This is a genomic window from Tessaracoccus flavus, from assembly GCF_001997295.1.
In the GTDB taxonomy this organism is placed as follows: domain Bacteria; phylum Actinomycetota; class Actinomycetes; order Propionibacteriales; family Propionibacteriaceae; genus Arachnia; species Arachnia flava.
Genome location: NZ_CP019605.1, coordinates 2,800,459 through 2,915,801, shown reverse-complemented (window position 1 = coordinate 2,915,801; position 115,343 = coordinate 2,800,459). Strand labels below are relative to the sequence as shown.

Sequence of the window (115,343 nt, the reverse complement as noted above, 5' to 3'; positions counted from 1 at the left end):
TCAGACGACACTGACTGGGGAGTCGTTGTCTCCTCGTGGTCATGTTCCGTCCAGGGACACCAGACAGACTCCACGCCCAGTCGATCAACCCGCGACCAGCTGCGGCCACCCGGCCGAGAAGTAATCGACGAACGCCTCTCCTACGCAGTTGTCGCGCAGGACGTCCTTCGTCACAGGGAAGGCCGGCCCTGGGTAGTCGGGGTCCGCCAGAGTCCGCTCCGCGATCCGCTGGTCGGCGATAGCCGCCCGGCCGATGGTGACGAAATCGACGCCCGTAGCCAGCGCCGCGACAGCCGCGGGTCCGCTGCCCACCTTGCCGGCGATGCCCAGACGCGTCGAGCCGCGCGGGAGGTCGATGAAATGGCTCAGCAACGACGGAGCCCCGGGCTCTGCGCCCTCGGGGAGTTTCGTGACGTCCCAGAGCGACAGTTCGAGGTGGTCGAGGCCGCCCTCGGCCATGAGTTGGGCACTGAGCTCGGCCATCTCATCGGTGTCGAGACCCAGTCGTTCTGTGGAGATCCGCAGCGCCACGTGGAAGTCGGATGACGTTGCCTCGCGGACCGCGGCGATCGATTCGCGGATGATGCGCGCCTTGCCCTCCAGGTCACCCCCGTAACCGTCGTCGCGGACGTTGCGGGAGCTCAGGAACTCGCAGAGAAGATAGCCATGCGCACCGTGGAGTTGGACCCCGTCGAAGCCGGCCCGCTCAGCGCGTGCGGCGGCGGCTGCGAAGTCGTCGACGGTGCGCCGCACCTCGTCGGTGGTCAGCGCCCGGGCGCCGCGTTCGGGGTCGGCGGAGGGCCCGACGAGTTCCTCACCCGAAACAGAGGGGTTGGCCTGCGTGCCGCCGTGGTGGAGTTGGACGATCGAGGCGGATCCGGCGTCGCGGAGGCCATCAGCCAGCCTGGTGAGGCCGGGGAGGTGGGCGTCCTCGCTGATCCCCAGCTGCCCCTGCCAAGCCTTGCCGGCCGGTGCGACGTAGGCCGCGGCCGTCATCGTCATGCCGAAGCCGTGTCTCCCGCGGGCGAGTAGCCAGCGGATCTCGTCGTCCGACAGGGTGCCGTCGGGGTGGGACTGCTTGTTCGTCAGCGGGGCCAGTGCGAGTCGGTTGCGCCACGCGGGGCCGTGGGAGAAGACGAGGGGGTCGGAGAGATCGGTCACGCAGACGAGGTTACTCGTCCGAGCCAGCGCCTTCCGTGCCAGTGGGCGGTGGCGCAGGCGGATCCAACCGGCGGCCCGGGGATATTGTGGTGTGGTCAAACAAAGAGGAGTGATGATGGCGCGAATTCTGATAGCCAGCGGGGTGGGGCCCTACGCTGACCCGTGGCATCCGTTCGAGAGGACCTCACCGCTGATCGCCGACGTGCTGCGCGATGCTGGTCACGAGGTCCACGTCCGGGAAACCGTCCCGGGCGCCCTGCTCGACGTCGCCTCGTTCGACCTGTTCGTGGCGAACGCCGGGGGTGGGATCGCTGACGGTGAGGCGCCGTCGGATTCCCTCATGGACGACCTCGAGGCGTTGAAGCGGTACCTGATCGATGGCGGCCGGGTGTTGAGCATCCACACCTCCAATGGGGCGTTCGGGCAACTGCCCGAGTGGCGCTCGGCCGTCGGTGGACACTGGGGGGCTGACTCCTGGCACCCAGACATCTCGGACGCGACCTTCGCCCCGGCGCCCGGCGCCGGCGAGCATCCGGTGTGGGAGGGGTTGCGGACCATCGAGGTGTTCGATGAGAAGTACTCCGGGCTCGTCATCGACGACGGCGTGACGCCGCTGGTTCAGCACGAACTGGAGGGCCGTCCTGAGGTGATGGGATGGGCAGTGGGCCACCGGGTGATCTTCGACGGGTTGGGCCATGACGAACGGTCCTACGAATCGGAGTCCCGCAGGCAACTGCTGGTCAACGAGGTGGCCTGGTTGTTGGCGTGACGGGTGCGCCGCTGACGGCGCGTGCACGCTGGTGGCACACTTCACCCTGAAGATTCGTCCTTCCGCGCTCTATAGATCCCTGGCACGTCAAATCTTCAGGGTGAAATTCGGAGCGGAGGTTTCCACAGCGTGCAGAGCAGGGGAAATCCGGCCCCACCGATTCACCGGGTAGCGAGCGTGATCATCGTCCAGGAGATGGGGGGCAAGGTCACAGAGAGAATCCGGTCGTCCAGCCTCGCCGTCTCGTTCGGCTCGACGCCCACGCTCGAGTCGTCGTCGGCACTCGCCTTCCAGGTGTGGTCCTCGTGGTGCAGCGTGAGGGCCTGCACGAGCGAACATCCGGCCGGCAGTTCGATCTCGGTCTGCATAGCCTCCGTCGCGTGTCGGTTGACGACGAACACGGCAGCGCCGTCGTCGGCCCACGTCGCGACGGCGTCGAGAGCCTGGACGTCGCCGAACTGACCCGTCTCGATGGTGGGTCCGTCAACCAGGACCCGCACCACGTCGCCACGTGCGTTGGCGGACGTGAGCGCGAAGGGATGGAAGGTGGTCTGCTTCCACACCGGGCCGCCCGGCTCGGCCATGATCGGCGCGATGACGTTGACCAGCTGCGCCTGGCTTGCCGACCACACTCGGTCGGTGTGGCGCAGGAGCGAGATGAGGAGGTTGCCGACCACGACGGCGTCGGCGACGGAGTAGTTGTCCTCGAGGAGGCGTGGCGCGATGGGCCAGTCGTCGCCCGTCGGCGGCTTGGAGGGGTCCCGGTCGATGTACCAGACGTTCCACTCGTCGAACGAGATGCCTATCTTCTTGTCGGTCTTCCTGGCTGCCGCCACCGCGTCGATGGTGGCTCCCACCTGATCGATGAAGCGATCCATGTCCTCAGCGCTGACCAGGAACTCCTGCAGTCCGGAGTCCTTCTCCCAGTAGTAGGCGTGGGCGGAGATCATGTCGATCTGGTCGTAGGCCTCCGTCAGCACGACGCGCTCCCACTCGCCGAAGGTCTCCATCCCGCGACCCGAGGACCCGCAGGCCACCAACTCGAGGTCCGGATCGATCATGCGCATGGCGCGGGCAGCCTCGGTGGCGATGCGCCCGTATTCGGCGGGGGTCTTGTGACCCATCTGCCAGGGGCCGTCCATCTCGTTGCCCAGGCACCACATCTTCACCCGGTAGGGGTCGTCGGCTCCGTTGGTCCGCCTACGCTCTGCCCAGTCCGACCCGGCGGGCACGTTGCAGTATTCGACGATGTCGAGGGCCTCGAGGACCCCTCGGGTGCCGAGATTGATGGCCATCATGGGTTCGACGCCGGCCTTCTTCGCCCACGCCATGAACTCGTCCGTCCCGACCTCGTTCGGTTCGAGGCTGTGCCAGGCCAGGTCGAGCCGCTTGGGTCGGCTCTCGACCGGTCCGATGCCGTCCTCCCAGCGGTACCCCGAGACGAAGTTGCCGCCCGGGTAGCGCACGGTGGACACACCCATCTCGCGGACCAGATCCAGCACATCCCCGCGGAACCCCTGCTCATCGGCGGTGGGGTGACCCGGTTCGTAGATGCCGGTGTAGACGCAGCGCCCCAAGTGCTCGACGAACGACCCGAAGGTGCGGCGTCGCACCGGGCCCACCGTGAACGCGGGGTCGATTCTCAACGTGGCTTCCATGACACTCCAGTTCGTTGCGTGGCTAAACAAATGGTACAGCGTCACGGGGAGGGTGGTGGGCCACTAGCATCGCAGTACCGCTAGGGGTTTTGATGCCGAGCGGGCGGCCACATCACCCAGGAGGACCGATGTCAGTTGGCGAGCACCGGAGCGCCCCACGCCGTGGCGGCAGTTCATTGAGCGGTGGGGTGATGCTCCTCATCGGGCTCCTGGCAGGGATCGCGTTGGCCGCAGCCGCCGGCGTCTTCCTGCTCGGCATCGGATGGGCGACCCCACTCAAGGCACAGTCGGTCATCAGCGAAAGCCCGACCCCGTCGGCGTCCCCGACGGCGGACCCCACGACGACGAGCTCCGGCGACGTCTCCGAGGCGTGCATCCGCGCGGCGGAGTACAACATCGTCGTCGACCAGGGCGTCGAAGACCTCGCCAGGGGCGCCGAGGAGCAGGACGCGCTCATTCTGCAGGAGACGCTCGACCGCCTCCAGGAGGAACGTGAGAAGGCCGACGGCGCCTCCGAGGAATGCCTCGCGCAGGCCGGCAAGGCCCCGCAGACGGAAGGCTCCGCCTCAGCCGAGCCCAGCCCCAGCCCCAGCCCCACGTCATGACCGACGCACCCGCCCCGCCCGAGGTGGAGCCGCGCCGCGGGTTCATGGCCAAGCTCTGGTACGGCTACGCCCGCGTGACGGTCGCGCTGCGCTGGGTCATCGTCGTCGGATGGGTTGCCGCGGCCACCGCCGCGATGCTGTTCCTGCCGCCCATGCAGGGCACGGCCAACGACATCGAGGCGCTCGGGGCTAACGACTCGAGCTTCGCCGCAGAGCAGCGGTCGCTGGAACTCTTCGGCTTCCCCCTGCTCAGCAGAGCGGCGATCGTGCAGCGCAATCCTGAGGCCCTGCCCCCGCTGGTGCAGGCGGAGGCCGTCATGCGTGGCATCGCCATCAACCAGGGCAAGCACGACACCGAACTCCTGGGTGCCATCCCGGTGCCCAACGCCGAGGGGGCCTTCCCGGAGGCGGCGGAGACGAACACCACCGTCATCACCTACGTTTTCGCTGAGCCCACGCTCAACTTCTTCGAGCAGACCGCGGTGGTCGAGGAGTTCGCGGAGCGGCAGCTCACGGACGCCTCCGACGCCTACGTGGGCGTTACCGGGTCGATCCCGGCGCGCGCGGCGCAGGGGCTGGTGCTGAACTCCTACGTCCACATCGTCGAGGTGGTGACCATCATCGCGGTGCTGACGATCGTGGCGCTGACCTTCGGGTCGCTGGTGGCGCCGGCGCTGACGCTGATCTCCGTGGGGGCAGCGGTCTTCGTCACGCTGGGGGTCTCGGGCTGGGCCGCCACGGTGATGAACGTCTCGATCCCGGCCGACCTCCGGCCGCTGATCGTCGCGCTGCTGCTGGGCATCGTCACCGACTACTGCATCTTCTACTTCGCGGGGCTCCGCACCCGGCTGCGGGAAGGGCACGACCGGCTCGAGGCGGCACGCCTGGCCACGGCCTCCACGACGCCGATCGTCACCGTCGCCGGCGTCACGGTCGCGGCGGGCACAGCCTCGTTGTTGGTGGCAGAGTCCCCGCTGTTCAGTGGGTTCGGTCCCGCGCTCGCGCTCACCGTCCTGACCGGACTGGTCGTCGCGATGACCCTCGTGCCGGCCCTGGTCGCGATCACCGGTCGAGCTGTGTTCTGGCCGCGGACCACTGCGGTGGAGCCAGCGAAGGTGCGCGAGCGGCCGTCCCTCCTGCTGAGGGCGGTGGCGAACCGCGGTTCCGCGTTCGTCATCGTGCTCCTGACCGTGGCCGGCCTGGGCCTTGGCGCCTACCAGGCGCGCCACCTGGACCTCGGCCTCGGGTTCGTCCAGTCCCTCCCGGCTGCCACGAGCGCGCAGCGGGCCGCGGAGGCGGCCAGCGAGGGCTTCGCTCCGGGCATCATCTCCCCGACGGAGATCGTGCTGGAGGCCCCCGGGGTGGGGGAGAAGGCCGACGAGGTCGCCGACTTCGGCGAGGCGCTCAAGTCTCAGCCGGGCGTGGCCGGCGTGATCGGTCCGGGCGACCTCCGCGCCGCCGATGACGTCGGGGCCTTCACGACCGAGTCGGGCGACGCCGTCCGATTCCTCATGGTCCTCGACAGCACACCGCTCGAGTCGACGGCGATCGAAACGCTCGAGCGCGTCCAGGCGGCCCTTCCTCAGCTCGCTGTCGATGCAAACCTCGGTGAGGTCACCACCTACGTCGGCGGGGACACCGCCCTCGCGTCGGGCATCATCGCCGACACCACCAACGACCTGCTCCGGATCGGGTTGGTCGCTCTCGCCGTCAACCTGCTGCTCCTGGTCATCTTCCTGCGGGCGCTGGTGGCGCCCCTGTACCTGCTGGCCTCCAACGTGCTGTCGCTCGTCGCGACACTGGGGCTGGCGGTGCTGTTCTTCCAGGACTTCCTCGGCCAGGACGACCTCACCTTCTACGTCCCCTTCGCTGGGTCGGTGCTTCTGCTGTCGCTGGGCTCGGACTACAACATCTTCGCCGTCGGACACATCTGGCAGGAGGCGCGCACCCGGCCGCTCAAGGAGGCGCTCATGGTCGCCACCCCGGAGTCAACCCGGGCGATCACGTCAGCCGGCCTGGCCCTGGCCGCCAGCTTCGGGCTGCTCGCCCTGGTCCCGCTGGGCCCGTTCCGCGAACTCGGCTTCCTGCTCGGGGTGGGAATCCTCATCGACGTCTTCGTTGTCCGCGCGCTGCTGGTGCCGTCGCTGATCACGCTGGTTGGTCCGGTGAGCAGCTGGCCGTCCGGCATCCTCAAGCGTGAGAGGCGGCGTCGGCGTACCGTCTGATCCCTGAGCTTGTCGAAGGGTAGCGGCCTGGCAGCGTGACGCCGCCCCTGCGCGAGGGCGGTGACAAAGCCTCGGGCCGTAACCCTTCGACAAGCTCAGGGACCGAGATCGACAAGCTCAGGGACCTGTAAGTGTTGGTCTTGGCTGGCCCGGGGCTGGCTGGCAGGGTTTGGGTGTTAGTACCCGGGCCGTGGTGTGACCCGTCAGGGACCTGACCACATGTTCACTGGGTGTGTGTCTTCCTCTCGACTTGTCCGCTGTGGTGTGGGGGCTGGCGCCTGGCCCGGCCCACTTCAATGGCCTGATCAGAAGCTTGTCCAATCGTGACCCATTACAGGTCTGCCTTGTCGTGACTCTTCCCGGGACCAGACGCCAGCTGGCGACGGTATCGAGAAAGGGACACACATCGCCATGACCATCGTTGCAGACATCTATCCCTATGTCGTGGGCGTCGACACCCACGCGCGATCTCACACGTTCGCGATCCTGAGCCGCGGGCGGCTGGTCGACACGCAAACGTTCCCGACCAACCAAGCCGGACTCGCACGGGCGGTCGACTGGATCGGTCGCCGCACCGCAGGCGAGATCAGTGACACCGTGGTCTCGGCCGAAGGGACCTCCAGCTACGGGGCGCAGCTGGCGGGCATGTTGGCCGAGCACGGTTACCGGGTGGTCGAGGCCCCCACCCCCCACCGGGGACGTGACGGGAAAACCGACGCCCTCGATGCGCAGCGCGCCGCCCGCGGCGTGATCGACCTCGAGGACACCGCGTTGCGTGACCACCGCCGTCACGGTGACCTACGTGACGCGATCGCCGCGTTGAGCACGCTGCGTGCGCATTACACCGATCAGCGCACCGCGCTGATCAACATGCTCACCGCTCTGCTGCGGGTCACTGACCTGGGTATCGACGCCCGCGGCCCTCTCACCGCCACCCAGATCACCCAGATCGCCGGCTGGCGGCCCCGCCGCGAACCGGAACCGCTCCACATCCAACGCCAGATCGCCATCGCCCACGCCCGCGACATCGGCGACCTCGACCGTCGTCTGGCGGCCAACAAGAGCCAACTCGCTGACCTGACCGCCCGTCACAGCCCCCAGCTGCTCGACATCTACGGCGTCGGCCCAGTGAGCGCTGCGGTGATCATCGCCGCCTGGTCCCACCCCGGCCGGGTACGGTCCGAGGCGGCGTTCGCGAAACTCGCCGGTGTCTGCCCGATCCCCGCGTCCTCGGGTAACACCACCAGACACCGCCTCAACCGCGGCGGAGACCGACGACTCAACTGGGCACTGCACCAAATCATCACTACCCGCCTGTCCCACGACCCCCGCACGAAGGCCTACGTCGCCAGACGCGAAGCCGAAGGCAAAACCCCCAAAGAAATCCGACGCTGCCTCAAGCGCTACCTCGCCAGACAGATCTACCGAACCCTCACCGCACCACTTGACAACACATAGAAGCGTCGAGATCGACAAGCTCAGGGACCGAGATCGACAAGCTCAGGGACCGAGATCGACAAGCCCAGGGACCGAGACCGACGCTGCTAGTTTCGAGGAATCCGGCGGGGCGATTGCGGGGTGGCTAGGCTCGATGCATGAGTAATGACATCGAATCCACCGTCGCGAAGCATGCAGCCGAACTCGCCAGCCAGCCGGAGGGTGGGTTCCCGGCGCAGGAGCAGGCACCCCCGGGTCTCACCAGCAAGATGGACCCCGTCCCCGACCACGGGGAGGAGAGCTATGAGGGCCACGGGAAGCTACAAGGCCTCCGTGCCCTCATCACCGGCGGCGACTCCGGGATCGGGCGCGCCGTCGCGATCGCGTTCGCGCGGGAGGGCGCCGACGTCGCCATCGCCCATCTGCCCGAGGAACAGTCCGACGCCGACGACACGCTCGAGTTTGTGCGGAAGGAAGGCGTCAAAGGCTTCTCCATCCCAGGCGACCTGCAGGACACCGACACGTGCGCCCGGACCGTCGAGCAGGCGGTCGAGAGCCTCGGCGGACTGGACATCCTCGTCAACAACGCCGCCTACCACTTCACGCGCGGAGACGCGGGCGGGCTCGAAGGCCTGAAGCAGGAGAACGTCTCCAGGGTGCTGCGGCTCAACATCGAGGCGATCCTCTGGCTCACGAAGGCAGCGGTGCCGCACCTGGGCAAGGGGTCGTCGATCATCAACACGAGCTCCATCCAGTCCTTCGAACCATCCGGGCGGCTGCTCGAGTACGCCGCGACGAAGGCCGCGGTCAACAACCTCACGGTCAACCTCGCCGAGGAACTGGGCCCCAAGGGCATCCGGGTCAACGCCGTCGCGCCCGGCCCCATCTGGACACCGCTGCAGCCGGCCACGCGTGACGGCGAGGAGATGAAGAAGTTCGGCGCCGACACGCCGCTGGGACGGGCCGGCCAGCCGGCCGAACTGGCCCCTGCCTACGTGTTCCTGGCCTCGCCGCGCGACGCGAGCTACGTCTCCGGCACCATCATCGGCGTCACCGGCGGCAAGGCTGCCTGGTGAGAAGGTGGGCATGCAGTACACAAAGCTGGGCCGCACCGGCCTGAAGGTTTCCCGACTGGTCCTGGGCACGATGAACTTCGGGCCCGAGACCTCCGAGGAGGACGCGCACGCCATCATGAGCCGCGCCCTCGACGAGGGCATCAACTTCTTCGACACCGCCAACGGGTACGGGGGCAAGGGCCACCGGGGCCGGACTGAGGAAATCATCGGCCGGTGGTTCGACAAGACCGGACGCCGCGACGAGGTGGTGCTCGGCACCAAGGTCTACGGAGGCCTGACCGAGGACGAGAAGCCGAACTTCTCGCGCCTGTCGGCGGTCAACGTCCGCCGATCCGCGATCGGGTCGCTCAAGCGGCTGCGCACCGACCACATCGACCTGTACCAGATGCATCACGTGGACCGCGAGACCCCCTGGGACGAGGTCTGGCAGTCGATGGACCGGCTGGTGGCCGAGGGCGACATCGTCTACGTCGGGTCCTCCAACTTCGCCGGCTGGCACATTGCGGCGGCCACCGAAGCGGCGCGTCGCCGGGGATCGCTCGGGCTGGTCAGCGAACAGTCGCTGTACAACCTCGCCGCCCGCACGGTGGAGCTTGAGGTACTGCCGGCGGCCCGGCACTACGGGCTCGGCGTGATCCCCTGGTCGCCGCTCGGCGGCGGGCTGCTCGGCGGCGTGCTCCGGAAGCTGGATGAGGGGCGCCGCGCGTCGGCCGGGATCGCCAGCCAGGTCGAGGAGAAGCGCGACCAGCTGCAGCAGTGGGAAGACTTCTGCGACGAGCTGGGGGAGAAGCCCGGCGACGTCGCCCTCGCCTGGCTGCTCCACCAGGACGGCGTGACCGGGCCCATCATCGGTCCCCGCACGATGGAACAGCTCGAGTCGGCGCTACACGCCCTGGAGATCTCCCTCGACGACGACGCGCTGCGTCGGCTCGACGAGATCTTCCCCGGGCCGGGCGGCTCCGCGCCGGAGGCCTACGCCTGGTAGCGCAGGGGGTCACTCAACCCGGTGGGAGCCACCCTCGTCGACGCGGGGGTGGCTCCTGGCATCGGAGCTCTCGATGACGCCCTTCTTGAGGGCCGCGGCGGCTTCCTCTTCGCTGGCCTCGTGGTCGTCGTCGTGCTTCTTGCCGAACGGCAGCAGGTGCATGACGACGACGGCGATCGCACCGACGATGAGGCCGAGCAGAGCGGAGAACAGCGTGTTGACGAGCCAGCCGACGAACCCGCCGGCCGCGCTCGCCGCCGCCACCTCGAGCCCGTGGACGAAGTCGTAGATCGGGGTGAAGCCGAGGTCGTTGATACCCACCAGCAGGATGTGGCCACCCACCCACAGCATGGCCGCGATGCCGACGGTGGAGAGCGCCTTCAAGACGATCGGCATGGCCTTGACGAGGCCCTCGCCGAGGCGCTTGGTCGACGGGTTGGTGGCGAGCTTGAGGCCGATGTCGTCCATCTTGACGATGAAGGCGACCGCGCCGTAGACGAGGGCGGTGATGCCGACGGCGACGACCACCAGCGCCGCGGCTCGCAGCCAGAAATCGAGGTCGGTCAGCTCGTTGAGCGAGATGACCATGATCTCGGTCGAGAGGATGAAGTCGGTTGTGATGGCGCCCTTGACCATCTTGTCCTCGTGGGCCCCGCCCTTGACGATCGCGGGGGCCTTCTTGGCCTTGGAGTGGCCGCTGACGATCTCCCAGATCTTCTCCGCCCCCTCGTAGGACAGGTACAGGCCGCCCAACATGAGCAGGGGTGTCAACAGCCACGGGAGGTACTGGCTCATCAACAGGATCGCGGGGAGGATGAACAGGAGCTTGTTCTTCAGCGATCCCTTGGCGATCCGCCAGATCACCGGAAGCTCACGCTGCGGGGTGAAGCCCTGGACGTACCGGGGGGTCACGGCGGCGTCGTCGACAACCACACCGACGGCCTTCGTCGAGGCCTTGGTGGCAGCGGCGGCGATGTCGTCGACGGAGGCTGCGGCGATGCGGGCGATCGCGGCGATGTCGTCCAGTAGTGCGGCAAGTCCGCCAGCCATGGTGGGCCCTTTCTCACGGGGTCGGGTGGAAGACGAGGCTTCCAGGTGACGAGTGTAGGGCCGCAGCGGCGCTCAAGCTGTCCTTAGGGCCTGCGGCTACGCTGGTTGCCGTGAATCGGGAGCGGGTGCCAGACGTCGGTGGATGGTTCCGCACGGCCCGCGACGGTGGGGTCGCGACCCACGGACGCTGGGGAGCGGTCGCGGGACCCTTCGGGCTTGTCTCCACCGACGATGAACTCCGAGCGGCCCTCGATCTGCTGAGCGATGGGCCGACGATGGTGCTGAGCGGGGCAGGGATGTCGACGGGGTCCGGCCTGCCCGACTACCGGGGCCCCGACGCGGTGCCGCGCTCGCCCATGACGTACGACGAGTTCGTCTCCTCCGACCTCAGCCGACGGCGCTACTGGGCGCGCAGCACGGTCGGGTGGCGGTGGTTCCGCCAAGCCGAGCCCGGGGTGACGCACGTGGCGCTTGCGGAGCTCGGAGGGATGCTCGACGTCGTCGGGGTGGTGACGCAGAACGTCGACGGCCTGCACACTCGGGCGGGGTCGGCGCCGGTCGTCGATCTGCACGGAAGCCTCGACAGGGTCGTCTGCCTCTCATGCGGGGCGGTGACCGGCCGCGAGCGCCTTCAGGAGGAGTTGCTGGCGCTCAATCCGAGGTTCGCCGCGCAGTTAGACGACCTGGCGGAGGAGGCCCGGAGCGCGCCCGACGGCGACGCGGAGGTGGATCGGACGGAGACGTTCCGCTACCCGGACTGCGAGGTCTGCGGGGGAGTGCTGAAGCCGGACGTGGTGTTCTTCGGCGAGAATGTGGCCCGTGACGTCGTGGCCCGGGCCAATGATCTCTTCGAGCGGGCCGGCTCGCTGCTGGTGGTGGGCACGAGTTTGACGGTGATGAGCGGCCTTCGCTTCGTGCGCCGCGCGGCCAAGGACGGCAAGCCAGTCGTCATCGTCGGCGACGGCGCCACCCGCGGCGACGAGCTGGCCACGATGCGGCTGCACGGTCGCCTGGAGAACGTCCTCCCGCGCTGGGTCGACTGGCTCCGCGAGCTCGCTCCCTGAGCTTGTCCTTCCGTGTTCCCTGAGCTTGTCCTTCCGTGTTCCCTGAGCTTGTCGCCCCTGGTCCCTGAGCTTGTCCTTCCGTGTTCCCTGAGCTTGTCGTTCCGTGTTCCCTGAGCTTGTCGAAGGGTTACGGCCGTGTGTGTGGTCGCCGCCCTTGTGGTCGGGGGCGGCGGTAGGTGGCGAGGTCGTTACCCTTCGACGGACGCTCGTGTCGAGATGCACTGCAGTTTGTACGACTTCCCGCGTACCAGTTTGTGAATCGGGGTGCTGGCCCGCGATTCGTACAAAGTAGGGCGGCCGCCCTCAGCGGCTGACGCCTGTGACCGAGTGTTCAGTGCGCGCTGTATAGTTCAGTCCATGCTGACTATTGCTTCGCGTCTCGACGTGATGAACCGCCTGGGTCGTGCACTGGCCGACCCCACTCGATCCCGGATCATCTTGACCCTGCTCGACCATCCCGCTTACCCGGCGGAACTGGCCCGAGATCTGGACCTCACACGCCCGAACGTGTCCAACCACCTGGCATGCCTGCGCGATTGCGGGATCGTCGTCTCCGAGCCCGAGGGTCGTCGGACACGATATGAGATCGCCGATTCGCACCTGGCGCAGGCGCTGACGGCACTGGTCGATGCCACCCTGGCAGTGGACGAAGACGCCCCGTGCATCGATCCCGCCTGCTCGCTTCCCGGATGCGACGCAGCTGGGGAGGGCGCATGATCCTCACCTCGGTCTTGCAGGCGATGGGCCTGTTCGCAGCAACCAACATCGACGACATCATCGTGCTCTCCCTCTTCTTCGCGCGAGGGGCAGGCCAGCGCGGCACTACCGCCCGCATTCTGGCCGGCCAGTACCTCGGATTCGCCGGCATCCTCGGTGCCGCGGTCCTGGTGACCATCGGTGCCGGAGCATTCCTGCCCTCGGCAGCCATCCCGTACTTCGGTCTCATCCCTCTGGGCCTCGGCCTCTGGGCCGCGTGGCAGGCCTGGCGCGGAGACGATGACGACGATGACGACGAGGCCAAGGTTGCCGGCAAGAAGGTCGGCGTGTGGACAGTCGCAGGCGTCACCCTTGCCAACGGCGGCGACAACATCGGCGTCTACACCCCTGTCTTCCTCAGCGTGGAACCTCTCGCAGTAGTCGCCTACTGCATCGTCTTCCTCGCGCTCGTCGCGGTCCTGGTGGCCCTGGCAAAGTTCGTCGCCACCCGCCCCCCGATCGCCGAAGTGCTCGAACGCTGGGAGCACATCCTCTTCCCCATCGTTCTCATCGGCCTCGGCATCGTGATCCTCGTCAGCGGCGGAGCCTTCGGACTCTGACGTAGCGGCAGCGATCCAAACGGCCCCGACCGGGCGCACCCCTCTCGGTTCAGACCGCGACACCTACCTGCAGCCAGTCCTGCGTGCCACATGGTGCAGAGCCATGGGCATCCGCGAACTCTGGAACGCGCTTCGGTCCAGTCTCCAAAGCCGAGAGATGATCGACGCAGCAGACGCACTGGCCGCCAGACAGTGGATCAAGCGGAGACTCGCGACCGCGAATTGTTGATGGTCGTCGCCGCGTCATACTCGGATCCGCGCACCCACGAACTACCCGCGGCCAAACCCGTGTAACGGTCGATTGACGCCCACTGCCGACATTCCTCGATCACCGGGCAACCCGAGCACAAACGCATGGCCGGCTCCGCCGCGCTAGCAGCCTCAGCCCCATCCCGCGCAAAACGGTGGGCCACCTCTGCCGCTGTCCAAGCATTGCCAGGGACTGCACAGTGGCCGAACAAGGCCAAGACTCCGGCAAGGTCAGCGGCCGTGCGTCGTCGATAGTCACGCATGACTTGCTGCGCACGCCACCGTTCACGATTGGCCCGGAGCCTCCGTCGCGGACTCATGTACTGAACTCTCGATGAGAAACCATGCCCAAAGTGTCGCTGACAACGGACGATGCCCCCAACTTTGTGATCTATATTATATAGAGGCCCGTTTATACAAAGTAGAGCGCATCTCGACAGCTCGCTCGTTCCTCGCGAGCTGCTCAGGGACCAATCCAGTTCCCTGAGCTTGTCGCCCCTGGTCCCTGAGCTTGTCGAAGGGTTACGGCCGTGTGTGTGGTCGCCGCCCATGTGGTCGGGGGCGGCGGTAGGTAGCGAGGTCGTCACCCTTCGACGGACGTTCCTCGCGCAGAGCGCTCGTCACTGCTCAGGGACCAATCCAGTTCCCTGAGCTTGTCGAAGGGTTACGGCCGTGTGTGTGGTCGCCGCCCTGTGGTCGGGGGCGGCGGTGGAGGACGAGGTAGTTACCCTTCGACGGACGGGCTGCTCGCTGCGCTCGCTGGCCCTGACCAGGGACCACCCTTCGGCGGACGTTCCTCACGCAGAGCGCTCGTCACTGCTCAGGGACCGATCCGGGGTCGGACCCGCCACCCTGACGTGCACAGTTGCGCGGACTTGGCCCGGCTCAGGTCTATCGTGTACTCGGTCGCCGCACAGTGGTGGCGCGAGTCACTAGGAGGTGATGATGCCCCCCAGAGTCAAGCGGCCCCCGCTGCCGGAGGTGGGCGAGCCCCTCGTGCAGACCCGGGACCTCAGCAAGATCTTCCGTGTAGGCGACTCCCGCGTCGTCGCCCTCAACCGGGTCAACCTCACGATTCCTCGGGTAGCTTCACCGCCGTCGTCGGCACGTCGGGGTCCGGGAAGTCGACCCTGCTGAACATGCTCGGCGGCCTCGAGAAGCCGACCGCTGGCGAGGTCTTTGTGGCCGGCCAGCCGCTGCACAGGTTCACCCAGTCCGAGCTGGTCACCTACCGGCGCGAGCAGGTGGGTTTCATTTTTCAGTCCTTCAACCTGCTTCCCCAGCTCACGGCGCTGGACAACGTGGCGCTGCCGCTGAGCTTCCGGGGGGTGGCCAAGCACGCGCGCCAGGCCCGCGCCCGCGCCGTGCTCGCTCAACTCGGCCTCGCCAAACATATGCACCACAAGCCCGGTCAACTATCCGGCGGTCAGCAGCAGCGCGTGGGCATCGCCCGGGCGCTGGCCGTCCAGCCCACGCTGGTGTTCGCCGACGAGCCAACCGGGAATCTGGATTCCCGAACGTCCGAGGAAACCCTCAACCTTTTCCGAGCAGTCATCCGGCGCTTCCAGACGACGTGGATCATGGTCACCCACGACCACCACCTCGCCTCCTTCGCCGACACCATCGTCAGCATCGGCGACGGCCGCATCACCGACATCACCCAGACGGAGCACGCCCAGACGGCGTCGTTCGTCACGAACCAGAAGGTCACGCCATGAAGATGATCCACCGGCTCATGCTCGTCGTTACGATGGTCCTAAGCCTCAGCCTCGTCCCACTCAGCAGCGCTGCGGGGGACCCCGCCGACGAGGGGAGCGGAGGCAATGGCGGGGGAACAGTAGGCAGCGGAGGCACAAGCAACGGAGGCGGCGTAGTGGTGCCGGATCCGGGCGGAGGGGGCGGTTCACCCGCCATTCCCGGCATCTCCACCCCGCGGGTGATCCTCGCCGGCTTCACCACCAACCCTGAGGTGGTGCAGGCCGGCCAGGACTTTCAAGTCACCTTCACCCTGCGCAACACGTCGACGCGCACCCGGGTGCAGAACATGAAGATCACGCTTGCGTCCGCGGACAACGCCTTCCTGCCCGCCAACGGGTCGTCGTCCATGTTCCTGCGCCGGATCAGCGCGGACGATGTGGAGCTCGGGACCATGAACTTCCATTCGCTCCCCTCGCTGGAGGAGCGGCCGTATCAGATGGTGATCAGCGTCGAGTATGAGGACACCCTGGCTAACGCCTATTCCACGCAGGAGACGGTCTCGATTCCCGTCAAGCAGAGCATCCGGGCGGATTCATCGGTGCCTCAGCTGTCGCCCCCGCAACTCACGCTGGGCCAGGAGGCGTCGCTGACATTCAACATCTTCAATCAAGGCAAGACGAAGCTGTACAACGCCAAGGCCACCGTGGCGGAGGGGCAAGCCGTCACCGCGCCCGAGGTGTTCGTCGGCACCATCGAGCCGGGTACGTCGGGCGCGGTCGACATGACGGTCATGGCGGCGGAAGAGGCGGTCGGACCGGTCACGATCGTCGTCTCCTACGAGGATGTCGACGGCAAGGTCAGCACGATGGACAAGGTCGTCGAGGTCGCCGTCATGGAGCCCATGCCCATAGAAGAGCCTGGGGGATGGGAAGAACCGGTGGAAGAGGCCGCATTCCCCCTGGTGCCCGTATTGGTCGCAGCCGGGCTGTTGGCGCTGCTCCTGATCATCGCGCTCGTGGCCCGTGGACGTCGCCGGAAGCGGCGTGAGGCCGAGGACATGGAGTCCCTTGCCGCGCTCGGGGAACCGCTCATCGGCCCAGACGTCCGCTGAGTTCGTCGTGCGTTGGTCCGATCTTCTCGCGGCGAGCTTCGCCAGCCTCCGGCAGCGCCTGTTCCGCACGTCGCTGACGGTTCTCGGCGTGTTGATCGGCACCACCGCGGTGATCGTGATGGTGTCGCTGGGCGTCGGCCTGTCGTCGAGCTTCACTGCGCAATTCCAGAACATCAACCTGCGTCAGGTACAGGTGTACGCCCCGCCCCCCGTGGAGCAGGGGATGCAGGGGGTGCCCACGAAGATGAACGACGCCATGCTTGCCTACCTGGAAACCATGCCCGGGGCGCAGGACGTCTGGCCCGTCTACTACGCGGACATGGAAATGAGCATCGGCAGCGGCCAGCAGTTCATGCAGATCCAGGGCCTGCCCGCCGAGGCGTTCCCGGAGATGGACCTGACACTCGCCTGGGGGGAGTTGCCGCACGCCGGGTCCTTCTCGTTGTTGCTGGGCGACATGGTCCACGAACAGTTCTGGGACCCGATGACCGGCATGCCGCTGGAGATCGACTTCCGCACCCAGACGCTCTTCGGGACTCTCACCACCTGGGGTGACTACGGTCCCGTCCCCATCCCCGGCGATGACGGCCCCGTCGGCGAGGACCCGACGCAGCCGCCGCCGCCCAAGAAGCGGCACATCCTTCCGGTGGCGGGACAGCTGTTGAACGACCGCGGCGAGGGCCAGTGGGGGCCGAACTCGATGATGGTGTGGGCGGACCTCGACGCCATGGTCAAGTGGATGCAGAAAGCGCTGCCGGGCAAGGCGTTGCCCAACCAGCCTGCGACCTCGGACGGGAAACCCCTGGGGAAGGAGTTCATCTACAGCGAGTTCAGGGTGCTGACGCAGGACCCGGAGGCAGCGGAAGCCATGCTCAACAGTCTCCGCGAGCAGGGCATCCAGGCCAATGCCGAGGTCGAGTGGATCCGGCAGGCACAAAGCCAGGCGGTGGTCGTCCAGGCCGTGTTCGGCGGCATCGGCTTCATCTCCTTGTTGGTGGCGGCCATCGGCATCGCCAACACGATGATGATGAGCGTCTACGAACGCACCAAGGAGATCGGCATCATGAAGGTCATGGGCGCTGCATTGGGCGACATCCGCAAGATGTTCCTCATCGAGTCCGCGGCCATCGGCTTCATCGGCGGCATCACCGGCCTACTGCTCTCCGTGGCGGTGTCCGCGATATTGAACGCCACGTTGGGGTCGATGATGGGCGAGATGGGCGGCGAGGCCCAGCTCTCTGTGATCCCCATCTGGCTGATGGTGGGCGCCGTTGCGTTCGCCACGCTGATCGGGATGCTGGCCGGCATGGTGCCAGCGCAGCGCGCGATGAAGCTCAGCCCGTTGGCTGCGATCCGCAACGAATAGCGTCCCATGAGGACCTTCCGAAAGACCGGTAGTCGGCGCGCCATTGCCACCGAAGCTGCGAGCCTGCTGTGGCTGGCCGACGCCGGGGGAGCGGCCGTCGCGACCCTCGCCGAGGTCGGCGACACCTGGCTGGAGACGCTGCTGCTGACCCCCGGCACGCCGTCGCACGAGTCGGCCGCGGACTTCGGCCGACGCCTGGCCGCCACCCACGCCGCAGGGGCGGACTGGTGGGGGCAGGCGCCGCCCGGGCTCGACCCGGACGATCTGGCCACCGCGAACCTCCCGACCCCGGCCGCAGCGGAGCCGACATGGCGCACGTTCGGGGAGTACTACGCAGAGGGCAGGCTGCGGCCCTACATCGACATGGCGCAGGGTCTGGGCAGAGGCGAAGCGAAGGCGCTGCACGCAGCCTGCGACGCCGTCGCGACCGGGAAGTTCGACTCCCCCCAGCCGGCGCTGTGCGGTGAGGTCGCGCGCATCCATGGCGACCTGTGGAGCGGGAATGTGGTCTGGGCCGACGGGAGGGTCGGTACGCTCATCGACCCGTGCGCCAACGGCGGCCACGCCGAAACGGACCTCGCCGAGCTGGCGCTGTTCGGCTCTCCCCACCTGGCCGACACGATCGCCGGCTACGAAGAGGTAAGCCCGCTGGCGGATGGGTGGCGGGAGCGGGTGCCGCTCCACCAGCTCCACATGTTGCTGGTGCACGTGGTGCTCTTCGGTGGCGGCTACCTCACGCAGGCGCTCGACGTCGCGCGCGAACTCAGCCGGTAAGAGGCCCCCCACCGACCGGTAGCGCCTAGCCTGGGGTCATGCACCGCATCTTCAGCGTCCCATTCAGCTCGGTCTATCCCCACTACGTGACCAAGGTGGAGCGGAAGGGCCGCACGAAAGAGGAGCTGCACGAGGTGATCAGGTGGCTGACCGGCTTCAACGACGCAACCCTGCAACGCCACATCGACGGCGACACCACATTCGAGGACTTCTTCGCCGAAGCAACGCTCAACCCCAACGCGCGCCTGATCACTGGTGTGGTGTGTGGTGTGCGGGTCGAAGCCATCGAGGATCCGCTCATGCAGAAGCTGCGCTACTTGGACAAGCTGGTCGACGAGCTGGCCAAGGGTAAAGCGATGGAGAAGGTGCTGCGGTCCTGACCGTCTGACACGCTCGCTGGACGAACCGCCCGGCGTTTAACCGCAGCCGGTGGCCTGCAGCGTCGGGACGACCGTTAGCGTTCTCGCATGAGCGAGCAATCGACAACGAAGTTTCAGTTCGGCCTCCTGCCCCGGATCATCGTCGCCATCCTCCTCGGCATCGCCTTCGGGCTGGTGCTACCGGACGCCGTGGTGCGGATCTTCGTGACGTTCAACCACGTCTTCGGGCAACTCCTCAACTTCGTGATCCCGCTGATCATCGTCGGTCTCATCGCGCCCGCGATCGCCGACCTTGGTCGGGGGGCCGGGAAGTGGCTCGCGGTGACGGCCGGCATCGCGTACGGGTCCACGCTCACCGCGGGGCTCATCGCGTTCGGCGCGTCGATGCTCGTGCTCCCGAGGGTGCTGGACGGGCAGGCTGCTGAGTCGCTGACCAACCCGGAGGATGCGCTGCTGGCGCCGTTCTTCGAGCTGCAGATCACCCCGCTGTTCGGGGTCATGTCCGCGCTCGTGCTCGCGTTCATCGTCGGCATCGGGATCACCGCGGTGCCCGGCGATGTCATGCGCAGGGGCTTCGACGAGTTCCGCGAGATCATCGGTCTCGTCATCTCCAAGATGATCATCCCGCTGCTGCCGATCTACATCTTCGGCATCTTCCTCAACATGACGCGTGCGGGACAGGTGTTCACCGTCATCACGACGTTTCTCGGCGTCATCGTGTTCGTCTTCATCCTCACCGTGGTGGTTTTGCTGCTGCAGTTCTCCGTCGCCGGTGCCGTGGCGGGAAAGAACCCGCTGCGGATGCTCGTCACGATGCTCCCGGCCTACATGACCGCGCTTGGCACGTCGTCGTCGGCGGCGACGATCCCCGTCACGCTGCGCCAAGCGATCAAGCTCGGCGTCACGCCGGCCGTCGCGTCGTTCACCGTGCCGCTCTGCGCCACCATCCATCTGGCCGGCTCGACGCTGAAGATCACCAGCTTCTCCATCGCCGTCATGCTGCTGTTCGGGATCCCGATCGACCCAGCGACCATGATCGGTTTCGTCCTGATGCTCGGCATCATGATGGTGGCCGCGCCGGGCGTGCCCGGTGGCGCGATCATGACGGCGGCGGGCCTGCTGACGTCGATGCTGGGCTTCACCGACCCGCAGGTCGGTCTCATGATCGCCACCTACATCGCGATCGACTCGTTCGGCACCGCCACCAACGTGACCGGCGACGGCGCGATCGCCACCGTCGTCGACCGGCTCATCTCGCGGACATCCCGCCGGGACGCCGGGCGGGCGCAGACCGCGGAGGTGGCCGCCTGACCGTCCGGGCTTGGCGGATGTGCTGAGATTGAGCCATGACGACAGTTGTTGATTTCTGGTTCGACCCCACCTGCCCGTTCGCTTGGATGACCTCGCGGTGGATGCTCGAGGTGGAGAAGGTCCGCGACGTGCAGACCGTCTTCCACGTGATGAGCCTCTCCGTACTGAACGAGGGTCGCGACCTGCCCGAGGACTACCGCCGCATGCTCGACGGCGCGTGGGTGCCTGCGCGCGCCGCTCTGCTGGTGGAGCAGCGCCACGGATCCGAGAAGCTCCGGGAGTTCTACACCGAGATCGGCACGCGGTTCCATCCGGGCGGCGAGGCCAACACGCCCGAGACTGTCGCGGCCGCGCTGGCTGCCGTCGGGGCGGATGCCGACATCATCGACGTCGCGCAGACCGACACGATCGACGACGACCTGCGCCGTTCGCACAACGAGGGCATGGAGCCAGTCGGCGACGAGGTGGGCACCCCGGTGATCCGGATCAACGGCATGAGCCTCTTCGGCCCCGTCATCTCCCCGGCCCCGAAGGGCGAAGAGGCCGGCGATCTGTTCGACGGCGTCGCCAAGGTCACGGCCTACCCGGGTTTCTTCGAGCTGAAGCGCTCCCGCACCGTCGGCCCCATCTTCGACTGAACCTTCTTGCTCCCTGGGCTTGTCGAAGGGTGACAACCCCGAGGCCGGCCGCAGACCAGGGGCGGTGATCGCCCTCCACGTCTCCCTGAGTAGCGGCCCGCGAGGAACGAGTGGCCGCCTATCGAAGGGCTCCTGGACATTCCCGCTCACCATGGTTCCGCGCTGCGTCGCGGGATGCCCCTCGATACGGTCGCTCGTTCCTCGCTCCCTACTCGGGGAGACGTAGGGCGGCGGCTCGTGGCTGGTTCCCTACTCGGGCAGACGTAGGGCGGCGGCTCGTGGCTGGTTCCCTACTCGGGAAGACGTAGGGCGGCGGCTCGTGGCTGGTTCCCTACTCGGGGAGACGTAGGGCGGCGGCTCGTGGCTGGTTCCCTACTCGGGGAGACGTAAGGCGGCGGCTCTTCTCCCCTGAGAACGAAGGGCGACCCCGCGGGGGGACGGCGGAGGCGCGCGAGTAGCGTGACCTCATGGCCACAGTTCTCGTCGCGTACGCCACCCGAGGGGGCACCGCCCACGACATCGCGGAGGCGGTCGCAGACGTCGCCAGGGACGCGGGGCACGACGTGACCGTGGCCGACCTGCGCGACAAGCCCCACGCCCGGGCCGACCTCGTCGTCGTCGGCTCCGGCGTCAATGCCGGGTCCTGGTACCCCGAGGCCGTGGCGTGGCTGGCGCGGCACACCGACACGTTGCGGGGCACGAAGGTGGCGCTGTTCAACGCCTGCCTCAACGCCGCAGATCCGGCGAAGCGCGAGGATTCGCTGGCCTACAACAAGGTGGGCGTCGACCGCGTGGGAGCCGTCTCCAGCGAGGCCTTCGCCGGGCGGTACGTCCCGCACCGCGTCGGATGGTTCCGCCGGGTCTTCCTCAAGACCATGCAGCAGCAACCCCAAGATCATCTGGATCTCGATCGCGTCCGGGCCTGGGCACAGGGGCTGCTGGCCCAACTCTGACCTTCGCGACGGCGCGTCAGCCGCGGACCGCCGCGTCGAGGAACGCCTGCCAGCCGGGTGCCCGGCGCAGGGGATCCGTGATGCCGAGGCTGCGCTGGATCTCGCGCACGGCGTCGCGGGTGGCGCCGTCGTAGCTGCCGGAGAACGGCGCGTCCAGACCGAACACGTGCCGGACCACTCCCTGCACCACCATCACCTGCACGCGCGAGCGCTGGGCGAAGCCGGTCTCGTCGTAGCCGGAGATGCCGTTGTCGACGTGGATGTGGTTGTGGTGCTGCTCGTTGTAGCGGTAGGTGAGCGTGTAGGTGAACCACTTCGCCAGGGACGCCGAGAGCTGCCAGTAGCGGCGCAGTTGGGCGGGATCCTCCCCGAACTGGTCGTAGCGGCACGAGACGGTGCCGCCGTCGTGCTCAAGCACCCCGAAGTCGAACGCGCGCCCGGCCGCGTGCCAGGAGTCGCACTTGTCGACGAACGCGCCGTAGGTCGTGATGCGGCGCAGGGGCCCGAGCCCGGAGAGGCTGACCCAGTCGGCGGCCCAGGCGTCGAGCAGCTCGACGAAGCGCGGATCGGCGCGGAAGGACTGGGCCACGCCGGTGACTTCATAGACGAGCGGCGCGCCGCCCACCGTCGAGAACGACGTCAGCGCGTCGGGCGTGCGGCAGCCCCCGATACGGTCTGGCATCCAGTCAGGGCCAGGCTCGGTGCTCGCGAGTCGTGAGCAACCGGCGAGCGGCACCGTAGCCGCGCCCAGCAGTAGCGCGCGCCTGGAGACCATGCCTCAAGGGTAACGAGCGGACGAAGCGGGGCTGGTGGTCGCCTGCCGGGTCAGAGAGCCTCACGCATGACGTCGAGGCCGACCGAGCCGAGGTCGAGTGCCCGACGATGGAACGCCTTGAGGTCGAAGCCCTCTCCGTCGCGCTCGGCAGCGGCGTCGCGGGCTTGCTCCCATAGGCGCTGGCCCACCTTGTACGACGGCGCCTGCCCCGGCCAGCCGAGGTAGCGGTCCAGCTCGAACCGGAGGAACGATTCGTCCATGGCCACGTTGGCCTTCAGGAACTGCCAGGCCTTCGCCTCGTCCCAGGTGCCACCGCCCCACTGCTCGGGGCAGTCCTTCGCCAGGTGCACGCCGATGTCGACCACCACGCGAGAGGCGCGGAGACGTTGGGAGTCGAGCATGCCCATGCGGTCGCCGGGGTCGTCGAGGTAGCCGAGGTCGGCCATGAGCCGCTCCGCGTAAAGCGCCCACCCCTCGCCGTGGCCCGACACCCAGCAGGCGAGCCGGCGCCACTTGTTGAGCAGCGACGACCGGTAGACGGTCTGCGCGATCTGCAGGTGATGCCCCGGCACACCCTCGTGGTAGACGGTGGTCTTCTCCGTCCAGGTCGAGAAGCGCTCCACGCCCGGTGGGACCGACCACCACATCCGGCCGGGCCGGGAGAAGTCGGCCGACGGCCCGGTGTAGTAGATGCCGCCGTTCTGCGTCGGCGCGATGCGGCATTCGAGGGTGCGGATGGGCTCCGGGATGTCGAAGTGGACGTCGGCCAGGTCCGCGACCGCCGCGTCGGAGGTCTCCTGCATCCAGCGCTGCAGGGCGGCGGTGCCGTGCAACTGGCGGGTCGGATCGTCGTTCAGGCGCCGCATCGCCTCCTCCACCGACGTGCCCTCGCCGTAGAGCTGGACAGCCACGTCCTCCTGCTCCGCGACGATCCGGGCCAGCTCGGCGAGGCCCCACTCGTAGGTCTCGTCGAGGTCGACGGTCGCGCCGAGGAAGGCGCGCGAGAAGCGCTGATACCGCTCGCGCCCGACGGCGTCGTCGGCGGGCGCGTGGTGGGCGAGGTCGCGGAGACCGTCGGCGAGGGTGCGGTAGGCGCCGCGTGCCGCGGCCGCGCCGTCGAGGAGTTCGGACGTGAGGGGTTCCTCGACGACGGCCGACTCCGCGAACGTGGTCCAGAACGAGTTGGTCCCGGCGAGTTCCTCGGCCTGGGTGATGCCGAGGCGCACCTGTCGCTGCGCGGGGAAGGGGCCTCCGCGGTCGGCGGCGAGCCGCAGCGATTCGAGGTAGCCGTCGATCGCCGCGGGCACGGCCTGCATGCGGGCGGCGATGTCGGCCCACTGCTCGTCGGTGTCGGTGGGCATGAGGTCGAAGACGTCGCGGATCCCCTGCAAGGGTGAGGCGATGTTGTTGAGATCGCCGAGATCCTCGCCGGCCTCGTGGAGCTCCAGCTCGAGGCCGAGCCGCTCGCGCATGGCCGCGGCGGTCACGCGGTCCACGTCGTCGGTGGCGGGCGTGGCGTCGACCTGGCGCAGCGCCTCGCGGGCCGCCTCAGCGCGCGCGCTGTGGCCGGCGGGGGAGAAGTCGTCGAGGGCGCGGTTGTCGCCGGGGACGCCGATGCTGGTCGCCGTCATCGGCGAGAGGCGGGCGATGGTGTCGACGTAGGCGTCGGCGACTGCGTCGAGCGGCGTGGGGGTGCGGTCGGTCATAGCGCGACGCTATCGCACGTCGACGGGGGGACCATCAGCTGGGCTGTCCACTTTGCGTCGGCGGATGTGGCGAGCGTTAGGATCAGCCCAACCCGACCGGAAGCGCGTCGGAGGAGGAGCGCAGTGAAGCCGACGATCGACGATGTGGCCAGGGCGGCAGGCTTGTCCCGTGGCACGGTGTCGAGATACCTCAACGGCGGTAAGGACGTGAGCCCCCGCGCGTCCCTGGCCGTGGAGAGCGCGATCGTCGCCACCGGCTACTCCGCCAATCCACACGCCAGGCGCCTGAGGGGGAGCCGAACCGGCGCGGTGGCGCTCCTGCTGCCGGCGTCGGTCGAGTCGCTGTTCGCCGATCCCGTCTTCGCGATCATGGCCAAGGAGTGCAGCCGCGCGCTCCGGAGGCTCAACTCGACGATGGTGCTACTGATGGCCGACGACGCGGAGGAACACGCCCGGGCCCGCGACTTCGTCCGCGGCGGGCACGTCGACGGTGTGCTGGCGCTCAACGTGCTGGGCGACGGGGCGGCGCTCGTCGAGGAACTCGCCCTGAGCGTGCCCGTGGCGGCGGCTGCGTACCCGGGGATGCTGGGGCCGCGGGTTGGCTGCGTCAGCGCGGACGACCGGGAGGCGTCGGAGCGGGCAACCCGCCTTCTGATGGACGCGGGATGCAGGCGGATCGCCCACATTGCCGGCCCGACCCCCGCCGGGGGACGGAACCCCAGGCTGGAGGGATTCGAGGCGGCGCTGGGTGAGGCGTTCGACCCCGACCTGGTTGTGCAGGGCGACTACACCTACGGCACGGCGCGCGTCGTCGTCGAAGAGCTGCTCGCCCGGGCGGCCGTTGACGGCATCGTCGCGGCCAACGACTTCAGCGCCTTCGCCGCCCTCGACGCGCTGCGCGAGCGCGGCGTCGACGTGCCGTCGCAGGTCCGCGTGATCGGGATGGACGACCTTCCTGCGGCCAGCACCACATCGCCACCCCTGACGACGATGGCGCAGGACTTCGTCGCGCTGGCCGAGGCGCTCGTCGAGATGCTCGAGGCGAAGCTCTCCGGCCTCGACCCCGACCCCGTCCTTCTGCCCATGCACCTTGTGGTCCGCTCGTCGGCCTGAGTTGTTCCTGGGCTGTGGATAACTTGAGCAAGTGAGATGGGTCAACGAACGGGAACGCTGTTACACCGGCGTGTCGCAGTGTTGACCCATCTCATTTGCTCAACTCGATTCCCATCCCCGCGGGACACGCCCCGCACACAGACGAGAGCCCCAGCCGACGGCTGGGGCTCTCGTGTGTGGTGGGTCAGTTACCGGTCTTGGGCGGCCCGGGCTTCACCGGGGTCGGCTTGGTCGGCTGACCGGGCTTCGGGGTATCGGTCGGAGCCGGGGTGCTGGTCGTCGGAGCCGGGGTGGTCGGAGCCGGGGTGGTCGGAGCCGGGGTGGTCGGAGCCGGGGTGGTCGGAGCCGGGGTGGTCGGAGCCGGGGTGGTCGGAGCCGGGGTGGTGGTCGTCGGAGCCGGGGTGGTCGGAGCCGGGGTGGTCGGAGCCGGGGTGGTCGGAGCCGGGGTCGTCGGGGTCGTCTCGTCCATGGGGACGTGGCACAGGATGATGTGCGAGTTGGACTTGCCGCTGAAGTGGCTGATCTCGTCGCCCTGCTCGACATCGAGGTAAACCTCGTTGGCGTCCTCGCCAGCGCCCGCCTTCACGATGACGGCGTGCCACTCGCGATCCTCGGGCGCGGCCGGTACCTCGAACGGCGTATCGACCGGCTCTTTCTTGTCGCACTCGATGTCCTCGACGTCGTCGAAGTAGTCCTCCCAGAAGCTGGCCTGGTTGGCCTCCGGGCTGTGCTCAACGGTGATCGGATCGGCGCTGGCCGAGTTCACGGCCACGAGCCCGAAGGTGCCGACGGCGGCGGCGAGCGCCGCGATGAATGACTTACGGATTTTCATGATCCCCCTTATTTGCGCGTAACCGCTGAATGCGGGCGCGTAATCTTCCAGTGCGAAACTACAGCACGTCTCGAACAGAAACAATGCGCAAGGGCTTCTGAGCAGGGGTTTCGGGTGGCGGCGCCCATGCGCAGAGGTTGACCGAGGCGACAGTTGGCTTCTAGTCTTCTAGGTGAGTGGTCGCGACGAGGCGTCCGCGGAGAGGATGCGATGCCGTCACGACTGAGGCGCAGGTTCGCGCAATCCAAGGCGGAGCGACGCGGCGTCCTGTTCGGGTACCTCCCGGCGGGCTACCCGACCCCGGACGACTTCCTGGCCAGCGCTGCCGCCGCGTTCGACGCCGGGCTCGACGCGCTCGAGGTCGGTCTGCCCTCCCCGGTGCCGGACCTCGACGGCCCGCTCATCAAGGCCGCCATCGCCGAGGGCAGCCGGCACGTGCCGACGGTGCGCGACGCGCTCCAGCTCGCCGCGTCCGCACGGCGTGACGACGACGACAGCATCATCGCGCTGGCCTACGGCTCGCTCTTCGAGCGGGTCAGCGTCGACGACTTCCTCCAACTCGTCAAGGACGCCGACGTCGACGCCGTCCTGTTGCCCCAGGCAAGCGTCGCTGACCAGCTCGACATCTCGCGCCGCGCGGCGCGGCTGGGGATCGACGTCGTCGTGTTCCTCCACCTGGAGGAGGACCTGCCGGTCCTCGTCGCCACCTCGGACGACCCCATCATCTATCTGCAGTCCGCGGCGCTGCGCACCGGCGGGCAGTTCAACCCCGACAAAGCCCAGGAGCGTCTCCGCGAACTGGCCGAGGCCTTCGACGGGCGGCCCTACTCCGTGTGCGTCGGCTTCGGGGTGCGGGGCCGCGAAGACGTCGCCGCGCTCATGGCGGGCGGTGCCGACGGCGCCATCATCGGCACCCGCCTGGTGGCCGCGGCGGGCGAACGCCCCGCCGACGTCGGGGCGATCGTCGACGAGGTGGCCCCGGTCCTCGTGCGCCGCGCCGAGCTGGGGGAGCATCCCGATGCGCCGTGAGCCCGCCGTCTGGAGCCCCCAGCACCTCTCCTTCAGCCGCGACGACGGGCTGCCCAAGTACATCGCCATCGCTCGCGCAATCGGGCAGGCGATCACCGAGGAGGAGCTGAAGCCGGGGGAGTACCTGCCGTCGCAGAAAGAACTCGCCGAGAGCTTCGGGGTGACGGTGATGACGGTCCGGCAGGCCATTCAGCTGCTCATCGACCAGGGCAAACTCAGCGCCGAGCAGGGCAAGGGCACCTACGTCCAGAGCCGCTCCTACCGGCTTCCGATGGGACCGCTGGCCAGCTTCGCGGCGCAGATGAGCGCCGCCGGCATGTCGCTACGCACCGAGGTGCTCGGCTTCGGGCCGATCGAGATCTCCCCCCTCGAGCAGAAGCGGATGGGCCTGCCCACGGCCAAGGCCTTCGAGCTGGTGCGGTTGCGGATCGTCGACGGCGAACCTCTGGTCCTGCAGACCTCGCTCCTACCGCCGGCCGTCGCCGCCGGCATCACGCCGTCGGAGCTTGAGACGCGCTCCCTGTACGACGTTCTTCACTCAGAATTGGGCATCCGGATCAAACGCGCCACGGAGACCGTCCAGGCCACCCAGCTCGACGCGGAGTCGGCCGGACTCCTGCGCCGAACGGTGGGGGAGGCGGCGCTCCTCTCGGCGCGGCTCACCTTCAGCGAGGAGAACAACGCAGTGATTGACGACCGCGCGCTCACGGCGGGCAACCGTGTCGTGATCGCGGCCGAGCGCGAGGCGGGCGATTCCCCACTGTCCCTGCAACTGTTCACCCAGGACACCTCACTCCACGAGACGACTCCCTTCGTCCGCGGCACCGGCGACCACCGTCAGGCCGGCCGGTGACGCGGACGCCCCCACCCCGCCTCTCCACCCGTGGGCTGAGCCGCGACTACGGCCCGGTCCGCGTCGTCGACGACGTTTCGCTGCAGTTCCACGCCGGCACCATCCATGCGCTGCTGGGGGAGAACGGAGCGGGCAAGTCGACCGTCGTCAAGATGCTGTCCGGGGTCATCCAACCCACCGAGGGCGAGGTCCTGCTCGACGGCAGCCCGCTGGAGCTGAGCAACGTGCGCGAAGGCCAGGCCAGCGGGATCATCGCGCTCCCGCAGGAGCTCACCCTCGTGCCGACGCTGTCGGTCGCCGAGAACATCTTCCTCGGAATGAAGCGCCCCGGCCGCAGAGTGCTCCACCAACCCAGGGTGCTGAGCCGCGACGCCAGGGCCCAGCTCGACCGGCTCGGCCAGAAGCTACCGATGGGGGTCCCCGTCCGCGAACTGTCCGCCGTGCAGCAGACGATGGTCGCGCTCGCCCGGGCCCTGGTGCGCGACGCGCGGGTGCTGATCCTTGACGAGCCCACGGCGTCGCTGACCGACTCCGAGACGGAGCAGCTGTTCGCCGTCCTGCGGTCGCTCCGGGAGCAGGGCACGACGATCATCTACGTGTCGCACCGGCTCGAGGAAGTGTTCGCGCTGGCCGACGAGGCCACCGTGATGCGCAACGGCCGACACGTCTGGACCCGACCGATCGCCGAGCTCGATCAGGATCAGGTCATCAGCGCCATGATCGGGCGCGCCCAGGGGCAGCTGTTCCCGGACCGCGCGACCGGCGGGGGTGACCCGGTGCTGCACGCGGACGGCGTTGCGGGCTACACCGTCGACGACGTCAGCCTCACGCTCCGCCGGGGGAGGGTCCTCGGGATCGCGGGGCTCGCCGGCTCGGGCAGAAGCGAACTGCTGCGCATCCTGTCCGGGGCCGAGCGCGCCCAGCGCGGGCGCGTGCTGCTCGGCGACGACGACCTCACCGGCCGCAGCATCGCGGCCCGGATGTCGGCCGGAGTGGTGCTGGTGCCGGAGGAGCGCCGTAGTCAAGGGCTGGTGATGACGCACTCGATCGCCTCGAACATCGCGCTCGGCAACTATCCCTCGCTCAGCACAGCCGGGGTCGCCAGCCCGTCGCGGGAGGCGGCCACCGCGTCGCGGTTGGTCGACGACCTCCAGATCCGCGCCAGGTCCATCCGCCAGAGGGTCAACGAGCTGTCCGGCGGCAACCAGCAGAAGGTGGTGCTGGCCCGCTACCTTGAACGGCGGCCCAGCGTGCTCCTGCTCGACGAGCCCACCCGCGGCATCGACGTCGGCACGAAGGCGGAGATCTACCACCTCATCCGGCGGCTGGCCGACGAGGGGGTGGCGGTCGCGGTCGTCTCCAGCGAGATCCCCGAGCTGTTGGGGGTCGCCGACGAGATCGCCGTGCTCCACGACGGCAGGCTCACGGGCGTCGTCGACGCCGCCACAGCCACGGAAGAGTCCATCACCCACCTCTGCTACAGGAAGTCCGACCGATGATCTCTCACCTCGCGAGGCCCGGGCTCGGGCTCGCCCGGCTGGCCCCCTACGGCACCCTGCTGGGGTTCCTGGGGCTGATCGTGCTGTTCTCGGTGCTGAAGCCGGCGGTGTTTCTGACCCCGCTCAACTTCACCAACGTCCTGGAGCAGATAGCCATCCTCGCGATGGTCTCGGCCGTGCAGACGGTGGTCATGGTGGTGGGCGACTTCGACCTGTCCGTCGGTGCCCTGGCCAGCCTGGTCGGGGTCATCGTCGCCCAACTGCTCGTGCAGGGCATGTCTCCCGTGCCCGCGGTGCTGCTCGCGCTGCTGGTCGGCCTCCTGGCGGGTGCGGTCAACGGCTTCCTCGTGGCGTACCTCGGTCTGTCGGCGTTCATCGCGACCCTGGCGACGATGACCTCCTTCACCGGGCTGGCGCTGCTCCTGTCCAACGGGGCCACCGTGTTCGGCCTGCCCGACGGCTTCGTCTGGCTGGGCCAGGGTCGGCTGGGTCCGCTGCCGATGCCGGTGGTGGTGGCCGCGCTCGTCGTCGCGGCGGTGTGGTTCCTGCTGTCGGCCACCGTTCTGGGCCGCAGCTGGTACGCCGTCGGCGGCAACGCGGAGGCCGCCCGGCTGTCCGGCGTCAACACCAGGCTCGTCCGGTTCTCCGCGTTCCTGGTCTCGGGGCTGGGGTCCGGACTGGCGGGCGTCGTGCTGACGGCGCGGCTCGCGAGCGGGCACCCGACGGCCGGAGACCCGCTCATGCTCTCGTCGATCGCCGCGGTGTTCCTCGGCATCACCCTCTCGCGCGCCGGCCAGCCACTGGTGGCCGGGACGCTGGTGGGCCTCGGCATCGTCGGGGTGCTCAACAACGGCCTCAACATCATGCAGGTCAACAGCTACGTGCAGCAGATCCTCACCGGCGTCATCATCGTGCTCGCGGTGAGCCTCAGCCGGCTGAGCAGACGGAGGCGCTGACGTGACGCTCATTGCAGGCCTCGACTTCGGGTCCTCCGGCCTCAAGCTGGTGGTCGTCGATCTCGACGGCACCGTCGTCGCACGCTCCCAGGCCGCCTATCCCACGTCGCACGGCCGTTCCGGCGAGGTCGAGCAGGACCCGGCCGACTGGTGGCGGGCCGCCCGCGACGCGCTCGCCGAGTGCGGGATCGCGGACCGGATCGACGCCGTCGGCCTCACCGGGCAGATGCAGGACCTCATCGTCGTGGCCGGGGGCCGCGAGCTGCGCCCCGCGCTGCTGTACTCCGACACGAGGGCGTCAGCGCAGCAGGACCGGCTGGCCGCGGAGGTCGGGGACTGGGAGCGGCGCGTCGAGAACCATCTCGACGTGACGAACGTGGCGGCCAAGATCGCGTGGTTGGCCGACCACGAGCCCGACACGCTGCGTCGGGCCGAGAGTCTGCTGTTCGGGGCCGGCGCCTACGTCGGGTACCGCCTCGGCGGACGCGCGGCGTGCGACCTGACGACGGCGTCGACCACCAGTCTGCTGGACGTCCAGGCCCGGGACTGGCTGACCGACGGCGTCACCGCCGCCGGGGCGCGCCCGGACCAGCTGCCGCGATTGCTCGGCGGCGAGGCCGACGCCGTCATCGGCAAGGTCTCCAGGGAGGCGGCCGCGGACCTCGGTCTGCGCGAGGGCGTCCCAATCGTGCTCGGGATGGGAGACGCCGGGGCCACCACCGACGGGATCGTCGGCATCGAGCCAGGCGACTCGTACCTCTACCTGGGCAGCACCGGATGGCTCGCCGGGGTGACCGACACCCCGCCGGACGAGCCGTCGCCCATTCACTCGCTCGCTCTACCGGGGTGGCGGCGCCGGCTGCGGATCGGCTCGGTGCAGTCGGCGGGGTCGGCCGCTGCCTGGGCGCTCGCGACGTTCCTGCCCGGGCGGAGGTTCGACGACGCGGAGCGGGAGGTGGCCGACTCCGTCGGCGTGCTGGACCGGCGGCCGCTGTGCCTCCCCGGCATCGCGGGGGAGCGCACCCCGGTGCGCGACGGTGCGTTCCGCGGAGCGTTCGTCGGGGCCAGTGAGGCGACGGGCGCCGTCGACTTCTACCTCGCGGTGCTGACCGGCGTCGCGCTCGGCCTCCGGCACGCGGCTGACGAGCTCGGCATCCACCAGCGGCGCATCCCGCTCGTCGGTGGCGCGGCGTCCAGCCCGGCCTGGCGGCAGATCCTGGCCGACGTCTTCGACGCCACGATCGTCACGGGCGTGCCCGGGGAACCGGGTCCGCATTCGGCCGCACGCTCGGCCGCCGGCGCGCTCGGGCTGGCGCACTCGCTGCGTCCGCTCCTTGGTGAGGGCGCTGCGGTCGAGGAGACCGTGCCATCATCGGCCAACTACGGTCCGCTCATCTCGATCCACCGCCAGGTCTATCCGGCCCTGGCGCAGACATTCCACAACCTCCACCGGGTCCGCGTTGCGGATCCCTCCCGAAAGGCAACCTCATGAAACTACGACGTTCTCTCTCTGCCCTCGGGGTCGCCGTCGTCGGCGCCCTGACCCTGACCGCGTGCGGTGGTGAGGCCACCACCCCCGATCCCGCGGAGACCACGGCGGGCGGTGACGTGACGGTCACCGTCGTCACCCCCTACCTCGCGAACGCAGCCACGAAGGAGGTCATCGACCTCTTCACGGCCGAGGGTGAGGAGCGCGGCTGGGAGGTCAGCGTCGTCGACACCGCCGGCGACATGAACAAGCTCAACAGCGCCTTCCAGGACGCCGCCGCGCAGCAGCCCGATGCGATCGTGCTCGGCACGGGTGACCCGACCCAGATCTCGCTCGGCCTCAAGGCCGCCGCCGACGCGGAGGTGCCGGTGTTCGCCATCGACGCCGGCGAGGCGGAGGGTTTCGCGGCCAACGTCACCAGCGACAACGCCGACCTCGGCGACCAGAGCGCCAAGGCGCTCATCGAGGCGATGGGCGGTGAGGGACAGGTGGTGATGATGACCCACGACCCCCACCCCGGCGTCCGTGCCCGCGCCGAGGGCGCCCGCCAGGCGTTCGAAGCGGCCGGCATCACGGTGCTGGAGGAGAAGCACGTCAACGTGCCCGGCCCCGTCGACGACGCCCGCACCTCCGTGCAGGACATCTTGTCCGCCCGGGGCGGCGAGGTGACCGGCATCTGGGGCGGCTGGGACGAGCCCGCCCTCGGGGCCACCCAGGCGCTCGAGGCGGCCGGCGTCGACGGCGTGCCCGTCGTCGGCGTCGACGGTCAGGACTTCGCGCTGGCCGCGATCGAGGAGGGCGGCCCGTTCGTCGCCACCGTCAAGCAGGATTGGCCGGCGATCGCCGCGAAGGTCGCGGAACTCGTCGAGGACCAGGTGACCAACGGCACCGCCCCTGACCAGAAGAACTACGAGCTCCCCGGCACGCTCATCACCGCCGACTGACGACGCCCCTGTCGTCGGACCTGCCCGACGCCAACCGTCTTGACCTGACGCCAACGGTTTCGACGCAACGCCAACGGTCTGGGCCGAACGCCAACGGGTAGGACCGAACGCCAACGGTCCCGACCCAACGCCAACGGTCCCGACCCAACGCCAACCGGCTGGACCGGACGCCGACGACATCCAGCGACGCCCGCGACATCTCGCGGGCGTCGCTGATTATCGGTGGCATGATCGAATCTCCGTTGGCGGGTGGGCGACGCTCTCTGCCGCATATCCGGGGCGTTTGCATTCGCCACGGCCGCAGTGCATCCTATATCTACGCGAGTAGACAACCCGGACGTCGCACCCCAAGGAAGGGATCCCATGAGCCTCAACGCCTTCGTCACCCTGAACACCGACGGAGTGAGCGTCGTCGTCGACCTGACGGACGGTCGACTTCCGGCGCTGCTCCACTGGGGCCCCGACCTCGGTGAGCTGACCATCGACGACGTCCGCGCCATGGCGCTGACCGCCGCGATGCCCGCCGCGCCCAGCACCGTCGACGAGCCGAGCCGGCTTGCCCTGCTGCCGGAGCACTGGGCCGGGTGGACCGGCCGCCCCGGGCTCAGCGGGGCGCGGGCCGACGGGTCGGGATGGTCGCCGAAGTTCGTCACGCACACCCTCCTCGTCGACGGCGAGCAGCAAACCGACGCTGAGCTCATCACCCTCGGCACCGCCGCGATCGAGGTGCTGGCGCGCGACGAGGAAGCCGGGCTGGAACTGGCCCTGACGCTCGAACTGACCGCGGGCGGCGTCCTGCGCACCCAGGCCCGCCTGACGAACGTCGGCGACGACGACTACCGCCTCGACGACCTCGTCATCGCCTACCCAGTCCCCACCGTCGCGTCCGAACTCCAGGACCAGGCCGGCCGCTGGGCCAAGGAGCGCGTGCCACAACGGCGCGACTTCAGCGTCGGTGCGCACGTCCGCGAGGGTCGCCACGGCCGCACGGGCGCCGACGCCGCGACCGTGCTGCACGCGGGCACGCCGTCGTTCAGCTTCGCCGACGGTGAGGTCTGGGGCGTCCACGTTGGCTGGAGCGGCAACCACACGCACTACGCCGAGCGCATCTACACCGGCGAGCAGGTCATCGGCGGCGGCGAATTGCTGCTGCCAGGGGAAGTCGTGCTCGCGCCCGGTGGCGACTACACCAGCCCGTGGCTCTACGGCTCGTACGGCCGGGGCCTGGACGAGGTCGCGCGCCGCTTCCACCGCTACCTCCGCTCGCGGCCGAACCATCCGACGTCGGTGCGGCCGGTGACGATCAACGTCTGGGAGGCCGTCTACTTCGATCACACGCTCCAGCCGCTGCTCGACCTCGCCGAGAAGGCGGCCGCGGTCGGCGTCGAGCGCTACGTGCTCGACGACGGCTGGTTCGGGGCACGCCGCGACGACTTCGCCGGCCTGGGCGACTGGGTCGTCGCCGACGACGTCTGGCCCGACGGCCTGCACCCGCTCGTCGACCGGGTCAAAGAACTCGGGATGCAGTTCGGGCTCTGGTTCGAGCCCGAGATGATCAACGAGGACTCCGACGTCGCCCGCGCCCACCCCGAATGGATCATGGCCACCGGCGACCGGCTGCCCGTGGAGTCGCGGCACCAGCAGGTCATCAACCTCGGCATCCCCGAGTGCTACGCCCACGTGCGCGACCAGATGCTCGCGATCCTCGACGAGTACGACATCGGCTACATCAAGTGGGACCACAACCGTGACCTCATCGACGCCGGCAACCGGACCACCGGCCGAGCGGGCGTCCACGCGCAGACCGAAGCGGTGTACCGGCTGATCGACGAGTTGAAGGCGGCGCATCCCGGCCTCGAGATCGAGTCGTGCTCCTCGGGCGGCGCCCGCGTGGACCTCGGCATCCTGCAGCGCACCGACCGGGTCTGGGTCTCCGACTGCATCGATCCGCTGGAGCGCCAGCAGATGATGCGGTGGACGCAGCAACTGCTGCCGCCGGAGCTGCTCGGCTCCCACATCGCCTCCGGCACGTCCCACACCACCGGCCGCACCCACGAGCTCAACTTCCGCGGCGCGACGGCGCTGTTCGGACACCTCGGCATCGAATGGGACCTGCGCAACGCGTCGGACGGGGAACTGGACGAACTCGCCGAGTGGGTGGAGTTCCACAAGGAGCACCGCGACCTGCTGCACGGCGGCGACCTCGTGCGCGTCGACTTCCCCGACGACTCCCTGGTGGCGTCGGGTGTCGTGTCGCCGGACCGCTCGAGTGCCCTGTACAGCTTCGCCTCCGTGTCGACGCATGTGACAGGCCTCCGCGGTCGGCTCAGGATGCCCGGGCTTGACCCCGATCGTCGTTACCGCGTCTCCCCGGTCCTCGTCGGGCGCGTGCCGTCGGGTCTGCGTCCAGCGAAGTGGTGGGGGGTCGAGCGTGACCTGTCCACCGAGACGGTGGATCTGACCGCCGGCCGCCCTCCGCGATTGGTGCCGGTCGCCGAGGAGGCGGGCGTGGTGCTGCCGGGCCGCGTCCTGGGCTCCGTCGGGGTCATGGAGTCGCTGATGTTCCCCGACCACGCCCTGCTCTACCTCGTCGAGGCGGTCGACTGATGTCCGACGACGTGGGCCGCTGACGATGGCCGAGGCCGGCGAGCGGTCGTCTCGAGGGGTGACGCGGGACGACGTCGCACGGCTGGCGGGCGTGAGCGTCGCGGTGGTCAGTTACGTCGTCAACAACGGCCCGAGGCCCGTAGCTGAGGCCACTCGGGCCCGGGTGCTCGACGCCATCGACAGGCTCGGCTATCGGCCCAACGCGGCCGCTCGTTCGTTGACGACGGGACGCTCGGACCTGGTCGGCCTCATCGTCCCGGATGTGGGGAATCCGTATTTCGCGGCGTTGGCGCAGGCGGTGGAGACCGAGGCGCGGGCCAGAGGGGTCAACCTTGTGCTGGTCCAGGGGCGGGCGGGCCAACTGGCGCCCCTCGTCGAATCGTTGAGCGGACATCTCGTGGCGGGGATCATCACAGCGGCCGTGCCGGAGGCGGCGGCGGAGGAGATCCTCCGCCGTGACGGGATTGCGATGGTTCGGCTCAGCCTCGCGCCGTCTGAGACCGGCGACGGGGCCGTATTGCCCGACTTCTACTCCGGGGCCCTCGACGCCACCCGTCACCTCATCGAGGTGCACGGGCATCGCCGCGTCGCCCTTGTGCTCGGGGGTGAGGGGCCGGTCGGAGGGCTGACCGACGACCGCTTCCGAGGCTGGCGGGACGCGCTGGCCGCAGCCGGGCTGCCGACCGACGCCGTGATCCGGGCCCCGTGGTCGCTCGCAGGTGGGCGCGATGCTGCGACGCGGCTGGTGACCGACTTTCCGGACTGCACCGCGGTGTTCGCGGGCTCCGACCAGCAGGCGATCGGGTTGATCTCCGGGCTGCATGGCCTCGGTCGGTCCATCCCAGCGGACATGGCGATCGCCTCCTTCGACGGCTCGCCCGAGGCCAAGTTCACCGTGCCGCCGCTCACCACCGCTGGGGTCCCGATGGCGGTGCTGGCGCGGGCCGCTGTGGAGGGCCTGTTCGCGCCGGGTCGTCCCGCTGAGGCCTTCCGCCCCGACCTGGTCCTGCGCTCCTCCTGCGGCTGCCTCTGATCCCTGAGCTTGTCGAAGGGTTACGGCCGTGTTTGGTGGTCGCCGCCCTTGTGGTCGGGGGCGGCGGTAGGGAACGGGGTCGTTACCCTTCGACGGACGCTCGCTCGTTCCTCGCGAGCTGCTCAGGGATCAGGTCCCTGAGCTTGTCGCCCCTGGTCCCTGAGCTTGTCGAAGGGTTACGGCCGTGACTGTGGTCGCCGCCCTTGTGGTCGGGGACGGCGGTAAACAACGAGGCCGTTACCCTCGCTGTTCCTCGCTCCCGACTCGGGGAGACGTTAAAGGCGTCTCACGAATGACGATATGCATTTAACGACTATCATGATGTAGACTAACCACCATGCGTAAGTGGTTGGTGTGGGCCGTGCGGGCCCTGATTGTCGTGATGACCCTGGGAGCCCTGGCAATCATGGGCGGCCTGCTGCCCATGTTCGGGCTGAGCGCGGTGGAGGAGTTCCCGGAAGTGTCCTACCTGTTCTGGCCCACCCTCGTCCTGACGGAGACCTTCATGGTGGCCGCCCTTGTGGTGCTGGGCAGCATGTGGGTGCTGGTGGGCATGGTGGGCCGCGACCAGGTCTTCACCGCCCGCGCGTGGCGGTACGTCGACGCGATCATCGTGGCGTTCCTCGTCGCGGCGGCGATCTCCGGGTTCACGCTCGTGTGGATCGTCGGGTTCGTCGACGTCGGCGGGCCGCCGATCGGCATGCTCGGGATGGTGGCGTCGGTGGGTTCGCTCGCCGGAGCAACCCTGATGGCGCTCATGCGCGGCCTGCTCGTCAAAGCCACGGAGATGCGCGATGAGCTGGCGGAGGTGGTCTGATGCCCATCGTCGTCAACCTCGACATCATGCTCGCCAAGCGCAAGATGTCGGTGACGGAGCTCTCCGAACGCGTCGGAGTGGCGTTACCCAACATCTCCATCCTCAAGAACGGTCGCGCCAAGGCCGTTCGGTTCACGACGCTGGAGGCCATCTGCGCGGCGCTCGACTGCCAGCCAGGCGACCTGCTGGAGTACGTGCCCGACTGATCAGGCGAGCATGTCGCGCACCAGCGGGACCACCTCGGTGCCATAGAGCCCGATGGTGTCGAGGATCGCCTCGTGGCTGAGCCGACCCGTCGACACCTTCAACTGGAAGCGCGTCGCACCGAGGGCGCGAAGCCCGTGCGCGATCTTCCGCGCCACCGTCTCCGGTGACCCAACGGCCATGGCGCCGTGGTCGGCTTCGTTGTTGAAGTGGGCGCGGTCGATGCGACCCCAGCCGCGTTCCGCGCCGATCCGTGAGGTCTGGGCGAGCCACGGCTGGTACAGGGTTTCCCGCGCCTCCTGGTCGGTGCGGCCGATGAACCCGTAGGAGTGGTAGCCGATCGGTTGCGGAGCCTTGCCCATCTCGTCGAGGGCTCGACGGTGCAGGTCCGCGAAGGGCGCGAACCGGTCGACCGGGCCACCGATGATCGCGAGCATGAGCGGGAGGCCGTAATGGGCTGCCCGCAGCACGGACTGTGGGCTTCCACCCACCGCTACCCAGGTCTTCAGGGGACCGTTGGCCAGCGTCGGGTAGAGCTCGACGTCGTCGAGGCTCTGGGTGAGCTGGCCCTCCCAGCTCTGGCGTCCGCCGTGGCGCAGCTGCGCGAACATGGCCATCTTCTCCTCGAAGAGGTCCTCGTAGTCGCCCAGGTTGTAACCGAAGAGCGGGAACGACTCGGTGAAGGACCCGCGGCCGACGACCACCTCGGCCCGGCCGGCGGAGATCGCGTCGAGGGTGGAGAAGCGCTCGAACACGCGCACGGGGTCGTCGGAGGAGAGAACGGTCACGGCAGACGCCAGCTTGATCCGCCCGGTCCGGGCGGCGATGGCAGCCAGCAGCATGTCGGGGGCGGAGACGGCAAAGTCGTCGCGGTGGTGCTCGCCGATGCCGATGGCGTCCAGCCCGACCTCGTCGGCCAGCACGCCCTCGTCGACGACGTTGCGCACCACCTGGTCGTGGGGGAGGAGGTTGCCGTCGGGCCCCTCCGTCACGTCGCCGAAGGTGTCAATGCCGAATTCAAAGCTCATGGCGAACAGTTTAGCATTCAACTAAACGGGGGGCGGATCACCAGAGGAGGGCCAGCAGATAGGCCATGACGATCTTGATCACCGTGCTGACGGCGAAGAGCGACGTGTAGGAGGCCTCGATCCGCTCGTCGTCGCTCTTGGACTGGGCGAAGGCGAGGATCGCCGGCTGACCGATGACGCCGCTCATGATCCCGACCGTCCGCTGCGCGGAGAGCTGCAGTGCGCGCCCGGCGAACCACGTGAACGCGCACGCAGCCAGCGTCACGGCGCCGCCGAGAAGGCCCGCCTTGAGGCCGGTCCCGGTCAGCGCGGTGGAGGCGAAGGCCGGACCGGAGGCGAGTCCGACGCAAGCGAGGAACAGGAACAGACCGAGCTGGCGGAGCGTGAGGTTCGCGGAGTTGGGGAGGGTCCAGACGAGCGGTCCGGTCCGCACGAGCCTGCCCAGCGCCAGCCCGACGATGAGCGGCCCGGCCGCCGCACCCAGCTGCAGCGTGTTGCCGCCGAGCGGGATCGGGACGATGCCCAGCAGCAGCCCGAGGGCCAGGCCGATCGCGAGCGTCAACGCGTCGATCTCGGACACCCGGCGCTGCGAGTCGCCGAAGATCGAGAACCCGGCATCCAGGCGTCCCTTGGGGAACACGGCCAGCACGCGGTCGCCCAGCTCGAGGACGAGATCGTCGCGGGCGAGAAGCTCGGTGTCGCCGCGGTAGACACGGGTGGCGCGGCCGCCGTGACGGCGGGGGAGGTCGAGGTCGGCGACGGTGCGCCCAGCCACGTCGTGGTTGGAGACGGTGAAGCGTCGGTGGTCGACGTCGGTGCGGTCATCGGTGAGGGCTTCGGCCAACTCGACGCCGAGATGCTCAGCCGCGGTGGCGCTGGCGTCCTTGTCGCCGATGACGAGGACATGGTCGCCGGGCCTCAGCGTCTCGTCGTCGCCGATGACGCGACCCCTGCCGTCGCGGACGAGGTAGCTCATCGTGATGGTCTGCTCGCGCCACCCCGGCACCGACGTCAGGGGAGACTCGACCTTGACGTCGACGCTGCGGGCGACCAGCGCCCCGGCGGAGCGTGGGGCGGTGTCGCGGCGGCCCGGCCACGTTCGGTTGACGAGGGCGGAGATGATGATGATGCTGAGCGTGACTCCCACGGGGTAACCGAGCGAGTAGCCGACGGCGGGCTCGCCCGACCCGCCCGAGGCGTCCGTCGCTGCGGCGAGGGCCGGGGTGGCGGTGAGCGACCCGGAGAACGTGCCGGCTGTCATGGGGGCGCTGAGGCCGAGGAGCATCCCGCCTCCGACGGCGACGCCAGCCGTGGCCGCGAGGATCGCGAGTCCGGCGAGCAACGTCGGTAGCTGCCGTCGAAAGGTCGCCACGAGTTGGTAACCGCCGGCGAGCCCGACGGTGTAGACGAACAGGGCCAAACCGATCGTCTGGAGGAGCGAGAGGTTCTCGCCAAGCCGTGGATCGAGGGCCCCGACGGCGAGTCCTACGAAGAGGCCGCCGGCCGGCCCGAAGCGGATCGGGCCGAACGGGATGGATCCGACCAGCGTGCCCAGCCCGACGACCAGGAAGACCGTCAGGAGTGGGTTGTCGGCGAGCAGGTCCAGCACGCCGCCAGCCTAGACCCGCCGCCCACCCGTCGCCCGCACCGGCATGAAGGCTGGGTGGCTGCCGCGGGGGTTGTGCGGTGACCCCCACGTCTCCTTGAGTGGCTGCCGCGGGGGTTGTGCGGCGCCCCCCACGTCTCCTTGAGTGGCTGCCGCGGGGGTTGTGCGGCGCCCCCCACGTCTCCTTGAGTGGCTGCCGCGGGGGTTGTGCGGCGCCCCCCCACGTCTCCCTGGGTAGCTGCCGCGGGGATTGTAGGGGCCCCCCACGTCTCCCTGAGTAGCTACCGCGAGGAACGAGCGGTCGCGTATCGAAGGGCCCGTAACGTCATCGCTGACCCTGGTCAGTCAGGCCGAAACGCCAACGCGCAGAGGAGAACGCCAACAGCAACCCGGACTCGCCCCCGAAACCCAGCTTCGCCCCCGATATCTCGCCAGCGTCGACGGTTATCGTCGGCGAGTTCCGATCTGCGTTGGCGTTGGGGTGTCTGTATTGGCGTTTCGGTCTCCCCGTTGGCGTTTCCAACGCTCCGTTGGCGTTCTCTTCGCTCCGTTAGCGTCGCCGTCGGTCTGCGATCGTCGCAGATTCCTTCCCGACGGCGCGGCTTGCTAGCCTGGATGCTGGCGACCCGCCCCGGACGACGGATCAGTACCCGGTGAAGACAAGACTGGCCAGCGCTGAACAAGGAGTCTTCATGGATTGGGTCATTCTGATCGCGTCGGGGGTGCTGGAAGCGGTGTGGGCCACAGCGCTGGGCCGCTCGAACGGGCTCCGACGCCCGCTCCCGACGGCGGTGTTCGTCGTCGCGTCGATCCTCAGCCTCGGCGGCCTCGGGATCGCGCTGCAGACACTGCCGACCGGTACCGCCTACGCCGTCTGGACAGCCACCGGTGCGTCGCTGACGGTGGTGTGGGCCATGCTCACCCGCGTGGAGCCTGCCAGCGTGAAGAAGGTACTGCTGCTCACCGGAATCATCGCGTGCGTCATCGGGCTGAAGGTGATCGCATGACCAGCCGGTTCGCCTGGCCGCTGCTCCTGGTCAGCGCTGTGCTCGAGGCCGTCTGGGCCAACGCTCTCTCGGCGTCCGACGGCTTCGCCAACGTCGTCCCGACGGTCGTCTTCCTCGTCGCAACGGTGCTGTCCGTGGTGGGTCTCGGACTCGCCATGAAGCACATCCCCACCGGCACCGCGTACGCGGTCTGGACCAGCGTCGGGACCGTGCTGACGGTCGCCTACTCCGTGGCCATCGGGGCGGAAGAGATCAGCTGGCTGAAGGCGCTGTTCCTGGCCGGGATCGTCGCCTGTGTCGTCGGGCTCAAGCGGCTCGACGCCAGTACGCCGGCAGGTGCAGACGTCACGGGACGACGACGACAGGGGTGAGCGGTCACCTCGCGAGCCCCTCGATACGCGTCCGCTCGTTCCTCGCGGGCGCTACTCGGGGAGACGTGGGGTTGCGGCTCGTTCCTCGCGGGCGCTACTCGGGGAGACGTGGGGTCGCGGCTCGTTCCTCGCGGGCGCTACTCGGGGAGACGTGGGGTCGCGGCTGGTTCCTCGCGGGCGCTACTCGGGGAGACGTGGGGTCGCGGCTCGTTCCTCGCGGGCGCTACTCGGGGAGACGTGGGGGTCGCCGCTCGTTCCTCGCGGGCGCTACTCGGGGAGACGTGGGGTCGCCGCTCGTTCCTCGCGGGCGCTACTCGGGGAGACGTGGGGTCGCGGCTGGTTCCTCGCGGGCGCTACTCGGGGAGACGTGGGGTCGCGGCTGGTTCCTCGCGGGCGTTACTCGGGGAGACGTGGGGTCGCGGCTGGTTCATCGCGGGCGCTACTCGGGGAGACGTGGGGGTCGCCGCTCGTTCCTGGCGGGCGCTACTCGGGGAGACGTGGGGGTCGCCGCTCGTTCCTGGCGGTCGCTACCCCGCAGGCGTGAACAGCTGGGTGATCAACGGCGCGGCGGTCGTGCCGCCGGAGTCACCGACCTCGACGAACGACGCCACGGCGTAGTTGTCGTTGTAGGCGATCATCCACGCGCTCGTCTGGAGCGCGTTGGACGGTCCCCACTGGGCGGTGCCCGTCTTGGCCCCCGTCATCAGTCCTTTGAGCGACGACGCGGTGCCCGAGTCGACCGTCGCCTTCATGAGCGTCTGCAGTTGCGCGGCCTCGTTGGGCGTCAGTGGGGCCGCCGTCGAGGTGGCCTGTACCCCCTCGACCAGCCATGGGATGACCGTCTTGCCCGAGGCGATGGAGGCGGCGACCGCAGCCATCCCCAGCGGCGACATCGTCACCTGACCCTGGCCGATCATCGACGCCGCCCGGTCGATGTTGTTGCCCGGCTCGACGGTGCCGAAGTTCGATGTGAACCCGGCGTCGTAGTCGATGCCCACTCCGAGCGACCCGGCAGCGGCCTGGAGCTGCTCCCCCGTCACACTGCTGGCCGCGCCCGCAAACGCCGTGTTGCACGACTGCGCGAACGCCGTCGTCAGCGGGATCGAACCCAGAGCGCTCGACGGGTAGCCGGGATAGTTGCCGAAGGTGTAGCTGCTGACCTGCAGGCTCGACGGGCACTGGACCGTCGACACGGGAGTGAGGCCGGAGCGAAGCATCGCCAGCGCAGAGACCGTCTTGAAGGTGGAGCCCGGCGCGTACTTGCCGAACGTGACGTAGGGGTAGGTGCCGGCCGACGGCGACTGCGCGGCCACCAGCAGCCCGCCCGTCTTCACGTCGATCACCACGAGCGCCGCCATGCCCTCCTGAGTGCTGAGCACCTCCTCGGCCCGCGTCTGGAGGTCGCGATCCAGCGAAGTGTTCAGCCCGGTGCTGACGCTCTCGTCCTGCTGGAACACGGGTGTTGGCTCGATGGTCGGCTGGGGGCTGGCGGAAGCGTCGCCTCCGGCGTCGGCTCTCGCCACGATGTCGATCCGCACCAGCGGGACGCCGCGCAACTGGTCGTCGTACCGGGCCTGGAGGCCGCTCAGACCCACCCGGTCGAGGACGGTGAGCGCGCCGCCGGACTGCTCGATCATCTCGGCCGTCGGCTCGCCGACCGTACCGATGAGGTGCGGTGCGAAGCCCGACGCCGGACCGACGACGCCGGTCACCTCGCGCACCAGCAGACCCGGCACGTTGGTGACCTCCGGCGGGATCTCCTCCTGGCGGAGCGTCGCTGCCACCACGTACGCCCGCGGCCCACCGCCGGTCACCCTTGCCGTGAAGGCAGGTGCGTCCACGCCGAGCGCCGTGGCGAGGTCGGTCGCAGCCTGCGCCCACTCGGCCTGCTGCACCTGCGTCTTGTCGATGCCCACCTGGTACAGCGACCGCTCCTCGACGATGGCGATGCCTTCGTTGTCGTTGATCGGTGCCCGCCTGGCCTCGGACAGGGTGTGCCGGAGCCTGGTCTGCGACGTGAGGTCGGGATGGATGATCGTCGGCTGCCAATCGACGCGCCACTGACCGCTGGACAGACGGAAGCGGGCGGGCGCCTCGAAGGTCCAGCCCTGTTCGCCGAGGTTGTAGGTGTGGGTCAGCTGCGCCTCGGCGATCCAGCCGTCGGTGTCGGCATACGCGATGCGGCCCAGCTCCACGGCGGGGTAGATCTCGTCCATGCCCGCGAAGATCGTCTCGAACTCCTGCTGTGCGGCGGTGGCGGAGCGGACCATCGGGAGCCCTGAGACGTCGCGCGAGTTGAGCGCGGTCACCAGGGCCGCCGCTGCATCCTCAGCCGACGGCACTTCCGCCGGCCGCTCGGTCGCGGTGGTGGGCGACGGCGTCGGGTCGTTGGCGCTGGGGGCGCAGCCGAAGCCGAGGGTCGCCAGCGCCAGCAGCGCTGCGAGTAGCCGTCGTCGCATGTGACCTCCCTGTCGAACCCTGCCCAGAGTACCGGCGGCCGCGGACAATCCCAGGAGGCCCTACCCGGCCGTTCGCGCGCAGGCGCTTGTCGGAAGAATGTCGATCATTTCGGGTGTTCGACGACGGCGGGTATCCTGAGGCGAGTCATCGACGTTGGCCCTGAAGGGTACCGGTGGCAAAGTCAGCCCCCGTTTTACTGGCCAGGAGTTTGCCAATGACCAACGTCCCCCTGTGGATATGGGGGATCACCATCGTCGTGATCCTCGGACTGCTCGCCTTCGACTTCATCTTCCACGTGCGCAAGGCCCACGTCCCGACGCTGAGGGAGGCCGCCATCTGGTCGGCCATCTACGTCGGTTTGGCGATCGTCTTCGGCATCCTGGTGTGGGCGTTCGGCGGCGCGCAGATGGGCGCGGAGTATTTCGGCGGTTACATCACCGAGAAGGCGCTGAGCGTGGACAACCTCTTCGTCTTCCTCATCATCATCTCGAGCTTCGCCGTGCCGCGCGAGGACCAGCAGAAGGTCCTGCTGTTCGGCATCGTCTTCGCGCTCATCGCCCGGACGGCCTTCATCTTCGCCGGCAAGGCGATCATCGACAACTTCTCCTGGGCGTTCTATCTGTTCGGCCTCATCCTCATCGTGACCGCAGGCAAGCTGCTGGCGCCGGAGAAGGAAGGCGACGACGAAGCGAACAACTTCATCATCCGGCTTGCGAAGAAGTACCTGCACACCACCGACCACTACGACGGCGACAAGCTCTTCACCTACGAGAACGGCAAGCGCGTGCTCACGCCGATGCTGCTCGTCATGGTGGCGATCGGCGGCACCGACATCCTCTTCGCGCTGGACTCGATCCCCGCGATCTACGGCCTGACCACCAACGTCTACATCGTCTTCACCGCCACCGCGTTCTCCCTGATGGGGCTCCGCCAGCTGTACTTCCTCATCGACGGACTGCTGGACCGGCTCGTCTACCTCAACTACGGGCTGGCGTTCATCCTCGGCTTCATCGGCGTCAAGCTGGTGCTGCACGCCCTGCACGAGAACCAGCTCCCGTTCATCAACGGCGGCGAGCCGGTGCCCGTGTTCGAGATCGAGATCTCCCACTCGCTCATCGTCATCCTCGTATCGCTCCTCGTCACGGTCGTCGCGTCGCTGGCTAGCCCCATGGGCAAGGTGAAGACGGCCGTCCGTAACGTCGAGCGGCACGCGATCAGCTACCTGCACACCGAGTACCACGGGACGGAGAGCGATCACGAGTCGACCTACCAGGACATGCTGAAGGCCGCCGAGCGGCTCAAGGGTCTCGACCCCGAGCGGGTCGAACAGATGATGGACGAGACCGGCACGTACGAGGTGGTGCAGAAGGCGCACGCGTTGCGCGCCAGCCTGCGCCACGGGTAACGCGACGGCATGGGAGTTCTCGGGGCGCTCGCGCGTCTGTGGAGGCACGCGGCGTTTCGTCGACTCATGACGCTGCGCCTGCTCAGCCAGGCCGCTGACGGCACTCTGCAGGTGGGCATGGCGTCGTACATCCTGTTCTCCCCGCAGAGCCAGCCGAACGCGTGGGCGATCGCCGGCGTGCTTGCGCTGACGTTGATGCCCTTCACGGTCATCGGGCCGTTCGTGTCCCCGCTGCTCGACCGCTGGTCGCGCCGCGACGTCGCCCTCTACAGCGACCTCGCCAGGACAGTGCTGAGCCTCATCATCGGAGCGGTCATCTTCAGCGGCGCGACGACGGGTGCCTGGGCGGTGGTCCTCTTCGGGGCGCTGCTGGTCGCCATGAGCATCAACCGCTTCATGCTCGCCGGCCTGTCCGCCGGGCTGCAGCACACGGTGGAGGAGGACGAGTTCCTCACTGCCAGCTCCATCGTTCCGACGGTGGGTCCGCTGGGCGTCGTGTTCGGGGCGGCACTGGCGTTCGCCGCCCGGTTCGGGCTAGGCGGGTTCATGCCCAGCCACCAGGCCGACGCCGTCGTCTTCGGGATAGCTGCCCTCGGGTTCCTGGGCTCGGTCCTCGTGTGCAAGGGGTTCTCGCGGCGGGCGCTCGGACCGACGGTGCCGGCGGAACGCACCTCGTGGGTGACGGTGGCCGTCGGACTGGTCGAGGCCGCCCGTCACGTGCGGCAGCAGACCCCCGCCGCCCTTGCGCTGATCCTGATGGGCGCCACGCGCCTGCTCTTCGGCCTGCTAAGCGTCGCGGTCATCCTTGCCGCGCGCAACCTCTGGCACTCGGTCGATCAGCCGGATGCCGCGCTGGCCGATCTCGCCATCTGGGGCGGACTGACGGGCGTCGGTTTCGTCCTCTCGGCCCCGTTCGTTCCGCTGCTCGTGCGCGCCATGGGGCTTCGTCGCACCGCTCTGCTGCTGCTCATCGGCGCGGCCGTGGTGTCGGCGCTGACCGCCCTCAGCACGGACAAGTGGGTCCTCTTCGTCGCGAGCTTCTTCCTCGGCCTTGCCGTCCAGTCCTTCAAGATCTGCGTCGACACGATCGTGCAGTCGCACGTCGATGAGCGGTACAAGGGCCGCGCGTTCACGTTCTACGACATGATCTTCAACAGCGCCTTCGTGCTGGCCGGCGTCGTCGCCGCCCTGACCCTGCCGCCCACCGGTCTGTCCGCTCCGGCCTTCCTCCTCATCGCGCTGGGCTACGCCCTGTGTGCCGTGGTCCTCTGGGTGGTCGCCGCCCGCCTCGGCAACACCACCCTCGAGCGCGGCACCGAGGACCTCACCCAGGGTTCGCTACGTTCGTCCTGAAGAAATGACCTGCCATGGCCTATACAGCCGCGGCGGCACGTTTTCTCAGGGTGAATGAGTATGAGGAATCACGGGCCCCTCGATACGCGGCCGCTACGCAGGGCGACGGTCAGCCGTTGAGGGCAAGTGCCAGGCGGAAGCCGCGCAGCGTGTAGCCGGCGATGAGGTCGTCCCAGCCCAGCTCCGGCTCGCTCACGATCCTGGGGTTCAGCGCCAGCAGGCGGGTGAGCAGCGCGTCGGCTTCCAGAAGGGCCAGCGGCTGACCGGGGCACCGGTGGGCTCCGTCGCCGAACGTGAGCGCGGCGGCATCCACCCCGCGCGGAAGGTTGCGGGCAGGGCAGAGCGACAGAGCGTCGGAGCCCACAGCCTCCGGGTCGACGTTGGCGTCACGGACGCACACGTCCACGAGGTCGCCCGGCTCGAGGTTCATGGAGTCCGAGCCGTCCTCGATCGAGAAGGACTCCTGCACCCGCCGGTAGAGGTGCCCGACGACCGGTTCCAGGCGGATGATCTCGTTCAGCACCGCGATGCGGTCGCGCTCCTCGCCCGCCTCGTAGCGGGACCGCAGGTCCTCGTCGGTCAGCAAGTGCCAGGCGGCCATGCAGATGAACTCACGCGTGGTCACCATGCCGGCGGTGCCGTAGGTCACGCACTCGATGAGGATGTCGGCGTTGGTGTAGCCCTCGGCGATGAGGTGGCTGATGACGTCGCCGCGCGGCTCCTTGCGCCGGGCCCGGACCGCCGGGCGGACGTCGCGGACGTAGAACCTCGCCACCGGCACGAGGCCGTTGACGGCGGCAGCCGCCCACTGCTTGCCGGTCCGCCCGAGATCCGGCTTGGTGATATCGAAGGGTGGCTGGTTGAAGAACGTCGTCAGCCGACCGGCCATCTTCTCGACCGGCGACTCCGTCAGCCCCACGACCTTGGCGGTCACCTCGACCGAGTACAGCAGGGCCAGGTCGTCGAGCAGCAGTTCCCCCTCGACGCCGGCCAGCAGCCGGTCGGCCGAGTCCGCCATGAGTCCGGGGTAGCGCTCGGCGACCACCTTCGGCGCGAAGAAGCGGCCGACCTTCGTCCGCTGCTCGTCGTGCAGTGGGCCGTCGGAGATCAGGATCGGGTGGTGCTTGAGGAAACCCTTCGGGATCTTCTCCGCCGTGAAACCGGCCTGCGTCGTGCGGTGACGCTCGCGCAGCAACTGGCGGCCCGCCGCCAGAGAGCGGATGCGCACGACCGACCCCGTCCGCTCCAGCCGTGGTCCCTGAGGATCGTCTCGTCTGATGGCCTTGCGTTGCTGCACGGAAGCTCCTGATCTGTTGGGGCCAGTGTACGAAGCCGGGCGTACGCGTGCGCCCCGTGAGTCAGGCGCGGCCCGTGGTGAGACTCAGGTGCAGGACGGCCGCCGCCTCGGACACGGGGTCGGGCAGCTGATGGACCCCCTCGACGAGGTCACGGTGCGAGCCGCCGGCCCACACCGACACCGGCGGAGTGAGTGCCCCGAGCTGGTCCGCGACCTCCTGCGCCTTCGGACCTGCCCGACGGGCGCTCACCCCGATGACGGCGGCGCGGGCGTGGCTCTCGACCGCCGCGCTGACCCAGTCGGTCGCGGGCACGTCGGCCCCGAGGTAGATCACATTGACACCCCGGCGCCGGAGGCAGGCGGCGAACGCGTAGAGGGCGAGCTCGTGCCGCTCGCGCGGCGGCAGCCCCACCAGCACCGCCGCGCCGCTGGCGGGTGGGGCGGCGTCGAAGACGGCACCGATAGCGCGCATCAGGCCCGCGCTGGCGAAGTGCTCCTGGGCCACCGTCAGCCTGCCGTCGGCCCACGCGTCGCCGAGCGCGGTGATCTGGGGCTGGAGCCAGCCGGTGGCAACCTCGTCGAAGTCCGCCCGCGCGAAGGCGCGGCCGATGACGTTATCGAGGGTGAGTGGGTCGAGGGTCGCGGCCGCGGCGACGAGGTCGTCGCCGGTATGCCCGCCCGCTTCCGGCCGAGGCCAGGACGCGGCCGCGTCGAGGATCGCCTGCGCGGCTCGCGAGGCCGGCACGCCGCCGTTGACCTGCGCAGCCATTTCGCGGAGACGGTCGAGCTGGCCGTCGTCGTAGAGGCGGAAACCGGAGGCCGATCGATGCGGGAAGACGATGCGGTAGCGGCGCTCCCACATGCGAAGAGTCGCCTCGGGTATGCCGGTGAGCTGGGACGCCTGTTTGACGGTGTAGATGTCGTCAGCCTCCCTCCGGCCACGCTGGCCATCTTCGACAAACCTTAGACAAACTCTTGCAGCATGGCAATAGCCCGGATAGGCTCTGGCCATCAGCCAAGCATGGGACACTCCAACATGACCACCACCGTGACCGCCGACGAAGTGATTCTCCTCAGTGACGACGGACAGCCCATCGGGCGCGCCGATCGCACCCAGGTGCACACCGCCGACACTCCGCTCCACCTCGCGTTCTCGACGTACCTGTTCAACGAACGAGGCGAGGTGCTGCTCACCCGGCGGGCGCTGAGCAAGAAGACCTGGGGCGGGGTGTGGACCAATTCCTGCTGCGGTCACCCCAAGCCGGAGGAGAGCTTCGACGACGCCGCCCACCGGCGGGTCGAGGAGGAGCTCGGGCTCACGATCGGGCCTCTCACGCCGCTGGTGCCCAACTTCCGCTACCGCGCCGTCGACGCCTCGGGCATCGTCGAGAACGAGATCTGTCCGGTGTTCGGTGCCGTCGTCGAAGGCGACCCGACCCCGCGGCCGGACCCCGACGAGGTGGCCGAGTGGGCGTGGGTGCCCTGGGAGAGCTTCGTCGCCGCGATCAGCGCCACCCCCGCCGTCTACAGCCCGTGGGCCGTGCGCCAGGTGCCGCTCATCGGCCGCGCCCACCCGTCGGCCTCGATGGGGGTCTCCGCCTCTGTCGACGTCGAGCGGGCGCTGACCGACGTCGAGGCGCTGCTCAAGAACGAGATGGCCGGCCTCGCCGACGAGTGGACCCGGTATGCCGGCAACGTCGGGCTGGACGTGCTCGCGGCCGACCTCCCGAAGTGGGCCGCCGACCTGCTCATCGGTCGGGGCAAGCGCTTCCGGGTGACCATGGCGTACTGGGCGTTCATCGCTGCCGGCGGACGCACCGGCAGCCCGGGCTACCGCAACCTTGTGCGCGCCGCCGCCGCCCTTGAGCTCCTGCACCTCTTCGCGCTCATCCACGACGACGTCATGGACGAGTCGTCGTCGCGGCGCGGGCGCCCCGCGGCACATGTCGAGGCGGCCGCCCGGCACCGTGCCACCGGCGCGTACGGCAACGGAGAGCTGTTCGGCCGCAACGTCGCGATCCTGCTCGGAGACCTCGCCCACGTGCTGGCGGACCGGCTGATCGACGGCCTCCCCGAGGAGATGCGCGAAGTCTGGTATGCGCTGTCGGTGGAACTCATCGCCGGACAGCGCGCGGACCTCACCGGGGCCGCCGCCGGGCGCCGCGACCTCGCCCACGCCAAGCACGTCGCGCAGGTGAAGTCGGGCCGCTACACGGTGGCCAGGCCCATGCAGCTCGGCGCGGCGGCCGCGATGGCACCCGCCGGGGTCGTCGACACACTGATGGCGTTCGGGGACCACATCGGACGCGCGTTCGCCCTGCGCGACGACGTGCTGGGTGTCTGGGGGGACCCAGCAGTCACCGGGAAACCGGCCGGGGACGACCTCTACGAGGCCAAGGCGACCGTGCTGCTCTCGCTCGCGGGGCAGCGCCTCCAGGGCGACGCCGCGGCGCTGCTCCAGCGGGTCGGCACGCCGGGTTTCTCCCGGGCCGACGTCGCCAGCCTGGCGGCGGCCATGCGCCGGGCCGGCGTCCACGAGGACGTCGAACGGATGATCACCGAGGCGGTCGACGCGGCGCTCGTGGAACTGCACACCCGACCGCTGGTCGGCGAGGGTGTTGAGGGGCTGCGAACCGCGGCCCGCGCTGTCGCTTGGAGGGACGCATGAGCAAGCACGTCGTCGTGGTCGGGGCGGGCCTGTCCGGCCTGGCGGCCGCCATGCATCTGGCGGGGGCCGGTCACCGGGTGACGGTCATCGAGCGCGAGGCCATCCCCGGTGGGCGCAGCGGAGTCCTGGAACGCGACGGGTTCCGGTTCGATACCGGCCCGGTCGTCTTCACCATGGTCTCGCTGCTCGAGGAGGCCTTCGAAGCCGTCGGGGCCACCTGGCGCGACTACGTCGACATGAAACTCCTGGACCCCGCCTACCACACGTTCTTCGCCGATGGCTCCAGGCTGCTGGTGCGCCCCGGTCACAGGAAGATGCGCAAGGAGATCGCCGCGATGTGCGGCGAGCGCGACGCCGTGGCGTTCGACAAGTTCGTGGCCTGGCTGACGAAACTCAACGACGTCGAGCTGCCCCACTTCATCGACGCCAACTTCAATTCCCCCCTCAGCCTGTTCCGGTCGCCGGTGGCTGCGCTCAAGCTCGTGGCGCTCGGCGGCTTCGGCCGCCTCGGGCGCGCGGTGGGGAGGCGTTTCGAGGATGAGCGGCTGCACCGGGTGTTCAGCTTCCAGGCCATGTACGCGGGCCTCGCCCCCGCGAAGGCCCTGGCGCTCTACGCGGTCATCACCTACATGGACTCGATCGAGGGCGTCTGGTTCCCCGACGGCGGGATGGGCGCGGTGCCGAAGGCCATGGCGTGGGCGGCCGCCGAGGCCGGCGTCGACTTCCGCTGGTCGACCTCGGTGGAGCGGGTCGTTCGCGGTGCCGACGGCGCGGCCACGGGCGTGCGGCTCACCGATGGCGAGATCGTCACCGCCGACGCGGTGGTCGTGACGGCCGACCTGCCGGTGGCCTACGAGAAGATGCTGCCCGAACTCACCCCGCCGCGGGTGGCGCGCAAGGGCCAGTACTCGCCCAGCGCCGTCGTCTGGCACCTCGGGGTGCGCGGCGAGATCCCCGAGGACAAGGGCCACCACAACATCCACTTCGGAGAGGCGTGGGACGACGCGTTCAAGGACCTCCTCGACCGTGGAGTCCCGATGGCCGACCCCTCGCGGTACGTGGCCATCCCGTCGATCACCGATCCGACGGCGGCGCCGGAGGGCTGCCACACGCTGTACGTGCTGGAGCCGGTCCCGAACCTGCAGGTGGGCAAGATCGACTGGGCCATCGAGGGGCCCCGCCTGCGGGAGCGCATGCTGGCCTTCCTCGAGGCCAACGGCTACCCGACTGACATCGTCACGGAGGAACTGGTCACCCCCGAGGACTGGCTTGCCCAGGGCATGGCCGCGGGCACCCCGTTCGCGCTGTCCCACAAGTTCTCGCAGACCGGCCCGTTCCGTCCAAAGAACATCGACAAGCGGGTGCCGGGGCTCGTCTTCGCCGGTTCCGGCACGACGCCCGGCGTCGGCATCCCGATGGTGCTGATCTCGGGGAAGCTCGCCGCGGAGAGGGTGGCTGAACTGTGACGGCGCTCGACGCCGGCTACCAGCGCGCGGCCGAGCTGACGAAGCTTCACGGCACCACGTACTACTGGGGGGCCAGGCTGTTGCCCGAGAGTCAGAGGCGCGATGTCTTCGCCGTCTACGCTCTCTGCAGGCTGGCCGACGACATCGTCGACGAGCCCGAGACGGTCGCCCCGGCGGATACCGCCGTGCCGCCCAACGGAACGCCGGAGGAGCGGCTGGCGGCGTTCCGCGCCACGTTCTTCGATGCTCTGGCGAACCCGACGGGTGACCATCCGCCGGTGATGGCGGCGATCGTCGACTCGATCAGCCGTCGTGGCACCGACCCGGAGTGCTTCGACCGCTTCTTCGACGCGATGGCTGCCGATCTGACGAAGACCAGCTGGGCCACCTGGGAGGAACTGCGCGACGGCTATATGGAGGGCTCGGCCGCAGTCATCGGCGAGATGATGCTGCCGGTCCTCGAACCGTTCACCGACAAGGCCATGGGGCCGGCCCGTGCGTTGGGCAACGCCTTCCAGCTGACGAACTTTTTGCGCGACGTCGAGGAGGACCTCGACCGGGGGCGGGTCTACCTGCCACAGGAGGATCTCGCCCGGCACGGCGCCGACCCGTCGCTCCGACGGGTGACGCCTGAGTGGCGCTCGATGATGGCGGAGCAGGTCGCGCGGAACCGCGAGCTCTACGCGGAGGGCGAGCGCGGTCTGGCGATGCTTCCCAGACGCTCACGCCTCTGTGTCGGCACGGCGCTTGTGCTCTACAGCCGGATCCTCGACCGTATTGAGGCTGCTGACTACGACGTCTTCTCCGGCCGCATCCGGGTGCCGGACCGGGAGAAGGTCGCGCTCACCGCCCGGGCCCTCACCCTCGGCGTCCCCAAGCTCAGCTTCACCTGAGCAGTTGTCTGTGATCCCTGAGCTTGTCGGTTCTTGATCCCCTAGCTTGTCGGTTCTTGATCCCTGAGCTTGTCGAAGGGTTACGGCCGTGAGTGTGGTCGCCGCCCTTGTGGTTGGGGGCGGCGGTAGGCCGCGAGGTCGTGACCCTTCGACGGACGCTCGCTCGTTCCTCGCGAGCTGCTCAGGGATCAATCCAGGTCCCTGAGCTTGTCGAAGGGTTACGGCCTGGACCGTGGTCGCCGCCCTCGTGGTCGGGGGCGGTGGTAAACAATGAGGTCGTGACCCTTCGACGGACGCTCGCTCGTTCCTCGCGAGCTGCTCAGGGATCCTGGTCAGCGGCGACCGGCGAGGAGGCCGCGCATCGGGACTGTCCAGAGATCGTGACCCTGGCCGTTCCAGCGGGCGAGCAACTCGTTGGCGGCGATGAAACCCGTCGTGGCGGCCCGCTCCATGAGCGCCACGGGGTAGTCGCAGCGCACCCAGTCGCCGGCCAGCTTGACCGACGGTGACGGGGTGCTGATGGTCGGCCGCTGGTCCCAGCCGGTCGGGCGGATGAGCGTGCAGTCGTCCTCGACGAGGACCTCCCGGTGCACGACGCCCGCGTCGCGGGTCTCCGGGAACACCCGGTACAGCTCGTCCTCCAACTGCGCCACGACGGCGTCGGCCGCCTCGCTCGAGGACGCGGTGTCGTCGGGCGCCGCGTAGGCGTGAAGTTCGACGACCGATCCGCCGTTCTCCTTCGACCAGCGGGCAGCGCCGGCCTCGAAGCGCTCCAGCACGCTCACGTTGTCCAGCGGCCCGTACCCGGAGGTGCCCAGGAAGGCCGGGCGGTCGGCGTTGACGAGCCGGTCGAGCCAGAGCCGAACCACGACGAACGGCGGGGCGTTGACCGTGTCCGCCACCTGCCGACGCCACTGCTCGGGCAGGTCCGTGTCGGCGAGGAGCGCGCGCGCCCGCCGCGGATCGGCGGCGATGACCACGCCGTCGTAGTGCAGCCTGACGCCATCGACGACCACCGCGGCACCGTCGTCGCCCGGCTCGACGCTGTCGACCGTCGTCCCGGTCCGGATCTCAACGCCCAGGCCGCGGAGGTAGTCCGCCAGAGGGGCCCAGAGCACCGCGTCGTAGTCGTCGTTCGGCACGTCGAACAGCAGACCCTCGGCCGAGCCGATGAAGTAGGTGTGGAACATGGCGATGAGCTCGCCGGCGGCGAACTCCGACGGGTCGGCGAAGAACGAGCGCGCGAACACTTCGAGGGCCAGATCGCGCGCCGCGTCGGGGAACCGCAGGCGGTCGAGGAAAGCCGCGGCGGACTCGCCGTCGTACTTCGAGTAGGTCTCGGGGAAGCGCACGCGCATCAGCTCGAGCGCAGCCGGCACGTTCACCTTGACGAACGTCTTCGGCGTGAAGGCAGGGCTGCGCAGCACGAACTGCATGACCGACCACGGCGGATTGGGGTTCAGCCCCGTGAAGGAGTCCTTCATCCCGTCGGGCCGCTGCAGCGGGTAGTCCTCGATCGGGACGAGGACGCTGAGTTCGGGGTCGATCCGCTTCAGCAGGTTGCGGAGGTTGTAATACTGACGGAAGAACGCGTGGAACCCGCGGCTCATCGTGCGCTCGTCGTCGAGCGGCCAGGCCGCCACGCGCCCGCCGAGCCGGTCGCCGGTCTCGAAGAGCGTCACCTTCACGCCGCGCTCGGCCAGGCCCACGGCTGCGGCGATGCCGGCGATGCCGCCGCCGACCACCCCCGCAGTCGCCTGAACCCGTGGCGACCCCTTCGGGCCTTCGTGGCGGACGGCGCGCTTATCGCGCCCGGGCAGGGTGTGCTGCATCAGGTCTCCTTTGGCTTGCGGCAGACGAATGTGTGCAAGATTCCGCGCTGCCATCCCGACGCGGTGCGGTGAGCCACGTCGACGAAGCCGGCGCGCGTGAGCCGGTCGGCCACCGTCGCGACGTCGTCGAACTCGAGGACGCTGCGGTGCAGGTAGCGGTATAGATCGGGGTTGCGGTCGATGATCCAGCCCAGCGGGATGATGATCGCCGAGGCCACCGCCGACCACACTGCGGTGGCGCGGGCATTGCCCCGGACGGAGTACTCCTGGAACACCGCCCATCCCCCCGGCCTCAGGAGGGAGAAGATCTCGTCAACGGCGCGGTCGCGTTCCTGCTCGGGGACGTTGCGCAGCAGGTAGCAGGCCTGCACCCCGTCGTGCTCGCCGAAGGCGGAGACGTCGAGCCGGCCGGCGCTCGCCTGGGTGAACCGGACCTCTGGCGGCCAGGGCTTGCTGCGGGCCTCTGCGAGCATGCCGGCGGAAGCGTCGATCCCCGTGATGCGGGTGCCGGGAGGGGTGGCTTCGACCAGCGTCCGCGTCGAGGCACCGGAGCCGCAGGCAAGGTCGATGAGGCTCAGGCCTTCGCGGCCCTTCAGCCGTGCGCTCAGTTCGCGCGACGCACGCCCAAGCTCGTGGTGGTACCCCGGGTTGAGGCTCACCATGAGGTCGTAGCGGCCTGCCCCCCGGTCGAAGGCATCCGAGGTCGCGCTCACGGCCGGTCCACGCGCAGCCGGAGCGGAGTGTGAAGTGCGTCATCCATCGTGCTCAGCCTAGGGGTTGAACAAACTTTAGACAACGGGGAGCGGGCGTGTGTTCCCGGGGTGCGAGTCGGGGTTGCGCAGGGGTTTGTCCGGGGCCCGTGTGCGACGCCGTCGGCGTAGATTGGGGGCCATGCTGCGCAAGTTGTTCTGGTTGATCACCATCCTGGCCCTCATCGGCACGTTCACGGGGATCGCGGACCGTCGTCAGGCGGAACGGCGTCGTGAACTGTGGGCCGAGGCCACCGATCCTCGCTGACCCATTCCATCCGACGCCGGGGCCCCGACGCGCGTGCGTCGGGGCCCCCGTTTGTCAGTCACCGGATCCGTGCTGAGCTAAGAATCCGGGCCGGCTCAGCGGCTGTAACTTCCGAAGAGGACCTGGTTGTTGAACACCCAGGTGTTCTCCTGCGAGAAGGTGTAGCCGCCGCTCGGGTTCCGCGTGGCGTCGTAGACGGTGGTCCACCGGAACGTCCGGCAGGCGTTGCCGCCGGTCAGCGGGGTGTCGCACTCGGTGCGCCAGAGGGCGCCGTCGGTCCCGGTCCACTGGCCCGTGTGGCCGAGCGGGTTGCCCGCCCACTGCGCGCGGGTCATGTAGGGCAGGTAGGTGAGGTTGTTGAACGCCCAGCCCGTTTCGCGGACGTAGGAGTCGCCCACCCGCTTGACCGTCGTCGCCCAGATCTCGGTGCGGCACCGCTCGGTCTGCGAGTAGACCTCGCACGTCGTCGACCACTTGCGCCCGTTGTGGTCGTGCAGCCCTGCCTTGGTGTAGGGCACCACGCCGACGTACTTGGGCCGGGGAGCCGGTGGTGTCACGCCGAGCCAGCCGTCGGGGTCAGCCACGGCGTAGGCCGAGAGCTTGGGCGACCAGTCGCGGTTGAACAGCTGCGGGTTGTGGGTGGCTCGCCAGTTGAGGTAGTCGGTCAGGCCCCAGAAGGTCACCCGGTCCATGTGGTCGGAGTACTTCTTGAACACGGCGAAGTACTCGGCGTAGCGGTGCGCCTGGATGGCCTCCAGCTCGGTACGGCTCTCGATCTTGTCCTCCCAGTAGGTGAAGCCCTCCTTCGAGATGCGATCGGCCACGGATTCGTCGTTGAGGTCGGCGTAGTTGTCGCGGTTCGTGCCCTCGGGCTCCGCGTTCCACGCCTCCCACACCTGCAGGTCGAGCTCGCTCACGTTGACGACGAAACCGGCGTCGATGATGAGCTGGATCGAGCGCTCCACCGATGCGTCGTTCGAGCAGGCGCCGGGGCGCCACTCCGCGGCGTCGTCGTCGGACAGCGCGGGGAGCTCGGTCAGGTCGGAGCAGGCGAAGGCCGGGGTCTGGTTGATGTAGTTGTGCGACTGCATACCGATCGCCTCGATCAGCTGACGCGGGTCGTCCGGGTACTCGTCCGCGTAGCGTTCGTTGAGCTCGGTGGCCATGGCGAGGATCGCCTTGGCCTTGCCCTCGGACTGGAACACGTTGAAGTCGTTGTACTCAAGCCTCGTCTCGGGGCCGTACTGGCGGGCGAACACGAAGGCGTCGTAGATGAAGTCGCCAGGGCGATCGCCGGCCTCGGCGTCGGCGCCGTTGTTGTAGGCGGCGTACCAGTTGGACCATCCGCCGTTCGGGCCGCCGCGGAGGAAGTCCTCCCAGTTCTGCGTCTCGGGGTCGAACGTGCCGAGGCCGTCGACGAACGCCTCGTTGACGACGTCCCAGGAGGCGATGCGATCCTGGAAGTGGGTGAGGACGGCCTCGATGTAGCGCTCCATGTTGGCCTTCGCCAGGGCCCGGGTGCCCCCGGTGTCGCCGCTGTTCAGGCGGGCGGGTGACTGGCTGTGCCACACCAGGACGTGGCCGTGCACTTTCATCCCGCGGTCGAGTGTCTCGTCGACGAAGTAGTCGGCGGCGTCGAAGTTGAACGTGAACTCGCCGGTGTCGGGATCGATGTTGTTGTTGGGCAGCAACTGGTCGGGCTTCATGAGGTTCTCACCGGTCATGACGTTGTAGTGACGCTCCACCTGGGCCCAGTTCGGGGAATCCTCGGCGTACGTCTGCGCGCCGGAGTAGATGTTGCCGATGTCGAAGTGGTCGGCGTAGACGTCTTTGAGCGGCTGGACCTCGGCATCGGCGGCGATGTCGGGGGTGTGGTCCGCCTGGGCGGGGGTGGCGAGCTGGCCCACCAGGGCCAGTCCTGCGGCCAGTCCCGCCGCTATGAGGCGGGACGTGCGTCCTCGAGAGGGAATCTGCATGTCTTCCTTTCGGCTCGGCTCCCGGACGGGAGTCTCGAAGGGTCGACTCGCCACAGAGGGTGTCTTCCGTCGTCACTCTCCGCGCCCCGGCAGGGCCGGGAAGCCCGGTCGTCTTCGACCGAGCTGCTTGTCAACTAATGGTGTAGTCGTGAAACTAATTGGACATTACCGATGGAGGCGGCTCGGGTCAAGGGGTTTCGGGATATTTCGTTGTGGAGAGCAACTTTAGTTGGCTAGGGGCGGGGGCGGGCGGTCTGCCGGGGGAGCAAGTTGAGCAAATGAGATGGGTCGACGCCGCGACACGCCGGTGCAACGTCGTTACGATTCGTCCACCTGTATCATTTGCTCAACTCCCCCTCCCGGCCGCCTGAGTGGCCGGGGTCGGCCGTGGGGAGGGTGGGGGCTACCAGCCGCGGGCGATCCAGTCGGGGAGGGCGGGGCGCTCGGCGCCGATCGTGGTGGACGGGCCGTGGCCAGTGTGGACGACGGTGTCGTCGGGCAGGACGAAGAGTCGTCGCTGGATGGAGTCCAGGATCGTCTCGAAGCTCGCGTAGTCCCAGCGGGTGGCGCCCGGTCCTCCCTCGAAGAGCGTGTCGCCGGTGAGCACGGCACGCAGATCGGCGACGGCGAACGACGTCGACCCGGGGGTGTGACCCGGCGTGCGCCGGGCCTCCAGCTCCGTCCCGGCGACGGCGAAGCGCTCGCCGTCGGCGATCGGCTCGAAGGGGGCGTCGCCGTGCTCCGCCTCCCAGAGGAACGCGTCGGCCGGGTGGAGGTGCAACTGGCAGTCCACGCGCGCGGCGAAGTCGCGGGCGGCGCGGATGTGGTCCCAGTGGCCGTGGGTCAGCAGCGCTGCGACCACCCGCCGTCCGCCCACAGCGCGCTCGACGGCGGACGCATCGTGGGCGGGATCGACGATGATCACCTCGGTGTCGTCGCCCACCAGCCACACGTTGTTCTCGTGCACCGGGGGGCCCTGCGGGTCGTGGTTACCGGCGGTCGCCAGGTGCTCGATCCGTGCTGTCATCATGACTCCTTGGGGTGTGAAAACGCCTCGGCCAGCAGGCCGATCAGACGCGCCGGGCGCTCCGGATCGTCGCTGCCGCCCGGGTAGTAGTAGGTGGCCTCGCTGATGAACATGAAGTCGCGGACGTCGATGGTGTAGTCGACGCCGGCGCGCTCGGCGGCGAGCCGCGCCATCTCGATGTGGGCGGGCCAGAGGTCAGACCTGGCCTCCTGGAACCTGACGCCGAAGGCCGGATCGCGATGGGCGCGCAACTCCATCTCCATCAGCGTGGTGCGCACCTCAGGGCTGGGGGAGCGCGACGCCAGCAGGTAGCGCACCATCTCACCGCGCTCCATCGCGGCGGGCATCTCGTCCAGCGCCTGCTGGAGCGCCTCGGCCGTGCCGGTCGCGATGCGTCGGGTGATCTCGATGCAGAGATCGTCCTTGGAGTCGAAGTTGGAGTAGAAGGCGCCGCGCGTGAAACCGGCCGCCTCGCAGAGCTGCTCGACCGACGTCGCGTCGATGCCCCGCCTGGCGAACTCCGCGATCCCCGCGCTGACCAGACGCGCCTTGGTGGCCTCGCGACGGCTGGTGTTCGGCTCGGTCATGGGGCCCCTTCGGGTCGGCGATACAGAAATGTATTCTCCGCGATTTCGCAGGTACCCTGAGGATATCCACCTCGATCCCAAGGACTCCCCTTCATGTCAGCATGGCTCTATGCCGTCGGACGCTGGTGCTACCGCAAGCGACTCACCGTCATCGCGATCTGGCTAGGTGCCCTCGTCGCCCTCGGCGGCGCGGCGCTCGCCTTCTCCGGCTCCTTCAACAACGCCTTCGAGATCCCGTCGTCCCGCTCCCAGGAGGCGCTGGACAAGCTCCGCATGACGTTTCCCCAGGGCGCGGCGCTCTCCGCGCTCGCGATCATCGTCGCGCCCGAGGGAGAGCAGGTCGACGACCTGCGCCCCGAGATCGAGGCCGCCCTGGCGGACTTCGAGGCGCTCGACGAGGTGGTCGAGGCCACGAGCCCCTGGAACGAGTACGTCGACGGACTGGTCTCGGACTCGGGCCGCGCCGCCATCATGCAGCTCAGCCTCGATTTCGGCGGCGAGACGCCGACCGAGGACGACCTGTCCGGAATGAGCGACGTCGCGGCCGACCTGGAGGCCGCCCTCCCGGCCGGGAGCCAGGTAAGCATGGGCGGCGAGGCGTTCAACATCGAGCTGCCTCACCTCAGCATCATCGAAGCGATCGGCCTCGTCGTCGCGCTGGTGGTGCTGACGCTGCTGCTGGGATCGCTCGTGGCCGCAGGCCTCCCGCTGGTCACCGCCGTCACCGGCGTCGGCATCGCCATGGCCATCATGCTGCTGCTCACCCGCATCACCGACATCAACTCGACGACGCCGCTGCTCTCGGTGATGCTCGGCCTGGCCGTCGGCATCGACTACGCGCTGTTCATCCTCTCGCGCCACCGCGACCAGCTCCGTGCCGGCCTCGAGCCGGAGGAGTCCGCGGGGCGCGCGGTCGGCACCGCCGGGTCCGCCGTCGTCTTCGCCGGCATGACGGTGTTCATCGCGCTGCTGGGACTCGGCGTCGCCAACATCCCGTTCCTCACGGTGATGGGCGTCTTCGCCGCGGTGACGGTCGCGTTCGCCGTCGCCATCGCCCTGACCTTCCTGCCGGCCCTCATGGGCGTCATGGGCGAGCGGATGCGCCCCAAGCCGAAGACCACCAAACAGAAGAAGAAGCGCGACCGTCCCGGTCTGTTCGCGTGGTGGGTCGGCGTCACGACCAAGCACCCCGTCGCGACGATCGCGATCGTGGTGGCATCGCTCGTCGCGCTGGCCGTGCCCACCGTCGGACTGCAGGTCTCCCTGCCCAACGCCGGCCAGCAGCGCCCGGACCAGCCCGCCCGCATCGCCTACGACCTCGCCGCCGAGCACTTCGGCGAGGGCGTCAACGGGCCCCTCATCGTCACCGCCGACATCATCGGCTCCACCGACCCGCTCGGACTCATGGCCGGCCTGAAGGCCGACATCGAGCAGATCGACGGTGTCGCCAGCGTGCCGCTCGCCACGCCGAACCCCAACGCCGACACCGGCCTCATCCAGATCGTGCCCGAGACCGGGCCCGATGACCCCGCGACGACCGAGCTCGTCCGCGCGCTCGTGGACAGACACGACGTCTGGCTCGAGCGGTACGGGGTGGAGACCAACGTCACGGGCATGACCGCCGTCCAGATCGACATCAGCGAGAAGCTGACCGCCGCGCTCCTGCCGTTCGGTGTGCTCGTGGTCGGGCTCTCGCTGGTGCTGCTCGCGGCCGTGTTCCGCTCCGTCTGGGTCCCGATCAAGGCCACGCTCGGCTACCTGCTGAGCGTCGGGGCCGCGTTCGGCGCGACGACGCTCGTCTTCAACCACGGCTGGTTCAAGGAGGTCGTCAACCTCGAACGCGGGATGCCGATCATCTCCTTCCTGCCGATCCTGCTCATGGGCATCCTGTTCGGCCTGGCGATGGACTACGAGGTGTTCCTCGTCAGCCGCATGCGCGAGGAGTATGTGCACGGCAAGAAGCCGGTCGACGCCATCCGCGACGGCTTCGTCGCCTCCGGGCCGGTCGTCGCGGCCGCGGCGGTCATCATGATCGCCGTGTTCGCGTTCTTCGTGCCCGAGGGCATGGGCCCGATCAAGTCGATCGCCTTCGCGTTGGCGATCGGCGTCGCGGTCGACGCCTTCCTGGTGCGGATGACGCTGGTGCCGGCCGTGATGACGCTGCTGGGCGAGCGCGCGTGGTGGCTGCCGGCGTGGCTCGACAAGCTGCTGCCCGTCTTCGACGTCGAGGGTGAGGTCTTGAGCAAGGAGATGGCGCTCAAGAGCTGGCCGGGCGACGATTCGGTGCTCTACGCCGAGGACCTTGCGGTCGACGGCGTGCTCGACCCGCTCAGCCTGAAGCTGGTGCCGGGCAACGTGGTGGGGCTCGTGGGACCGGTCGGGCCGCGCACCGGCGCCGCCCTGGCGCTGTCCGGCCGCCTGCAGACGACGGGCGGTCGCGCCCGCGTGGCCGGTGCGCTGCTGCCGGAGACCGCCGGCCGCGTTCGTCGCCGCGTCACGTACCTCGACCTCACCCACGTCCACGACGTCGCCGAGTCGCTCGAGGCGGTCCCGGCGGGTTCCGTCGTCATCGTGGATTCGGTGGACCTGGTGGGCACGAAGCGCGAAAAGGCGGCCCTGATGGCGCTCGTCGAACGCACGCGCGTCGAGGGCGCCGTCGTGCTCGGCGCCGCCAGTGAAGACCATTTGAGAGATTTCGCCGTCGACGGCACGTTCGCCGCCCCGGCCAGCACCCGCGAGGAGAGCAGGGTATGAACCCCGAGACCATGACCGGACGGCGCCTCGGATGGCCAGGCCTGATCGCGCTCGCGTTGGTGCCGCTGCTGGTCGTTGTGTCGCTGATCGGAGCGGCGAACGCCGGCGCTGACGACGACATCCAGGCGGCCGTCGTCAACCTCGACGAGGCCGTCACCATCGACGGCCAGCCCGTCCCGCTCGGCCGTCAGCTCGCGGCGGCCATGCTGGAGCGCGACGGCGACAACATCTCGTGGACGCTGGCCGACGCTCCCAGCGCGTCGGCTGGCCTGAAGACCGGCGAGTACTCCGCCGTCGTGACGATCCCACGGGAGTTCTCTGCGTCGGCCACGTCCTTCTCGGCCAACGACGCCGACGCCGCGCAGCAGGCCACCATCGATGTCGACGTGAGCGAGAACGCGCCCGTCACCGACGCGTCCCTGGCCCAGGAGATCGCCCGCCTCGCCACCGACACCATCAACGAGACGCTGACCGAGGGCTATCTCGACGGCATCTACGTCGGGTTCAACACGGTCGGCGAGCAGTTCAGCACCATCGTCGACGGCGCCGCCCAGCTGAGCGACGGGTCGGCACAGCTGGCCGACGGGGTCCGGGAAGCCGCCCAGGGCTCGACCCAGCTGAGCGACGGCATGGTCCAGCTCAGCGAGAACGGACCCCTCCTGGTGGACGGCGGCGACCAGCTCGTCGACGGCATCGCCACCCTCAACAGCTCCATGCCTGAGCTCGTCGATGGCGTGACGCAGCTGTCCACGGGCGTGGACCAGTTCGCCGCCGGCATCCCCGAACTGATCGCGGGCGTCGGCGAGCTGAACGACGGCGCGGCGCAGCTCGCGGCCGGCGCCGATCCGCTCGTCGCGGGTGCGGACGGGCTGGCCGACGGCCTGGCGCAGGTGGAGGCGCAGCTTCCCACCGCCGAGACGCTGGGCGAGCTCGGCACAGGGGCGGACCAGCTGCTCTCGCAGATCCCTGCCTACACCGACGGCACCGCGGCGGCGATCGACGGCGTCGACCAGCTCCGCGGCGGCCTCGATCAGCTCCTCGCCGGGCTCACCCAACCGCAGGACACGCAGGGTCTCGATCAGCTCGTCGGGGGCGCGGCGGACCTCTCCGCCGGTGCCCAGGAACTCGCCGACGGTGCCAGCGGCATCGCCGACGGGGCGGCTGGCCTCAGCGGCGGGCTCGCGCAGGCCGACCAGGCGCTCCAGGGCTTCTCCTCCGGTGCGGTCGCTCCGCCCGCCGAGGCGGCGGCGGCCGTCGGTCAGGTGATCCAGGCCTTCGAGTGCCCGGTGCCGGACCCCGCCACCTGCGCGATGCTCGAGGCCACGTTCCGGGCGGGCGCCGAAGCGGGATTCACAGCGGGCTTCCGCGCCGGCACGGGGACCGCGTCGGCGATCCTCAACACGCCCGACCCGCAGACCGGTGCCTCCCTCCTGACCGGTGCCGAAGGGCTCGCCGTCGGCACCGGCACGTACGCCGCCGGTGCCGCCGAGTTCGCGCAGGGGGCGGAAGCGCTCTCCCAGGGTGTGGGGCAGTTGGGCGGCGAGCTCGCCGCGCAGACCGGACAGCTTATCGAGGGCGTCACGCAGCTGCGTGACGGCGCCGCGACGCTCGTCACCGAGGCCCAGCCTCTGGTCGACGGCGGAGAGCAACTCGCCGACGGCGCGACCGAGCTCAACGAAGGCATCCAGGAGCTCGCCACCGGGCTGCCCCAGCTCACGGCCGGGATCGGGCAGCTCGCCGACGGCTCCCGGGAGCTCGCCGACGGTCTCGACCAGTACGGCGACGGCGTCGGTCAGCTCGCGGGCGGCGTGGCTGAACTGAACTCCGGCATCGGTGAGATGAGCCAGGTCACCGAGTTGGCCGGGGGAGTCAGGCAGCTACGCGACGGTGTCGTGCAGCTCGCCGACGGCGTCGACCAACTCGAGGTGGGCGCGGGCGACTACGTGTTGGGGGTCGCGCAGTACACGCGCGGGGTGACGTCGGCCGCCGACGGCACCACCGGACTGACGGACGGTCTCCTCCAACTGGCCGATGGCGCCGAGCAGCTCGACGACGGTGTGGACACGTTCGCCACGGAGCTGGCCAAGGGCGCCGACGAGGTGCCGACGTACTCGGCGCAGGATCGGGAGCGTCTGGCGACCGTCGTGGCCTCACCGGTTGATCGCGACGCCGACCTGATGACCCGCGGCGAGGTGCCGCTGGTCTCGCTCCTGCTGGTGGCCGGTCTGTGGCTGGGTGCGCTGGCGAGCTTCGTCGCTGCCCGGCCCATCCCGCGCGACGTCGTGTCGTCGAGAGCCCCGAGCCTGCTGCTGTGGGCGAGGACCCTGTGGGTGCCGCTGGTCATCGTGGCCGCCCAGGGCCTGCTGCTCGGGATCATCGGAGGTGTGGCGCTCGGGCTAGGCATCGGCACGACGGTGGGCCTGATGGTGCTCCTGCTTGCGCTGGGCATCTCGTTCGTCTTCGCCAACCATGCCCTCGCGGGCTGGCTCGGCAACGTCGGCCGCGGGATCTCGGTGCTGCTCCTGGCCGTGACGCTGGCCCTCGGGCTGTCGTCGGCCGCCAGCTGGCTGTCGCCGCTCGGCGCGGTGTCGCCGCTGCAGAACGGCCTGCTGCTCGTGCGGACATGGCTCGCCGGAGGGACCGGAGAGATCGGCCTGGCCGGGGTGGCGCTGCTGATGGCCTCCATCGCCGCGCTGGCGTCGATCCTCGCGGTCGCCTCCCGCCGTCGTCTGACCGTCGAGCAGTACCGACGGGCCGCCTGACGCCAACCGGCAGGACTGAACGCCAACCGGAAACGCGGAACGCCAACGGACAGGATTCAACGCCAACCGGCAAGAGCGAACGCCAACAGACGAGGCGGAACGCCAATCGAAATCCCGAGACGCCCGCGAGACTCAGCGACGCCCGCGAGATCTCACAGGCCTCGCTGAGTCTCGGCGGCGTGGGGACTTGTTGGTTGGCGTTTCCACCTTCGCGTTGGCGTCTCCACCTCGCGTTGGCGTTCAGGATGGCGCCCACAGTCACGGTCGCAACCCTTCGACAAGCTCAGGGAGCAGAGGCGACAAGCTCAGGGAGCCGAGATCGCCCCTGCAGGAGCACTGACGGGTCTTCATGTTTTGCACACGACGCGGAGCAGCGCGCGGTACCTTTCCACCAGGGAGCCGAGGGGGTCAACCATGACATACGGCGTCGGACGGCGCAGCGGGGGAGTAGCGACCACGCTCACACCCTCCGTGGCCGACCCGAAGAGGCGTCGCGCCATGGCACGAGGCCCGCGGATCCCCGATACAAAAACCACAAAGTGCAGTCACTTTCTCACCTCATGCACAAACGTGCATGGCCCTTGCACCGACGTGCAAGGGGCGGTGTTCTATCTGGAGGCGGCACAAACGTCCGCCTCCTTAAGTCGCGTCATTGATGACGCCTAGCTGACATAGCTGTCAGGAACGGAGAGCAAGACCATGGAAGAAGTCTCGCTAGGAGTCGTTTTCCTATCGGAGGTCGTCGGCTCAGCGATGCTGCTGCTGCTTGGTGGTGGCGTCGTCGCCAACGCCATCCTCGCAAAGACCAAGGGGCTCGGCGGCGGCTGGCTCCTCATCAACTTTGGCTGGGGTCTCGCGGTTTTCGCGGGTGTCCTGGTGTCCTACAAGTCGGGCGGCCACATCAACCCGGCCGTGACGTTCGGCATCCTCGCCTCGGGCGCGGATAGCTACGCCGCCGGCGTGGCGATCACCGCCGCCTCGACGGTTGTCTACGTTGTGGCCCAGTTGCTGGGTGCCATGATCGGCGCCCTCCTCACGTGGGTGGCCTACAAGCAGCACTTCGACGCTGAGCCCGACCCGGGCAAGAAGCTCGGCGTGTTCTCGACCGGTGCTGAGATCCGCAACCCCATGTGGAACGTCATCACTGAAATCATCGGCACCTTCGTGCTGGTGTTCGTCGTGCTGGCCGCTGGCAACTGGGGCGACGCGGACACCGCAACTCCCGCCGGCCTCGGCTGGCTGGGCGCGCTTGGCGTCGCACTCCTCGTCGTCGGTATCGGTGCCAGCCTCGGCGGCCCCACCGGCTACGCCATCAACCCCACCCGTGACCTCGGGCCGCGCATCATGCACGCCATCCTCCCGATCAAGGGCAAGGGAAGCTCCGACTGGGGCTACTCCTGGATCCCGATCGTCGGCCCCCTCATCGGTGGTGTGCTGGCAGGCCTGCTGTCCGGCGCACTCCTCCCCGCGTGACCACACCTCGAGTAAGGAATTAGTGACTACATGAACGACAAGTACGTACTCGCAATCGACCAGGGGACGACGAGCTCCCGAGCCATCGTCTTCGACCACAAGGGCACGATCGTCTCGGTCGGCCAGAAGGAGCACGAGCAGATCTTCCCCCGCGCGGGATGGGTCGAGCACGACCCCAAGGAGATCTGGGCCAACGTCCGCTCCGTCGTCGCCGACGCGCTGAGCAAGGCAGAGCTGAACTCGGGCAACATCGCAGCGGTTGGCATCACCAACCAGCGCGAGACCACCGTGGTGTGGGACAAGAACACCGGTGAGCCCGTCTACAACGCCATCGTCTGGCAGGACACCCGTACCGCCAAGATCGTCGAAGAACTCGGCGGCGGCGACCAGAACAAGTACAAGGACCGCGTGGGACTCCCGCTCGCCACGTACTTCTGTGGCCCGAAGGTCAAGTGGATCCTCGACAACGTCGACGGCGCCCGCGAAAAGGCGGAAGCCGGCGACCTCGTCATGGGCACCATGGACACCTGGGTACTGTGGAACATGACCGGCGGGACGAACGGCGGCATCCACGTCACCGACGTCACCAACGCGTCGCGCACCATGCTGATGGACCTCAAGACCCTTGACTGGGACGAAGAGATCGCCAAGGACATGACCATCCCCATGTCCATGCTTCCCGAGATCAAGAGCTCGGCCGAGGTCTACGGCGACGGCCGCCCGCAGGGCATGCTCCCGGGCGTTCCGATCGCCGGCATCCTGGGCGACCAGCAGGCGGCCACCTTCGGCCAGGCCTGCTTCGAGGTCGGCATGGCGAAGAACACCTACGGCACCGGCAACTTCATGCTGATCAACACCGGCGAGGAGGTTGTTCCCTCGGAGAACGGCCTGCTCACCACGGTCTGCTACAAGATCGGCGACAAGCCGGCCATCTACGCCCTCGAGGGCTCGATCGCCGTCACCGGTTCACTGGTGCAGTGGCTGCGCGACAACCTGAAGATGTTCGACTCCGCCCCCGAGGTCGAGCAGCTGGCAGCGACGGTCGAGGACAACGGCGGCGCGTACTTCGTGCCGGCTTTCTCCGGCCTCTTCGCCCCCTACTGGAAGGCGGACGCACGCGGTGCGCTCGTCGGCCTGACCCGCTACGTCAACCGTGGCCACATCGCCCGCGCCGTCCTGGAGGCCACCGCCTTCCAGACCCGCGAGGTGCTGGACGCCATGGAAGCCGACTCGGGCGTCGAACTCGCTGAACTCAAGGTCGACGGCGGCATGACCGCCAACGAGACCCTGATGCAGTTCCAGGCCGACATGCTCGGCGTGGACGTCGTCCGCCCCGTCGTCGCGGAAACCACCGCGCTCGGCGCCGCCTACGCCGCCGGCATCGCCGTTGGCTACTGGCAGGGCGAGCAGGACGTCATCGACAACTGGGCAGAGGATAAGCGCTGGACCCCGTCCATGGACGAGGACGAGCGCGAGCGTCTGTACCGCAACTGGAAGAAGGCCGTCACGCGGACCTTCGACTGGGTCGACGAGGACGTCAAGGAGTAACCCACTTCGACAGGGGGCCCGGCTTCGGCCGGGCCCTTTCCTGTGTCCCCTTGGCGCGGCTGCGCGATGGCTTCACGGGCTCTGTGGTCCGGACGGCGAGTTGAGCAAATGAGATGTGTCGACGAATCGAAACGCTGTTATCGCGGCGTGTCGCGGGGTTGACCCATCTCATTTGCTCAACTCACTCCCCGACAGGTAAGCAGGGTAACCGCTCGCTGCCCGGAGCAGCCCATAGCGGGTGGCCTTATCGTGTCTGCCAGAGCCCGGTGACAACTAGTGTTGCTCTATGACTGAGACAGAAGTGCTCAAGATCGACGGCCCCGACGGCATCCGGGACGTGAAGCTCACGAGCGCGCTCAAGGTGCTCTGGCCCGACCGGGGCGTCACGAAACGCGGGCTGGTGGAGTATCTGCTCACGGTCGCGGAGCCCTTCCTGCACCTGAACGGGGACCGCCCGATGACACTGCAGCGGTTCCCGGAGGGCATCGACGGGGAGGAGTTCTTCTCCAAGCGCCCGCCCCGAGGCGCGCCGGACTTCCTCGAGACCGTCATGTGCACGTACCCGTCCAGGCGTCGGCACCTGCAGCTCGTCTTCGACGAACCCGCCGACCTCGCGTGGGCGGCACAGATGGGCACCATCACCTTCCATCCCTGGCCCGTCCGAACCGCCAACCTGGACAACCCGGACGAGCTGCGGATCGACCTCGACCCGCAGCCGGGCCGCGACTTCAAGGACGCCGTCGAGGCTGCTGTCGCCCTGCGGGAACTCATGGCGGAGGTGGGGCTCAAGGCATACGCGAAGACATCGGGCAATCGCGGCGTGCACGTGTACGCGAGGATCAAGCCCACGCACGAGTTCCAGGACGTCCGCCACGGGGTCATCGGCATCGCCCGCGAACTGGAGCGCCGGTTGCCCGATCTGGTGACCAGCTCGTGGTGGAAAGAGGAGCGCGGCGAGAGGGTGTTCGTCGACTTCAACCAGGCCAACCGGGACCGGACCATCGCCGCCGCCTATTCGCCCCGGCCGCTCCCGGGGGCACCGGTCTCCACCCCCCTGACGTGGGATGAACTTGTCGAGGCCCAGCCGTCCGATTTCACGGTGCTGACGGTGCCCCCACTCCTCGAGCAGCGACCATGCCCGTGGTCTGACATCGACGACGACCCCGGAGACGTCACCGGGGCACTCGCGCTCTGGGAGGCCGACCTGCAGCGCGGTCTGGGGGAGCTCAACTTCCCGCCCGACTACCCCAAGATGCCCGGCGAACCCCCGAGGGTGCCGCCGTCGAAACGCCGGACCGATCGCGCCGACGACGAGTACCTCGCGCCCAAGGCGGAGCGGGACGCCGGATGGGGCACGGCGATCGCGCCGCCCTACGGGCCCATGCTCGCTAAGCCCGTCAAGAAGCTTCCCGAGGGGGACTTCCTGTACGAACCGAAGTGGGATGGGTTCAGGTCGATCATCTGGCGGTCGGGCGACCAGGTGGAGATCGGCAGCCGTAACTCCCGCCCCATGACGCGCTACTTCCCGGAGCTCGTCGAGGCGATCATCGACAACTTCCCCGACCATTCGGCGATCGACGGCGAGATCATCATGGTCGACCCCACCACCGGCGACCGGCTCAACTTCGACACGCTCCAACAGCGGATTCACCCGGCGGCCTCCCGCATAGAGAAGCTCGCCAGGGAAACGCCTGCGAGCTTCGTCGCCTTCGACCTCCTGGCGCTGGGCCAGAACAACTTCGTCGAAAAGCCGTTCCGGGAGCGCCGGGCGGCACTCGAAGAAGCGCTGGCGCACGCAGAGCCCCCCATCTACCTCACGCGCGCCACCGATGATCCGGACGTGGCGCGGGAATGGTTCGAGGAGTTCGAGGGGGCGGGCCTCGACGGGGTAATCGCGAAGTCGCTCGACGAGCCCTACGTCGAGGACAAGCGGGTGATGTACAAGCTCAAGCATGAGCGCACCGCCGACTGCGTCGTCGCCGGTTACCGTCTCTACAAGGATGAGGCGGACGCGATCGGCTCGCTGCTGCTGGGGCTCTACACCGACGACGGCCAGCTGAACTCGGTCGGTGTCATCGGGGCGCTGCCCATGGCCCGCCGCAAGGAGTTGTTCGAGGAGCTCCAGCCGCTGGTGACGACGTTCGACGACCATCCATGGGCCTGGGCGCAGCCGGAGGAGACGACGCCGGACAACCGGGATCAGTCGACCCCTCGGACGCCGACCTCCGCAGCCCACTCCCGGTGGAACGCCAAGAAGGACCTGTCGTTCGTCCCGCTGCGGCCCGAGCGGGTGGTCGAGGTCCGCTACGACCACATGGAAGGCGACCGGTTCCGCCACACCGCCCAGTGGGTCGGCTGGCGCGAGGACCGCGATCCCGAGTCGTGCACCTATGACCAGCTCGAGGAGCCGGTCAGCTACGACCTGACGGAGGTCCTCCGCGGCCCAGACGTCTGAGCTTGTCGTCTTTGGTCCCTGAGCTTGTCGAAGGGTTGCGGCCTGGATTGTGGTCGCCGCCCTTGTGGTCGGGGGCGGTGGTCAACGACGAGGCCGTTACCCTTCGACGGACGTTCCTCGCGCAAGCGCTCGTCACTGCTCAGGGACCGCCCTTCGACGGACGCTCGGGGATCAACCAAGGTCCCTGAGCTTGTCGAAGGGTTGCGGCCTGGATTGTGGTCGCCGTCCTTGTGGTTGGGGGCGGTGGTCAACGGTGAGGTCGTTACCCTTCGACGGACGTTCCTCGCGCAAGCGCTCGTCACTGCTCAGGGACCACCCTACGACGGACGTTCCTCGCGCAAGCGCTCGTCACTGCTCAGGGACCGCCCTTCGACGGACGTTCCTCGCGCAAGCGCTCATCACTGCTCAGGGACCGCCCTTCGACGGACGCTCGCTCGTTCCTCGCGAGCTGCTCAGGGATCAACCAAGGTCCCTGAGCTTGTCGAAGGGTTGCAGCCTGGCGGCTGGCAACAGCGACGCCCCGCCCCGAGGGTCGGGGCGGGGCGTCGGAGTTGCGGTCAGAAGCTGCTGTCGCGCTTCTCGTCTACCTCGCTCTTGGTCTCGTCGACCGCCGACTGGGCGTCGGCCTTGACGTTGTCCGCGGACGACTTGGCCTGGTCGGCCACCTCGTCCTTGGCAGAGGTGGCCTCGGTCTTGACCTCGTCGGCCGCGGTCTGGGCAGTGCCCTTCACGGATTCTGCCGCCTCGCTGGCGAGCGGGGCCAGGTTGTCCTTGGCCTCCGTCGCCAACTGCTTGACCTCGTCGACCAGGGGCTGCGCCTGATCGGCGATCTCGCTGGCCTTCTCCTTCTCGAAGCGCGTGGGCGGGATGAGCCCGCCGATCAGCGCGCCGATCCCGGCTGCCACGAGACCGGCAGCCAGCGGATTCCCGCGGGTGCTGGACTTGACCTTCATCGGGGCGTCCGAGACCGCCTGACCAGCATCGTCCATCAGCGCAGACGCCTTGTCGCGGACGCCTGGGCCGGTGTTGGAGGTCGCGTACTGGTCGTAGGGATCGTCGTTGCTGCCGAAGATCCGCTCCTTGAGGTTGCGCGCGCCCTCCTTGACGTCGTCGACCTGGCTGCGGACGATGTTGCCCGGCTTCGTCGAGTCGCCCAGTGCGTTGACGTTCTCGCTCAGCTCCGCACGCGTGCGGGCAATATCAGCGCGAATCTCATCAGGGTTGCTCATCGGTTCTTCTCCTCATGTCCGGTGGCGGCGTTCGGGATCTTCTTGACTGTTTCCTGGGTCTGCTTGAGACCGCGGACCTTGTTGAGCTCGCCCTTGCCGACGGCCGCGAGGATGCCGGCGATGACGAGCCAGATGATGGTGACGATCAGGCCGCCCCACCCGAGGGCGGGATCGTCGGAGGAACCGATGAGGACGGCCATGCCCCACCAGGCTGTGAGCGTGAGGGCGATCAGCGCCAGCAGCCCGGCGACGCCAGCGCCTGCCAGCATCCCCACACCCTTGCCAGCCTTGGTCGCCGACTCCTTGGCCTCGACCTTGGCGAGCTCCACCTCCTGGCGGATCAGCGTCGTGGCGTTGTCCAGGAGGTCGGAGGCGATTTCACCCAGCGAGCGGTCTTCCTCGCGGTAGCGCAGGTAGCTCGCTTCCTCCTCGTTCAGCCCGCGGTCAGTCGCTGCGAAATCGCGATCGTGTGCGCTGGGCGGGACGGCCCGGGAGGCCCCGGACGCCGGGTCATAGCCCGCCTGCCCGCGCATGGGCACTTCCCCGCCTGCCCTGAGCGGATCGTTGTGAGGCGTTGTCATCGCAGCCCCTGCTGGTCCCAGGGATCCTCACGGCGGGGGGTCTCGTCGAACGGACGCTCCGTGCCGGGGTACTCGGCACCGACGCCGGGGTGCGCCGTCGGCGAGTTCTCCGCGTACTGGTCTCCGACGACGGGCGTGGTGGGGTAGGCCCCGGTGGAGGTGGGCTGTCCGCCGGCCGGGTAGCTCGCCCCGGTCGGGTCGTAGGGGCGGTGCTCAGGCGCAACGTAGGTCAGGTCGCGGTTGGAGCGGGAGTCGTTCTCGTCGGCCTTGGCGCCCTGCAGGCCGCGGGCCAACCTGGCCCCGACGAAGCCCACGCCCGCGGAGATCGCCAGGAACTTCCAGGGGTTGCGCGCGGCGTAGCGGCGCACCTCGGCCATCACGTCGTCGGGCTGCTTGGAGTCGAGCCAGGAGGCCGCGTCGTTGCCGAAGCGCTCGGCGCGGCTCACGAGGTCGACCATCGGACCGGATTCGTTGGTCCCGTTGGCCATGGACTGGAGTTCCCCGCTCAGCGAGCGGATCAGCTCGGCGAGGTGGTGCTGGCCGGTGCCAGCCTGGGTCTTCAGCTCGGCGACGCTCTCGTCGACAAGCCGACGGGTCTGGAACTTGGCCTCCGCTGCGACGTTGCCGGCCTGCTGCTTGGCGGTCTCGGCAACCTGGGCGCCAGCGGCAGTGGCCGTGTCCTTCACGGCACCCGCCTCCGCCGCTGCGGTGCCAGCCACGTCCTTCGCACGATCGCCGGTGTGAGAGGCCACCTCTTTAGCTTGATCCTTGGTCGAGTCGGATGTCGGCTCGAAGTCGACCCGTTCGTACCTGGGCTCTGAGAACTGGGGCGTGTCTTCTGGTCGCGCCATGGTTTCCTCCGTACGTGTTCGGTTGTGGGCGGGGTCCGCCCACCTATTACCTTTGCCTGTGTCGGCTCGTACCGGACACCCCCTCAGGGGTGGAGAATTGACGCTGAGAAGCGGCTACGGTACGCGAGTTGGGTGGAACGCGACCGCGGGGCTAGTCAGCGGATGGTCACCTCGTTAAGTTCCGCCAGGTATCGGCTGTCGGAGACCTCCGGCAGCCGCGTGAAATACACCAGCAGGTACCTCGTCGTCACCGGCGCCTCGGGAGCCAGCACGACGGTGCCCGTGGCCTCGTCGTCGGCGGCGACGACCTCCCAGTCGGCTTCGCTCCGCTCCGAGGCGGTGTCGCCCGTGGGAACCCGCAGTTCGACCGACGTGGCCCCGCCGGTGAGGATGAGCTCGGCTTCGGTCACCGACCGCTCTTCACCCAGGTCCAGGATCACGCCGACGCCGGGCTTGAGACCGCCCAACTCGGGCCGGTTGTGGTACTGCAGGGTGCTCCAGGAGGTGGCGGGATCGCCGTCGACGGCGTTCGCGACCGAGCCCGGGTTCTCCTCCGCGTTGCCTCCGTCCGCTTCCGGGTCGAAGTCGCGGGCGGACACGACCGTCGGCGCCCCTGCCGGTGGCCCGGGCGACTCGCTCGTCGATCCCTCCGGGGAAGGTTCGGCGCTCACCGCGCCGGGGGTCGTGGGGGCCTCGGTGGCGGCGTTGTCCGACGCGTTGTTGGTGCCGACGAGGATCAGCGAGATGACCAGTGTGGCGATGGCCAGGCCGATGAGAAGGAGCAGTCCCGTTCGAGGCCCCGGCTGCGACTCCGGCGGTGCGGCTGGCATCACCTGGGTGGAGTGCGCGCGTCGGGCGGGGATGATGCCGAGGTCGTCCTCGTCGTCGTCGACCATGAGCGCGGCCAACGGGCCGGTACCACCGAGGTCGTCGTCGGGCCAGGACTGCGCTGCAGAGTCGCGCTGCCAGGTCCGGACCCGGGTCTCGAGATCGAGCGACGCGTCGGCCGTGCCGAGGATCGCCGACAGCGCACCGGCCATGTCGGAGGCCGAGGTGATCCGCCGGTCACTCAGCGAGCCCCGCTGGGTGATGGTGGAGCTGCAGATCCGGTCCAGTGCGGGCGAGATGCCGCCGAGGACCGTGTGCGGTGAGGCTGGTTCGCCGGCGACGACGGGCGCCGCAGGCAGTCCGTACGCGTGGCCGCCCGGCCAGTGCCTGACCAAAGCGGCGTAGAGGAGGTTGCCCAGCCCCACGACGTCGGCGCGCTCCCGCGAGGCCCACGTCTGGTCGTCGCGCCCGGCCAGGGCGGCCTCCACCCCGAACCCGGCGAGGCGGACCGCTCCGGTGTTGGTGATGATCACGTTGTCCGGGTTCAGCTGCTCGTGGAACAGGCCCTGCGCGTGGACGGGGACCAGCGCGTCCGCCAGCTCCCGCACGATATGGGCGGCCTCCAGCGTGCTGAGCGGGCCTCGGGCCAGCAGGTCGGTCAGCGAGCGCCCGGCGGCGTACTCGGCGACGACGTAGGCACCGATCGGACCCTGGTCGTGGCCGAGCTCGTCGGCGTCTAGGACCCGCAGGAAGCGGGAGTCGGTGGCGGCGGCGCCCTTCCTGGCGGCGAGCATGAGTTCGGGGATGCGGGGATCTCCAGGGGCGATCACGTGGACGACGACGTCGCGCGAGAGCACCGAGTCGTGGGCGCGCCACGTCTCCGTGCCGTGCCGGTCGGCCAGCGACTGGACCAGCTCGTAACGGGTGTTGAGCAGGGTGCCCACCGACGCGACGCGCCCACGGGGTTCCTCGCGGAAGATCCCAGCCATGTCGATGGGGCCGGTGGTGTCGTCGTCACCGCCGTCGTAGGCGGGGGAGGGATCGTCCCAGCCGCCTCCCGACGGCTCGTCGGTCTGGTCGTCGTCATCGTCGGCATCATCGTCGACGGCGACGGCGCGGGACGTCTGGCCGAACGTGTGTTCGGTCACGGCGGGACGGTTGCGGATGACGGTGGCCGGACCTGGATCGTCGACCATCGGCGAGACGCGGGTGGGGGCCTGGTCGCGTACCAGGAGCTCCTCGCGCGACGAGGCGGCCATCGTGGACGGCGTCAGGTCGGTGCTGGTCTCGGCGGCGGGCCCGCCACTGCGGCGACCCAGCCGGGTGCGGACCAACTGGCCGAGGCTGCTCAGCTCGCGCACCTTCAGGAGCTTGCCGATGACCACGTAGAAGGCGGCGATCAGCGTCAATCCGGCCAGGATCGACACGAGGTTCGCGAGGACCCGGTTGTCGATGGCGGAGATCAGGTAGCCGGAGAGGTAGTAGGCGGCCACCCCGCCGACGACCGTGCCCAGCAGGAGCCGCACCAGGTGCATGAGGAGGGAATGCCCGTCGAGGCCCGGGATGCTCCGCCGCAGGGCGCGCCACGAGAAGAAGACACCGACGAGGTAGGCCACCGAGTAGGCGAGTGCGAGCGCGGCCGCCACCCAGTTGGGCGAATCGACCAGCCACACCAGCGAGATGGCGCCGACGATGTTGAGCCCCGCGATCAGGCACTGCAGGAAGAAGGGGGTCCGGGTGTTCTCCAACGCGTAGAACGTGCGGAGGCAGACGAACTGGATGGTGAACGGGATGAGACCCACCGCGAACGCCATCAGCGCCCAGGCCACCCACGCGGCGTCCGCTGCGCCCTGGCCGTTGCCGAACAGCAGCGTGGCGATCGGGCCCGCCAGAGCTAAGAACCCGACGGTGGCCGGCACGATGACGATGAGCGCCAGCCGCACCGTCTTGGTGAACTCAGCCGCCACCCCCTCGTCGTCGCCGCTCGCGGCCAGCCGGGAGGCGCTGGGAAGCATCGCCGTGGCCAGCGACACGGTGATGAGCGAATGGGGAAGGATCCAGACGAGGTGGGCGTTGGCGTAGACGACGACGCCCGAGCCCGAACCCGTCGCCGTCGCGGACGTGGCGAGGCGGTTGACCACGACGAGCGCCAGCTGGTTGACCGCGACGAAACCCATCGTCCACTTGGTCAGCGAGAAGGTCTTGCCGAGACCCGTGCCCTTGAGATCGAACCGCGGGCGGATCTTGAACCCGACCTTCTTCACGAAGGGAAGCAGCACGGCCATCTGCACCGCGATGCCCAACGTCGAGCCGATGCCGAGCAGCAGGATCTGCGGAGTGGAGAACGCCGCAGAGTGGTTCTCGTCGTTGCCCCACACGATGAGGTAGGTGCTGAGCACCAGGATGGAGATGACGTTGTTGGCGATGGGGGCCCACATCATGGGGCCGAACTTGTCGCGGGCGTTCAGCACCTGGCCGAGGAGGAAGAACGCTCCGTAGAAGAAGATCTGCGGCAGCGTGAGGTAGGTCAGCGCCACCATCGACGCGTACTGCTGCGTCAGAGCCGGCTCGCGCCACTCGCCCGAACTGTAGATGGCCGTGACCACCGGGGCGGCCACCGTGACGAGCACCGCCACGGAGGCGACGATTAGCATGAATGCGGTCATGATGCGGTTGGTGTACGCCTCGCCGCCGTCGTCGTCGTTCTTGATGGCGCGCACGATCTGCGGCACCAGGACGGTGTTGAGCGCACCGCCGGCGAACAGGATGTACAGCGAGTTGGGCACCATGGTCGCGAGGCCGTACATGTCGGCCTGCCGCGTGCCGTTGCCGAGGATGAACGCCAGCAACATGACTCGACCGACGCCGAGCGCGCGCGAAATCAGCGTGCCCGACGCCATGATGGCGCTGGCGGAGACCAACCTCCGCGTACTACTGACCTGACTCACGTTCCTCCTTGGCACGCTGCCTCCGCACGCCGCGGATGCGTAGGGCCGTGCCCCCTACGACTACTGCACCCGAGACGACGATGATGATCCAGCCGACGCGCCCAAGGTCGGTGGCGGTGATTTCGATTGTCTGGGGCGCGCCGATGACCGCGCCGCCCCTCGTCACGATCCGGGCCCGCACCAGTGAGACGCCGTTGCTGGACGCCTCAGGGCTGATCTCGACGGTCTGGGACTCGCCGGGACCGACCGTGACGAACTCCGTCGCCGGGACGCGGATGCGTTGGGGAGACTCGGAGGTGAACTCGAGCCGGACCACCACGGGGACGGCCAGTTCGTTGGTGAGCGTCGCCGGGAACGTGTTGGTGCGGGCACCCATGACGAACGACTGCGCAGCCGACAGCTGGACCGAGCCGGTGTCCTGCTCCGCGGGAATGGCCGCCTCGATGAAGCGAACCGCGGCGCCCTCGTCGACGAAGCCCTTCGAAAACGCGAGCGCGCCCAGCCTGTTGCTGTCGGGCAGCCCTTCCCCGGTGCCGGTCAGGTCCCTGAGGAAGACGGCCCTGGCAGCCGCGGCGTCAAGTGCCGCCGACACCTGCGTTCGGGGTGTGGCTGCGGGGCCATCGGGCCACCGCAGGGGCAGTGGCTCCTCGACGGCGATGGGGACGTGCCGGCGCCAGGCGCCGAGCTCGCGGTCATCGTCGGCCGCCTGTGGGGTGTCGATGAGGTAGAGCGGCGGGCTCTCGGCAAGGAGTTCCTCCGCGATGCGACGCGGCAGCCGGAGGCTCTCGGGTAGCGCGGAATAGCGGTCCCGCGCCGCTCCGATGAGCTGCGGAGGGCCGGGGCTGGCGCCGGTTGCGTTGCGGATGACGACGGTGTCGAACTCACTGAGCCGTGCGATGAGATCGTTGCTCGGGTCGCCGTCGAGCACGGTGACGCTCGGCACCTCCTCCAGCCCGGCGGGGGCGGCTGCGCGCGCCCAGGCGAGCACCTGCTGCAACCGGCCCGAAGCCTCGGCGGCGGAGAAGTCCGGGTTGCCGTAGGGGAGGCGCCAGAGGCGGCCTTCCTCTCCCAGGGCGTCGACGCGCTCCAGCCAGCGCACCGCGATCCCGCTGCCGGGACGCTCGTCGTCGCCCACCTGATGCGGGACGGCGAGGCGCCCGACGGCCGAGTAGAGGGCAGGATCGATGGCGGCCTGCACGCCGGGACGTTCGGCGCTCGCGAGCAGCGTCTCCAGCCGCTGGTCGAGGGCGGTGTGGAGAGAGTCGTCGAGGAAGGTGCCGTCGGGGAGCCAGCTCGGTGCGGCGTCGAGGATGACCAGCGCGCTCGACTCGGCCGGCGTCTGGGTGGCGGGAAGGACGGCCTGGTCGCGGCCGAGCGTCCGTTTGTCGCCGTCTGTCGGCAGCCCGCGGGCCTGGACCCCGACGAGGTAGGCGGTGTCGTCGCGGGTGAAGCCCAACTGCTCGATGGTCGCCCGCACCGTGAACTGCGCGCGTTCGCCGGGCCGGAAGGGGTCGGTGGTCCTCAGCACGAGGGTGTTGCCGAGTTCCTCCTCGAGAAGGCGACCGGTGAGGGGAAGTGAGTCGGGGTCGTCCGTCACGGTCTCGAGCTCCGCGGTGGAGGTGACGGGTTCGGTGAGCCGCCAGATATCGACGCTCAGCCAGGTCACGTCGACAGTGGAGGTGTTGGTGATCGTGCCGCTGAGCACGACCGTCTGGGTGGGGTCGGAGACATCGAGGGTGGTGACGGAGACGGACGCGAGATCGACGTCGATGTACTCGTCTCCGACCGCCGAAGCCGACGGGGCGCCGACGGCGACAGCGAGCGTCAGGAGCAGCGCCGCCAGCCCAGCGCGCAGCAACCGTCCGACCATCACTGTCCCATGGTAGTTGCCGCACTCTCTGGGCTAGAAAGCGCAGACGAGGACACTTCACCCTGGGAAAACGTGCCTCGGCCGCTGTATGCGGCCTGGCACCTCATTTCTTCAGGTCGAACGGGGCGGAGCAGGCCTGGGTCAACGGTCGGCCCACCACTGGCGCAGCAGTTCCACGGCCTCGTCCTCGGGGAGGGGGCCGTGCTCCGTGCGGTGCTCGAGCAGGAACGCATAGGCCTGGCCCACCTCGCGGCCCGGGCCGATACCGAGGACCTCCATGATCTGGTCGCCGTTGAGGTGGGGGCGCAGCGAGGCGATCTCCTCCTGCGAGGCGAGCTCGTCGATGCGCCACTCGAGTTCCTCGTAGGCGCGCCGCAGACGGTTGGCGCGCTGCTGGTTCCTCGTCGTGCAGTCGGCGCGCGTCAGGATGTGGAGGCGCTCGAGTTCGTCGCCGGCGTCGCGCACGTACCGGCGGACGGCCGAGTCGCTCCACTCGCCGTCGGAGTAGCCGTGGAAGCGCAGGTGCAGGTCGATGAGGCGGGCCACGGACTTCACGACGGCGCTCGGGTAGTTGAGGGCGCGGAGCCGCTTCTTCGCGAGTTTCGCGCCCACGACGTCGTGGTGGTGGAAGGTCACCTTGCTGCCCTCGAAGCGGCGGGTGACCGGCTTGCCGATGTCGTGCAGCAGCGCCGCGAGGCGGTTGACGATGTCCGGCTCGTGCCCGCGATCCTTCTCCAGCGCGATGGCCTGGTCGAGAACGGTCAGCGAGTGCTGATAAACGTCTTTGTGGCGGTGGTGTTCGTCCAGCTCCAGCTTGAGGGCCGGCAGTTCGGGGAGGATGTAGTCGGCGATCCCCGTGCGGACGAGGAGGTCCAGGCCGGCCCGCGGTGAGTCGGTGAGCAGCAGCCCGGAGAGCTCGGCCTGGATCCGTTCGGCCGACACGATCGTGATGCGCTCAGCCATGTCCGTCATGGCTCTGACGACTTCGTCGGCCACGATGAACCCGAGCCTCGACGCGAACCTGGCCGCACGCATCATGCGCAGGGGGTCGTCGCTGAAGCTCCGCTCGGGGGTCGACGGGGTCCGGATCACGCCGTCGGCGAGGTCGTCGAGGCCGCCGTAGGGATCGACGAAGGCGCGGGTGGCGACGTCGACCGCCATGGCGTTGACGGTGAAGTCGCGGCGGATGAGGTCGCCGTCGATCGAGTCGCCGAAGCTCACCTCGGGCTTGCGTGACTCGCTGCGGTAGATGTCGGCCCGAAACGTCGTGACCTCGATCTGCCACTCCTGGCCGTCGGCCCGTTTGAGTGCTCCGATGGTGCCGAAGTCCTTGCCGATGTCCCACGTCGACGGCGTGAACCGACGCAGCAACGCGTGCGTCTCGTCAGGCGTGGCCGACGTGGTGAAGTCCAGGTCGTGGCCGAGGCTCCCCAGCAGAGCGTCGCGGACCGACCCGCCGACGAGGAAGAGCTCGTGGCCTTCGGCGCGGAACAGGTTGCCCAGGTCGTCGATGACGGGGGCGATGCGCAGCAACTGCTGCATGGCGTTGGTCTGCGCTTGGGTGAGGGTCGGCACGAGCCGAGAGTCTACCGTCGGCCTCCCCGGTCCCCATCCCCGGCGGGCCCCACCCGAGCCCGGGGGCGGCCACGCCAACCGTGCGACCGCAACGCCAACGGTCCCGACTGAACGCCAACGACGAAGCCGGAAGGCCGACGACAATCAGCGCCGCCCCTGATGTATCGGGGGCCTCGATGGATTCCGGTGGCGAAGCGCGATTCCTGTTGGCGTTTGGCTGGGACTGTTGGCGTCTGGTCGCGCGCCGTGGTCCAGCGGCGGTCGACGCCATAGCGAATCGGACACAATGGGCCCATGGGTGATCTCTGGGAGAATCTGATGCTCGCGGCCGTCGTCATCACCGTGGCCCTCTTGCTGCGGGTGTTCCTCGCGCTGGTGATCCGACGGACGGTGCGGGTGCTGGCCGACCGGGTGCATGACCGAAACGACGACGACCTCGGCTTCCGCGCCCGGGTGCTGCTGGCCAAGGCCAGCGGCGTGGCCGCGGACAGGCAGCGACAACGCGTCGAGACGCTGGGTTCCCTGCTGCGCAACGTGGTGGATGTGGCGCTGATCGTGGTGGTCGTGCTGACCGTCCTGGCGATCTTCGGCGTGCCGATGGGGCCGCTCATCGCGTCCGCCGGCGTGGGTGGGGTGGCGCTCGGTTTCGGCGCCCAGTCCCTTGTCAAGGACTACCTGTCCGGCATCTTCATGCTCGCCGAGGACCAGTTCGGAGTGGGCGACCTCATCAAGGTGGGCGACCTCACCGGCACCGTCCAGGAGGTCACGCTGCGCGTGACGAAGCTCCGCGACACCACGGGCACGGTCTGGTACGTCCGCAACGGGGAGGTGCTCACGCTGGGCAACGTGAGTCAGGGATACTCGACGGCGATCGTCGACGTACCGGTGGCCAACGACGAGGATCCGAGCCGAGTCCAGGAGGTGCTGCGGGCGGCGCTCGCCGGCATGGACAAGGAGCCCGAGTTCTCCGACCAGTTGCTCGAGGAGCCGTCGGTGCTGGGCGTGGGCTCGGTCACGGCGGGCACCATGACGATGCAGGTGCTGCTCAAGACGGGGCCCAACCAGCAGTGGGGGCCAACCCGCGCGGTCCGCGAGCGGGCGCAACGGGCACTCGCCGACGCCGGGGTCCGGGGGCCCATCCTGGCCGGACCGTACGGACCAGGGAGCGCCACCTGACGCAGGCGCGGCGCGGCCGCGGAGGCGCGGGTTTTTTCGCGCAGCCGCCGCGGGCGCTTACGCTGGAGGAATGGCTAAGGCAAAGCGGCGCGCGAAGTCCAGGGCGCGCGAGATCTGGGGGCGGCTCGGTATCGGCGCCCTCGTCGTGTTCCTCCTGGGCAGCCTGGCTGGGCTCGGGACCTTCCTGTTCCTCTACGCGACGACGGATCTCCCAGACCCGAACAGCGACTTCACAACCAACACGACCTTCCTCTACTACGAGGACGGGCGCAACCAGTTGGGTTCGCTCGCCGTCCAGAACCGCGTCACCATCCCGTACGCCGAGATGCCGCAGCTCATGAAGGACGCCGTCGTGGCCGCCGAGAACCGCACGTTCTGGGAGGACCCGGGGTTCTCCGTGAGCGGCATCATGCGCTCGGTCTACTCCATCGCGACCGGCGGCGAACTGCAGGGTGGCTCGACGATCACCCAGCAGTACATCAAGATCCTCTACCTGGATTCTGGTCAGCGGCTCTCCCGCAAGGTCAACGAACTGATCCTGGCGACGAAGATGGGCCGCGAGCTGCCCAAGGAAGAGATCCTTGAGGGCTACCTCAACACGATCTACTTCGGGCGCGGCGCCTACGGCATCCAGGCCGCGGCCAAATCCTACTTCCTCAAGGACGCCAAGGACCTGACTGTCGAGGAGTCCGCCGCGCTGGCCGCCATCCTCAACAATCCGGCAGGGTTCAACCCGTCCGGTGGTCCGGAGAAGCTCGAGAAGCTGCTCGGCCGCTATCAGTACGTCCTTCGGGGCATGCTCGAGATGGGGGCGATCACCCAGGCCGAGTTCGACCGTGCGCAACCCGCGCTGCCGACCTTCCCCGAGGTCCCGATCAACAACCGCTATGGCGGCCCTAAGGGATTCCTCATCTCCATGGTGGAGGACGAGCTCACCGAGCTCGCGGGCCTCACCGAGGGTGAGATCCAGGGTGGCGGGCTCAAGGTGGTCACGACGCTGAACAAGACCATGCAGAGCGCGGCCACGACCACCGCCCAGAAGTACACCGCGCAGGCCGCGGCCGACGCCGAGGGCTCTCCGGATCCAGCCGATCTCCACGTCGCAATCGCGTCCGTCGACACCGACACCGGCGCCCTGCTGTCTCTCTACGGCGGGCCGGACTACGTGGAGAACTCTCGCAACTGGGCGACGACGCCGCGCCCCGCAGCGTCGACGTTCAAGACCTTCGCCACCATCGCCGGCCTGCGGAACGGCTTCTCGCTGGACTCGGTCTTCAACGGCGACACGTTCACCCCGCGCGGCGACACGCGGACCGTCCGCAACGAGTTCAGCAACCAGTACGGCCCGGTGACGCTGCGCCGCGCCACCGCTGAGTCCATCAACACGGCGTTCGTCGACATGACCGAGCAGATCCCCGACGGGGTGAACGAGGTCATCCGGGCGGCGAACGATGCCGGAGCTCCGACCGGCTCCAACTGGGAGGCGCAGGGCAACCGCATCTCGCTCGGCGCGGCGGAGGTCAGCCCCGTCAACATGGCCAAGTCGTACGCCACGCTGGCCAACGGCGGCCGGCGCAACGAGACGCACATCGTCAAGCAGGTCATCGACCGCAATGGCATCGTCGTCTACGAGGCCGCGTCGGCCGACGAGGAGACGATCGACCGCAACGTCGCCGCCAACGTCACGGACTCCCTCACCTCCGTGGTCACGGAGGGCACGGGTCGTCGGGCCAGCGAACTCGGCCGCCCGGTGGCTGGCAAGACCGGCACCAACGGCGTTGAGGACACCATCACGTCCGCGTGGTTCGTCGGGTACACCAAGCAGATCTCCACCGCGGTCATGTACGTGGCCGGCGATGCCGGCACGGCCGACCTCGAGGACTACAAGCGGCCCCAGGACCCGACGTTCTTCGGCTCGTCGTACCCGCTCATGACCTGGGTCGAGTACATGATGCAGGCCACCGAGGGCATGCCCATCGAGGAGTTCGACGAGCCGATCGAGATCGAGCCCGAGCGAGGCGAGACGCTGACGCCCAGCCCGTCGCCGCCTCCGTCGCCGAGCGAGAGCCCGTCGGAGGAACCGTCGCCGTCGCCGAGCCCGTCGCCCACTCCGAGCGAGACCCCCTCCGAGGAGCCGACCGAGACGCCGACGCCGACACCCACCCCGACGGAAGAGCCGGAGCCCACCGAGCCTCCGGAGCCCACGGAAGCGCCGGAGCCGACCCTCGCGCCCTCGCCGACCGCGGTCCCGACGCCGACGGCGACTGCCACGCAGGTCGTCGAGCCGCCGAACGCCCGACCGACGGCGTCGGCCACGGTCGAGGAGTGACGCGACGCCAACCGACCGGCCGGAACGCCAACGGTGCGGGCCAAACGCCAACGGTCACGGCCAAACGCCAACGGTCACGGCCAAATGCCAACTGACAACGCCGAACGCCCCCGACATCCATCGTCGCCCCTGATGTGTCACGGGCGACGACGACTCTCGCTGGCGTAACGCCGCGTCGATTGGCGTCTGGTCTCGCGGCCGCCAGAGGGAAGCGCGGGACCGACGACGGACCGCGGCGGCGGCGCGGCCGTCGGCTACTGTGTGGCCGTGGATAACGCGCTGCTGCCCCGGTTCGGCGGCCCCATGGGCCGCCACGCCAAGCCGCGTGGGCTGTGGTTCAACCCCCTGCCATGGGCGATGCTGGCCGCGACGCTGACCTTCCTCGTGCTCTTCCTGAGGCACCTGCCGTGCCTCCAGACCGACGCCGACAACGCCATCAACTCCTACATCCGGCTGTGCTACTCGGACATCCAGTCGTCGTTCCTCGGGCAGGAATTCGCGCTCGGCACCCCAGCCCTCGGTGGGGAACAGATGCTGTTCTCTCCACTGGTCGCCGTCGCGATCACGATGGCGACACAGGCGTCGAGGCTCATGGGGTCCGTCGGGCCAGGGCAGACGCTGCAGCAACAGATCGATACGAGCACGGCCTTCTTCGGCTGGACGGCGCTCGGACTGTTCCTCTGCTTCCTCGTCACGGCGGCCAGCTTCGCGTGGCTCGGCCGACGGGGCGACGGTCGTTCGTGGGACTCGCTGCTGATCGCGGGCTCGCCCATCGTGTTGGCGGCGGGCCTCATCAGTTGGGAGTTGCTGCCGCTCGCCTTGACCGCGCTGGGGCTCGTGCAGTTCGCGCGGCGTCGTTTGTTCGAGGCCGGCATCGTGCTGGGGCTCGCGGCATCGGCGGGCACGATGCCGATCGCGATCATCCTCGCTGTCCTGGTGGCGGCGGGGCTGCGCGGCGGTGCGGTCACGGCGCTGAAGTTCTTCCTCCCCGCCGTCGTCACCGTCGTCGGCGTGCATGCGCCGCTGCTCCTCGACGACGTCGGTGCGGTCTACGGCTACTACCACCAGGAGATCAACAAGGAGGCCGGGTACGGCTCGCTGTGGTACCTGTTCTCGCTCGGCGGGTGGGAGACGCGGCACACAGGCTCCCTGGCCTTCGCGATCCTGATGCTGGTCCTAGGGCTCCTGGTGGCCTACCTCTACACCGCACGGAAGCGGCCGCGGGTTGGTTCCCTCATCGCGGTGATCGTGCTGCTCACCGTGCTGCTGGGCCCCGCGTACCCACCGCAGACGTCGCTGTGGGTGCTGCTGGCCGTGATGCTGGCTCGCCCGTACAAGGTGGAGCTGATCGCCGTCACCGTCACCGAGGTCGGCTACTACCTGGCCATCTGGGGGTGGCTCGCCGGCAGCCTGACCTCGGCCCAGCAGGGACCCTACGGGCTGTACTGGCTGGCCATCATCCTGCGCGCCAGCATCCAGGGGCTCGTGGCGTGGGAGGCGCTCAGCGACATCGTCCGCCCCGGCCGCGACGAGCTACGCACGCCCGATCAGCCCGACCCCATCGGCGGCGTGCTGAACGACGACGAATTTGCAGCCCACGTGGGGAGCGAGGATTCCCCGCAGGACGCCGAGCCGGTGGCCGCGACGACGGGCGCGGAGCTCAGCTGAAGCGGACCTCGTCGGGGGTGACCGTCGTCATGCGGGTGGTCACCGGCACGACATCGCCCACCTGTGCCGGCGGCGTGGCGCCCGGGACGAACACCATCGACGAATGCATGTGAGGGGGCTCGGCGAATGCGCGCTTCCTGCCGCCGATCGTGAACGGCGACAGGGACCGCCCGAGGGCGTCCAGCACCCCCTGGGCGGCGGTCACACCCCGCTGCCGCAGCGACCGTTGCGGTGTGGGCGCGGCCATCGCGACGCCGTGCGCGGTGCCGCCGGACACGATGACGAGGTGGCCCTCCTTCGGAGCCTTCACGCTGTGGTAGCCGAGCTCCTGGCCGCGTTTGACGGGATGGACGTCGAGGACGGTCGCGGTGGTGTGGTAGGCCGCCTTGTCGCCCAGCCACAGCCGCGTGCCCACCCGCATGCGGGCGTCGAACTCGCGGGCGAACTGGGCATAGTCGGCGACGCTGAGGTGGGAGACCCACACCGGCGCGGGCCGCACCGAGACACCGGTCGCCGCCAGGCGCCTGGCCTCGACGAGGAGGCCGCTGGACGGCAGGTGGACTGCCCAGCCCTCGAAGGTGAGCTCGCCGAAGTCTTCGGCCGTGAGGTTGCGCGGGTCGAGGCCGTGCCGGTGCATGGCCGTCTCGATCTCGACGATGACCCTCGCCGTCGGGTGCTCCGCAGCGACGGCGCGGAGGTCGTCGGCTCGGCTGATCGTGGCGATGACGCCGGGGTCGTCGAGCAGGGCGGTGGCGGCGTCGTCGAAGGGTCGCCACGGGTTGAGGACGACGACGTCGCCGGTCCAGCCGCCCGCTCTGACCGCTGCCACCTCCTGCGCGATGCCGACGGAGATGGAACCGACGCCCAGTGCGGTGGCCTCGCGGGCGAGCAGGTCGAGCCCGAAGCCGTAGCCGTTGCCCTTGAGCACCGGCACGAGCCCGGGGACGTCGGCCAGCAGCGAGCGCTGATGCGAGCGCCAGGCGTCGGTGTTGATCGTCAACGTCAGCGGCATGGGGTCACCGCCTCTTGAGGTACTGCGTGAACGCGAAGTAGAGCGGCTTGTTGATGGCGTAATCCCACTCGCCGAGGTAGGCGACGGCCTCGCCCCCGGTGCCGACCTTGAACTGGATCAGCCCGATCTCGGGATCGTCCTTGCCGACGCCCTCCGTGATGCCACGCAGGTCGTAGACGGCGCAACCGGCCGCGTTGGCGTCACGGATCATCTGCCACTGGACGGCGTTCGAGCCGCGCACCTCACGCTTTGCGTTGGTGGACGCGCCGTAGGAGTACCACGCGTGCTCGCCCACCTGCACCATCGTCGTCGCTGCGACAAGGTCGCCGTCGTGCTCGGCCAGGTAGACCTTCATGCGCTCGGGATCCTCGGCGCGCAGGGCGTCCCACATCGTCTCGAAGTAACTGAGCGCCCGCCCCGTGAAGCCGTCGCGGGCGGCGGTTTCGAGGTAGATGCGGTGGAAGGCGGCCAGGTCTTCGCGCGACCCCTGGCGGACGACGACACCTTCCTTGGCGGCCTTCTTGATGTTGCGCCGCCACTGCTGGTTCATGCCCTTGAGTAGTTCGTCCTCGGACTTCTGGGAGCCGTCGTCGTGGCGCAGCGGCAGCTGGAAGTTGAACATCGGCTGACCGGCGGCGAAGCCCTCACCCGTCTCGTCGGTCACCCAGCCGCCGTGGAGCAGGAGGTTCCGAACCCGGGTGCCGAGCAGCGTCGTCTCGTCGGGCGTGACGTCGGACAGACGCGTGACGTCGTCGTCGGCCACCGCGTCCTTGATGGTGGGGGCGAGCCAGCGTCGGTGCACCAGGGTCGGGCCGATCCGGACGGCGAACGCCTTGCGCTTCTTCGCGTAGGTGACGAAAGCCTGGAGTGCCTCAGCGACGTCGGGCCGCGCCCAGTCCAGCACCGGTCCCTCCGGGAGGTAGGCGAGGTAGCGCTTGAGCTTCGGGAGTTGCCGGTAGAGGACGAGCGCGACGCCGACGAGGTCGTCGCCGTCGAAGAACCCGACCGACTCTCCCCGCCACTCGCTCTTGACCTTCGCCCACGCGGGCGTCTGGAGGAACGAGGCTGAGCCCCGCTGGCCGATGTGGGCCAGGTGCTGTTCGGCTGAGATTGGTCGACAGGTGATCACCCCCTCAGGCTACCGGCTTCCGCTCCCACCCACTCGGGCACGGGGCGGTGGGAAGCGTGGGGCCGGGGACTGAGTTGAGCAAATAAGACGGGTGAACGAATAGTAACGATGTTACCTCGGCGTGTCGCAGCGTTGACCCATCTCATCTGCTCAACTCAGTTCCAGCCAACCCCAGCCGCGCGGAGGCAAGGAGTCGCTGGCACGGGCTGAGCCAGCCGACCCCGGAACACCGGCGGCGGCCGGGAGCCTAAGATGCGACGCATGACGCATCCGGCGCGCGACGCCGCGGCCACCGCGATGGACCGCTACCTCGGCTCCCGCGCGCTCAGGGGCGTGGCTGTGGTGGTGTTCGCCTGGCTCGTCTTCGTGCTGGTCACCGCATTTCCCAGCACAGACCCGTGGGCGACCTACCGGATCGACTTCGACGTCTACCGCATGGGCGGTGAGGCGTTCCTCGGCGGTGAGGATCTCTACGGGCAGCTGTTCCGCACCCGGTCCGGCGCGGAGTTGTTCTTCACCTACCCGCCGATCGGAGCGATCCTCTTCTCGCTGTTCAGCTTCGTGAGCTTCGGCGCTGGAGCGGCCATCCTGACCGGCCTGTCGATAGCCTCGCTCGTGTTGTCGCTGTGGCTCGTCATCAGGGCACTCGGCGCAGACGGGCGCGACGCCTTCTGGCTTGCCGTCCTGGCGGGGATCCTTGCCGTCTGGACGATCCCCGTGCGCGAAACCGTGGAGCACGGACAGATCAACCTCATTCTGATGGCGCTGGTGCTCGGCGACGTCCTCGGCCGACGTCAGCGCTGGTGGCGCGGGTCGTTGGTGGGGCTGGCGCTGTCGATCAAGCTCACCCCGGCCGTCTTCCTTGCCTACTTCCTCATCCGACGTGACTGGCGCGCGCTGGCCATGGGCATCGGATCAGCGCTCTTCTATACGGGGCTCGGGTTCCTGCTCGCCCCCGACGACTCCTGGCGGTACTGGACGTCAGCCCTCATCAGCCCAGAGCGAATCGGCGCCAACGCATTTGCCACCAACCAGTCCCTGAGCGGCGCAATCCACCGCCTGGGCTTCGACGGCGCGGAGACCGTCCTGTGGTTCGTCGTGTGTGCGATCGTCGGGCTCGCTTGCCTGGCGTTGCTTCGCCGACTGTTCAACGAGGGCGACGCCGTCATGGCCGCCATGGTGATGGGCCACTACGCCCTGCTGGCTTCGCCTGTCTCGTGGGGACACCACTGGGTGTGGTCCGCCCCGGCCGTCGTCGTGGTGCTCGTTTGGGCCTGGCGGTGCCTTCCGCATTGGACCGGGTGGGCGTTGGCAGGGTTCGCCGTCGCAGGCGCGGCCGTCTACCTGCTGGCGCCCCACCTGTGGTTCCCGCGACCACCTCAGCAGAACCCCAACTGGTCCTGGTGGCAGCAACTGGTGGGTTCGGCCTACCTGTGGTGGGCTTTCGGGCTCCTGCTCGTGGCCTGGTTCGCCGCCCCACGGGCTGCCGCCGGCGGCAGATCGGCGCCGTCGGAGACCCGCGGGTAGGCTGGTGGCCCATGACTGCAATGAATGAAAAGCCGGAGGTCGACTTCCCGGGTGGCGAGCCGCCCGCAGACCTCGAGATCAAGGACATCGTCGAAGGCGACGGCCAGGAGGCCAAGGCCGGCGACACCGCCCACGTGCACTACGTCGGGGTTGCGTTCAGCTCGGGTGAGGAGTTCGACTCGTCCTGGAACCGCGGGGCGCCGCTGTCGTTCCCGCTCGGCGCTGGCCGCGTCATCCAGGGCTGGGACCAGGGCCTTCAGGGGATGAAGGTCGGCGGACGTCGCCAGCTCACCATCCCGTCCCACCTCGCCTACGGTGACCGCGGGGCCGGTGGCGTCATCGCCCCAGGCGAGACCCTCATCTTCGTCTGCGACCTCGTGGGCCTCAACTGACCCTTCGGACGTGACGACGGGGCGTCGGCCACGCGGGATTTCTCCCGTTGTGGCCGGCGCCCCGTCGCGTTTTCCGTGTCAGTGCCCGCCGGGGAGTCGACGGTGGATGTCTTCGGACATCCGGATGGTCGCGTAGTAGAACTCCAGCGTCATCCGCACCAGCACCAGGTAGAAGAGGCCGACGGCGGGGGCGAGGATGAGACCGAACACCGCGAGCAGGCCGTCTCCGGAGGTGAGGGCGGCGATCACACCGAACAGCACGAAGATGCCGATGATCACCATCGAGATGATGTAGGCGACCTTCACGACGCTCGGGGTGATGAACGAGCTGAAGCTGACGTCGAACAGAGAGCCCAGGAAGCCGCGCTCCGGGCGTCCACCCGGGGCTCCGAAGGTACCGGACGGGTACGACGGGCCCCCCGAGTCGGACGCGGAGTAGGGGTAGGGCGAGTAGCCGCCGGACGGCGGTGCTGCGTACGGAGGCTGGGGCTGAGTGGTGCCCGGACCCTCGGTGGAGCTGTAGGGTCCGGCCGACTGGTTGTCCGAATTTGGAGTGCCGTAGGGACTCGGCTGGTACTGGGGTCCGCCCGGCTGTGGGGAGCCGTACGGGTTGGGGGAGTAGTCGGGTCCGGTGCCCTCGGGGCGCTCTGGGTATCCGGCGGGGTTGTCCTGGTTGGACATGGTTCTCCTTCGATCACGACCTTGGTTTCGTCCCAGTGTGGCAGTTGCGCGGTTCAGGTTCATCCGGACGAGCGGGCAGTTGCGAGCCCTTGGAATCCTGAGAGACGAGGTGGGGTGTGGTGTGCCTCGACGGGGCTAGACGCCACCGCGACAGCAGAAACGCCAACCGGCAGCCGCAAACGCCAACTGTCAAGGGAACTCGCCAACGAGATTCAGCGACGCCCGCGAGATCTCGGGGGCGTCGATGGTCCTCGGGGGCGTCACGGTATAGCGATTGGCGTTGGCCGTTCTCGGTTGGCGTCAGGGCGGGGAGGCGGACAGTCGTGAGCGGTGAGCCTCGGGGTGTAACCCTTCGACAAGCTCAGGGACCTAGTGGCGGGCTCAGGGACCGAGCGACAAAGCGGCGGGGCGTCACCTCTTCGGTGGCGCCCCGCCGCTCGGTCAGCAGGAACTCAGACGGGAGCGTGCTCCGGATCCGGGGCCGCCAGCTCGCCCTTGATGACGTCCAGCGGCTCGTTGATCCGCATGCCGTAGAAGGAGCGGTAGACGAAGTACATCGAGGCCACCAGGAACACCGCGGCCAGCACGCCGGTCAGCAGCGCACCGTTCTGGTACTCGAGGAGCACCGCGAGCTCGACGGCCAGCAGCCCGAAGAGCGTGGTGAACTTGATCACAGGGTTGAGCGCAACCGAGGAGGTGTCCTTGTACGGGTCGCCGACGGTGTCGCCCACGATGGTGGCGTCGTGCAGCGGAGTGCCCTTGCCGTCGAGGTCGACCTCCACGATCTTCTTCGCGTTGTCCCAGGCTCCACCCGCGTTCGCCATGAAGATGGCCTGGTAGAGGCCGAACAGCGCCATCGCGATGAGGTAGCCGATGAAGAAGAACGGCTCCACGAACGCGAAGGCCAGCGTGGCGAAGAAGATCCCCAGGAAGATGTTCAGCATGCCCCGCTGGGCGTACTGGGTGCAGATCTGCACCACCTTGGACGAGTCCTCGGCCGACGCCTTGGTCACGCCGTCGAGCTTGATGTTGGCACCGATGAACTCGACCGCGCGGTACGCGCCCGTCGTGACGGCCTGGATGGAGGCGCCGGTGAACCAGTAGATGACTGCGCCGCCAACGATCAGGCCGAGCAGGAACGGGGCGTGGAGCAGCGACAGCTTCTCGACGTCGGTCTCGAGACCGCCGGTCAGCCCCATCATGATCGAGAAGATCATCGTGGTGGCACCGACGACCGCTGTGCCGATGAGCACCGGCTTCGCCGTCGCCTTGAACGTATTGCCAGCACCGTCGTTGGCCTCGAGGAAGTACTTGGCGCGCTCGAAGTCGGGCTCATGCCCGAACTCCGCCGCGAGTTCCTCGCGGGCACCGGGCATCTCCTCGATGGTCGAGAGCTCGAACACCGACTGGGCGTTGTCCGTGACGGGGCCGTAGGAGTCGACGGCGATGGTCACGGGACCCATGCCGAGGAAGCCGAACGCAACCAGGCCGAACGCGAACACGGCGGGGGCCAGCATGAGCGTGGCCAGGCCGAGCGTCGAGATCCAGTAGGCGATGGCCATGAGGCCCGCGATGGCGATGCCGAGCCAGTAGGCGGAGAAGTTTCCGGCGACGAGGCCGGACAGGATGCCGAGCGAGGCGCCGCCCTTGTTGGCGGACACCACGACCTCCTGCGTGTGCCGCGCGTTGGTGGAGGTGAACACCTTGACCAACTCCGGGATGAGCGCGCCGGCCAGCGTGCCGCAGCTGACGATGAGCGAGAGCTTCCACCACAGGCCGTCGCCGAGGCTGCCGAGCAGCAGTGCGGAGGTCAGGAACGTGGTGGCGATGCAGACCGCCGAGGTGATCCAGACCAGCGAGGTGAGCGGCTTTTCGAAGTCCATCTCCATCGCGTTGCGGTACTTGGCACGGGCGAGCGCGGCGTTGACGTAGTAGGAGATGCCGGAGGCGACCACCATGACGGCGCGGATGACGAACAACCACACGAGAAGGGTGACCTGCATCGACACCTCGGGGACGCCGAGGAGGATGAACGTGATGAGCGCGACGCCGGTGACGCCGTAGGTCTCGAATCCGTCAGCCGATGGGCCAACCGAGTCGCCGGCGTTGTCGCCGACGCAGTCCGCGATGACGCCTGGATTGCGGGCGTCGTCTTCCTTGATCTTGAAGACGATCTTCATGAGGTCGGCGCCGATGTCTGCGATCTTCGTGAAGATGCCGCCGGCGATGCGCAGAGCCGAGGCGCCGAGGGACTCGCCGATGGCGAAGCCGATGAAGCAGGCGCCAGCGATCTCACCGGGCAGGAAGACCAGGATGATCAGCATCATCGCGAGCTCGACGGAGATGAGCACCATGCCGATGCTCATGCCGGAGCGCAGCGGGATGTCGTGGCTGGAGTAGGGCTTACCGGACAGCGCGGCGTGAGCGGTGCGGGAGTTCGCGAACGTGTTGACGCGGATTCCGTACCAGGCCACACCGTAGGAGCCGGCCATGCCGATGAGCGAGAAGAGGATGACGATCGAAGTCTTCCCGACGGAGAACCCGACGAGGAAGAGGTAGTAGACGATGATGATCGCCGCGATGAAGGCCCACAGGAGCAGGAGGAACTTGCCCTGCTGCTTGAGGTAGGTCTTGCAGGTGGTGTAGATCAGCTCGGAGATCTCGCGCATCGCCGCGTGGGCCGGCATGCGCTTGAGCTGGGTGTAGGTCATCAGACCGAACCCGAGGCCCAGCGCGCAGACGATCAGCCCGAGCCCGAGCAGGATGTCGCCGGGGAGCCCCAGGAAGGAGACGCTGCCGAGATCCGGCAGCTGGAGGTTGGCTTCACCACCGATGTGGGGTTCGTCGCCCGGCGCCGGGGCTTCGGTGGTACACGACGATAGCCAGAGTGCTGTGATTCCCGCCAGCGCGGCAACTGCCCCTCTCGGCAGTACCCGCGCGGCCTTCCGTTCTGAGCGCGCTAATGCGAGCATTTCGGCCTCATTCTCCCTTGAATAGCGACGGCGTCGGCGCCGTCTCGGTCATCCTACGCCCCGTAGTATTTTGGCTTACGGGGGGTTAGGTACGGGGTCAGGAACCCCACGAAGTGGGGACGGACAAGGGCCCGAGACTGCACGTCTCGGGCCCTGACATTTCGGTTACGCCGATGCCTCTTCGATGCGGGTGAGCACCTCGCGCCAGCGGCGCCTCAGCTCTTCGGTATCCGCGTCCTCGGGCAGATGCTCGTGGGCGATCTCCAACTCGGTCTGATCACCGGCGGGGCGCAGGTGGAGATCCACCAGTGTGCGCGGCGCGCCTTCCGAGGCGTGCCACGAGAAGCGAATCTGTTCCTTGGGATGGAAGCTGCGCGTGACACCGTAGGTGCCGTCGTTGGCGCGCCAATCCTCTCCCTTGTTTCCCAGTTCGCCGCCTTCGCCCAGGAGCGCCGCAGCACCTTGCGGTTTCATCAGGGCTCCCCATACGTTGTCCAGCGGTCGGGCGACGACGTGCGTCACCTTCACGCTTTTTGAGTCTGTCAGCTCCTCCGCGACAGTGTCCATAACAGTTGCACCTCCTGGTACCGGGGCAACAACCTTGGTGCCCCTCGTGGAACAAGCCTAGACCCGTCCCCTCGCGGTCTGCAGCCGGTCCGGGGTAATGCTGCTCCGCCCGTTGTTGATCCCTGGGCTTGTCGTCGTCGATCCCTGAGCTTGTCGTCATCGATCCCTGAGCTTGTCGTCGTCGATCCTGAGCTTGTCGAAGGGTTACGGCCCCGACTGCCATCACCGCCCCCGTGGTCAGGGGCGGCGGAGGCGGCAGTCTCGTGACCATCCGGCAGGCTCAGGTATCGAGGCGAGACTCCAACGTCGCCACACCCCGCGGCGCCAGGACCCACCCGACGTGCGCGGCCATGCCCGTGAGCAGCGCGCTGAGCGCCGCCATTACGAAGGCAAGTTCGGGGGAGATGTCGAGCGAGCCGGCCAAGGCCGCGAACGCGGCCACCAGCCAGGCAACCGCGATGAGGGCGGCTAACACCGCGACGACTCGCGCGGCGGTGCGCAGATGCCGGAGCGCGCGTACTCGACGGTGCAGGTCGTCGTTGATCTCCGAGGCGTCGTCCATGCCTCCAGCCTAAGTGAGCTACCGCAGGATTCGGACGGGACTTCGCCGGAGCTGCTGGCGAGGGGACCGGGACGGGGCCACAATGGGCCCATGCCGAGAGCCGCTGTGATTTTCAACCCGACCAAGATCGACCGGGCTGACCTTGCCGCCGTCGTCGACAAGGCGCAACAGAACGCGGGGTGGGAGGAGTCGCTCTGGCTGGAGACCGAAGCAGATGACCCGGGCACCGGGATGGCCCGGCGCGCGGTCGAGGAGGGGGTCGACGTCGTACTCGGGGTTGGGGGCGACGGCACGATCCGCGCTGTCTCGGAGGGTCTTCGCGGCGCGTCCGTGCCGCTCGCCCTGTGTCCGCAGGGGACCGGCAACCTGCTGGCCCGCAACCTGAAGCTCACGCTCGACAATCTGGAGGAGTCCGTTGACGCAGCGTTCAACGGCGTGTCGCGGCCCGTCGACCTCGCCGTCGCCGACTTCACCCGCCCGGACGGCAGCTCCGAGGAGCGGACCTTCGTCGTCATGGCCGGCGTCGGGCTCGACGCTCAGATCATGTCCACCACGGACGAGAAGCTGAAGAAGAAGGTGGGGATGCTTGCCTACGTCAAGGCGGGCATCGAGGCGTTGCGCGAGAACCGGAGGATGCGGATCCAGTTCAAGCTCGACGACGACCAGCCCCAGCGCGCGCGCATCCACACCGTGCTGATCGGTAACTGTGGCTCCATCGGTGCCAACGTCATGCTGCTGCCCGACGCCGCCGTCGACGACGGACTGCTCGACGTGGTGGCCGTGCGCCCCCAGGGCGTGTGGGGCTGGCCGAAACTCGCCTGGAAGGTGCTGGTGGACAACGCGCTGTTTCGGAGGTTCAAGAGCGACGCCGACCGCCGCAAGAGCGACGACACCCGCGACCTCAACTACCAGCAGGTGCGCCAGATCGAGATCCGCTTCGCCTCACCCGAGGAGATCGAGCTCGACGGCGACCACATGGGGGAGATCTCGCGGGTGCGCGTGTCGGTCGAGCACGGTGGTCTGAACGTGATGATGCCGGAGGGCTGGGAGCCGTCCGACTGAGGCGAGGGTTGCCGTCGCCGTCGCCGTCGCCGCGCGACGCCAACGGCGAGGGTCGAACGCCAACGGGGAGGTGGAAACGCCAACGTTGAGCGCCCGACGCCAACGGGGAGGGCCAAACGCCAACGGGGAGGGCCGAACGCCAACCCTGAAGGGTCCTCGCCGACGGAAACCAGCGATGCCCGCGAAATATCGCTGGCTTCACTGAGTATCGCTGGCACGGACGATTATCTGTTGGCGTTTCGGGTGCCGGGGCACTCAACCAATCCCTCACGCGGCTCGCGGCCGCCATACTGGGGCGATGGAACTTCTGCCCATGACATTCGCCTCGGGTTGGGCCTCTGGCATCAACGCCTACGCCACCGTGTTCATCCTCGGGCTGTTGGGACGCTTCGCCGACACCGGGGGGGTGCCGGAGGGATTCCAGCGCACGGATGTGCTCATCGTCATGGGGATCCTGGCCCTCATCGAGGTGGTGGCCGACAAGGTGCCCGTCCTCGATTCCATCTGGGACGTGCCATCCACCGTCATCCGCCCCATCGCCGGCGCTCTCATCGGCGCGCTCATCGCTGGGGCGAACGGCGACCTGATGACGATCACGCTGGCCGCCGTCGGTGGCGTGACCGCGCTGCTCAGCCACCTGTCCAAGGCCGGAATCAGGCTTGCTGTCAACACCTCCCCGGAGCCGGTGACCAACATCGGCGCCTCGGTGGCCGGAGACGTCGGCGTGGTCGGTGTCACGACGCTCGCGGTCCTCTTCCCGGTGGCCGCGGCCGTCATTGCCGCGATCCTGCTCGCTTTCATGCTGTGGCTCGCCTTCAAACTCGGCTCCCGCGTGCGTCGAGGCGTTCGGTGGATGCGGCAGAAGTTCAATCAGTCCGCGGTGGATCAGACCTAGCCGCCCACTCCATGGTGGCGCCGGGCGGCGCCGGCCACGAGGACCACCGCTGCCGCGATGAGCAGCGCCAAGCCGACGACGGTGCGCGTCTCCAGTCCACCCTCGTCCGGCGCTGCTGCGGGTGCCTCCGTCGGGGCGGCGGGGGAGCCGAGGAGCGTTGCCAACTCCGCGTCCAGCTCCGGCGTGAAGGCGCCGGTCCCACTGCACAGGTCGGACCGCACGTCTTCGCCGTCGAGGTTGGCGAACAGGATGATGGTCTGGCCGCTGCTCACGTGGTCCCACCCGCAGCTGGGGCCCTCCAGCGCGGTCAGCACGGGCACCGTCGGGGTGGCGTCGCCCTTGTAGACCTTGTCGATCTCGACGGTCCACGTGGCGTCGTCCGCAGAGCTCGTGGCGTTCTCTGGGACCTCCCGCCCGGTGATCGTGCCGACGGCGACGAGATCGGCTCGCTCGGCGTACTCGGCGGTTGACGAAACGGCGCAGCTGCACGCGACGGCGGGGGCAGCGGGAACGACGGCGAGCGTGACTCCGCTCAGCACCATGACTAGGGCAATCAGCCAACTACGCATGACCCAGTGTGCGCCCTCCGAGCCCCGGTTGCACCCACTCGTTACCAACTCGTTGTCATGTTTCCCCCCATTGGCGGCCGTGATGGACGAACGGCGTGGCGCTTCACGTTTCCCTGAGTAGCGGCCGTGAGGGACGAACGGCCGTATATCGAAGGGCTCGTGAGATTTCCGCAGTGCCTGGTCGGGGGCCCTTCGATACGGTCGCTCGTTCCTCGCTCCCTACTCAGGGCACCGGGGATACGGTCGCTCGTTCCTCGCTCCCTACTCAGGGCAACGGGGATACGGTCGCTCGTTCTTCGCTCCCTACTCAGGGCGACGGAGACGTCAGCCGGGGGTGTTGAGGGCCGTCTTCACCCAACGGTTGGCGTACTCCGCAAAGACGGGCCAACCGGAACGGCTCGCCAACTGGCGGAGTTCGCCGATGTGGGACTCGTGGTACCGGTAGTTGAGGTTGCGGCCGGTGTAGCGCTCGGGGATGATCACGGACCGGCCCCAGGCCGTCGCGTTGAGGGTGGCGATGCTCTGCCAGCGACCGTCGGCGAACGCCTGGACCGTGTAGAGCCCGCTGCCGAAGAGCTTCAGCTCCTGGCGGGGGGTGCGGAAGACCAGGATGTCGTAGTCGGGGTCGTGGGCGGCCCCCTTCGCTTCCGCGAGTCGGATCGCAGGCTTGGACCACTGCAACGTGCTGCCCGGCACCACCGAGACGGTCGGGAGGAACTGCACGCGGATCTGGCAGTCGGCCGCGGGCGCGGGGAACTCGACGGAATACGTGGCCCACTCGGCACCGCGCACCGTCGTGTGGCGCGCGAGCTGGTAGTTGCCGCTCACGCAGTTCGCCTGGATCGACGCCATCGGAGCAGCGCTGACGCCCGCCTGCGCCTTCTCGTGGCGAGCGTCGAACTGCACAACCACCCGGCGCCCAGCCGGGAAAGTGCCCGCGGGGATGTTCTGAGCCACACCGACCCAGCCGGTGCCCGTCGTCGTCGTAGTGACCACTCCACCGGCGATGGAGGTGTTGGAGAGCGGACCGATCACCTGCCACGAGGTTTCGAAGCTTGGGTCCAGGAACCGGTTGGGGAAGGTGGGGGCGGGGTCGAGCACCGGCATCGAAATGAGATCGCCGTTCAGCGAGACCCGGTCGAGTTTCCCGTCGTCGAGCTTCACCACGCGCAACGGGGCGGCGGGATAGCCGCGGACGAGGTCGTAACTGCTCATGATGCCGCCGCCGGTTGGCACCTCCAGCATGGGCAGCACATGCTCGTACGCGGTGAGCCCTTCCTCGAACAGTTCAGCCGAGCGCTCGTCGTAGGGGAAGATTCCATCCTCCGCGAGCTCGGCGGTGTAGTCAGCCCACATGTCGAGGCCGATGAGCACCAGATTGTTGCCGTTGAGGACCGTGGTGGGGGTGTCGCCGGTCGGATACTCCTCGAACCAGAGCAGCATCCGTCGACCCTCGACGTTGATGTAATGCTTGATGCCGCCCTCGTCGTAGGGCACCTCCAGAGCGTTCGCCAACTCCTGGGCGTAGGTGAGCCAGCGCTCCTCCCCGGTCGCTTGGTAGAGCATCCGCAGGGCGCTCATGGATCCGGCCTGGCCGAGGCCTGAGTACCAGCCAGGGGGGAGCACCGGCGTCGACGGATTGGCGGAGAAGGAGAACTGGTAGGGCAACCAGCGGACGACCTCGCCGTTGTACGTGTCGACCACCGATCCGTTGACGAGGATCTCGCCCGCCGCCACCATGGCGCACCGCTTCTGCTCGGCGGTACCCGGACCACGGTTGATGGCCTGGATGTAGTTGGCGATGCTGATGGGGTTGTAGGCGTCGTGCGGGGTGTAGCCCGGGTTGTTGATGACGTACGGGCGACCCTCATCGTTGATGGTGTAGCCGGCGGGCATCGGGGCGCCGCACTCGTGCGCGGGGGTGCCGGTCGGGGTGGGGCTCGCTGACGGGTCCGGGCTGGGCTCAACTGACGGTGAGGGGTCGACGGACGGACTGGGATCGACAGACGGTGAGGGCTCGATCGACGGTGAGGGCTCGGCCGAGGGAGACACGGGAGGAGGCGTCGTCGGGGTCGAGCTCGGTGATGGGGTCGGCTTCGGGCTCGGGGCGGGCGTGGTCGGGGTCCAGCTGGGGTTCTGCGTGGGATCGGGCGGGTTGTCCGGCTCCCTGGTGAACCGCACGACGTTGTTGAAGACCCACTGCTCCACGGAGACGAAGTAGCCGCGGCCCTGCTCGTCTTGCCGGTAGTCGAGGAACTTCATCCAGATGAACGAGCGGCAACCGTTGGGGCCGGTCCAGTCGTCCTGGCAGGACGTCTTCCACTTGCGGCCCTGGGACTCGAACTCCCCGGTCTTCGCGAGAGGGTTGTTGCCCCACAGGGCGCGGCGTGCGGCGAGGTAGGTGAGGTTGTTGAAGTGGTAATCCGTCACCGGGGTGGGCTTGCCGTCGACCATCACGGTCTGCGTCATCCAGATGTAGGTCCAGCAGCGCTCGATCTGGGCGGTGTACGACTCACAGCGCGTGAACCACTTGCGCCCGTTGATCTCGTGATAGCCCGGAGTGCTGTAGACGTCGACCGCCGACGCCACCGGCGGATGCGGCGTCAACACGGATCCCAGGAGCGCCAGCACCACCGCGACCATGACGGCAGCCACCCGGCGGCCCGCGCTCATCCGCGGCGCCGCCCTGCGGACGCGATGGCCACCGCCGTCGAGGTCGGGATGGGTGGATCCGGGATGGTGCATAGAGGAATGGCTCCTGGGCTGCTGGGTCGGGCACGAGGGCGAACTGTCCCTCAGTCTAGGCAGCAGTGGCTCAACTGGCGTCATCGGCCGTCAGGACGAGGTTGAGGTCGTCGTCGTTCCCTGAGCTTGTCGTCCGTGCTCCCTGAGCTTGTCGTCCGTGCTCCCTGAGCTTGTCGAAGGGTTACGGCCCCGAGGGTGGTCGCCGCCCTGTGGTCGGGGGCGACGGTTGGCTGGAGGGTCGTAACCCTTCGACAAGCTCAGGGACCAGTCGACAAGCTCAGCATTCAATCCCCAAGACGTCCTCCGCCGGCACCGACTCGCGATCGAAGGACTCCGCGACCGGCACCGACGTCAGCGTGCCCGCGTGGGTCGAGAGCCCACGACGCAGCGTCGCGTCGGCCTCCATCGCGCCGCGCCAGCCGTGCTCGGCCAAGGCGTTGACGTAGGGCAACGTCGCGTTGGTCAGCGCCCAGGTCGACGTATGGGGGACGGCGGCCGGCATGTTGGTCACGCAGTACAGCAGCGAGTCGTGCACCCGGAAGGTCGGGTCCTCATGCGTGGTGGGTCGGCTGGGCTCGAAGCAACCGCCCTGGTCGATCGCCACATCCACCAGCACCGAGCCGGACTTCATTCCGGCGATCATCTCGTCGCTGACCAGCTTCGGCGCGCGAGCACCGGGAATCAGCACGGTGCCGATGACGAGGTCGGCTCCAGCGAGTTGGTCGCGGATGGCGATCTCCGACGACGCCAGCGTGGTAACGCGGTTGCCCCATCGGGCCAGGGCGGCGCGCAGCTTGCCGAGGTCAGTGTCGAGCAGCGTCACATTCGCGCCCAACCCGACTGCGATGTTCGTGGCGCTCTGTCCCGCCACCCCCGCGCCCAGGACCAGCACCTCGGAGTTGGCCACCCCGCCGATACCGCCGAGCAGGATGCCCCGGCCGCCACGGTGCTTGAGCAGGTGACTGGCACCCGCCTGGGTGGCCAGACAGCCGGCCACCTCACTCATCGGGTGCAGCAGCGGGAGTTGCCCGCTGTCGAGCTGCACGGTCTCGTAGGCGATCGCCGTCGTGCCGGCGTCGAGGAGCGCGTCCACCAGGGGTTCGTCCGCCGCCAGATGCAGGTACGTGAACAACGTCAGGTCTTCGCGCAGCAGCCCGAACTCGTCGGGTGTGGGCTCCTTGACCTTGAGCACCAGTTCGGCTGAGCCCCAGACCTCGGGGGCGTCGTCGACGACGGTGGCGCCCGCCTTGCGGTAGTCGTCGTCGGTGAACGACGAGCCCAACCCGGCGTCGTGCTCGACGATGAGCTCATGTCCGCGCTGCACCAACTCGTGCACCCCGACCGGCGTCATCCCGACCCGGTGCTCGCTGTTCTTGACCTCTCGGGGTACGCCGATCCTCATCCCGCCACCCTAGTGTCCGCGGTCACTGGTCAGCGGGCCGAATGGGAAGTCAGCGCGGGAAACCGCGGGGGAGGGCGGCCTCCGGGTCGAGGGGCTGCCGGGTGTCGATCAGTCCGTCGTCCCCGATGAGGGTCACGGTGTCGCCGGTCCCGCGCTGGGAACCGCCCGTCACCTGCGCGCCCTCGTCGACGATGCAGTTGACCAGCGAGACGCCGGGGCCGATGCGGGCGCCGTCGAGCACCACGGAGTCCACGACGGTGGCGCCCGCCTCGATGATGGCGGCCGAGCCGATGACGGAGTGCCGCACTTCCCCCTCCACGACGGATCCGGAAGACAGCAGAGAGTCGTGCACCTCGGCCCCACCCATGACGCGCGCAGGCGGGAGTTGGGGCAGCGCGGAGTAGATGCGCCAGCGTGGGTCGTCGAGTACCACCCCGTTTCCGTCGAGGATCTGCAGGTTGGCGGTCCAGTAGGACTGCAGCGTGCCCAGATCCAGCCAGTAGTCGTCGTGGCGGTGTTCAACAACCTTCCGGTGCTCGACGAACCAGGGGATCAGCTGATCGCCGTAGTCCTCCAGCTCCCCGCCGTCAGCAGTCAGCTCCTCGAGCGCAGCCAGCAGCTGAGATGCGGTGTAGACGAAGACCTCGGTCGCTACGAGGCGACCCTCTGGATCGTCGGGCTTGTAGTCGAAGCGGGTGACGGTGCCCGCGTCGTCGACCTGCACGACCCCGTACCTGGACGGGTCCTCGTCGACGAGCGTGGTGACGATGGTGAGGTCGGCTTCCTTCTCGATGTGAGTGCTCAGGACGTCGAGGAAGTTCATCGTGTAGAGGTGATCGGCGCTCAGCACCAGCACGTACTCGGGGTCGAAAGCTCGGATCACCTCGCGCTGGCGGTAGATCGAGTCGGCGTTGCCCTTGGCGAATCCCTCGCCGGGGCCGCCCTCAAACGGCGCCAGCACCTCGAGTCCCCCGTGGTTGCGGTCCAGGTCCCAGGGCCGGCCCGCCGAGAGATACGTGTTCAGGCTGTGGGGTAGGTACTGCTCGACGATCCCGATGTCGCTGAGGTGGGACTGCGCGAGGTTCGACAGCGAGATGTCGATGAGCCGGAAGGTGCCGCCCACGGGCAGGACCGGCTTCGGCTTGGCGTCGGTGAGGCCCTCGAGTCGGGAACCCTCGCCACCGGCCAAGATCAGGGCATAGGTACGAGGGATGTGCATGCGAACCTCCGGAAAGCGTGACTCGATGGTAGCCGTGGCCGGGCCGAACCGATATGGGTCGGCTACAGCGAATTTGGTCCGTCTCTCAGGTCGTTGATCAGTTCATCAGCCGTCGAGGAGCTAGTCGTAGCATCATCGCCCCGCAAACCCTGAACCTAACCTGAGAGTTTCTTGGATTCTGGCGGGCGAGATGTTACGTTCGTCGCGTTCTCGTGAACGGACTTGGGAGACATACATGTTTAAGCGCCTTCTCTTCGCCGGCCTGGCGGCGATCACCGGGGCCACCGTCGGCCTCGTTGCGCCGACCGCGCAGGCGGTGGAAACCATCCAATACACCCAGCCGGGGGATCACCTCGTCAACGGCCGCTACTGGCGCACCACGTGCGAGAACTACTCGCCCACGGTCGTGCGCTGCAACACCGACATCTTCGCCACCAAGGTTGTCAAGGTCGACGGCCACCACGTGGTGCACAACGGGTGGACCTTCAACAACCTCACGTACCTTCCCTCCGAGCGCAGCCAGTGGGAGGGCAATCCCCTGGCCACGACCGGGGAGTGGACCGCCTCCGACGGCCGCTTGTGGAAGGCCGAGTGCGACACCGACCTGACCGGCGCCAACGGGTGCCGCGCCTGGGCGTGGACCACCGTCGTCGCGCACGAGAACGGCAAGTTCGTCCAGCGTGACCAGTGGCAGTTCAACAACATCATCCAGTTCTCCACGACGGACATCCCGCCGGTGACGACGATCCCTGCGCCCGCCCCGCCGCTGGCCGGCGTGCCGGTGGAGAAGGAGCCGGAGTCGCCTCTGGCGTGGCAGTCGTGCAAGGTGTCCTACTACTGGCAGGGGTACCGCACCGCCAACGGTGAGATCTACGACCCCAACGGTCTGACCGCCGCTCACAAGACGCTGCCGTTCAACACGCGCGTCCGCGTCCAGAACCCGGCCAACGGCAAGGAGGTCGTGGTGCGCATCAACGATCGTGGGCCGTTCATCGCCGGCCGCTGCCTGGATCTCTCCCGTGCCGCGATGCAGGCCATCGGCGGCACCTCCGCAGGTGTGATCACCGCGAACTACCAGGTTCTGCGCTGATCCTTCCCCCCCAAGGAAGGCGGGCCCCCCGGCGTTGTGCCGGGGGGCCCGCGCCATTTCTGGCCTGATGGATGAACGCGACGACGTCGTCTTGCGCGTCGCGACGCTCGGCTACGAGCGTCGAGCCGCCCCCGCCCTCGGACCCACGACGGCGACCCCTAAGCTTGCTCGCCATGCGATGGTTGGCCCTGGTCGGGGGCGTGTTGGTTCAGGTCGTCATCGGCGGCGTCTACGCGTGGAGCCTGTTCGGGCGCGCGTTACAGCCCGAACTGACGGCGGTGCAGGCAGCCGTGCCCTTCGAGGTGGCCATCGGCATGATCTTCGTCGGCGCCTCCATCGGCGGGAGGCTGCAGGACCGCTCCAGCCCCCGGGTCGTCGCGCTGCTGGGCGTCCTGCTCTACGCCGCCGGCATCCTCCTGGCCTCCCTCGCCACCAGCCCGGAGAGGTTCTGGGTGCTGGTCGTCGGCTACGGCGTCATCGGCGGGTTCGGACTTGGGATGGCCTACATCGTGCCCGTCGCGCTGCTGCAGAAGTGGTTCCCGCGGCACAGCGCCGTGGTCACCGGGCTCGCCGTCGGCGGGTTCGGGTTCGGCGCCACCGTCACGTCGCCGGCCGCCCAGTACCTCATCGGTCTCAGCCCTGAGTCGCCTGCGCTGGCCTTCAGGCCGCTCGGGCTCGCCTACCTGGTGGTCGGCGCGCTGGCAGCCGCGATGCTCGTCAGCCCGCCAGCAACCGCCGCCCGCGAGGGTGCGTCGTCGGACTTCACGCCCCGGGAGGCGCTGGGGACCCGCCAGTGGTATCTGCTGACCGCGATCCTCACCGTCGCTGTGGCGGCCGGCATCTCGCTCATCTCGATGATGGCAGGCGCTGCGGTCGACGTCGGTGGTCTCGACGCTGCGGGTGCGGCGGCCGCCGTCGGCGTGTTGGCTCTGTTCAACGGCGCGGGACGGATCGGCTGGGCGGCGCTGGCCCAGCGGGTGGGCCGGTTGAAAGTGCTCGGCGCGATCCTCGCGCTGGAGGGTCTGGCGCTGGTCGCCCTGCCCCACGCCACCGGCTTCGCGTTCCTGGCGCTGGCCGCCGTCGTCTACCTCTGTTACGGGGGTGCGTTCGGGACGCTGCCGTCGACCGCCGGGGCCTTCTTCGGCCTCACGCATGCCGGCGCCATCTACGGGCTGATGCTTGTGGGCTGGAGCCTCGCGGGCGTCGCGGGTCCGCTGGTGTCGTCGGCGCTGGTGGCGGGAGCGGGCGGCTACACGGTGGCGTTCACCGTCATGGGGCTGCTGGCATTGGCCGGAGTGCTGCTCCCGGCCGTCACCCGTCCGCCTCGCCGAACGAACTTGGACGCTGACCAAGTACCGACCGCTACTCCCTGACCTCAATCCCGAACGCGCGCAGCAGCTGCGCGCCGCCGTCGGGGGTGACCCGGAGCCCGGCGACCTTCGCCTCGCGTGGGTCGAAGTAGTAGTTGTACGACGAGATGAGGCTCACTCCGCGCAGGTCGGCCCCGACGAACCGGGCTTTGGCGAGGTTGCAGTGCTCGAACGACGTTGCGGCCAAGACGGCATCGGAGAAGTCGGCCTCGCTGAGGTCGCAGTCGATGAACGACCATCTGCGCAGCGTGCTGCCGACGAAGCTGGAGTACGTGAGCTTGCAGCCTTCGAAGGTCAGCGGCGCCACGGACAGGGTCCCGGCGATCACCGACGTCCACGCCACGGACAGCGCCCGGCAGCCCTTCAAGACACAATCGGCGAAGCTCGTCCCAGGCAGCTTGGTCTGAGAGAGCGAGCACGAGTCGAACCGGCAGTCGATGAAGTCGCAGTTGCGTAGCACCGCCTCATCCAGCACGCACCCGGTGAAGGTGCATCCCTCGAAGACCACTCCGCGCAGCTCGTCGCGGGGTTCGAGGCGGCCGGTGATGGTCTCGCCGGCCAGGTAGTCGGTCCCGTCGTCGCGGATGTCGGAGATGTTCACTGCAGCACGCCCAGCTCCTGCAGCCAGGCGCGCGTATCGGCGTCGTCCGCCCAGAGGTGGGCATGCCATCCGACGGCCAGTGCGCCGTCGACGTTGGGGTGGCGGTCGTCGATGAACGCGATCTGATCGGCGTCGAGCCCGAGCTCATGCTGCACCTGGCGGAAGCAGGCAGGTTCAGGCTTGGAGTAGCCCATGGGTGCGGAGATGAAGAGACGGTCGATGTCGGCGCGCCACGCGGAGTGCTCCGCTGCGGCGGCGATCGCGTGCGGCGCGTTGGACAAGACGGCGACGGTGCGGCCGGCCGCGCGGGTGTCGCGCAGGAGGGCGTGCGCCTCGGGGCGTACCTGGATCCACAGCTCGGAGTCGAGGCGTGCCATCTCGGCGATGTCGTCGTCCGTGGGGGTGAGCCCCAGCGTCCGCAGCAAGGGACCCCAGTACTCGGCGTCCGAGGCGCCGTCGTCGTAGGCGGGGCGATCGGCCCAGTAGTTGGCCTCGTAGTCGGCTGCGCTGACCCCGAGCCGGTCGGCGGCGTCGACGTAGAGGTTGGGGGGCGAGGCGAGGACCTGCCCGAGGTCGAACACAACTGCACGGATCATGTCTCGATCCTAGGCAACGGGTGTCTGGGTGGTCGCGGAGGCCGACATCCCGTGACTCCCGCGGGATCGGTCCGGGTTCAGGGAAGGGCGAGACCGCCGTCGACGCGTACTGCCAGCCCATCGCGCGCGAGGGATTCGGCGCAGGAGGCGAGTTGGTCCTGGTCGGGCCAGGCGACGTCGGCCAGGCTCACTGGTCCCGACGACGCCCGCAGCGCCGCCATGATGCGACCGCGGCACTGGCGATCGGTGCCCTCCCACGGTTGGGCGGTGCGCTCGGGTCCTGACCAGGCCGGGTAGCCACCGGCGCGCCAGGCGCAACGATCGGCGATGGGGCACTGATCGCAGCGGGGATTCTTGGCGGTGCACACCAGTGCCCCCAGCTCCATGGCTGACGCCGACCACAGCGCCGCCTCAGCGTCGTCCTCGGGGACGAACTGCCAGGCCCGCGTCCGCTCCGCCGCGGTCTCGTGGCGGTGTGGGAACTCGACCCCGCCGTCGGCGCGTGCCAGCACTCGGCGGACGTTGGTGTCGAGCACCAGCGAGCGGCGCCCGTAGGCGAACGCGACGACGGCGGCAGCTGTGTAGCGACCGACGCCGGGGAGCGCCAGCAGCCCCGCCTCGTCCTTCGGGAGGCCGCCGAGCTGGTCCACCGCGCGTGCCGTCTCCTGCAGGCGGAGCGCACGCCGTGGGTAGCCGAGCCGACCCCAGGCACGCAACACATCCGCGGTGGCGGCATCGGCCAGGGCGGCGGCCGTGGGCCAGCGCTCCATCCATTCCTCCCACAGCGGCGCTACCCTCGGCGCCGGCGTCTGCTGGCACATCACTTCGCTGACGAGCACTCCCCAGGGAGTCGTCTCCGCGCGGCGCCAGGGGAGATCGCGGGCGTTGGCGGCGAACCAGGTGGCCACGGGCGCGAACAGGCCATCGACGGCGACATCGGCCTCCGCGTGGGGTTGGCTCTCGGCGGTACGAGCAGTCACGTGAGCAGATGCCCGTAGCGAGCGCCCGTCTGCCCGAGGGCTGCTCGCAGCGCCTCCTCCGAGCCTGGGCCCAGCGCGTCTCTGTACCCACCGACCAGCGCGACCGGCAGCAGCTCGGCCCCGGACGGCTCCTGGCCGACGCCCAGCGCTGACAGCGCCCGGGCGGTCTCGTTGGCGATCTTGGCGCGGACGTCGTCGTCGGCGAGGCGCTTCATGCCGAACATGGTGGAGGTGTACTGGGGATCGGTCAGGCAGCTGGCCACATAGATGCGGGCTGCGTCTCGGAGTTCGACGGCGAAGGCGCCCGGGCCCGCGCTGTCGAGCGCAGCGGCCACGTCACCGCGGAAGAAGTGCTTGACCACCCGCCTGGCATCGGATCCTTGGCGCCCCGCGACCATCACCTCGACCCACAGGCCGACGAAGCGGTCGCCGTCGTCATTCTTGCCGTGGCGGGCCAGCCGGAGGGCCGGGTGCGGAGATTCGCTCATGGGCTTCAACTTACCTGGCGAGCGCTGCTGGCAGATCCCTGAGCAGTGACGAGCGCTTCGCGCGAGGCGCGTCCGTCGAATCGGTCCCTGATCAGTGACGAGCGCTTTGCGCGAGGAGCGTCCGTCGAAGGGTAGCGGCCTCGTGACCTGCCGCCGCCCCCGACCGGCAGGGCGGTGACCACAGTCGCGGGCGTTAACCCTTCGACAAGCTCAGGGAACAGGTCGACAAGCTCAGGGAACAGGTCGACAAGCTCAGCGAACCAGGTTCGGTGACTGGAGGTCGTCGAGGAGTGCCTTCACCCGGGCGGCGATGTCGTCTCGGACCAGGCGCATACGCTCCTCGCCCTCGATGCCGTCCTTGCTGGGCTCGACCGTGTCCCAGACCTCGATGGTGCCGCGCATCCCCTCAACCGGCTGGACGTCAGCCTCGGTGCCGATGACGACCACGCGATCCGCCCGACGCAGGACGTCGGGGTCGACGGGCTTGGGGCTTTCGCCGTCGAAGGTCGCGCCGAGCTCCTCGACCGAGCGCGCAGATTCCTCGTTGAGCTTCGACCCCGGGTGAGTGCCGGCCGAGTGGACCTCGACGGCGTCGCCGCCGAACCGGCGGGCCAACGCGGCGGCCATCTGGGACTTACCGCCGTTCTTCACGCACACGAAGAGCAGCGTGGGCTTAGGTGTCGGGAGTTCGACGGGCTCGACCCCCAGCTCCCCCAGGAGGGTCAGCACGCGGCGCTTGATCTCGTCGCGGATCGGCCGCACCGATGCCACTCCCTGCCCGGCCGGGTCCTCGAGGGTCCAGTCCAGGTACCGCTTGCCGGGGTAGTAGGGGCAGGTATCGCCGCATCCCATGGTGATGACGACGTCGGACGCGACGACCGCCTCGTCAGTGAGGATCTTCGGGGTCTCCGCGGAGATGTCGATGCCCTCCTCGAGTAGGGCGTCGCGGACGGCCGGGTTGATGGAGTCAGCCGGCGCCGATCCTGCAGAGCGCACCTCCACTGCGCCGCCCGACAGGTGGTGCGTGTAGGCCGCGCCCATCTGTGAGCGGCCGGCGTTGTGGACGCAGACGAAGAGTACGGAAGGTCGGGTCATGGCGGGGCCTCTCAGTTCAGGATTTCGCGGAGGAGGGTGGTCACCCTGGCTTGGATATCGTCGCGGATCTCGCGCACGACGTCGAGGGGTTGTCCGGCTGGGTCCCGGACCTCCCAGTCCTCGTAGCGCCTGCCGGGGAAGATCGGGCACGCGTCGCCGCATCCCATCGTCACGATGACGTCGGCGGCGTGGACCATGTCGTTCGACAGCGGCTTGGGGTAGGCAGTGTTGAGGGCGATGCCCCGTTCGCGCAGTGCCTCGACGACGACCGGGTTGATCTCGTCCACCGGCATCGAGCCGGCCGAGCGGACGTGGACGCGTCGGGCCGACAGATGTTCGGCCAGAGCCGCCGCCATCTGGGAGCGGCCCGCGTTGTGCACGCAGACGAAGAGCAGCTCGGGCACGTGCTTGACCACTCGGCCCTCAGCCTGGGCCCGCGCCATCAGTTGCTCGCGGGCGCGGCGCGCCACCAGCACGGGTAGGAAGTTCTGGACCGTTGCCCGGGAGCTCAGCAGCTCCCACGCCTCGGTGAAGGCGGATTCGATCTCGGCGTCGCCGAAGACGTCGCCGTAGGCGTAGGCGAGGTCTTCGATGAGCTGACGCTGGACGCTGTTGCGGTCGATGGCCATGAGGCGGGGCTTCCTGGTCAGATGGTGGCGGGCTCGGGGATGAGCGTGTGGAGGCCTCGCGAGCCGGTGGGCTCGTCAGGCAGGAGTGGGACGACGGCGACCCTGGCCGCCAGCCTGGACACCTCGGTGAGGTGGGGAGCCTCGGTCGCAGCTCTGGCCGAGAGCAGCGGCGACGACGTGCGGGCGGCCGCGATGGACTGATTGACCACCCAGGCATACGGCTCTATGCTCGCCCGCCGCAGTTCAGACTGAAGGTCCGCGGCCTCCTGCACCGGCGTCGCCTCGGGCAGGGTGACGATGACGATCCTGGTCAGCGCCGGATCCTGCAGGCGCATGAGCGGGGTCACGGGCCGCTGACCGGGGCCCATGCCCCGCACGATGTCGCGGTGGTAGGAACCGGTCGCGTCCATCAGCAGCAGAGTGTGCCCGGTGGGCGCGGTATCAACGACCACGAACTGTCTGCGCGCCTGGCTGACCAGGTGTGAGAACTCGCCGAAGACGGCCACCTCCTCGGTGCACGGGCTCATCAGGTCTTCGGCCAACTGTGCGCGCCCGGCGTCGTCGAGTCGTGCGCCCTTGGTCCGCATGACCTTGTCTCGGTAGGCCTGAATGGCGGCCTGCGGGTCGATGCGGGAGACGCTGAGGTGCTCGTCGGAGGCGCCTGCGAGCACGTCGTCGAGGTGTGCTGCCGGGTCGGTGGTGGACAGATGGACGGTCTTCCCGCGCTCCGCCAAGGCCAGCGCGACAGCGGCCGCCACGGTCGACTTCCCGACGCCGCCCTTGCCCATGCACATGATGAGGCCGTGGTCCTGCGCAGCCAGTTCGTCGATCAGTTCGGCCAGGCCGTTCGCCTCGACGGCGGTCGTGTCCCCGGTGGGTCTGACTGGCTGCGGGTGGGGATTGAGCAGTTCCCGAAGGCTGTCCACGCCGACGACGGCGTTGGGCCGCAAAGCCACCTCGGTGCGCGTGAGGCGCCCGAGGGAAGGGGGAAGTTGGCTGAGTGCCCGCTGTTCGCGCGCGTGGACCGCCGTGGCCAGGGGATCGTCGCCGGGGTCGCTAAGGAGGGCGTTGACCACTAGGTGTTGTTCAGTAATGCCCACGTGAGCCAGTTCGTCGGCGGTGCGCCCGGCCTCGACCAGTGTGGACGGCTGGGCGCGGGTCACGAGCACGAGCCGGGTCAGAGAGGGGTCCGAGAGGCGTGCCAGCGCCGAGGCGTAGGTGGCGCGGGTCTTGTCGAGGCCCGCCATCGGGCCGAGGCAGGAGGCGTCACCCTTGCCGTCGTCGAGGAAGCTCGTCCACTCGCCGGGCAGCTGAAGCAGGCGGATCGTGTGCCCTGTGGGGGCCGTGTCGAACACGACGTGTTCGTAGCCCGCGATGCGTGAATCATCGGCCAGGAGGCCGGTGAACTCGTTGAACGACGCCACCTCGGTGGTGCAGGACCCGGACAGCTGCTCAGCGATCGATGCAATCTCGGCTTCCGGGAGGAGGTTCCTCACGGGTCCGATGATGCGCTCGCGGTAGTCGTCGGCCGCCTGCTGGGGGTCGATCTCGATGCCGTCCAGGCCGGGGACCGCGCGGATCGCCGTGATGCGGTTGCCGATGGGCTGGCCGAAGACCTGGGCGACGTTGGACGCAGGATCGGTGGAGACGAGCAACACCCGGCGTCCCTCGTCGGCGAGGTGCGTCGCGGAGGCGCAGGCGAGCGACGTCTTGCCGACGCCACCCTTGCCGGTGAAGAAGAGGAAGCGGGGGAGGTCCCGGAGGAAGGAATACATCAGCAGCAGGCCGCCCGTGCAGCGGCGGACTCCGGCGCCCCGCCGCAGCAGCCGGTCGCCACTTCCGCGGTGTCGTCAGGGCCGGACCCGCAGCAACTTCCGGCGCTGGCCAGACCCAGGTCGCCCAGCTCGGGGCGCTCGGCGTAGCGGAGCAGTTCCGCGCGGCTGGGGTAGCGGCCGGCGGCGACCGTCACGTCGTCGACGAGCACCAGGGGAAGGCCGGGGGAGCCCGCGACCTGCAGGAAGTTCACGACCACCGGATTGGTTGCGAAGGCGGTGGGGTCATTGGCGAGGTTGTGCCGGGTGATGTCGACGCCGGCGCTGCGCAGGTGATCCAGGTCCGCGGTGAACCGCACGAGGCTCTCGTCCAGTTCGGGGCCGCATACACCGGTGTTGCAGCAGAGGGCCGGTTCGAAGACGTGGATCGCGGGCATGGAGCCTCCATATCGAGAAGTGTCGATGGACAGTCAACCCAGCGTATCGATGAATGTCAATGCGTCGGGTACCCTGTTCACCATGAGTTCAGCCGCCGGTCACCTGAGTGACGTGGACGACTGCTGCGCGGGAGCGGGCTGCGACCTGCTTGCGGCTCAGGAGGCGGACGCGCTGGCGTCGACCTTCAAGGCGCTCGCCGACCCGACGAGGGTGCGGTTGTTGCGGTATCTCGCGGAGTCCGCGGCTGGCACAGCCTGTGCATGCCATCTGCCGGATGCGCTCGGGATCAGCCAGCCGACGCTGTCCTTCCACATGAACAAGCTTCACGACGCCGGGCTCGTGGCCCGCGAGAAGCGTGGCCGGTGGGTCCACTGGACCGTCCGCCCGGAGTCCCTCGCCGCAGTGCGGGGTTTCCTTGAGCTCCCGGTCGGCGACCAGAAGTGCGGCTCCTAGCCGGTGCTCGTCTCCGAGAGCCCGGCTCCACCGGATCAGGCCCCTCGGTGGGCCCTTGTGGGGCGTCCGGGCTGCGGCCGCACTCGTGGCGGGGACCGTGCGGTCGCCGGCCGCTGGGCCCGACCGCCAACCAACAGAACCAAACGCCAAGAGGGAAGCGCCGACGCCAACGGGTAGACAGCAGCGCCAACGGTTATCTGGAAACGCCAACGGGTAGACAGCAACGCCAACGGTTATCTGGAAACGCCAACGGGTAGACAGAAACGCCAACGGTTAATTGGCAACGCCAACAGACAAGGCCAACCGCCGACAAGACTCAGCGACGCCCGCGAGATCTCGCGGGCGTCGCTGAGTCCTGCGGGCGTCTCGCGATATCCGTCGGCGTTGGCCGCTGTCCGTTGGCGTTTGAGGTCGTCGGCTGGCGTTGGGGGCAGTCGGTTGGCGTCGCGTGGTCCGCGTCGTCGACGTCGGTGCACCCATCCCGGGTGCGCTCCTCGGCCACCCCAGGGAGACCCGGGAGCGCGCTACATCGGGGCGTTGGTGAAGCGGCTGTAGTGGCCCTGGAAGAGGGCGTCGATGCGGCCGGTCTCGCCGTTGCGGTGCTTGGGGATGTGGAACGTGGCGAGGCCGCGCTCCTCGTCGGTGGGGTTCTGCGTGTACATCTCGGGGCGGTGCAGCATCAAGACGATGTCGGCGTCCTGCTCCAGCGAGCCTGACTCACGCAGGTCGGAGAGCTGGGGGATGCCGTCCTTGCGCTGCTCGGTGTTACGCGAGAGCTGCGACAACGCGATGACCGGGATCTCAAGCTCTTTGGCCAACAGCTTGATCTGGCGGGAGAACTCGGAGACCTCGAGCTGACGCGACTCCACCTTCTTGCCGGAGCTCATCAGCTGGATGTAGTCGATCGCCAGCAGCTGCAGGTCGTGACGCTGCTTGAGGCGGCGCGCCTTCGCGCGGATCTCCATCATCGTCAGGTTGGGGGAGTCGTCGATGAAGAAGTTCTTCTCGCCCAGGATCGCCGACTTATCGGTGACGCGCTGCCAGTCGCTCTCGTCCATCTTGCCGCCGCGGATCCGGCCGAGCGGTACTGAGGCCTCCGCCGAGAGGATCTTCATCACGATCTCGGTGCGGCTCATCTCGAGCGAGAAGAACGCCGTCGTCAGGTTGTGGTGGATCGCCGCGCTGCGGCACACGTCCAGCGCGAACGTGGACTTGCCGACGCCGGGGCGGGCGGCGACGATGACCATCTGGCCTGGGTGCAGGCCGTTGGTGATGCGGTCAAGTTCGGTGAAACCCGTAGGTACGCCCGACAGTGCATCGCCGGACGAGGCGATGGCCTCCATCTCGTCGAACGTGGGCTCGATCAGCTCCCGCAGAGACTTGTAGTCCTCAGCCGCGTTTCGGTCCGTGACCTCGAAGAGCGTCTGCTGGGCCTCGTCGACGATCTTGTCGACCTCGCCCTGGCCGGAGTAGCCGAGCTGGGCGATGCGGATGGAGGCGTTGACCAGCCGCCGCAGGATCGCCTTGTCTCGCACCAACTCGGCGTAGTAGATCGCGTTGGCCGCGATCGAGACGCTGGAGAGCAGGTCGTGGAGGTAGACGGCACCCCCGACCTTGCCCAGCTGCCCCGACTTCCCCAGTTCTCCGGCGACGGTGATGGGATCGGCAGGCTCGCCGCGGCCGTAGAGGTTGATGATCGCGTCAAAGATGGTTTCGTGGTTGGGTCGGTAGAAATCGACCCCGCGCAGGACTTCGACGACGTCGGAGATAGCGTCCTTCGACATCATCATCGCGCCGAGGACGCTCTGCTCGGCGGCCAGATCCTGAGGTGGCGTGCGGTCGAGGTCGCGGTCGTCGTAGACGGCTGCCTGTGTCATCTGCCCTCCCATCGTCTGCCAGGTCCCCACACATTAGGGCACCGCTCTGACACTCCCTGTGGAATGACTTGTGGGTGCGCTGTGGACGGTTGTGGATAACGTCCAGTGGTGATCCCCGCGGTTGTGGACGGCGGTGGGAGTTGAGCGTGAAACTTCCGTTATCAAATCGTTATATTCATGAAAGCTGAAGATCTCTCATGGATTTGTCCACAAAGAGACGGGGCGCGGCACTACGGAGGCAGGGCCCGTGCCGACGGCACCGTTCCCTGCGGCCGGTCATCGCCGGGTATCACGTTCTGGCAAGGGCTTTCACCGCGTGGTTACCCCCGGCGCATCGATCGGGCCGGGTGTGATATAGGCATGAGCGGTGGCGACCCGGCGCGCCAGGCCCGGTGATTATCCACAGGGGCTGTGCCTTGCTTGTGGATATCAAGGCTGAGAGACCCCACCCGCGGCGTGACCTGGGCCGGATGAGATGATGAAGGTACTTGGATTCAGTACCCCCAGGGGGTATTGTGGACGGCGAGGAGGGCGCAATGACCACAGCCGAAGTGCAATGCCATACGACGCATGGATACACACCGGAGAAGACGGCGTATCTTCGTCGCCTGAAGCTGATCGAGGGCCAGGTGCGCGGGATCGCGCGCATGGTCGAGGAGGATCAGTACTGCATCGACGTCCTCACCCAGGTGGCCGCCGCCACGAGCGCGCTCAAGGCGGTCTCTCTGGGTCTGCTCAACGACCACCTCGCGCACTGCGTGGCCGACGCGGCCCGTAAGGGCGGCCCGGAGGCCGATGAGAAGCTCGACGAAGCCATGCAGGCGATCAAGCGCCTGGTCAAGTGAGAGGGTCCACCATGATCACCAAGTACACCGTTTCCGGGATGACGTGCGGCAACTGCGTCTCCCACGTCACCGAAGAGGTCTCCGAGGTCGAGGGCGTCAAGAACGTCAACGTCACCCTCGAGGACGGCTCGATGCTCGTTGAGTCCGACGAGCGGGTCCCTTTCGACTCGATCATCGAGGCGGTCCGCGAGGCCGGCGACTATACCGTCGTCGAGGCCTGACCTTCCGCCGCCCACGGCGGCACACATACGCGCCCACCGGCGCCGCACGAACAACGGTTCGAACACGCCACCCGTGTGGGTCCGGCGCGCCCTGAGGAGGGCCAATGACCAATCAGATTCAACTCGACATTCAAGGCATGACCTGCGCCTCGTGCGCGGCCCGCATTGAGAAGAAGCTCAACAAGGTCGACGGCATCATCGCCACGGTCAACTACTCCACTGAGCGCGCGACGGTCGAGGCACCCGACGGGGTCGACCCTGCGATGCTCATCGAAGTGGTGGAGAAGACGGGCTACGGCGCCACGGTGCCCCAGCCGGAGGCGCCCAAGGCCGACGAGGCCGCCGAACTCAAGCCGCGCGTGCTCTGGTCGTTTGCGCTCAGCATCCCCGTCGTCCTCGTGTCCATGATTCCCGCGCTCCAGTTCCCCGGT

The 115,343-nt window shown here is 68.6% G+C and carries 94 protein-coding genes, 3 pseudogenes and 1 riboswitch (1 of these 98 running past the window's edge); of the genes and pseudogenes, 55 read left to right on the top strand and 42 right to left on the bottom strand.

Features of this window, described 5'->3' with window-relative positions:
* Nucleotides 1-84 precede the first annotated feature (84 nt).
* Nucleotides 85-1,161 (bottom strand): NADH:flavin oxidoreductase, encoded by a 1,077-nt coding sequence (locus RPIT_RS13315; protein ID WP_077343892.1) that lies wholly within the window; start codon nt 1,159-1,161, stop codon nt 85-87.
* 115 nt (nt 1,162-1,276) lie between these two features.
* Here RPIT_RS13315 and RPIT_RS13310 point away from each other — a divergent pair, with 115 nt between their 5' ends.
* Nucleotides 1,277-1,930: a ThuA domain-containing protein gene (locus RPIT_RS13310; protein ID WP_162274567.1), complete on the top strand. Its 654-nt coding sequence runs from the start codon at nt 1,277-1,279 to the stop codon at nt 1,928-1,930.
* A gap of 161 nt (nt 1,931-2,091) precedes the next feature.
* On the opposite strand, the gene arfA is transcribed toward RPIT_RS13310, so the two are convergent.
* Complete coding sequence (gene arfA / locus RPIT_RS13305; protein ID WP_335755107.1) at nt 2,092-3,576, bottom strand: arabinosylfuranosidase ArfA; 1,485 nt, start codon at nt 3,574-3,576, stop codon at nt 2,092-2,094.
* 140 nt (nt 3,577-3,716) lie between these two features.
* Here arfA and RPIT_RS13300 point away from each other — a divergent pair, with 140 nt between their 5' ends.
* The 5 genes from RPIT_RS13300 (at nt 3,717) to RPIT_RS13280 (ending at nt 9,916) form a co-directional block, all read left to right on the top strand.
* Nucleotides 3,717-4,193 (top strand): hypothetical protein, encoded by a 477-nt coding sequence (locus RPIT_RS13300; RefSeq protein WP_143028215.1) that lies wholly within the window; start codon nt 3,717-3,719, stop codon nt 4,191-4,193.
* Nucleotides 4,190-6,418, top strand: coding sequence for an MMPL family transporter (locus tag RPIT_RS13295; RefSeq protein ID WP_162274566.1), 2,229 nt, complete (start codon nt 4,190-4,192; stop codon nt 6,416-6,418). Before RPIT_RS13300 ends, RPIT_RS13295 begins: the two co-directional genes overlap by 4 nt.
* Before the next feature lie 411 nt (nt 6,419-6,829).
* Nucleotides 6,830-7,876 (top strand): IS110 family RNA-guided transposase, encoded by a 1,047-nt coding sequence (locus RPIT_RS13290; RefSeq protein ID WP_077339480.1) that lies wholly within the window; start codon nt 6,830-6,832, stop codon nt 7,874-7,876.
* 137 nt (nt 7,877-8,013) lie between these two features.
* On the top strand, nt 8,014-8,931 hold the full coding sequence (locus tag RPIT_RS13285) for an SDR family oxidoreductase (protein ID WP_077343887.1): 918 nt from the start codon (nt 8,014-8,016) through the stop codon (nt 8,929-8,931).
* A gap of 10 nt (nt 8,932-8,941) precedes the next feature.
* Complete coding sequence (locus RPIT_RS13280) at nt 8,942-9,916, top strand: aldo/keto reductase (protein WP_077343886.1); 975 nt, start codon at nt 8,942-8,944, stop codon at nt 9,914-9,916.
* A gap of 9 nt (nt 9,917-9,925) precedes the next feature.
* On the opposite strand, the gene RPIT_RS13275 is transcribed toward RPIT_RS13280, so the two are convergent.
* Nucleotides 9,926-10,966 (bottom strand): DUF808 domain-containing protein, encoded by a 1,041-nt coding sequence (locus RPIT_RS13275; RefSeq protein WP_077343885.1) that lies wholly within the window; start codon nt 10,964-10,966, stop codon nt 9,926-9,928.
* A 110-nt stretch (nt 10,967-11,076) separates the two neighbouring features.
* Here RPIT_RS13275 and RPIT_RS13270 point away from each other — a divergent pair, with 110 nt between their 5' ends.
* From RPIT_RS13270 to RPIT_RS13220, 11 genes are all read left to right on the top strand, one after another.
* Nucleotides 11,077-12,030 (top strand): Sir2 family NAD-dependent protein deacetylase, encoded by a 954-nt coding sequence (locus tag RPIT_RS13270; RefSeq protein ID WP_226996270.1) that lies wholly within the window; start codon nt 11,077-11,079, stop codon nt 12,028-12,030.
* A gap of 357 nt (nt 12,031-12,387) precedes the next feature.
* Complete coding sequence (gene cmtR / locus RPIT_RS13265) at nt 12,388-12,747, top strand: Cd(II)/Pb(II)-sensing metalloregulatory transcriptional regulator CmtR (RefSeq protein ID WP_006590980.1); 360 nt, start codon at nt 12,388-12,390, stop codon at nt 12,745-12,747.
* Entirely contained in the window at nt 12,744-13,346 is a 603-nt protein-coding gene (locus RPIT_RS13260) for a cadmium resistance transporter (RefSeq protein WP_016997609.1), read from the top strand. Before cmtR ends, RPIT_RS13260 begins: the two co-directional genes overlap by 4 nt.
* A gap of 1,388 nt (nt 13,347-14,734) precedes the next feature.
* Nucleotides 14,735-15,313 (top strand): ABC transporter ATP-binding protein, encoded by a 579-nt coding sequence (locus RPIT_RS13255; protein ID WP_237267834.1) that lies wholly within the window; start codon nt 14,735-14,737, stop codon nt 15,311-15,313.
* Nucleotides 15,310-16,404: a COG1361 S-layer family protein gene (locus RPIT_RS13250; RefSeq protein WP_143028216.1), complete on the top strand. Its 1,095-nt coding sequence runs from the start codon at nt 15,310-15,312 to the stop codon at nt 16,402-16,404. The genes RPIT_RS13255 and RPIT_RS13250 overlap by 4 nt, the downstream gene beginning before the upstream one ends.
* A gap of 7 nt (nt 16,405-16,411) precedes the next feature.
* Nucleotides 16,412-17,770: an ABC transporter permease gene (locus tag RPIT_RS13245; protein WP_162274565.1), complete on the top strand. Its 1,359-nt coding sequence runs from the start codon at nt 16,412-16,414 to the stop codon at nt 17,768-17,770.
* A gap of 6 nt (nt 17,771-17,776) precedes the next feature.
* On the top strand, nt 17,777-18,544 hold the full coding sequence (locus RPIT_RS13240; protein WP_077343882.1) for a fructosamine kinase family protein: 768 nt from the start codon (nt 17,777-17,779) through the stop codon (nt 18,542-18,544).
* Nucleotides 18,545-18,582: 38 nt separating this feature from the next.
* Complete coding sequence (locus RPIT_RS13235) at nt 18,583-18,924, top strand: DUF2200 domain-containing protein (RefSeq protein WP_077343881.1); 342 nt, start codon at nt 18,583-18,585, stop codon at nt 18,922-18,924.
* Nucleotides 18,925-19,011: 87 nt separating this feature from the next.
* Nucleotides 19,012-20,235 carry a dicarboxylate/amino acid:cation symporter gene (locus RPIT_RS13230; RefSeq protein WP_077343880.1) on the top strand — a complete coding sequence of 408 codons (1,224 nt, stop codon included), beginning with the start codon at nt 19,012-19,014 and terminating at the stop codon, nt 20,233-20,235.
* 35 nt (nt 20,236-20,270) lie between these two features.
* The gene (locus RPIT_RS13225; protein ID WP_077343879.1) at nt 20,271-20,873 is read left to right on the top strand and encodes a mycothiol-dependent nitroreductase Rv2466c family protein; all 603 of its coding nucleotides are present in this window, start codon (nt 20,271-20,273) and stop codon (nt 20,871-20,873) included.
* 467 nt (nt 20,874-21,340) lie between these two features.
* Nucleotides 21,341-21,826: a flavodoxin domain-containing protein gene (locus tag RPIT_RS13220; protein WP_077343878.1), complete on the top strand. Its 486-nt coding sequence runs from the start codon at nt 21,341-21,343 to the stop codon at nt 21,824-21,826.
* A 16-nt stretch (nt 21,827-21,842) separates the two neighbouring features.
* On the opposite strand, the gene RPIT_RS13215 is transcribed toward RPIT_RS13220, so the two are convergent.
* Together RPIT_RS13215 and RPIT_RS13210 are read right to left on the bottom strand one after the other, a co-directional pair.
* A complete protein-coding gene (locus tag RPIT_RS13215) occupies nt 21,843-22,601 on the bottom strand; it encodes an extensin family protein (RefSeq protein ID WP_077343877.1) in 759 nt (252 codons plus the stop codon).
* A 50-nt stretch (nt 22,602-22,651) separates the two neighbouring features.
* Nucleotides 22,652-24,307: a DUF885 domain-containing protein gene (locus RPIT_RS13210; protein WP_077343876.1), complete on the bottom strand. Its 1,656-nt coding sequence runs from the start codon at nt 24,305-24,307 to the stop codon at nt 22,652-22,654.
* Nucleotides 24,308-24,430: 123 nt separating this feature from the next.
* Here RPIT_RS13210 and RPIT_RS13200 point away from each other — a divergent pair, with 123 nt between their 5' ends.
* Nucleotides 24,431-25,420, top strand: a complete 990-nt coding sequence (locus tag RPIT_RS13200; RefSeq protein ID WP_162274564.1) for a LacI family DNA-binding transcriptional regulator — start codon at nt 24,431-24,433, stop codon at nt 25,418-25,420.
* 184 nt (nt 25,421-25,604) lie between these two features.
* Here RPIT_RS13200 and RPIT_RS15455 read toward each other — a convergent pair whose 3' ends face one another.
* On the bottom strand, nt 25,605-26,252 hold the full coding sequence (locus RPIT_RS15455) for a hypothetical protein (RefSeq protein ID WP_193432230.1): 648 nt from the start codon (nt 26,250-26,252) through the stop codon (nt 25,605-25,607).
* A 210-nt stretch (nt 26,253-26,462) separates the two neighbouring features.
* Between RPIT_RS15455 and RPIT_RS13190 the strand changes: the two genes are divergently transcribed.
* From RPIT_RS13190 to RPIT_RS13145, 10 genes are all read left to right on the top strand, one after another.
* A complete protein-coding gene (locus tag RPIT_RS13190; RefSeq protein ID WP_077343874.1) occupies nt 26,463-27,281 on the top strand; it encodes a tryptophan synthase subunit alpha in 819 nt (272 codons plus the stop codon).
* Nucleotides 27,271-28,134 (top strand): GntR family transcriptional regulator, encoded by an 864-nt coding sequence (locus RPIT_RS13185; RefSeq protein WP_077343873.1) that lies wholly within the window; start codon nt 27,271-27,273, stop codon nt 28,132-28,134. The genes RPIT_RS13190 and RPIT_RS13185 overlap by 11 nt, the downstream gene beginning before the upstream one ends.
* Nucleotides 28,131-29,633, top strand: coding sequence for a sugar ABC transporter ATP-binding protein (locus RPIT_RS13180; protein WP_077343872.1), 1,503 nt, complete (start codon nt 28,131-28,133; stop codon nt 29,631-29,633). Before RPIT_RS13185 ends, RPIT_RS13180 begins: the two co-directional genes overlap by 4 nt.
* Entirely contained in the window at nt 29,630-30,589 is a 960-nt protein-coding gene (locus RPIT_RS13175; RefSeq protein WP_077343871.1) for an ABC transporter permease, read from the top strand. The genes RPIT_RS13180 and RPIT_RS13175 overlap by 4 nt, the downstream gene beginning before the upstream one ends.
* A gap of 1 nt (nt 30,590) precedes the next feature.
* Nucleotides 30,591-32,081, top strand: coding sequence for an FGGY family carbohydrate kinase (locus tag RPIT_RS13170; RefSeq protein WP_077343870.1), 1,491 nt, complete (start codon nt 30,591-30,593; stop codon nt 32,079-32,081).
* Nucleotides 32,078-33,022: a sugar ABC transporter substrate-binding protein gene (locus RPIT_RS13165; protein WP_077343869.1), complete on the top strand. Its 945-nt coding sequence runs from the start codon at nt 32,078-32,080 to the stop codon at nt 33,020-33,022. Before RPIT_RS13170 ends, RPIT_RS13165 begins: the two co-directional genes overlap by 4 nt.
* A gap of 363 nt (nt 33,023-33,385) precedes the next feature.
* Nucleotides 33,386-35,629: an alpha-galactosidase gene (locus tag RPIT_RS13160; RefSeq protein WP_077343868.1), complete on the top strand. Its 2,244-nt coding sequence runs from the start codon at nt 33,386-33,388 to the stop codon at nt 35,627-35,629.
* A gap of 58 nt (nt 35,630-35,687) precedes the next feature.
* A complete protein-coding gene (locus RPIT_RS13155; RefSeq protein ID WP_162274563.1) occupies nt 35,688-36,662 on the top strand; it encodes a LacI family DNA-binding transcriptional regulator in 975 nt (324 codons plus the stop codon).
* Between the two features lie 337 nt (nt 36,663-36,999).
* Entirely contained in the window at nt 37,000-37,479 is a 480-nt protein-coding gene (locus tag RPIT_RS13150; RefSeq protein WP_077343866.1) for a DUF2975 domain-containing protein, read from the top strand.
* Complete coding sequence (locus RPIT_RS13145) at nt 37,479-37,685, top strand: helix-turn-helix domain-containing protein (protein WP_077343865.1); 207 nt, start codon at nt 37,479-37,481, stop codon at nt 37,683-37,685. Before RPIT_RS13150 ends, RPIT_RS13145 begins: the two co-directional genes overlap by 1 nt.
* Here RPIT_RS13145 and RPIT_RS13140 read toward each other — a convergent pair whose 3' ends face one another.
* The gene (locus RPIT_RS13140) at nt 37,686-38,711 is read right to left on the bottom strand and encodes an LLM class flavin-dependent oxidoreductase (protein ID WP_077343864.1); all 1,026 of its coding nucleotides are present in this window, start codon (nt 38,709-38,711) and stop codon (nt 37,686-37,688) included.
* A gap of 37 nt (nt 38,712-38,748) precedes the next feature.
* Nucleotides 38,749-40,320 carry an aspartate:alanine exchanger family transporter gene (locus tag RPIT_RS13135; RefSeq protein ID WP_077343863.1) on the bottom strand — a complete coding sequence of 524 codons (1,572 nt, stop codon included), beginning with the start codon at nt 40,318-40,320 and terminating at the stop codon, nt 38,749-38,751.
* Nucleotides 40,321-40,929: 609 nt separating this feature from the next.
* Nucleotides 40,930-40,991: riboswitch (guanidine-III (ykkC-III) riboswitch) on the top strand.
* An 18-nt stretch (nt 40,992-41,009) separates the two neighbouring features.
* Here RPIT_RS13135 and RPIT_RS13130 point away from each other — a divergent pair.
* Entirely contained in the window at nt 41,010-41,324 is a 315-nt protein-coding gene (locus RPIT_RS13130; RefSeq protein ID WP_077343862.1) for a DMT family transporter, read from the top strand.
* Nucleotides 41,321-41,695 carry a DMT family transporter gene (locus tag RPIT_RS13125; RefSeq protein WP_077343861.1) on the top strand — a complete coding sequence of 125 codons (375 nt, stop codon included), beginning with the start codon at nt 41,321-41,323 and terminating at the stop codon, nt 41,693-41,695. The genes RPIT_RS13130 and RPIT_RS13125 overlap by 4 nt, the downstream gene beginning before the upstream one ends.
* 527 nt (nt 41,696-42,222) lie before the next feature.
* Here RPIT_RS13125 and RPIT_RS13120 read toward each other — a convergent pair.
* Nucleotides 42,223-44,154 (bottom strand): penicillin-binding transpeptidase domain-containing protein, encoded by a 1,932-nt coding sequence (locus RPIT_RS13120; RefSeq protein WP_077343860.1) that lies wholly within the window; start codon nt 44,152-44,154, stop codon nt 42,223-42,225.
* A 215-nt stretch (nt 44,155-44,369) separates the two neighbouring features.
* On the opposite strand from RPIT_RS13120, the gene RPIT_RS13115 reads away from it, so the two are divergent.
* Both RPIT_RS13115 and RPIT_RS13110 read left to right on the top strand, forming a co-directional pair.
* Nucleotides 44,370-45,560: a TerC family protein gene (locus tag RPIT_RS13115; protein ID WP_077343859.1), complete on the top strand. Its 1,191-nt coding sequence runs from the start codon at nt 44,370-44,372 to the stop codon at nt 45,558-45,560.
* A gap of 9 nt (nt 45,561-45,569) precedes the next feature.
* Nucleotides 45,570-46,913 carry an MFS transporter gene (locus tag RPIT_RS13110; RefSeq protein ID WP_143028218.1) on the top strand — a complete coding sequence of 448 codons (1,344 nt, stop codon included), beginning with the start codon at nt 45,570-45,572 and terminating at the stop codon, nt 46,911-46,913.
* A 109-nt stretch (nt 46,914-47,022) separates the two neighbouring features.
* Here the strand turns inward: RPIT_RS13110 and RPIT_RS13105 are convergent, their stop codons facing one another.
* Both RPIT_RS13105 and RPIT_RS13100 read right to left on the bottom strand, forming a co-directional pair.
* A complete protein-coding gene (locus tag RPIT_RS13105) occupies nt 47,023-48,210 on the bottom strand; it encodes a cytochrome P450 (RefSeq protein WP_077343857.1) in 1,188 nt (395 codons plus the stop codon).
* A gap of 61 nt (nt 48,211-48,271) precedes the next feature.
* Nucleotides 48,272-49,072 (bottom strand): MerR family transcriptional regulator, encoded by an 801-nt coding sequence (locus RPIT_RS13100; protein ID WP_237267833.1) that lies wholly within the window; start codon nt 49,070-49,072, stop codon nt 48,272-48,274.
* Between the two features lie 159 nt (nt 49,073-49,231).
* On the opposite strand from RPIT_RS13100, the pseudogene idi reads away from it, so the two are divergent.
* The 4 genes and pseudogenes from idi to RPIT_RS13085 all read left to right on the top strand — a co-directional run.
* Nucleotides 49,232-49,762: pseudogene (gene idi, locus RPIT_RS16045) on the top strand (isopentenyl-diphosphate Delta-isomerase); the annotation flags it as partial.
* A gap of 33 nt (nt 49,763-49,795) precedes the next feature.
* Nucleotides 49,796-50,878: a polyprenyl synthetase family protein gene (locus tag RPIT_RS13095; protein ID WP_335755117.1), complete on the top strand. Its 1,083-nt coding sequence runs from the start codon at nt 49,796-49,798 to the stop codon at nt 50,876-50,878.
* Entirely contained in the window at nt 50,875-52,344 is a 1,470-nt protein-coding gene (crtI, locus tag RPIT_RS13090) for a phytoene desaturase family protein (RefSeq protein WP_077343855.1), read from the top strand. Before RPIT_RS13095 ends, crtI begins: the two co-directional genes overlap by 4 nt.
* Nucleotides 52,341-53,237, top strand: coding sequence for a phytoene/squalene synthase family protein (locus RPIT_RS13085; protein ID WP_077343854.1), 897 nt, complete (start codon nt 52,341-52,343; stop codon nt 53,235-53,237). Before crtI ends, RPIT_RS13085 begins: the two co-directional genes overlap by 4 nt.
* Nucleotides 53,238-53,569: 332 nt before the next feature.
* Here RPIT_RS13085 and RPIT_RS13080 read toward each other — a convergent pair whose 3' ends face one another.
* Complete coding sequence (locus tag RPIT_RS13080) at nt 53,570-55,069, bottom strand: FAD-dependent oxidoreductase (RefSeq protein WP_077343853.1); 1,500 nt, start codon at nt 55,067-55,069, stop codon at nt 53,570-53,572.
* Nucleotides 55,069-55,782: a class I SAM-dependent methyltransferase gene (locus tag RPIT_RS13075; RefSeq protein WP_218121576.1), complete on the bottom strand. Its 714-nt coding sequence runs from the start codon at nt 55,780-55,782 to the stop codon at nt 55,069-55,071. The genes RPIT_RS13080 and RPIT_RS13075 overlap by 1 nt, the downstream gene beginning before the upstream one ends.
* Before the next feature lie 178 nt (nt 55,783-55,960).
* Here RPIT_RS13075 and RPIT_RS15960 point away from each other — a divergent pair, with 178 nt between their 5' ends.
* On the top strand, nt 55,961-56,086 hold the full coding sequence (locus RPIT_RS15960) for a hypothetical protein (RefSeq protein ID WP_257787342.1): 126 nt from the start codon (nt 55,961-55,963) through the stop codon (nt 56,084-56,086).
* A gap of 95 nt (nt 56,087-56,181) precedes the next feature.
* On the opposite strand, the gene RPIT_RS13070 is transcribed toward RPIT_RS15960, so the two are convergent.
* The 3 genes from RPIT_RS13070 to RPIT_RS16040 all read right to left on the bottom strand — a co-directional run bounded on the left by RPIT_RS13070 (nt 56,182) and on the right by RPIT_RS16040 (nt 59,676).
* Nucleotides 56,182-58,062, bottom strand: coding sequence for an endo-1,4-beta-xylanase (locus RPIT_RS13070; protein WP_077343852.1), 1,881 nt, complete (start codon nt 58,060-58,062; stop codon nt 56,182-56,184).
* Between the two features lie 403 nt (nt 58,063-58,465).
* On the bottom strand, nt 58,466-59,089 hold the full coding sequence (locus RPIT_RS13065) for an MBL fold metallo-hydrolase (RefSeq protein WP_077343851.1): 624 nt from the start codon (nt 59,087-59,089) through the stop codon (nt 58,466-58,468).
* On the bottom strand, nt 59,089-59,676 hold the full coding sequence (locus tag RPIT_RS16040; protein WP_077343850.1) for a TetR/AcrR family transcriptional regulator: 588 nt from the start codon (nt 59,674-59,676) through the stop codon (nt 59,089-59,091). Before RPIT_RS16040 ends, RPIT_RS13065 begins: the two co-directional genes overlap by 1 nt.
* Nucleotides 59,677-59,769: 93 nt before the next feature.
* On the opposite strand from RPIT_RS16040, the gene RPIT_RS13055 reads away from it, so the two are divergent.
* The 5 genes from RPIT_RS13055 (at nt 59,770) to RPIT_RS13035 (ending at nt 70,668) form a co-directional block, all read left to right on the top strand.
* Entirely contained in the window at nt 59,770-62,430 is a 2,661-nt protein-coding gene (locus RPIT_RS13055) for an MMPL family transporter (RefSeq protein ID WP_077343849.1), read from the top strand.
* Nucleotides 62,427-65,192, top strand: coding sequence for a YhgE/Pip domain-containing protein (locus tag RPIT_RS13050; protein ID WP_077343848.1), 2,766 nt, complete (start codon nt 62,427-62,429; stop codon nt 65,190-65,192). Before RPIT_RS13055 ends, RPIT_RS13050 begins: the two co-directional genes overlap by 4 nt.
* A 699-nt stretch (nt 65,193-65,891) precedes the next feature.
* Entirely contained in the window at nt 65,892-66,665 is a 774-nt protein-coding gene (locus tag RPIT_RS13045) for an MIP/aquaporin family protein (RefSeq protein WP_077343847.1), read from the top strand.
* Between the two features lie 30 nt (nt 66,666-66,695).
* Nucleotides 66,696-68,213 carry a glycerol kinase GlpK gene (gene glpK / locus RPIT_RS13040; RefSeq protein WP_077343846.1) on the top strand — a complete coding sequence of 506 codons (1,518 nt, stop codon included), beginning with the start codon at nt 66,696-66,698 and terminating at the stop codon, nt 68,211-68,213.
* Between the two features lie 286 nt (nt 68,214-68,499).
* Nucleotides 68,500-70,668 carry an ATP-dependent DNA ligase gene (locus RPIT_RS13035; RefSeq protein ID WP_077343845.1) on the top strand — a complete coding sequence of 723 codons (2,169 nt, stop codon included), beginning with the start codon at nt 68,500-68,502 and terminating at the stop codon, nt 70,666-70,668.
* 557 nt (nt 70,669-71,225) lie between these two features.
* Here the strand turns inward: RPIT_RS13035 and RPIT_RS13030 are convergent.
* The 6 genes from RPIT_RS13030 to RPIT_RS13005 form a co-directional block, all read right to left on the bottom strand.
* Complete coding sequence (locus RPIT_RS13030; protein WP_077343844.1) at nt 71,226-71,897, bottom strand: DUF3618 domain-containing protein; 672 nt, start codon at nt 71,895-71,897, stop codon at nt 71,226-71,228.
* Nucleotides 71,894-72,478: a phage holin family protein gene (locus RPIT_RS13025; protein ID WP_218121577.1), complete on the bottom strand. Its 585-nt coding sequence runs from the start codon at nt 72,476-72,478 to the stop codon at nt 71,894-71,896. The genes RPIT_RS13030 and RPIT_RS13025 overlap by 4 nt, the downstream gene beginning before the upstream one ends.
* Entirely contained in the window at nt 72,475-73,329 is an 855-nt protein-coding gene (locus RPIT_RS13020; protein WP_093664854.1) for a DUF883 C-terminal domain-containing protein, read from the bottom strand. Before RPIT_RS13020 ends, RPIT_RS13025 begins: the two co-directional genes overlap by 4 nt.
* Before the next feature lie 155 nt (nt 73,330-73,484).
* The gene (gene murJ, locus RPIT_RS13015; protein ID WP_143028219.1) at nt 73,485-77,105 is read right to left on the bottom strand and encodes a murein biosynthesis integral membrane protein MurJ; all 3,621 of its coding nucleotides are present in this window, start codon (nt 77,103-77,105) and stop codon (nt 73,485-73,487) included.
* Nucleotides 77,089-78,975, bottom strand: a complete 1,887-nt coding sequence (locus RPIT_RS13010) for a DUF6049 family protein (protein ID WP_226996415.1) — start codon at nt 78,973-78,975, stop codon at nt 77,089-77,091. Before RPIT_RS13010 ends, murJ begins: the two co-directional genes overlap by 17 nt.
* 141 nt (nt 78,976-79,116) lie before the next feature.
* The gene (locus RPIT_RS13005; protein ID WP_077344333.1) at nt 79,117-80,517 is read right to left on the bottom strand and encodes a CCA tRNA nucleotidyltransferase; all 1,401 of its coding nucleotides are present in this window, start codon (nt 80,515-80,517) and stop codon (nt 79,117-79,119) included.
* A gap of 327 nt (nt 80,518-80,844) precedes the next feature.
* Here RPIT_RS13005 and RPIT_RS13000 point away from each other — a divergent pair, with 327 nt between their 5' ends.
* The 3 genes from RPIT_RS13000 (at nt 80,845) to RPIT_RS12990 (ending at nt 85,723) form a co-directional block, all read left to right on the top strand.
* Nucleotides 80,845-81,726 carry a mechanosensitive ion channel family protein gene (locus tag RPIT_RS13000; protein WP_077343839.1) on the top strand — a complete coding sequence of 294 codons (882 nt, stop codon included), beginning with the start codon at nt 80,845-80,847 and terminating at the stop codon, nt 81,724-81,726.
* 70 nt (nt 81,727-81,796) lie between these two features.
* Entirely contained in the window at nt 81,797-84,055 is a 2,259-nt protein-coding gene (locus RPIT_RS12995; protein WP_077343838.1) for a transglycosylase domain-containing protein, read from the top strand.
* 267 nt (nt 84,056-84,322) lie between these two features.
* A complete protein-coding gene (locus tag RPIT_RS12990) occupies nt 84,323-85,723 on the top strand; it encodes a glycosyltransferase family 87 protein (RefSeq protein ID WP_093664856.1) in 1,401 nt (466 codons plus the stop codon).
* On the opposite strand, the gene RPIT_RS12985 is transcribed toward RPIT_RS12990, so the two are convergent.
* Together RPIT_RS12985 and RPIT_RS12980 are read right to left on the bottom strand one after the other, a co-directional pair.
* Nucleotides 85,716-86,735 carry an alanine racemase gene (locus tag RPIT_RS12985; protein ID WP_077343836.1) on the bottom strand — a complete coding sequence of 340 codons (1,020 nt, stop codon included), beginning with the start codon at nt 86,733-86,735 and terminating at the stop codon, nt 85,716-85,718. The genes RPIT_RS12990 and RPIT_RS12985 overlap by 8 nt on opposite strands.
* 4 nt (nt 86,736-86,739) lie before the next feature.
* Entirely contained in the window at nt 86,740-87,864 is a 1,125-nt protein-coding gene (locus tag RPIT_RS12980; protein WP_077343835.1) for a lipid II:glycine glycyltransferase FemX, read from the bottom strand.
* 261 nt (nt 87,865-88,125) lie between these two features.
* On the opposite strand from RPIT_RS12980, the gene RPIT_RS12975 reads away from it, so the two are divergent.
* Both RPIT_RS12975 and RPIT_RS12970 read left to right on the top strand, forming a co-directional pair.
* A complete protein-coding gene (locus RPIT_RS12975; RefSeq protein ID WP_077343834.1) occupies nt 88,126-89,391 on the top strand; it encodes a glycosyltransferase 87 family protein in 1,266 nt (421 codons plus the stop codon).
* A 20-nt stretch (nt 89,392-89,411) separates the two neighbouring features.
* Nucleotides 89,412-89,783 carry an FKBP-type peptidyl-prolyl cis-trans isomerase gene (locus tag RPIT_RS12970; RefSeq protein ID WP_077343833.1) on the top strand — a complete coding sequence of 124 codons (372 nt, stop codon included), beginning with the start codon at nt 89,412-89,414 and terminating at the stop codon, nt 89,781-89,783.
* A gap of 78 nt (nt 89,784-89,861) precedes the next feature.
* Here RPIT_RS12970 and RPIT_RS12965 read toward each other — a convergent pair whose 3' ends face one another.
* From RPIT_RS12965 to RPIT_RS12950, 4 genes are all read right to left on the bottom strand, one after another.
* Nucleotides 89,862-90,464, bottom strand: a complete 603-nt coding sequence (locus tag RPIT_RS12965) for a DUF4282 domain-containing protein (protein ID WP_077343832.1) — start codon at nt 90,462-90,464, stop codon at nt 89,862-89,864.
* A gap of 452 nt (nt 90,465-90,916) precedes the next feature.
* A complete protein-coding gene (locus RPIT_RS12960; protein ID WP_077343831.1) occupies nt 90,917-93,436 on the bottom strand; it encodes a sodium-translocating pyrophosphatase in 2,520 nt (839 codons plus the stop codon).
* Between the two features lie 165 nt (nt 93,437-93,601).
* Nucleotides 93,602-93,964 (bottom strand): SRPBCC family protein, encoded by a 363-nt coding sequence (locus RPIT_RS12955; RefSeq protein WP_226996268.1) that lies wholly within the window; start codon nt 93,962-93,964, stop codon nt 93,602-93,604.
* A 319-nt stretch (nt 93,965-94,283) separates the two neighbouring features.
* Nucleotides 94,284-94,565 (bottom strand): hypothetical protein, encoded by a 282-nt coding sequence (locus RPIT_RS12950; protein ID WP_143028220.1) that lies wholly within the window; start codon nt 94,563-94,565, stop codon nt 94,284-94,286.
* A gap of 90 nt (nt 94,566-94,655) precedes the next feature.
* Here RPIT_RS12950 and RPIT_RS12945 point away from each other — a divergent pair, with 90 nt between their 5' ends.
* Nucleotides 94,656-95,627 (top strand): diacylglycerol/lipid kinase family protein, encoded by a 972-nt coding sequence (locus RPIT_RS12945; protein WP_162274562.1) that lies wholly within the window; start codon nt 94,656-94,658, stop codon nt 95,625-95,627.
* A gap of 298 nt (nt 95,628-95,925) precedes the next feature.
* Complete coding sequence (locus RPIT_RS12940; RefSeq protein WP_077343827.1) at nt 95,926-96,522, top strand: DUF4126 domain-containing protein; 597 nt, start codon at nt 95,926-95,928, stop codon at nt 96,520-96,522.
* Here the strand turns inward: RPIT_RS12940 and RPIT_RS12935 are convergent.
* From RPIT_RS12935 to RPIT_RS12920, 4 genes are all read right to left on the bottom strand, one after another.
* The gene (locus RPIT_RS12935) at nt 96,519-97,091 is read right to left on the bottom strand and encodes a hypothetical protein (RefSeq protein WP_143028221.1); all 573 of its coding nucleotides are present in this window, start codon (nt 97,089-97,091) and stop codon (nt 96,519-96,521) included. The genes RPIT_RS12940 and RPIT_RS12935 overlap by 4 nt on opposite strands.
* A 324-nt stretch (nt 97,092-97,415) precedes the next feature.
* On the bottom strand, nt 97,416-99,836 hold the full coding sequence (locus RPIT_RS12930; RefSeq protein WP_093664860.1) for a D-glucuronyl C5-epimerase family protein: 2,421 nt from the start codon (nt 99,834-99,836) through the stop codon (nt 97,416-97,418).
* Between the two features lie 277 nt (nt 99,837-100,113).
* Entirely contained in the window at nt 100,114-101,238 is a 1,125-nt protein-coding gene (ald, locus tag RPIT_RS12925) for an alanine dehydrogenase (RefSeq protein ID WP_077343824.1), read from the bottom strand.
* 49 nt (nt 101,239-101,287) lie between these two features.
* Nucleotides 101,288-102,457, bottom strand: coding sequence for a glucose-1-phosphate adenylyltransferase family protein (locus RPIT_RS12920; protein ID WP_077343823.1), 1,170 nt, complete (start codon nt 102,455-102,457; stop codon nt 101,288-101,290).
* 235 nt (nt 102,458-102,692) lie between these two features.
* Between RPIT_RS12920 and RPIT_RS16195 the strand changes: the two genes are divergently transcribed.
* Nucleotides 102,693-103,547, top strand: a complete 855-nt coding sequence (locus RPIT_RS16195) for a septal ring lytic transglycosylase RlpA family protein (protein ID WP_093664862.1) — start codon at nt 102,693-102,695, stop codon at nt 103,545-103,547.
* Between the two features lie 173 nt (nt 103,548-103,720).
* The gene (locus RPIT_RS12910; protein ID WP_077343822.1) at nt 103,721-104,920 is read left to right on the top strand and encodes an MFS transporter; all 1,200 of its coding nucleotides are present in this window, start codon (nt 103,721-103,723) and stop codon (nt 104,918-104,920) included.
* Here the strand turns inward: RPIT_RS12910 and RPIT_RS12905 are convergent.
* From RPIT_RS12905 to arsD, 9 genes and pseudogenes are all read right to left on the bottom strand, one after another.
* Nucleotides 104,910-105,518 (bottom strand): pentapeptide repeat-containing protein, encoded by a 609-nt coding sequence (locus tag RPIT_RS12905; protein WP_162274561.1) that lies wholly within the window; start codon nt 105,516-105,518, stop codon nt 104,910-104,912. The genes RPIT_RS12910 and RPIT_RS12905 overlap by 11 nt on opposite strands.
* Nucleotides 105,515-106,114 (bottom strand): HAD-IA family hydrolase, encoded by a 600-nt coding sequence (locus RPIT_RS12900; protein WP_077343820.1) that lies wholly within the window; start codon nt 106,112-106,114, stop codon nt 105,515-105,517. The genes RPIT_RS12905 and RPIT_RS12900 overlap by 4 nt, the downstream gene beginning before the upstream one ends.
* A 77-nt stretch (nt 106,115-106,191) precedes the next feature.
* Entirely contained in the window at nt 106,192-107,094 is a 903-nt protein-coding gene (locus RPIT_RS12895; RefSeq protein WP_077343819.1) for an HhH-GPD family protein, read from the bottom strand.
* On the bottom strand, nt 107,091-107,582 hold the full coding sequence (locus RPIT_RS12890; RefSeq protein ID WP_077343818.1) for a DUF6553 family protein: 492 nt from the start codon (nt 107,580-107,582) through the stop codon (nt 107,091-107,093). Before RPIT_RS12890 ends, RPIT_RS12895 begins: the two co-directional genes overlap by 4 nt.
* A 252-nt stretch (nt 107,583-107,834) precedes the next feature.
* Nucleotides 107,835-108,185: pseudogene (locus tag RPIT_RS15830) on the bottom strand (arsenate-mycothiol transferase ArsC); the annotation flags it as partial.
* 102 nt (nt 108,186-108,287) lie between these two features.
* A pseudogene (locus RPIT_RS15825) lies at nt 108,288-108,677 on the bottom strand (arsenate reductase ArsC); the annotation flags it as partial.
* Nucleotides 108,678-108,688: 11 nt separating this feature from the next.
* Nucleotides 108,689-109,306: an arsenate reductase/protein-tyrosine-phosphatase family protein gene (locus tag RPIT_RS12880; RefSeq protein WP_077343816.1), complete on the bottom strand. Its 618-nt coding sequence runs from the start codon at nt 109,304-109,306 to the stop codon at nt 108,689-108,691.
* Between the two features lie 17 nt (nt 109,307-109,323).
* On the bottom strand, nt 109,324-111,081 hold the full coding sequence (gene arsA, locus RPIT_RS12875; RefSeq protein ID WP_077343815.1) for an arsenical pump-driving ATPase: 1,758 nt from the start codon (nt 111,079-111,081) through the stop codon (nt 109,324-109,326).
* Nucleotides 111,081-111,515: an arsenite efflux transporter metallochaperone ArsD gene (gene arsD / locus RPIT_RS12870; RefSeq protein ID WP_077343814.1), complete on the bottom strand. Its 435-nt coding sequence runs from the start codon at nt 111,513-111,515 to the stop codon at nt 111,081-111,083. Before arsD ends, arsA begins: the two co-directional genes overlap by 1 nt.
* Nucleotides 111,516-111,597: 82 nt before the next feature.
* On the opposite strand from arsD, the gene RPIT_RS12865 reads away from it, so the two are divergent.
* A complete protein-coding gene (locus RPIT_RS12865) occupies nt 111,598-111,969 on the top strand; it encodes an ArsR/SmtB family transcription factor (RefSeq protein WP_077344331.1) in 372 nt (123 codons plus the stop codon).
* 524 nt (nt 111,970-112,493) lie between these two features.
* On the opposite strand, the gene dnaB is transcribed toward RPIT_RS12865, so the two are convergent.
* A complete protein-coding gene (gene dnaB, locus RPIT_RS12860) occupies nt 112,494-113,846 on the bottom strand; it encodes a replicative DNA helicase (protein WP_077343813.1) in 1,353 nt (450 codons plus the stop codon).
* Between the two features lie 536 nt (nt 113,847-114,382).
* Between dnaB and RPIT_RS12855 the strand changes: the two genes are divergently transcribed.
* From RPIT_RS12855 to RPIT_RS12845, 3 genes are all read left to right on the top strand, one after another.
* The gene (locus RPIT_RS12855) at nt 114,383-114,691 is read left to right on the top strand and encodes a metal-sensitive transcriptional regulator (protein WP_077343812.1); all 309 of its coding nucleotides are present in this window, start codon (nt 114,383-114,385) and stop codon (nt 114,689-114,691) included.
* An 11-nt stretch (nt 114,692-114,702) separates the two neighbouring features.
* Nucleotides 114,703-114,912, top strand: coding sequence for a heavy-metal-associated domain-containing protein (locus RPIT_RS12850; protein ID WP_077343811.1), 210 nt, complete (start codon nt 114,703-114,705; stop codon nt 114,910-114,912).
* 104 nt (nt 114,913-115,016) lie between these two features.
* Nucleotides 115,017-115,343 carry the 5' end (the start) of a heavy metal translocating P-type ATPase gene (locus tag RPIT_RS12845; protein WP_077343810.1) on the top strand. 1,863 nt of this gene lie beyond the right edge of the window, so only the first 327 of its 2,190 coding nucleotides appear in the window; it begins with the start codon at nt 115,017-115,019; its stop codon lies beyond the right edge, outside the window.

Coding starts and splice junctions, on each gene's coding strand:
- RPIT_RS13310 (WP_162274567.1), top strand. CDS start 1,277: ATGGCGCGAATTCTGATAGCCAGCGGGGTGGGGCCCTACGCTGACCCG.
- RPIT_RS13300 (WP_143028215.1), top strand. CDS start 3,717: ATGTCAGTTGGCGAGCACCGGAGCGCCCCACGCCGTGGCGGCAGTTCA.
- RPIT_RS13295 (WP_162274566.1), top strand. CDS start 4,190: ATGACCGACGCACCCGCCCCGCCCGAGGTGGAGCCGCGCCGCGGGTTC.
- RPIT_RS13290 (WP_077339480.1), top strand. CDS start 6,830: ATGACCATCGTTGCAGACATCTATCCCTATGTCGTGGGCGTCGACACC.
- RPIT_RS13285 (WP_077343887.1), top strand. CDS start 8,014: ATGAGTAATGACATCGAATCCACCGTCGCGAAGCATGCAGCCGAACTC.
- RPIT_RS13280 (WP_077343886.1), top strand. CDS start 8,942: ATGCAGTACACAAAGCTGGGCCGCACCGGCCTGAAGGTTTCCCGACTG.
- RPIT_RS13275 (WP_077343885.1), bottom strand. CDS start 10,966: ATGGCTGGCGGACTTGCCGCACTACTGGACGACATCGCCGCGATCGCC.
- cmtR (WP_006590980.1), top strand. CDS start 12,388: ATGCTGACTATTGCTTCGCGTCTCGACGTGATGAACCGCCTGGGTCGT.
- RPIT_RS13260 (WP_016997609.1), top strand. CDS start 12,744: ATGATCCTCACCTCGGTCTTGCAGGCGATGGGCCTGTTCGCAGCAACC.
- RPIT_RS13255 (WP_237267834.1), top strand. CDS start 14,735: ATGCTCGGCGGCCTCGAGAAGCCGACCGCTGGCGAGGTCTTTGTGGCC.
- RPIT_RS13250 (WP_143028216.1), top strand. CDS start 15,310: ATGAAGATGATCCACCGGCTCATGCTCGTCGTTACGATGGTCCTAAGC.
- RPIT_RS13240 (WP_077343882.1), top strand. CDS start 17,777: ATGAGGACCTTCCGAAAGACCGGTAGTCGGCGCGCCATTGCCACCGAA.
- RPIT_RS13235 (WP_077343881.1), top strand. CDS start 18,583: ATGCACCGCATCTTCAGCGTCCCATTCAGCTCGGTCTATCCCCACTAC.
- RPIT_RS13230 (WP_077343880.1), top strand. CDS start 19,012: ATGAGCGAGCAATCGACAACGAAGTTTCAGTTCGGCCTCCTGCCCCGG.
- RPIT_RS13225 (WP_077343879.1), top strand. CDS start 20,271: ATGACGACAGTTGTTGATTTCTGGTTCGACCCCACCTGCCCGTTCGCT.
- RPIT_RS13220 (WP_077343878.1), top strand. CDS start 21,341: ATGGCCACAGTTCTCGTCGCGTACGCCACCCGAGGGGGCACCGCCCAC.
- RPIT_RS13215 (WP_077343877.1), bottom strand. CDS start 22,601: ATGGTCTCCAGGCGCGCGCTACTGCTGGGCGCGGCTACGGTGCCGCTC.
- RPIT_RS13210 (WP_077343876.1), bottom strand. CDS start 24,307: ATGACCGACCGCACCCCCACGCCGCTCGACGCAGTCGCCGACGCCTAC.
- RPIT_RS15455 (WP_193432230.1), bottom strand. CDS start 26,252: ATGAAAATCCGTAAGTCATTCATCGCGGCGCTCGCCGCCGCCGTCGGC.
- RPIT_RS13190 (WP_077343874.1), top strand. CDS start 26,463: ATGCCGTCACGACTGAGGCGCAGGTTCGCGCAATCCAAGGCGGAGCGA.
- RPIT_RS13185 (WP_077343873.1), top strand. CDS start 27,271: ATGCGCCGTGAGCCCGCCGTCTGGAGCCCCCAGCACCTCTCCTTCAGC.
- RPIT_RS13175 (WP_077343871.1), top strand. CDS start 29,630: ATGATCTCTCACCTCGCGAGGCCCGGGCTCGGGCTCGCCCGGCTGGCC.
- RPIT_RS13165 (WP_077343869.1), top strand. CDS start 32,078: ATGAAACTACGACGTTCTCTCTCTGCCCTCGGGGTCGCCGTCGTCGGC.
- RPIT_RS13160 (WP_077343868.1), top strand. CDS start 33,386: ATGAGCCTCAACGCCTTCGTCACCCTGAACACCGACGGAGTGAGCGTC.
- RPIT_RS13150 (WP_077343866.1), top strand. CDS start 37,000: ATGCGTAAGTGGTTGGTGTGGGCCGTGCGGGCCCTGATTGTCGTGATG.
- RPIT_RS13145 (WP_077343865.1), top strand. CDS start 37,479: ATGCCCATCGTCGTCAACCTCGACATCATGCTCGCCAAGCGCAAGATG.
- RPIT_RS13140 (WP_077343864.1), bottom strand. CDS start 38,711: ATGAGCTTTGAATTCGGCATTGACACCTTCGGCGACGTGACGGAGGGG.
- RPIT_RS13130 (WP_077343862.1), top strand. CDS start 41,010: ATGGATTGGGTCATTCTGATCGCGTCGGGGGTGCTGGAAGCGGTGTGG.
- RPIT_RS13125 (WP_077343861.1), top strand. CDS start 41,321: ATGACCAGCCGGTTCGCCTGGCCGCTGCTCCTGGTCAGCGCTGTGCTC.
- RPIT_RS13120 (WP_077343860.1), bottom strand. CDS start 44,154: ATGCGACGACGGCTACTCGCAGCGCTGCTGGCGCTGGCGACCCTCGGC.
- RPIT_RS13115 (WP_077343859.1), top strand. CDS start 44,370: ATGACCAACGTCCCCCTGTGGATATGGGGGATCACCATCGTCGTGATC.
- RPIT_RS13110 (WP_143028218.1), top strand. CDS start 45,570: ATGGGAGTTCTCGGGGCGCTCGCGCGTCTGTGGAGGCACGCGGCGTTT.
- RPIT_RS13100 (WP_237267833.1), bottom strand. CDS start 49,072: ATGTGGGAGCGCCGCTACCGCATCGTCTTCCCGCATCGATCGGCCTCC.
- RPIT_RS13095 (WP_335755117.1), top strand. CDS start 49,796: ATGGGGGTCTCCGCCTCTGTCGACGTCGAGCGGGCGCTGACCGACGTC.
- crtI (WP_077343855.1), top strand. CDS start 50,875: ATGAGCAAGCACGTCGTCGTGGTCGGGGCGGGCCTGTCCGGCCTGGCG.
- RPIT_RS13080 (WP_077343853.1), bottom strand. CDS start 55,069: ATGCAGCACACCCTGCCCGGGCGCGATAAGCGCGCCGTCCGCCACGAA.
- RPIT_RS15960 (WP_257787342.1), top strand. CDS start 55,961: ATGCTGCGCAAGTTGTTCTGGTTGATCACCATCCTGGCCCTCATCGGC.
- RPIT_RS13070 (WP_077343852.1), bottom strand. CDS start 58,062: ATGCAGATTCCCTCTCGAGGACGCACGTCCCGCCTCATAGCGGCGGGA.
- RPIT_RS13065 (WP_077343851.1), bottom strand. CDS start 59,089: ATGACAGCACGGATCGAGCACCTGGCGACCGCCGGTAACCACGACCCG.
- RPIT_RS16040 (WP_077343850.1), bottom strand. CDS start 59,676: ATGACCGAGCCGAACACCAGCCGTCGCGAGGCCACCAAGGCGCGTCTG.
- RPIT_RS13055 (WP_077343849.1), top strand. CDS start 59,770: ATGTCAGCATGGCTCTATGCCGTCGGACGCTGGTGCTACCGCAAGCGA.
- RPIT_RS13050 (WP_077343848.1), top strand. CDS start 62,427: ATGAACCCCGAGACCATGACCGGACGGCGCCTCGGATGGCCAGGCCTG.
- RPIT_RS13045 (WP_077343847.1), top strand. CDS start 65,892: ATGGAAGAAGTCTCGCTAGGAGTCGTTTTCCTATCGGAGGTCGTCGGC.
- glpK (WP_077343846.1), top strand. CDS start 66,696: ATGAACGACAAGTACGTACTCGCAATCGACCAGGGGACGACGAGCTCC.
- RPIT_RS13035 (WP_077343845.1), top strand. CDS start 68,500: ATGACTGAGACAGAAGTGCTCAAGATCGACGGCCCCGACGGCATCCGG.
- RPIT_RS13030 (WP_077343844.1), bottom strand. CDS start 71,897: ATGAGCAACCCTGATGAGATTCGCGCTGATATTGCCCGCACGCGTGCG.
- RPIT_RS13025 (WP_218121577.1), bottom strand. CDS start 72,478: ATGACAACGCCTCACAACGATCCGCTCAGGGCAGGCGGGGAAGTGCCC.
- RPIT_RS13020 (WP_093664854.1), bottom strand. CDS start 73,329: ATGGCGCGACCAGAAGACACGCCCCAGTTCTCAGAGCCCAGGTACGAA.
- RPIT_RS13010 (WP_226996415.1), bottom strand. CDS start 78,975: ATGGTCGGACGGTTGCTGCGCGCTGGGCTGGCGGCGCTGCTCCTGACG.
- RPIT_RS13005 (WP_077344333.1), bottom strand. CDS start 80,517: ATGCAGCAGTTGCTGCGCATCGCCCCCGTCATCGACGACCTGGGCAAC.
- RPIT_RS13000 (WP_077343839.1), top strand. CDS start 80,845: ATGGGTGATCTCTGGGAGAATCTGATGCTCGCGGCCGTCGTCATCACC.
- RPIT_RS12995 (WP_077343838.1), top strand. CDS start 81,797: ATGGCTAAGGCAAAGCGGCGCGCGAAGTCCAGGGCGCGCGAGATCTGG.
- RPIT_RS12985 (WP_077343836.1), bottom strand. CDS start 86,735: ATGCCGCTGACGTTGACGATCAACACCGACGCCTGGCGCTCGCATCAG.
- RPIT_RS12975 (WP_077343834.1), top strand. CDS start 88,126: ATGACGCATCCGGCGCGCGACGCCGCGGCCACCGCGATGGACCGCTAC.
- RPIT_RS12970 (WP_077343833.1), top strand. CDS start 89,412: ATGAATGAAAAGCCGGAGGTCGACTTCCCGGGTGGCGAGCCGCCCGCA.
- RPIT_RS12965 (WP_077343832.1), bottom strand. CDS start 90,464: ATGTCCAACCAGGACAACCCCGCCGGATACCCAGAGCGCCCCGAGGGC.
- RPIT_RS12960 (WP_077343831.1), bottom strand. CDS start 93,436: ATGCTCGCATTAGCGCGCTCAGAACGGAAGGCCGCGCGGGTACTGCCG.
- RPIT_RS12950 (WP_143028220.1), bottom strand. CDS start 94,565: ATGGACGACGCCTCGGAGATCAACGACGACCTGCACCGTCGAGTACGC.
- RPIT_RS12945 (WP_162274562.1), top strand. CDS start 94,656: ATGCCGAGAGCCGCTGTGATTTTCAACCCGACCAAGATCGACCGGGCT.
- RPIT_RS12940 (WP_077343827.1), top strand. CDS start 95,926: ATGGAACTTCTGCCCATGACATTCGCCTCGGGTTGGGCCTCTGGCATC.
- RPIT_RS12935 (WP_143028221.1), bottom strand. CDS start 97,091: ATGCGTAGTTGGCTGATTGCCCTAGTCATGGTGCTGAGCGGAGTCACG.
- RPIT_RS12930 (WP_093664860.1), bottom strand. CDS start 99,836: ATGCACCATCCCGGATCCACCCATCCCGACCTCGACGGCGGTGGCCAT.
- ald (WP_077343824.1), bottom strand. CDS start 101,238: ATGAGGATCGGCGTACCCCGAGAGGTCAAGAACAGCGAGCACCGGGTC.
- RPIT_RS12920 (WP_077343823.1), bottom strand. CDS start 102,457: ATGCACATCCCTCGTACCTATGCCCTGATCTTGGCCGGTGGCGAGGGT.
- RPIT_RS16195 (WP_093664862.1), top strand. CDS start 102,693: ATGTTTAAGCGCCTTCTCTTCGCCGGCCTGGCGGCGATCACCGGGGCC.
- RPIT_RS12910 (WP_077343822.1), top strand. CDS start 103,721: ATGCGATGGTTGGCCCTGGTCGGGGGCGTGTTGGTTCAGGTCGTCATC.
- RPIT_RS12900 (WP_077343820.1), bottom strand. CDS start 106,114: ATGATCCGTGCAGTTGTGTTCGACCTCGGGCAGGTCCTCGCCTCGCCC.
- RPIT_RS12890 (WP_077343818.1), bottom strand. CDS start 107,582: ATGAGCGAATCTCCGCACCCGGCCCTCCGGCTGGCCCGCCACGGCAAG.
- RPIT_RS12880 (WP_077343816.1), bottom strand. CDS start 109,306: ATGGCCATCGACCGCAACAGCGTCCAGCGTCAGCTCATCGAAGACCTC.
- arsA (WP_077343815.1), bottom strand. CDS start 111,081: ATGTATTCCTTCCTCCGGGACCTCCCCCGCTTCCTCTTCTTCACCGGC.
- arsD (WP_077343814.1), bottom strand. CDS start 111,515: ATGCCCGCGATCCACGTCTTCGAACCGGCCCTCTGCTGCAACACCGGT.
- RPIT_RS12865 (WP_077344331.1), top strand. CDS start 111,598: ATGAGTTCAGCCGCCGGTCACCTGAGTGACGTGGACGACTGCTGCGCG.
- dnaB (WP_077343813.1), bottom strand. CDS start 113,846: ATGACACAGGCAGCCGTCTACGACGACCGCGACCTCGACCGCACGCCA.
- RPIT_RS12855 (WP_077343812.1), top strand. CDS start 114,383: ATGACCACAGCCGAAGTGCAATGCCATACGACGCATGGATACACACCG.
- RPIT_RS12850 (WP_077343811.1), top strand. CDS start 114,703: ATGATCACCAAGTACACCGTTTCCGGGATGACGTGCGGCAACTGCGTC.